This is a genomic window from Actinoplanes sp. NPDC026670, assembly GCF_040638175.1.
Classification (GTDB): domain Bacteria; phylum Actinomycetota; class Actinomycetes; order Mycobacteriales; family Micromonosporaceae; genus Actinoplanes.
Map to the genome: position 1 here is coordinate 55,628 of NZ_JBEZXU010000008.1, position 115,343 is coordinate 170,970.

At 71.6% G+C, this 115,343-nt stretch carries 98 protein-coding genes (2 of these 98 running past the window's edge); 54 read left to right on the plus strand and 44 right to left on the minus strand.

From position 1 onward, the window contains the following. The 3 genes from AB0E94_RS10305 to AB0E94_RS10315 all read left to right on the plus strand — a co-directional run. Positions 1–466, plus strand: partial view of an ATP-binding protein gene (locus tag AB0E94_RS10305; protein WP_360324705.1) — the 3' end only. Its footprint begins 965 nt before the window's first position; 466 of the gene's 1,431 nt are visible here — the last part of the coding sequence; the start codon falls outside the window, past its left edge; its stop codon occupies positions 464–466. Between the two features lie 62 nt (positions 467–528). Further along, a complete protein-coding gene (locus AB0E94_RS10310) occupies positions 529–915 on the plus strand; it encodes a RidA family protein (protein ID WP_360324708.1) in 387 nt (128 codons plus the stop codon). After that, the gene (locus AB0E94_RS10315) at positions 912–1,430 is read left to right on the plus strand and encodes a DUF402 domain-containing protein (RefSeq protein WP_360324711.1); all 519 of its coding nucleotides are present in this window, start codon (positions 912–914) and stop codon (positions 1,428–1,430) included. Before AB0E94_RS10310 ends, AB0E94_RS10315 begins: the two co-directional genes overlap by 4 nt. A gap of 924 nt (positions 1,431–2,354) precedes the next feature. Here the strand turns inward: AB0E94_RS10315 and AB0E94_RS10320 are convergent. Beyond that, complete coding sequence (locus AB0E94_RS10320) at positions 2,355–3,776, minus strand: helix-turn-helix domain-containing protein (RefSeq protein WP_360324714.1); 1,422 nt, start codon at positions 3,774–3,776, stop codon at positions 2,355–2,357. Between the two features lie 177 nt (positions 3,777–3,953). Here AB0E94_RS10320 and aceA point away from each other — a divergent pair, with 177 nt between their 5' ends. Next, the gene (aceA, locus tag AB0E94_RS10325; RefSeq protein WP_360324716.1) at positions 3,954–5,237 is read left to right on the plus strand and encodes an isocitrate lyase; all 1,284 of its coding nucleotides are present in this window, start codon (positions 3,954–3,956) and stop codon (positions 5,235–5,237) included. 29 nt (positions 5,238–5,266) lie between these two features. After that, entirely contained in the window at positions 5,267–6,892 is a 1,626-nt protein-coding gene (gene aceB / locus AB0E94_RS10330) for a malate synthase A (RefSeq protein WP_360324719.1), read from the plus strand. A gap of 56 nt (positions 6,893–6,948) precedes the next feature. Here aceB and AB0E94_RS10335 read toward each other — a convergent pair whose 3' ends face one another. Genes AB0E94_RS10335 through AB0E94_RS10350 form a run of 4 tightly spaced genes read right to left on the minus strand, consistent with a single transcriptional unit; the run spans position 6,949 to position 10,705 of the window. Then, a complete protein-coding gene (locus tag AB0E94_RS10335; RefSeq protein ID WP_360324722.1) occupies positions 6,949–7,590 on the minus strand; it encodes a 4a-hydroxytetrahydrobiopterin dehydratase in 642 nt (213 codons plus the stop codon). A gap of 26 nt (positions 7,591–7,616) precedes the next feature. Then, positions 7,617–8,225, minus strand: coding sequence for a hypothetical protein (locus AB0E94_RS10340; RefSeq protein ID WP_360324725.1), 609 nt, complete (start codon positions 8,223–8,225; stop codon positions 7,617–7,619). A gap of 18 nt (positions 8,226–8,243) precedes the next feature. Further along, on the minus strand, positions 8,244–8,897 hold the full coding sequence (locus AB0E94_RS10345) for a phosphatase PAP2 family protein (protein WP_360324727.1): 654 nt from the start codon (positions 8,895–8,897) through the stop codon (positions 8,244–8,246). 38 nt (positions 8,898–8,935) lie between these two features. Continuing rightward, complete coding sequence (locus tag AB0E94_RS10350; RefSeq protein ID WP_360324729.1) at positions 8,936–10,705, minus strand: methyl-accepting chemotaxis protein; 1,770 nt, start codon at positions 10,703–10,705, stop codon at positions 8,936–8,938. 86 nt (positions 10,706–10,791) lie between these two features. Between AB0E94_RS10350 and AB0E94_RS10355 the strand changes: the two genes are divergently transcribed. Continuing rightward, entirely contained in the window at positions 10,792–12,975 is a 2,184-nt protein-coding gene (locus AB0E94_RS10355; protein ID WP_360324732.1) for a bifunctional diguanylate cyclase/phosphodiesterase, read from the plus strand. A gap of 1,295 nt (positions 12,976–14,270) precedes the next feature. Here AB0E94_RS10355 and AB0E94_RS10360 read toward each other — a convergent pair. After that, complete coding sequence (locus tag AB0E94_RS10360) at positions 14,271–15,377, minus strand: GDSL-type esterase/lipase family protein (protein WP_360324735.1); 1,107 nt, start codon at positions 15,375–15,377, stop codon at positions 14,271–14,273. 51 nt (positions 15,378–15,428) lie between these two features. Here AB0E94_RS10360 and AB0E94_RS10365 point away from each other — a divergent pair, with 51 nt between their 5' ends. Next, positions 15,429–16,169, plus strand: coding sequence for a TetR/AcrR family transcriptional regulator (locus AB0E94_RS10365; protein WP_360324737.1), 741 nt, complete (start codon positions 15,429–15,431; stop codon positions 16,167–16,169). Here the strand turns inward: AB0E94_RS10365 and AB0E94_RS10370 are convergent. The 3 genes from AB0E94_RS10370 to AB0E94_RS10380 all read right to left on the minus strand — a co-directional run bounded on the left by AB0E94_RS10370 (position 16,076) and on the right by AB0E94_RS10380 (position 17,969). Continuing rightward, on the minus strand, positions 16,076–16,378 hold the full coding sequence (locus AB0E94_RS10370) for a DUF1905 domain-containing protein (RefSeq protein WP_360324739.1): 303 nt from the start codon (positions 16,376–16,378) through the stop codon (positions 16,076–16,078). The genes AB0E94_RS10365 and AB0E94_RS10370 overlap by 94 nt on opposite strands. Positions 16,379–16,409: 31 nt before the next feature. Beyond that, complete coding sequence (gene mraY, locus AB0E94_RS10375) at positions 16,410–17,513, minus strand: phospho-N-acetylmuramoyl-pentapeptide-transferase (RefSeq protein ID WP_360324741.1); 1,104 nt, start codon at positions 17,511–17,513, stop codon at positions 16,410–16,412. Positions 17,514–17,624: 111 nt separating this feature from the next. Then, a complete protein-coding gene (locus tag AB0E94_RS10380; RefSeq protein WP_360324744.1) occupies positions 17,625–17,969 on the minus strand; it encodes a VOC family protein in 345 nt (114 codons plus the stop codon). Positions 17,970–18,076: 107 nt separating this feature from the next. On the opposite strand from AB0E94_RS10380, the gene AB0E94_RS10385 reads away from it, so the two are divergent. The 3 genes from AB0E94_RS10385 to AB0E94_RS10395 are packed head-to-tail and all read left to right on the plus strand — an operon-like array spanning position 18,077 to position 19,959. Continuing rightward, complete coding sequence (locus AB0E94_RS10385) at positions 18,077–18,850, plus strand: lytic polysaccharide monooxygenase (RefSeq protein ID WP_360324746.1); 774 nt, start codon at positions 18,077–18,079, stop codon at positions 18,848–18,850. Continuing rightward, entirely contained in the window at positions 18,835–19,410 is a 576-nt protein-coding gene (locus AB0E94_RS10390) for a DUF305 domain-containing protein (RefSeq protein ID WP_360324749.1), read from the plus strand. Before AB0E94_RS10385 ends, AB0E94_RS10390 begins: the two co-directional genes overlap by 16 nt. A gap of 33 nt (positions 19,411–19,443) precedes the next feature. Next, a complete protein-coding gene (locus tag AB0E94_RS10395) occupies positions 19,444–19,959 on the plus strand; it encodes a GNAT family N-acetyltransferase (RefSeq protein ID WP_360324752.1) in 516 nt (171 codons plus the stop codon). Here the strand turns inward: AB0E94_RS10395 and AB0E94_RS10400 are convergent. Beyond that, the gene (locus AB0E94_RS10400) at positions 19,949–20,866 is read right to left on the minus strand and encodes a LysR family transcriptional regulator (RefSeq protein ID WP_360324754.1); all 918 of its coding nucleotides are present in this window, start codon (positions 20,864–20,866) and stop codon (positions 19,949–19,951) included. The genes AB0E94_RS10395 and AB0E94_RS10400 overlap by 11 nt on opposite strands. 70 nt (positions 20,867–20,936) lie before the next feature. Here AB0E94_RS10400 and AB0E94_RS10405 point away from each other — a divergent pair, with 70 nt between their 5' ends. Together AB0E94_RS10405 and AB0E94_RS10410 are read left to right on the plus strand one after the other, a co-directional pair. Beyond that, positions 20,937–21,824 (plus strand): DMT family transporter, encoded by an 888-nt coding sequence (locus AB0E94_RS10405; RefSeq protein ID WP_360324756.1) that lies wholly within the window; start codon positions 20,937–20,939, stop codon positions 21,822–21,824. 166 nt (positions 21,825–21,990) lie between these two features. Continuing rightward, on the plus strand, positions 21,991–23,007 hold the full coding sequence (locus tag AB0E94_RS10410) for a sulfotransferase (protein WP_360324759.1): 1,017 nt from the start codon (positions 21,991–21,993) through the stop codon (positions 23,005–23,007). Here the strand turns inward: AB0E94_RS10410 and AB0E94_RS10415 are convergent. Together AB0E94_RS10415 and AB0E94_RS10420 are read right to left on the minus strand one after the other, a co-directional pair. Further along, positions 23,004–23,642 carry a response regulator transcription factor gene (locus AB0E94_RS10415; RefSeq protein ID WP_360324762.1) on the minus strand — a complete coding sequence of 213 codons (639 nt, stop codon included), beginning with the start codon at positions 23,640–23,642 and terminating at the stop codon, positions 23,004–23,006. The genes AB0E94_RS10410 and AB0E94_RS10415 overlap by 4 nt on opposite strands. Then, positions 23,639–24,802 carry a histidine kinase gene (locus AB0E94_RS10420; RefSeq protein WP_360324765.1) on the minus strand — a complete coding sequence of 388 codons (1,164 nt, stop codon included), beginning with the start codon at positions 24,800–24,802 and terminating at the stop codon, positions 23,639–23,641. Before AB0E94_RS10420 ends, AB0E94_RS10415 begins: the two co-directional genes overlap by 4 nt. A 142-nt stretch (positions 24,803–24,944) precedes the next feature. Here AB0E94_RS10420 and AB0E94_RS10425 point away from each other — a divergent pair, with 142 nt between their 5' ends. The 3 genes from AB0E94_RS10425 (at position 24,945) to AB0E94_RS10435 (ending at position 30,673) form a co-directional block, all read left to right on the plus strand. Then, positions 24,945–25,712, plus strand: coding sequence for an ABC transporter ATP-binding protein (locus tag AB0E94_RS10425; protein WP_360324768.1), 768 nt, complete (start codon positions 24,945–24,947; stop codon positions 25,710–25,712). Then, complete coding sequence (locus AB0E94_RS10430; RefSeq protein ID WP_360324771.1) at positions 25,709–28,207, plus strand: ABC transporter permease; 2,499 nt, start codon at positions 25,709–25,711, stop codon at positions 28,205–28,207. The genes AB0E94_RS10425 and AB0E94_RS10430 overlap by 4 nt, the downstream gene beginning before the upstream one ends. A 165-nt stretch (positions 28,208–28,372) precedes the next feature. Next, on the plus strand, positions 28,373–30,673 hold the full coding sequence (locus AB0E94_RS10435; RefSeq protein ID WP_360324774.1) for an N-acetylmuramoyl-L-alanine amidase: 2,301 nt from the start codon (positions 28,373–28,375) through the stop codon (positions 30,671–30,673). A 4-nt stretch (positions 30,674–30,677) separates the two neighbouring features. On the opposite strand, the gene AB0E94_RS10440 is transcribed toward AB0E94_RS10435, so the two are convergent. From AB0E94_RS10440 to AB0E94_RS10475, 8 genes are all read right to left on the minus strand, one after another. Further along, entirely contained in the window at positions 30,678–32,666 is a 1,989-nt protein-coding gene (locus AB0E94_RS10440) for a response regulator (protein WP_360324777.1), read from the minus strand. Continuing rightward, positions 32,663–33,733, minus strand: a complete 1,071-nt coding sequence (cheB, locus tag AB0E94_RS10445; RefSeq protein WP_360324780.1) for a chemotaxis-specific protein-glutamate methyltransferase CheB — start codon at positions 33,731–33,733, stop codon at positions 32,663–32,665. Before cheB ends, AB0E94_RS10440 begins: the two co-directional genes overlap by 4 nt. Continuing rightward, complete coding sequence (locus AB0E94_RS10450; protein WP_360324783.1) at positions 33,730–35,802, minus strand: response regulator; 2,073 nt, start codon at positions 35,800–35,802, stop codon at positions 33,730–33,732. The genes cheB and AB0E94_RS10450 overlap by 4 nt, the downstream gene beginning before the upstream one ends. Then, complete coding sequence (locus tag AB0E94_RS10455) at positions 35,802–37,271, minus strand: methyl-accepting chemotaxis protein (RefSeq protein WP_360324786.1); 1,470 nt, start codon at positions 37,269–37,271, stop codon at positions 35,802–35,804. Before AB0E94_RS10455 ends, AB0E94_RS10450 begins: the two co-directional genes overlap by 1 nt. Beyond that, positions 37,268–37,801, minus strand: coding sequence for a chemotaxis protein CheW (locus AB0E94_RS10460; protein ID WP_360324789.1), 534 nt, complete (start codon positions 37,799–37,801; stop codon positions 37,268–37,270). The genes AB0E94_RS10455 and AB0E94_RS10460 overlap by 4 nt, the downstream gene beginning before the upstream one ends. After that, positions 37,798–39,177 (minus strand): CheR family methyltransferase, encoded by a 1,380-nt coding sequence (locus tag AB0E94_RS10465; RefSeq protein ID WP_360324792.1) that lies wholly within the window; start codon positions 39,175–39,177, stop codon positions 37,798–37,800. Before AB0E94_RS10465 ends, AB0E94_RS10460 begins: the two co-directional genes overlap by 4 nt. Next, on the minus strand, positions 39,174–39,671 hold the full coding sequence (locus AB0E94_RS10470; protein WP_360324795.1) for a chemotaxis protein CheW: 498 nt from the start codon (positions 39,669–39,671) through the stop codon (positions 39,174–39,176). The genes AB0E94_RS10465 and AB0E94_RS10470 overlap by 4 nt, the downstream gene beginning before the upstream one ends. Before the next feature lie 224 nt (positions 39,672–39,895). Then, on the minus strand, positions 39,896–41,254 hold the full coding sequence (locus tag AB0E94_RS10475; RefSeq protein WP_360324798.1) for an acyltransferase family protein: 1,359 nt from the start codon (positions 41,252–41,254) through the stop codon (positions 39,896–39,898). 222 nt (positions 41,255–41,476) lie between these two features. Here AB0E94_RS10475 and AB0E94_RS10480 point away from each other — a divergent pair, with 222 nt between their 5' ends. The 6 genes from AB0E94_RS10480 to AB0E94_RS10505 all read left to right on the plus strand — a co-directional run bounded on the left by AB0E94_RS10480 (position 41,477) and on the right by AB0E94_RS10505 (position 47,390). Continuing rightward, positions 41,477–42,142, plus strand: a complete 666-nt coding sequence (locus tag AB0E94_RS10480) for a CAP domain-containing protein (RefSeq protein ID WP_360324801.1) — start codon at positions 41,477–41,479, stop codon at positions 42,140–42,142. A gap of 167 nt (positions 42,143–42,309) precedes the next feature. Further along, positions 42,310–43,023: a L,D-transpeptidase family protein gene (locus AB0E94_RS10485; protein WP_360324804.1), complete on the plus strand. Its 714-nt coding sequence runs from the start codon at positions 42,310–42,312 to the stop codon at positions 43,021–43,023. A gap of 75 nt (positions 43,024–43,098) precedes the next feature. After that, on the plus strand, positions 43,099–44,427 hold the full coding sequence (locus AB0E94_RS10490) for an HlyD family efflux transporter periplasmic adaptor subunit (protein WP_360324807.1): 1,329 nt from the start codon (positions 43,099–43,101) through the stop codon (positions 44,425–44,427). Next, the gene (locus AB0E94_RS10495) at positions 44,424–45,101 is read left to right on the plus strand and encodes an ABC transporter ATP-binding protein (protein ID WP_360324810.1); all 678 of its coding nucleotides are present in this window, start codon (positions 44,424–44,426) and stop codon (positions 45,099–45,101) included. Before AB0E94_RS10490 ends, AB0E94_RS10495 begins: the two co-directional genes overlap by 4 nt. Then, positions 45,088–46,272 carry an ABC transporter permease gene (locus AB0E94_RS10500; protein WP_360324813.1) on the plus strand — a complete coding sequence of 395 codons (1,185 nt, stop codon included), beginning with the start codon at positions 45,088–45,090 and terminating at the stop codon, positions 46,270–46,272. The genes AB0E94_RS10495 and AB0E94_RS10500 overlap by 14 nt, the downstream gene beginning before the upstream one ends. A gap of 86 nt (positions 46,273–46,358) precedes the next feature. Then, on the plus strand, positions 46,359–47,390 hold the full coding sequence (locus AB0E94_RS10505) for a GGDEF domain-containing protein (protein ID WP_360324816.1): 1,032 nt from the start codon (positions 46,359–46,361) through the stop codon (positions 47,388–47,390). Between the two features lies 1 nt (position 47,391). On the opposite strand, the gene AB0E94_RS10510 is transcribed toward AB0E94_RS10505, so the two are convergent. The 7 genes from AB0E94_RS10510 to AB0E94_RS10540 form a co-directional block, all read right to left on the minus strand. Then, on the minus strand, positions 47,392–53,700 hold the full coding sequence (locus tag AB0E94_RS10510; RefSeq protein ID WP_360324818.1) for a hypothetical protein: 6,309 nt from the start codon (positions 53,698–53,700) through the stop codon (positions 47,392–47,394). A 1,611-nt stretch (positions 53,701–55,311) separates the two neighbouring features. After that, positions 55,312–55,740 (minus strand): hypothetical protein, encoded by a 429-nt coding sequence (locus AB0E94_RS10515; protein WP_360324820.1) that lies wholly within the window; start codon positions 55,738–55,740, stop codon positions 55,312–55,314. 31 nt (positions 55,741–55,771) lie between these two features. Beyond that, positions 55,772–56,287 carry a DUF6292 family protein gene (locus tag AB0E94_RS10520; protein WP_360324822.1) on the minus strand — a complete coding sequence of 172 codons (516 nt, stop codon included), beginning with the start codon at positions 56,285–56,287 and terminating at the stop codon, positions 55,772–55,774. A 3-nt stretch (positions 56,288–56,290) separates the two neighbouring features. Next, the gene (locus tag AB0E94_RS10525) at positions 56,291–56,791 is read right to left on the minus strand and encodes a hypothetical protein (RefSeq protein WP_360324824.1); all 501 of its coding nucleotides are present in this window, start codon (positions 56,789–56,791) and stop codon (positions 56,291–56,293) included. Positions 56,792–56,848: 57 nt separating this feature from the next. After that, positions 56,849–57,778 carry a pirin family protein gene (locus AB0E94_RS10530; RefSeq protein WP_360324827.1) on the minus strand — a complete coding sequence of 310 codons (930 nt, stop codon included), beginning with the start codon at positions 57,776–57,778 and terminating at the stop codon, positions 56,849–56,851. Further along, positions 57,775–58,188, minus strand: coding sequence for a PPOX class F420-dependent oxidoreductase (locus tag AB0E94_RS10535; RefSeq protein WP_360324830.1), 414 nt, complete (start codon positions 58,186–58,188; stop codon positions 57,775–57,777). The genes AB0E94_RS10530 and AB0E94_RS10535 overlap by 4 nt, the downstream gene beginning before the upstream one ends. A 39-nt stretch (positions 58,189–58,227) precedes the next feature. After that, positions 58,228–59,652, minus strand: coding sequence for a DUF2252 domain-containing protein (locus AB0E94_RS10540; RefSeq protein ID WP_360324832.1), 1,425 nt, complete (start codon positions 59,650–59,652; stop codon positions 58,228–58,230). Positions 59,653–59,821: 169 nt separating this feature from the next. Between AB0E94_RS10540 and AB0E94_RS10545 the strand changes: the two genes are divergently transcribed. The 5 genes from AB0E94_RS10545 (at position 59,822) to mmsB (ending at position 66,614) form a co-directional block, all read left to right on the plus strand. After that, complete coding sequence (locus tag AB0E94_RS10545; protein WP_360325119.1) at positions 59,822–60,805, plus strand: LacI family DNA-binding transcriptional regulator; 984 nt, start codon at positions 59,822–59,824, stop codon at positions 60,803–60,805. 323 nt (positions 60,806–61,128) lie between these two features. Further along, positions 61,129–62,613 (plus strand): L-arabinose isomerase, encoded by a 1,485-nt coding sequence (gene araA, locus AB0E94_RS10550; RefSeq protein WP_360324835.1) that lies wholly within the window; start codon positions 61,129–61,131, stop codon positions 62,611–62,613. A 28-nt stretch (positions 62,614–62,641) separates the two neighbouring features. Then, entirely contained in the window at positions 62,642–63,769 is a 1,128-nt protein-coding gene (gene chvE, locus AB0E94_RS10555) for a multiple monosaccharide ABC transporter substrate-binding protein (RefSeq protein ID WP_360324838.1), read from the plus strand. Positions 63,770–63,840: 71 nt separating this feature from the next. Then, complete coding sequence (mmsA, locus tag AB0E94_RS10560; protein WP_360324841.1) at positions 63,841–65,376, plus strand: multiple monosaccharide ABC transporter ATP-binding protein; 1,536 nt, start codon at positions 63,841–63,843, stop codon at positions 65,374–65,376. After that, positions 65,373–66,614 (plus strand): multiple monosaccharide ABC transporter permease, encoded by a 1,242-nt coding sequence (mmsB, locus tag AB0E94_RS10565; protein WP_360324843.1) that lies wholly within the window; start codon positions 65,373–65,375, stop codon positions 66,612–66,614. The genes mmsA and mmsB overlap by 4 nt, the downstream gene beginning before the upstream one ends. A 100-nt stretch (positions 66,615–66,714) precedes the next feature. On the opposite strand, the gene AB0E94_RS10570 is transcribed toward mmsB, so the two are convergent. Beyond that, the gene (locus tag AB0E94_RS10570) at positions 66,715–67,989 is read right to left on the minus strand and encodes a DUF1501 domain-containing protein (protein WP_360324846.1); all 1,275 of its coding nucleotides are present in this window, start codon (positions 67,987–67,989) and stop codon (positions 66,715–66,717) included. Between the two features lie 3 nt (positions 67,990–67,992). Beyond that, positions 67,993–69,528, minus strand: a complete 1,536-nt coding sequence (locus AB0E94_RS10575; protein ID WP_360324848.1) for a DUF1800 domain-containing protein — start codon at positions 69,526–69,528, stop codon at positions 67,993–67,995. A gap of 115 nt (positions 69,529–69,643) precedes the next feature. Here AB0E94_RS10575 and AB0E94_RS10580 point away from each other — a divergent pair, with 115 nt between their 5' ends. Continuing rightward, positions 69,644–70,687 (plus strand): ROK family protein, encoded by a 1,044-nt coding sequence (locus AB0E94_RS10580; RefSeq protein WP_360324850.1) that lies wholly within the window; start codon positions 69,644–69,646, stop codon positions 70,685–70,687. On the opposite strand, the gene AB0E94_RS10585 is transcribed toward AB0E94_RS10580, so the two are convergent. Continuing rightward, positions 70,674–71,009 carry an STAS domain-containing protein gene (locus tag AB0E94_RS10585; protein ID WP_093611709.1) on the minus strand — a complete coding sequence of 112 codons (336 nt, stop codon included), beginning with the start codon at positions 71,007–71,009 and terminating at the stop codon, positions 70,674–70,676. The genes AB0E94_RS10580 and AB0E94_RS10585 overlap by 14 nt on opposite strands. A gap of 85 nt (positions 71,010–71,094) precedes the next feature. Beyond that, a complete protein-coding gene (zwf, locus tag AB0E94_RS10590; RefSeq protein WP_360324853.1) occupies positions 71,095–72,588 on the minus strand; it encodes a glucose-6-phosphate dehydrogenase in 1,494 nt (497 codons plus the stop codon). A gap of 192 nt (positions 72,589–72,780) precedes the next feature. On the opposite strand from zwf, the gene AB0E94_RS10595 reads away from it, so the two are divergent. After that, a complete protein-coding gene (locus tag AB0E94_RS10595; RefSeq protein ID WP_360324856.1) occupies positions 72,781–73,719 on the plus strand; it encodes an exopolyphosphatase in 939 nt (312 codons plus the stop codon). Between the two features lie 172 nt (positions 73,720–73,891). Here AB0E94_RS10595 and AB0E94_RS10600 read toward each other — a convergent pair whose 3' ends face one another. Next, positions 73,892–74,704 (minus strand): DUF1775 domain-containing protein, encoded by an 813-nt coding sequence (locus AB0E94_RS10600; RefSeq protein ID WP_360324858.1) that lies wholly within the window; start codon positions 74,702–74,704, stop codon positions 73,892–73,894. 85 nt (positions 74,705–74,789) lie between these two features. Between AB0E94_RS10600 and AB0E94_RS10605 the strand changes: the two genes are divergently transcribed. Both AB0E94_RS10605 and AB0E94_RS10610 read left to right on the plus strand, forming a co-directional pair. After that, the gene (locus tag AB0E94_RS10605) at positions 74,790–74,999 is read left to right on the plus strand and encodes an RNA-binding S4 domain-containing protein (RefSeq protein ID WP_360324861.1); all 210 of its coding nucleotides are present in this window, start codon (positions 74,790–74,792) and stop codon (positions 74,997–74,999) included. Positions 75,000–75,042: 43 nt separating this feature from the next. Further along, entirely contained in the window at positions 75,043–75,930 is an 888-nt protein-coding gene (locus AB0E94_RS10610; protein ID WP_360324863.1) for a hypothetical protein, read from the plus strand. A 275-nt stretch (positions 75,931–76,205) separates the two neighbouring features. Here the strand turns inward: AB0E94_RS10610 and AB0E94_RS10615 are convergent, their stop codons facing one another. After that, positions 76,206–76,574 (minus strand): FKBP-type peptidyl-prolyl cis-trans isomerase, encoded by a 369-nt coding sequence (locus AB0E94_RS10615; RefSeq protein WP_360324866.1) that lies wholly within the window; start codon positions 76,572–76,574, stop codon positions 76,206–76,208. Positions 76,575–76,693: 119 nt separating this feature from the next. On the opposite strand from AB0E94_RS10615, the gene AB0E94_RS10620 reads away from it, so the two are divergent. From AB0E94_RS10620 to AB0E94_RS10640, 5 genes are all read left to right on the plus strand, one after another. After that, positions 76,694–77,560 carry a lytic polysaccharide monooxygenase gene (locus tag AB0E94_RS10620; RefSeq protein WP_360324868.1) on the plus strand — a complete coding sequence of 289 codons (867 nt, stop codon included), beginning with the start codon at positions 76,694–76,696 and terminating at the stop codon, positions 77,558–77,560. Positions 77,561–77,664: 104 nt separating this feature from the next. Further along, on the plus strand, positions 77,665–77,940 hold the full coding sequence (locus tag AB0E94_RS10625) for a hypothetical protein (RefSeq protein WP_317792334.1): 276 nt from the start codon (positions 77,665–77,667) through the stop codon (positions 77,938–77,940). 47 nt (positions 77,941–77,987) lie between these two features. Next, a complete protein-coding gene (locus AB0E94_RS10630) occupies positions 77,988–79,379 on the plus strand; it encodes a DUF4331 domain-containing protein (protein WP_360324870.1) in 1,392 nt (463 codons plus the stop codon). A gap of 23 nt (positions 79,380–79,402) precedes the next feature. Further along, positions 79,403–79,777 (plus strand): phospholipase, encoded by a 375-nt coding sequence (locus tag AB0E94_RS10635; RefSeq protein WP_360324872.1) that lies wholly within the window; start codon positions 79,403–79,405, stop codon positions 79,775–79,777. Between the two features lie 10 nt (positions 79,778–79,787). Next, positions 79,788–80,801 (plus strand): AraC family transcriptional regulator, encoded by a 1,014-nt coding sequence (locus tag AB0E94_RS10640; RefSeq protein WP_360324875.1) that lies wholly within the window; start codon positions 79,788–79,790, stop codon positions 80,799–80,801. Positions 80,802–80,970: 169 nt separating this feature from the next. Here AB0E94_RS10640 and glgC read toward each other — a convergent pair whose 3' ends face one another. From glgC to AB0E94_RS10655, 3 genes are all read right to left on the minus strand, one after another. After that, positions 80,971–82,203, minus strand: a complete 1,233-nt coding sequence (gene glgC / locus AB0E94_RS10645) for a glucose-1-phosphate adenylyltransferase (RefSeq protein WP_360324877.1) — start codon at positions 82,201–82,203, stop codon at positions 80,971–80,973. 87 nt (positions 82,204–82,290) lie between these two features. Then, positions 82,291–84,492 carry an EAL domain-containing protein gene (locus AB0E94_RS10650; RefSeq protein WP_360324879.1) on the minus strand — a complete coding sequence of 734 codons (2,202 nt, stop codon included), beginning with the start codon at positions 84,490–84,492 and terminating at the stop codon, positions 82,291–82,293. 9 nt (positions 84,493–84,501) lie between these two features. After that, on the minus strand, positions 84,502–86,022 hold the full coding sequence (locus tag AB0E94_RS10655; RefSeq protein WP_360324882.1) for a GGDEF domain-containing protein: 1,521 nt from the start codon (positions 86,020–86,022) through the stop codon (positions 84,502–84,504). Between the two features lie 57 nt (positions 86,023–86,079). Here AB0E94_RS10655 and glgA point away from each other — a divergent pair, with 57 nt between their 5' ends. The 3 genes from glgA to AB0E94_RS10670 are packed head-to-tail and all read left to right on the plus strand — an operon-like array spanning position 86,080 to position 89,627. After that, positions 86,080–87,276 (plus strand): glycogen synthase, encoded by a 1,197-nt coding sequence (gene glgA, locus AB0E94_RS10660; protein WP_360324884.1) that lies wholly within the window; start codon positions 86,080–86,082, stop codon positions 87,274–87,276. Then, entirely contained in the window at positions 87,273–88,889 is a 1,617-nt protein-coding gene (locus AB0E94_RS10665) for a family 10 glycosylhydrolase (RefSeq protein WP_360324887.1), read from the plus strand. Before glgA ends, AB0E94_RS10665 begins: the two co-directional genes overlap by 4 nt. A 57-nt stretch (positions 88,890–88,946) precedes the next feature. Beyond that, positions 88,947–89,627: a hypothetical protein gene (locus tag AB0E94_RS10670; RefSeq protein WP_360324890.1), complete on the plus strand. Its 681-nt coding sequence runs from the start codon at positions 88,947–88,949 to the stop codon at positions 89,625–89,627. Here the strand turns inward: AB0E94_RS10670 and AB0E94_RS10675 are convergent. Then, positions 89,617–91,239, minus strand: coding sequence for an ABC-F family ATP-binding cassette domain-containing protein (locus AB0E94_RS10675; RefSeq protein WP_360324892.1), 1,623 nt, complete (start codon positions 91,237–91,239; stop codon positions 89,617–89,619). The genes AB0E94_RS10670 and AB0E94_RS10675 overlap by 11 nt on opposite strands. Positions 91,240–91,282: 43 nt before the next feature. On the opposite strand from AB0E94_RS10675, the gene AB0E94_RS10680 reads away from it, so the two are divergent. Beyond that, a complete protein-coding gene (locus AB0E94_RS10680; protein ID WP_360324894.1) occupies positions 91,283–93,061 on the plus strand; it encodes a Xaa-Pro dipeptidyl-peptidase in 1,779 nt (592 codons plus the stop codon). Here AB0E94_RS10680 and AB0E94_RS10685 read toward each other — a convergent pair. Beyond that, positions 93,054–93,875: a PhzF family phenazine biosynthesis isomerase gene (locus AB0E94_RS10685; protein ID WP_360324897.1), complete on the minus strand. Its 822-nt coding sequence runs from the start codon at positions 93,873–93,875 to the stop codon at positions 93,054–93,056. The genes AB0E94_RS10680 and AB0E94_RS10685 overlap by 8 nt on opposite strands. A gap of 112 nt (positions 93,876–93,987) precedes the next feature. Here AB0E94_RS10685 and AB0E94_RS10690 point away from each other — a divergent pair, with 112 nt between their 5' ends. The 11 genes from AB0E94_RS10690 (at position 93,988) to AB0E94_RS10740 (ending at position 103,791) form a co-directional block, all read left to right on the plus strand. Then, positions 93,988–95,412 (plus strand): sigma 54-interacting transcriptional regulator, encoded by a 1,425-nt coding sequence (locus tag AB0E94_RS10690; RefSeq protein WP_360324899.1) that lies wholly within the window; start codon positions 93,988–93,990, stop codon positions 95,410–95,412. Positions 95,413–95,481: 69 nt separating this feature from the next. Then, positions 95,482–97,443 carry a VWA domain-containing protein gene (locus tag AB0E94_RS10695; RefSeq protein WP_360324902.1) on the plus strand — a complete coding sequence of 654 codons (1,962 nt, stop codon included), beginning with the start codon at positions 95,482–95,484 and terminating at the stop codon, positions 97,441–97,443. Between the two features lie 224 nt (positions 97,444–97,667). Continuing rightward, positions 97,668–98,270: a CDP-alcohol phosphatidyltransferase family protein gene (locus tag AB0E94_RS10700; protein WP_360324905.1), complete on the plus strand. Its 603-nt coding sequence runs from the start codon at positions 97,668–97,670 to the stop codon at positions 98,268–98,270. Next, positions 98,267–99,352, plus strand: a complete 1,086-nt coding sequence (locus AB0E94_RS10705; RefSeq protein ID WP_360324908.1) for a DUF881 domain-containing protein — start codon at positions 98,267–98,269, stop codon at positions 99,350–99,352. The genes AB0E94_RS10700 and AB0E94_RS10705 overlap by 4 nt, the downstream gene beginning before the upstream one ends. Beyond that, positions 99,349–99,681 carry a small basic family protein gene (locus AB0E94_RS10710; protein WP_093611661.1) on the plus strand — a complete coding sequence of 111 codons (333 nt, stop codon included), beginning with the start codon at positions 99,349–99,351 and terminating at the stop codon, positions 99,679–99,681. The genes AB0E94_RS10705 and AB0E94_RS10710 overlap by 4 nt, the downstream gene beginning before the upstream one ends. Positions 99,682–99,881: 200 nt before the next feature. Next, entirely contained in the window at positions 99,882–100,745 is an 864-nt protein-coding gene (locus AB0E94_RS10715) for a DUF881 domain-containing protein (protein ID WP_360324911.1), read from the plus strand. 15 nt (positions 100,746–100,760) lie between these two features. Then, entirely contained in the window at positions 100,761–101,141 is a 381-nt protein-coding gene (gene gcvH / locus AB0E94_RS10720) for a glycine cleavage system protein GcvH (RefSeq protein WP_360324913.1), read from the plus strand. Positions 101,142–101,349: 208 nt separating this feature from the next. Next, positions 101,350–101,799: an FHA domain-containing protein gene (locus tag AB0E94_RS10725; protein ID WP_360324916.1), complete on the plus strand. Its 450-nt coding sequence runs from the start codon at positions 101,350–101,352 to the stop codon at positions 101,797–101,799. Between the two features lie 68 nt (positions 101,800–101,867). Continuing rightward, the gene (locus tag AB0E94_RS10730) at positions 101,868–102,536 is read left to right on the plus strand and encodes a MerR family transcriptional regulator (RefSeq protein ID WP_360324919.1); all 669 of its coding nucleotides are present in this window, start codon (positions 101,868–101,870) and stop codon (positions 102,534–102,536) included. A 98-nt stretch (positions 102,537–102,634) separates the two neighbouring features. Continuing rightward, entirely contained in the window at positions 102,635–103,099 is a 465-nt protein-coding gene (locus AB0E94_RS10735) for a bifunctional nuclease family protein (protein ID WP_043532252.1), read from the plus strand. Positions 103,100–103,242: 143 nt separating this feature from the next. Beyond that, a complete protein-coding gene (locus AB0E94_RS10740; RefSeq protein WP_360324922.1) occupies positions 103,243–103,791 on the plus strand; it encodes a MerR family transcriptional regulator in 549 nt (182 codons plus the stop codon). 7 nt (positions 103,792–103,798) lie between these two features. On the opposite strand, the gene AB0E94_RS10745 is transcribed toward AB0E94_RS10740, so the two are convergent. Beyond that, a complete protein-coding gene (locus tag AB0E94_RS10745) occupies positions 103,799–104,587 on the minus strand; it encodes an alpha/beta hydrolase (RefSeq protein WP_360324925.1) in 789 nt (262 codons plus the stop codon). A gap of 107 nt (positions 104,588–104,694) precedes the next feature. On the opposite strand from AB0E94_RS10745, the gene AB0E94_RS10750 reads away from it, so the two are divergent. Then, positions 104,695–105,690 carry a sigma-70 family RNA polymerase sigma factor gene (locus tag AB0E94_RS10750; RefSeq protein WP_360324928.1) on the plus strand — a complete coding sequence of 332 codons (996 nt, stop codon included), beginning with the start codon at positions 104,695–104,697 and terminating at the stop codon, positions 105,688–105,690. Between the two features lie 301 nt (positions 105,691–105,991). Here AB0E94_RS10750 and AB0E94_RS10755 read toward each other — a convergent pair whose 3' ends face one another. Further along, entirely contained in the window at positions 105,992–106,372 is a 381-nt protein-coding gene (locus AB0E94_RS10755; RefSeq protein ID WP_360324930.1) for an STAS domain-containing protein, read from the minus strand. A 262-nt stretch (positions 106,373–106,634) separates the two neighbouring features. Next, entirely contained in the window at positions 106,635–108,572 is a 1,938-nt protein-coding gene (asnB, locus tag AB0E94_RS10760) for an asparagine synthase (glutamine-hydrolyzing) (RefSeq protein ID WP_360324933.1), read from the minus strand. Positions 108,573–108,728: 156 nt separating this feature from the next. Between asnB and AB0E94_RS10765 the strand changes: the two genes are divergently transcribed. Together AB0E94_RS10765 and AB0E94_RS10770 are read left to right on the plus strand one after the other, a co-directional pair. Beyond that, positions 108,729–109,433: a response regulator transcription factor gene (locus tag AB0E94_RS10765; protein WP_360325121.1), complete on the plus strand. Its 705-nt coding sequence runs from the start codon at positions 108,729–108,731 to the stop codon at positions 109,431–109,433. Continuing rightward, a complete protein-coding gene (locus AB0E94_RS10770; RefSeq protein ID WP_360324935.1) occupies positions 109,430–111,232 on the plus strand; it encodes an ATP-binding protein in 1,803 nt (600 codons plus the stop codon). The genes AB0E94_RS10765 and AB0E94_RS10770 overlap by 4 nt, the downstream gene beginning before the upstream one ends. A gap of 12 nt (positions 111,233–111,244) precedes the next feature. Here AB0E94_RS10770 and AB0E94_RS10775 read toward each other — a convergent pair whose 3' ends face one another. Next, positions 111,245–113,731 carry a DUF3516 domain-containing protein gene (locus tag AB0E94_RS10775; RefSeq protein WP_360324938.1) on the minus strand — a complete coding sequence of 829 codons (2,487 nt, stop codon included), beginning with the start codon at positions 113,729–113,731 and terminating at the stop codon, positions 111,245–111,247. A 177-nt stretch (positions 113,732–113,908) separates the two neighbouring features. On the opposite strand from AB0E94_RS10775, the gene AB0E94_RS10780 reads away from it, so the two are divergent. Next, positions 113,909–114,499, plus strand: coding sequence for a DUF1707 domain-containing protein (locus AB0E94_RS10780; RefSeq protein ID WP_360324940.1), 591 nt, complete (start codon positions 113,909–113,911; stop codon positions 114,497–114,499). Positions 114,500–114,546: 47 nt separating this feature from the next. Here the strand turns inward: AB0E94_RS10780 and AB0E94_RS10785 are convergent, their stop codons facing one another. Together AB0E94_RS10785 and AB0E94_RS10790 are read right to left on the minus strand one after the other, a co-directional pair. Further along, positions 114,547–115,185, minus strand: coding sequence for a DUF4157 domain-containing protein (locus AB0E94_RS10785; protein ID WP_360324942.1), 639 nt, complete (start codon positions 115,183–115,185; stop codon positions 114,547–114,549). Then, positions 115,185–115,343 carry the 3' portion of a hypothetical protein gene (locus tag AB0E94_RS10790; RefSeq protein WP_360324945.1) on the minus strand. Its footprint extends 123 nt past the window's final position, so 159 of the gene's 282 nt are visible here — the last part of the coding sequence; the start codon falls outside the window, past its right edge; its stop codon occupies positions 115,185–115,187. The genes AB0E94_RS10785 and AB0E94_RS10790 overlap by 1 nt, the downstream gene beginning before the upstream one ends.

Genomic DNA, 115,343 nt, shown 5'->3' on the forward strand with positions numbered 1-115,343 from the left:
CGTCAGCTACGCCGGGATGGGCGGGGACGCCGCCAGCCAGGCCCTGAACGCGGTCGCCGGCATCTTCAAGCAGGAGATGAACGACCTGATCGAGGAGAACCCGAACGTCATCGTGGTCGCCACCACCAACTTCCCGCACCGGGTCGACGAGTCGCTGATCAGGTCCGGCCGCTTCGACGTCAAGATCAGCGTCCCGAAACCGGACGAGACGTCCCGCGCGGAGATCTTCCGCAAGATGATCCGCGGGTTGATCAGCGCCCACGAGACACCCGGGTTCCGGATGTTCGCCGACGACCTCGACCTGGCCGCGCTGGGGGTGGCCAGCACCGGCATGACCGGCGCCGACATCAAGGAGGTGCTGCGCCGGGTCCAGCTGACCAAGGCGATGCAGGACGCCCGGGGCGCGGGCGTCACCCCGATCTCCCAGTCCGACCTGCTCACCGCGATCCGGGCCCTCCGCCCCTGAACCCGCGTGCCGACCTGTGGTGCGTGGGCACGCGGTCAGCGACGGGTCTCTAGGGTGGACGGATGGCGATCATCGACTTTCCGGGGCCGCCCGCCCCGAACGGGTACAGCCACACCGTCGTCGTCGCGCCGGGCAGCCGGCTCGTGTACATCTCCGGGCAGGTGCCGATCGACGCGGACGGCAAGGTGCCCGAGGGCTGGGCCGGCCAGACCCGCCTGACGTTCCGCAACGTGGAGGCGGCGCTCGCCGCGGGCGGGGCCGGCTGGGGCGACGTGATCAAGCTGACCTATTTCGTGACCGGAATCGATGAGCTGCCGGCGATCCGGTCGATCCGCGACGAGTTCGTCGACACGGCCCGTCCGCCGGCCAGTTCGCTGGTGCGGGTGGCCGGGCTGTTCCGGCCGGACCTGCTGATCGAGATCGAGGCCGTCGCCGCGGTGCCGGCATGACGGGTGAGGTCCGGTTCACCAAGTGGGGCGGGCTCCGGCACTGGGAATGCGACCTGGAGCCGCTCGGCGAGGACGAACACGGACTGTGGCTCGGCGGGCGGGCCGGGATCAGCATGCGCCGCGGCGACGGTGAGACGTTTCCGCAGCTCCACGACTTCGTGATGCTGGTTCCGGCATCCGGCTGCTGGATCGCCTCGATCAACGCGCCGTCGTCGGCGTCGTCGATCGCGGTCTACATCGACATCACCGACCGGCCACGGGTGATCGACGGTGTGGTACGCGCCGTCGACCTGGACCTGGACGTGATCAGGCAGTGGGACGGCTCGGTGGCGGTGCTCGACGAGGACGAGTTCGCCGAGCACCAGATCCGGTACGGCTACCCGCCGGAGGTGATCGCCTCCGCCCGGGCCACATGCGACGACCTGTACACCCGCATGTCGGCGGCCGTCCAGCCGTTCGAGGCCGCCGCCCGCCACCGCCTGGACACCTTCCTCAGCCGGCCGCCGCTCCCGTGAGCCGCGGTCGGGGCCGGGGCCGGCCGGCGCGGTCACGGCCAGGACCGCGAGCCGTCGCTGACCATCGGAATACGAGCGCCATTACCTGGCTGGGCGACGGCTGGCCGTGCCGGAGTGAGTCGCGGCCCGGCCCGCCCGTTGATCTTGTGGAGTTCGGCGGGACTCGAGTTTCGCCATTCGGGGATCGGTCGCGTCGGTTGCGCCGGCCTTGTGGACGCCGCCGCCCACGGCGACAGCGCACCGGGTGTCCGTCGGGATGGACGGCGGGAAGGAGCAGCGGCGAACGTTGCCCTCCGCGACAAGGGGGCTGTTCGTTGCGGTCGCCGGCGCCCGGCCCGGCATGGTCGCCACCCTCCAGCGCGACGGCCAGCGCACACAATGCGGCAACGTGCGACTTCATCCTCGCCGGAGCGATGGCAGGCGCACACGGACGGCACAACGTGTGCGCCCGTCCCCGTCGGAGCGAAGCAGGCGCACACGATCGGCGAACGTGTGCGCTGACCATCGCTGCGCCCAGGCGAACGTGTGCGCTGACCATCGCTGCGGCCCGGCGAACATGCGCGCCGGCCATCGCTGCGGCCGATGGACCCGCTTTCGGCGGCCCGCTTTCGGCATCGCCTCTGGACGGCCGCCCAAGGTCATCAGACTTCACGGTGATCTTGCGGAGTTCGCTGAGGATGGCGCTGACCAGGACGAATGCAAGATTCACTTCAGCGTCGACCCTGACCTGCAATGTCGGTGCGCAAAGTGGCGAACTCGAGGGCGGGAGGTGTGCCCGAAGTCAACAAGATCGCGGGAGGGGTGGCCGGGACCGGCGGATCAGCCCGGCGGTCGCGGTTCGGCCGGGAGTGTCGCCTGGCTTGCGTGGCCGCCACGGGAGGTGTGGTCCGGCGAAGGGCGGCCGGCGGCGTACCAGATGAAGGGTCAGGCTCGGCGGTCCAGGAAGTCGTAGACGTCGCGGTTGTCGACTCCCGGGAAGGTGCCCGGCGGCAGGGCGGCCAGCAGGTGCGAGTGGACCCGGGCGCTCGGCCAGGCGTTGCCCGCCCACCGGTCGACCAGGGCGACCGGCGGCCGCCGGCAGCAGTCCGGGTCGGGGCAGGTCGACACGGTGCGCCCGGGCACGTCGCCGCCCCGGAACCAGCGGGCGTGCTCGTAGGGCGTGCCGACGGTGACCGAGAACTCGCCGGAGCGGGTCGACTCGACGTGCACGGTGCACCAGTACGTCCCGGCGCCGGTGTCGGTGAACTGGTAGAACGACGAGTAGGGGTCCTCAGCCTCGAAGACGGTGCGGGACGCCCACTTGCGGCAGACGGGCTGGCCCTCGATCGCCCCGGTCACGTCGGACGGGAAACGCACGTTGTCGTTCTCATACGCCTTGTAGACGATGCCGGTCTCGTGGACCCGCGCGAAGTGCACCGGAATCCCGAAGTGGTGGGTCGCCAGGTTGGTGAACCGGTGGGCGGCCGTCTCGTAGGACACCCCGAACGCGTCGCGGAAGTCGTCGATGGCGAGTGCCCGGTCGGCTTTGGCCTCGGCGAGGAAGCCGACGGCGAACTTCTCCGGCATGAGCAGTGCCGCCGCGAAGTAGTTGACCTCGACCCGCTGCCGCAGGAAGTCGCCGTAGTCGGACGGGTCGTTGTGCCCGAGGACGAAGTGCCCGAGCGTCTGCAGCACCACCGCACGCGGGTCGTGGCCTTTGCCGCTGGCCACCTGTGGGAGATAAATTCTGCGGTTCTTCAGATCGGTCACCGACCGGGTGGAGGCCGGCAGGTCGTTGACGTAGTGCAGGCTGAACCCGATCTGCGCGGCGATGTCGAGGATGCCTCGTTGTGACAGCGGGCCGGTCGTGTGCCGTACCGATTGAAGAACTCTGGCCGCCGCCGCCTCGATCTCGGCGAAGTAGTTGTCGCGGCGCCGCATGTCGGCGCGCAGCTGCGCGTTGGCGCGCCGCGCCACCTCGGGGGTCGCGGTCTGTTCGGTGAGCACCCGGTTGAGCTCGCGGTGCATGCCGATCAGCGATTCGAGGGCGTCGGCGGGCAGCCGCCGGCCGGCTTTCACCACCGGCAGGCCGAGCGCCTGGTAGGCGGGGTTCTGCTGGAAGTGGGCGAGCTCGATCTCCAGGCCGGCGCGCCGGCTCGGCGCCTCCGGGCGAAGCAGATCCTGCATGGGTACGCCCAGAGCCCCCGCGATCGCCTGGAGCACCGACAGTTTGGGCTCCCGCTTGCCGTTCTCGATGAGCGACAGCTGGGACGGCGCCCGCCCGACCGCGTCGCTGAGCTGGTCGAGGGTCATGCCACGGGTCCGCCGGAGGTGCCGGAGGCGCTGCCCGAGCGTTACGAGGTCCACCGATGGCTCAGCGCTCGCCTGAGAAGAAGGTGAAAGTGAAGCGGTCACGGGTTTGACCCTAACAGAATTTTCGCACTTCTTTCCTCGGAAACAGTCTTCATGGGGGCTGGTGTGATCCGTGAGAGTGAAGTTCTTCCACGAGGAAGAACGCGACAGGGCAGGAAAGGGATTTTTCTGATGACTGAGTTCGAGAACCGGGGCGGTACCGCTGAGGACCTCACCCGGGAGTGGGCCAACAACCCCCGCTGGGCCGGCATCAAGCGTGACTACACCGCGCAGGACGTCGTGAAGCTGCGGGGCACCCTCCAGGAGCGGCACACGCTGGCCGAGCGCGGCGCCGCGAAGCTGTGGGAGCTCCTGCACACCGAGGACTACATCAACGCCCTCGGCTCGCTGACCGGTGGCCAGGCGACCCAGATGGTGCGCGCCGGCCTGAAGGCGATCTACCTGTCCGGCTGGCAGGTCGCGGCGGACGCGAACCTGTCCGGCCACACCTACCCGGACCAGTCGCTCTACCCGGCGAACTCGGTTCCCGCGGTGGTCCGCCGGATCAACAACGCGCTGCTGCGTGCCGACCAGATCGACACCTCGAACGGTAGGTACGAGCGCGACTGGTTCGCCCCGATCGTCGCCGACGCCGAGGCCGGCTTCGGTGGCCCGCTGAACGCGTTCGAGCTGATGAAGGGCATGATCGCGGCCGGCGCCGCCGGTGTGCACTGGGAGGACCAGCTCGCCTCCGAGAAGAAGTGCGGCCACCTGGGTGGCAAGGTGCTCATCCCGACCCAGCAGCACATCCGCACGCTGAACGCGGCCCGCCTCGCGGCCGACGTCGCCGGTGTGCCGACCCTGGTGATCGCCCGCACCGACGCCCTTGCGGCCGACCTGCTGACCACCGACGTCGACCCCCGTGACCAGCCGTTCGTCACCGGCGAGCGGACCTCCGAGGGCTTCTTCCGGGTCACCCCGGGCGACGACGCCGCCATCGCCCGCGGCATCGCCTACGCCGACTACGCGGACATGCTGTGGGTGGAGACCGGCAAGCCGGACCTCGACTTCGCCCGCAAGTTCGCCGAGGCCGTGCACGCCAAGCACCCGGGCAAGCTGCTGTCGTACAACTGCTCGCCGTCGTTCAACTGGAAGAAGAACCTGGACGACGACACGATCGCGCGCTTCCAGAAGGAGCTCGGCGCGATGGGCTACAAGTTCCAGTTCGTGACGCTGGCCGGCTTCCACGCCCTCAACCACTCGATGTTCGAGCTGGCGCGCGGTTACGCCCAGACCGGCATGAGCGCGTACGTGAAGCTCCAGGAGGCCGAGTTCGCGGCCGAGTCGGACGGCTACACCGCGACCAAGCACCAGGCCGAGGTCGGCACTGGCTACTTCGACGCCGTCTCCACCGCTCTCAACCCGGACAGCTCCACCACGGCGCTGTCCGGTTCCACCGAGGCCGAGCAGTTCTGATCAGCGACAGCGACAGGTAGGTAGAGACAATGGGCGCCGAAGAGATCACCATCACCGGTACGACCGCAGGCCGTTACTCCGAGATCCTGACCGCTGAGGCTGTCGAGTTCATCGTGGCGCTTGACCGCGAGTTCGGCGCCCGCCGGGTCCAGCTGCTGGAGCGCCGCCGGCGCCGCCGGGCCACCCGGACCACCGACCTGGACTTCCTCACCTCCACGCAGCACATCCGGGACGACCTGTCCTGGCAGGTCGCCCCGGCCGCTGCGGACCTCACCGACCGGCGGGTCGAGATCACCGGCCCGCCGGAACGCAAGATGACCATCAACGCCCTCAACTCGGGCGCGAAGGTCTGGATGGCCGACTTCGAGGACGCCACGTCGCCCACCTGGGACAACGTCATCCTCGGCCAGCTCAACCTGCGCGACGCGCTGGACGGCACGCTGGACTTCACCGCGCCCGACGGCAAGCGATACGAGATCGGCGCGAACCTCCCGACGATCATGGTGCGGCCGCGCGGCTGGCACCTGCCGGAGTGCCACCTGCGGATCGGCGGCCGGGCCGTGTCGGCGTCGCTGTTCGACTTCGGCATGTACCTGTTCCACAGCGGGCAGCGGCAGATCGACCGGGGCAGCGGCCCCTACTTCTACCTGCCGAAGATGGAGTCGCACCTGGAGGCCCGCCTCTGGAACGACGTCTTCGTCTTCGCCCAGGCCTACCTCGGCATCCCGCGCGGCACGATCCGGGCCACCGTCCTGATCGAGACGATCAACGCCGCGTTCGAGATGGAGGAGATCCTGTACGAGCTGCGCGAGCACTCGGCCGGCCTGAACGCGGGCCGCTGGGACTACCTGTTCAGCATGATCAAGAACCGTCCGGACGTGGTCCTGCCCGAGCGCTCGCAGGTCACGATGACCGCGCCGTTCATGCGGGCCTACACCGAGCTGCTGGTCAAGACGTGCCACAAGCGCGGCGCCCACGCGATCGGCGGGATGGCCGCGGTCGTGCCCAGCCGTGACCCGGTCGCCGCGAAGCGGGCCCTCAACCAGGTCCGCCAGGACAAGCGGCGTGAGGTCGGCGATGGGTTCGACGGCTCCTGGGTGGCCCACCCGGGCCTGGTCGAGACCTGCCGTGAGGTGTTCGACCAGTGGCTCGGCGACGAACCGCACCAGATCGTCCGCAAGCGCGACGACGTGCGGGTCACCGCGGCCGACCTGCTGGACGTCAAGTCCAGCTCGGTCACCGTCAGCGAGGTCGCGCTGCGCAACAACGTCAGCGTGGCGCTGCGCTACATCGCCGCCTGGCTGGGCGGCCGGGGCGCGGTGGCGCTCGGCGGTCTGATGGAGGACGCCGCGACCGCCGAGATCTGCCGGGCCCAGCTCTGGCAGTGGATCTCCTCGGGCACCCCGACCGACTACGGCGTGCCGGTCTCGGCCGGCCTGGTCGCCCGGATGCTGCGCGAGGAGCTGGACGTGCTCAGCGAGACCGGCGCGCTGGACGAGGAGGCCGCCCGCTGCTTCGGCCAGGCGCGGACCCTGCTCACCGTCCTGCTGTCGGAACGGACCTGCCCGGAGTTCCTCACCCTGCCGGCCTACCTACGGCACCTGTCCGGTGGGGTGGCGGCTCCGGTCACCGCTCAGGCTCCTGTCGCGGCCTGATCGGATGAGGGCGGGGCGGCGTGGTCTCGGTCCACGCCGCCCCGCTCGCCGCGTTGCTATTCGCGGCCCTGCCACGTGCACAGGCAGACCTTGTTGCCCTCCGGGTCGGCCAGCACCCAGAACCGCGGCGCGTCGGCCTCGCTGACCAGCGTCCCACCGGCGGCCAGCGCCGCCTCGATCCGTGGCCGCACCTCGGCCGGCGCGACCCACAGGTCCGGGTGCCAGCGTTGCCGCGGCTCCTCGTCGCCGGAGCGCTGAAACCAGATCAACGGCACCTTCTGGTACGGGTCGAGCAGGTCACCCTCGCCGTCGCGCGGATAGCCCAGCACCGCCTCCCAGAACCCCAGCTGCTCCGGGAAGCCCGGACTGTCCAGCGCCAGCTCCAGAACGGTCAGCCCGTCCGCGCCCGCGGCCACTCCCGCGGCCGCCGCCAGCTCACTGATCGTGGCCGCCAGCCGCAGGTCCCGCCCGGTCACCCGGCCCACGTCGTGGCTGTACAGCCGGACGTCCACCCAGCCGTAGCGCAGATCCAGGTCGGGGTGGTGGTCGACCGCCTCGGCGGCGCCACCGATCGCGTTCACCAGCGCCAGCCCGGTCGCGAAGTCACCGGTCCGCAGCCGGGTCCGCAGAGCGTTGCGCAGGTAGACCCACCCATCAGGCGTGCCGTCGGTGATCTCCTGACCGGTCAGCTTCGTCATGCCACCATGCTCGCACCGCTTCGATGTCAGGCGGGCGACGGCGGTCGGATGCTCGTGGGCGGGGGCGGCGCCGGCCGGGGTCGGGGAGGCGCGGGAGCGGGGACGTCGAGGCGATCGGTGAGCCAGGCACGGAGGTGTTCGGCCTCCGGGCGCGCGAGCCGGACGCACAGCGCGACCATGCCGATGACTCCGGCCAGGACGATCGGGATCGCGACCAGGAATTCCGCCGCCTGTCCGACGGGGTGGCCGACGTACAGCGATCGGGCCACGTAGCCCAGGGCCGCGAACCAGGCAAGGAACAGGAAGGCGACCAGAGCGGTGATGGTTATCCGCCGCGACGGCCGCCAGCCGAAGTGGCCCTCGAGGCGGCTGCCGGAGCCCTCCCGGACGAACCGGGCGAACAGGTGGGTGCGCAGATCGTTCGTGACGTGCGGGCGGGCGGCGCAGATCCGGATGCCGTCCCGGTCGGCGCGACCGATGATCATGAAGTCCACGTCGGCCCACAGATGCTGCCGGAGCCGGTACTGGTTGGGGGCGTCGATGCCGGTGGCGAGGTGGTGGAGAGCCGTGTGGGGCGGCCAGTTGCAGCGGATCGAGACGCGTTCGGTGCGCCAGGCCGTGATCAGACGTCGCACCCCGTCGATTGTCCGGCATCACGGCAAACCCGAGCGGCTCCGGCCGCCGCTGACCGGCCCGGTGAGCGCCGCCCGGTCCCGGGTGAAGGCCCGCGCCGTGAGCAGCGGCACCGCGGCGCCCAGCAGCAGACCGGCGATGACGTCGCTGGTCCAGTGCACCCCCAGATAGACCCGGCTGAGCGCGGTCAGCACCGGGATCAGCCACAGCGCCCACCAGCGCGGGACGAGTAGCACGGCGATCGTCACGGCCAGCGCGCTGTTCAGCGCGTGCCCGGACGGGAACGCGTAACCGACCGCCGCCGCCACCGGGTCCAGGAAGTCCGGGCGGGCCCGGCCGAACAGCAGTTTCAGCAGGCCGCCGAGGACACCACCGGCGATCATCGTGACCGCCACCCACGTCGCGGTCCGGCGGGCGCCGCGCCGCGCCAGCCAGATCACCAGGATGAACGCGGCCACCCGGAACACGTTCGGCTGGAACAGATTCGTCAGCCAGGTCATCACCGTGGTCAGCGCGGGCGCCCCGTGCGCGACCTCGTGCAGCCGGTCGGCGACCGCCCGGTCGAAGGCGCGCAGCGGCGCCCAGCCGGCGCTCACCAACGCCGCGAGCACGGCGGCCGGCACCAGCAACAGGACCGTCAGACCCGCTCGGGCGATCGGTGGCTCGGAGTGCATAGCGGACCATTACCCCACATCAACCTGCGAAGCACCTGTCAGAACAGCTCCAGCCCGGTGCCGCCGCCGGACTTGTCGGTCAGCCGGGTCCGGTCGGTGGAGAAGTCGTTGATCTGGCCGATCGCGTTCTGCACCTGATCGACCAGGCCACTGATGTTGGCCTGCTGGTCGTCGGCTACCGCCCGAACCTGTCCGATCGCCGCCCGTACACTCTCGATCGTGTCGGTCATCGTCGCTACCGCCCCCGAGACGTCAGTGGCGGTGGTGGTCAGCGTGTTCAGCGTCGCGGTGATCCGTTCGGTCGACTCGGCCGTGTCGTCGGCCAGCTTGCGCACCTCGTCGGCGACCACCGCGAAACCGAGCCCGGCATGACCCGCGCGGGCCGCCTCGATAGTCGCGTTCAGGGCCAGCATCCGGGTCTGCCCGGCGATCGACGCGATCATCGCCACCATCTCCCGGGTGGCCGGCAGGCTCACCGTCAGCGCCTCGGCCGCCTGGTCGGCACGGTCCGCGTGATCGGCCATCTGCTCGGTCGCGGCGTGCGCCTCGGCCGCCCCGGTGTTGATGTCCTGCACCGACGCCTTCACTGCGTCCACCCCGCGGACCGCGTCGCCGAGCTGGTAGGCGACACCCCCGATGATCTGCTCCGACTCGGCCTCCACCCGGCGCAGCATCTCCTCCCGCTGGGCCTCCCGCTCCCGCAGCTTCTCCTCCTGCTCCCGGGCCTCCCGGGCACGCATCTCGGCCAGCTCGGCGGTGTGCCGGTCGATCGCCTCCAGCATGTCGTTGATCGCGCCGGCCACCACGTTGATGTCGGCGTCGTCGGACGGCGGCACCCGCAGCGCCAGGTCCCGCGAGTCCATCACCTTCTCGGTGGTCCGGCGCAGCGGCTTCACGTGATGACGGACCGCCCGGCGCATCGCCATGCTGATCGCGGCGCCGGCGATCGCCACCGCCACCAGCACCACCAGCGCCAGCTGGGCCAGCGTCACCTGCGCCTGCCGGTGGATCGGCCGATCGCTGAGCCCTTCGAAGGTGATCGGCACCCCGTCGGCGCCGGTCAGCGTGCACGCCACCGCGATGTCGTCGCCGGCCGACGCGGTGGTGACCGCGATCGTGCCGAACTCGCTGTCCAGCTCCCGCAGCACCTCGGCGCCCGCCCGCGGGGCCGGCCGCAACGTGATCTCGTCGTCGGTCTGCCCGGTCAGCGACGCCATCCCGGCCTCGTCCAACTCCCGGAACACCAGCAGGAAGCCGTTCGAGTCGCCGGTGCCCTCGTCGCGGTAGACCGGGAACGAGCAGAACTCGGTCGGCGTCCCGGTCACGCTCGTCAGGCCGCAGAGATGGGCGCCGGCCGGGCCGTCCCGCAGATAGCCGGTCAGCGTCGCCGGGTCGTTCAGGGGAGCCGGCATCGCCTGATACGCCGAGCCGGTGATCCGGCCACCGGCCCGGATCCCGCCGCGCGGGTCGACGACCATCGCGCCGGTGAAGCCGTACTGGCCGGTCAGCACCTCCGGCGGCAGATCGACCTCGAACTGCCTGGTGTCCCGGTTCGCCAGATCGTCGTAGAGGGCGGTCCAGATCGAGTTGGTCACCCCGAAGTCCCGCAGCCGCTGCGCGTGCGCGCTGATCGCGACCCGCAGCTCCTCCGCCTCCCGCCCGACCTGGCTGCGCTCCACCCGGTCGAAGGCCGACACCGTCACCAGATAGACCGGCACCCCCAGGATGACCAGCATCACCGCGACCAGGCCGAGGACCGGAAGCAGCTCACCACGGTGCAAGGCCGCGGCCGGCCGGAATCGCCCCACACAGGTATGTTCGCCGACCAAGCCGACCCGCTGAGGCCGGTTCGCTCAACCCGCCGCGGTTACGGACGATTGCGGAGGGTGTGCTGATGCGGGTCCCGGTGTGGGCGGGGTGGCTGGTCACGGCGATCATCGCCGCGCTGTGCTTCCCCCTCGTCCCCGACGACACCCTGCCCGCCAAGATCTACGTCAACACCGTGGGGCTCTCCTCGGTGGCCGCCATGGTCGTCGGCATCGTGCGGAACCGGCCGGAACACTGGCGGGCCTGGGCGCTGTTCGCCGCCGGGGTGCTGACGTTCGTCTCCGGGGACATCACCTACGACGTCACCGAGCTGCGCCTCGGCGAGTACCCGTACCCGTACTGGGCGGATCTGCTCTACCTGTCGGCGTACCCGCTGCTCTGGCTGTCGCTGTCGAGGCTCGGCAACCCGCGCGGCGACCGGGAACGCGGCGCGCTCATCGACGCCGCGATCATCTCCACCGGGATCGGCCTGATCTTCTGGGTGTCCGTCGTCGGCCCCACCCTCGCCGACACCGGGGCGCCGGTGCTGGAACGGCTCGTCACCATCGGCTACCCGCTCGCCGACGTGCTGCTCACCACGGCGGTCGCCCGGATGCTCACCCGCGTCGGCAACCGCACCCCCAGCATGCGGCTGATGACCGCCGGGGCCGTCATGATGCTGAGCTGCGACCTCATCTACACCACGATGTCGAGCACGTCCGAGTACACCGGCGGATTCGTCGACTCCGGGTTCCTGACGGCGTACGCCTGCTGGGGCGCCGCCGCCCTGCACCCGAGCATGCGCCGCCGCCCGGAGACCACCCTCGACGTGCACCGGATCGGGCGTACCCGGCTCGGCATGCTCACCGCGTTCACCCTGATCGCCCCCGGCCTGCTCTTCCTCCAGGGGGCCGCCGACCCGGCCGGGATCGCCTGGGCGTCCATCGGCACCGGCGCGGTCGTGCTCTGCCTGCTCGTGGTGATGCGCATGTGGGGGCTGGTGCAGCAGGTCAAGGTGCAGGCGTCCCGGCTCGGTGACCTGGCCATGCACGACCCGCTGACCGGGCTGGCCAACCGGCGCGCGTTCGAGGAGCAACTCGGCGCCGCCGACCGCCCGACCGTCCTGCTGCTGGACCTCAACGGGTTCAAGGCGGTCAACGACAGGTTCGGCCACGCGGTCGGCGATGAACTGCTCGCCGCCGTCGCCCAGCGGCTCGTCTCCGAGCTGCCGGCCGGCGCGATCGCGGCCCGGATGGGTGGCGACGAGTTCGCCGTGCTGATGCCGGCCGCCGCCGACGCGGGCGACGACCTGGCTGTCCGGCTCCGCGCGGCGATCCACCAGCCGATCCACGCCGGCGGCCAGGACCTGCTGGTCGGCGCCAGCATCGGCATCGCCGGCGACTGCCCCGACCCGGTCGAGGTGCTGCGCCGCGCCGACGTGGCCATGTACGCCGCCAAGGCCGAGAACGGACGCCACCGCCACTACACGGCCGACCTCGACACCAGCACCGACGAGGAGGCCCGCCTCGGCGCCGAGCTCCGGACCGCCCTCGACCGCGGCGAATTCCACCTCGTCTACCAGCCGATCGTCGAACTCCCGACCGGTGCCTGCGTCGCCGTGGAGAGCCTGGTCCGCTGGTGGCGGCCCGATCACGGCTACGTCAGCCCGGACGTGTTCATCCCGGTCGCCGAGCGCACCGGCCTCATCGTCGAGCTCGGCGAGTGGATCCTGCGTACCGCCTGTCTCCAGTTCGCCGACTGGTGGCGGCAGGGCGTGGCCCCGTACCGCTTCGGCGTCAACGTCTCCGCCCGCCAGCTGGCCGAACCCGGCTTCGTCTCGCTCGTCGCCGCCATCCTCGCCGAAACCGGCGTCCACCCGGCCCGCCTCGTCGTCGAGGTCACCGAGACCGCCGTCTTCGGCGGCGGCGCCGCGGTCCGTGCCGTCCACGAACTCGCCGACCTCGGCGTCGAGATCGCCCTCGACGACTTCGGCACCGGCCACTCGTCGCTCGGCCTGCTGCAGACCCTGCCGGTCCGCATCCTCAAGGTCGACAAGTCGTTCGTCGAGAACGTCACCATGGCCGGCCGCCACGCGGTGATCGCCACCTCCCTCATCCAGGTGGCCAACGGGCTCGGCCTGGTCGCCGTCGCCGAGGGCGTCGAAACCGCCGAACAGGCCGCCGAGCTGTACCGGCTCGGCTACCGGCGGGCACAGGGCTACCACTTCGGGCGGCCGGCGATGGCCCAGATCAGCCAGGCGGCGACGGCTTAGATCCTTATTCGGTACGGGTTCGGCCTGCCCTCGCCGACCGGGACCGTCCCCAGGCTACGACGCGACGCAGGCGGCCCGTCCCGGCCGCCCCAGCACCGCCGGGCCGAATCCGCCCCTCACCACCCCACCCGCCCCGAGTTGACAATTCCCGCCGGGTACCGAGCCGCTCAAGACCCCCAGGCTCAGAGTCCGGCCGCGGCCCTCTTCCATGACCCGGTACCGCTGAGTCGCTCCGGCCGAGCCTCCAGCGGCGCGGTATGCCTGTTTTCGGGCATCGGGCGGCGCGGTATGGATGCTTCCGGGATTAGTTGATCGGCGAGCGGCACGATACGGCTGCTTTCAGAGCGTTTTAGGGTCCCTCCCGCGCTGCTGGGGTTGCTCATGGGGCGTTTTGGGGTTCGTCGCGCGCCACTGGGGCTGCTCATGGGGCGTTTTAGGGTCCCTCCCGCGCTGCTGGGGTTGCCCATGGGGCGTTTTGGGATTCGCCTCGCGCCGCTGGGGCTGCGGGTGTGCTGATGTTGATCTCTCGGCTGCTCATGGACAGCCTCTTCCGGCCGTCGGCACTCGTCGATGGTTGGACCTTCGGCCGCAAATCTGCACACGAGGCCACTGGGTGATGGTGCGGTCTCCACAAGGAGATCGAACCCCGCGGCTTTCACCACTTCATGGCTTGGAGTTCCGCCGCAGACGAAGCCGAAGCGCCCTGCGCGGGTACGGCCGGAACCTGGGCCACAATGCGTTGCCGGGCGATCATCCGACGGTGGAGGCAGGCATGCCACGGGCGGCGGGTCAGAAGATCAACTCATCGACCCAGTCCGTCGAAACGGGTCAAGCCCAGCGTCGATCAGCGCACACGATCACCGATTGCGTGCGCTGGCCCTCGCCCCGGCAAGGACCAGCGCACACGTTGTGCCGATCGTGAGCGCTCATCCACGCCGGGACGACGACGTGAGCACTCACAACGCCAACGTGTGCGCCCGCCACCGTTACGCCACACCGAATCAGCCAGCCCCGCACGGGCTCAGCGATTCGAGGTAGCGCCGACCGAGGATCGGCGACGTGCCGGCAACCCGGACGCGGACATCGAAGGTCACCAGCCGCGCCCCATCCGCCGGCACGTGGCACGTCGTGGCCCCGCTCCAGTTGTGGTGCGGGTCGAGGCGTGGGTGGCCGCGTTGGCTGATGGTGGGGTTTGGGTGGTGGTGTGTGGTGCGGGTCGAGCCGTGGGTGGCCGCGCTGCCTGATCGTGGGGTTGCGTGGTGATCTGCGGCTTCCTGGGCGGCGGGTGGTTCGCGTCAGGTCAGCAGGGGAGTGGCCTGGCCGGCCAGCAGACCGGCCCAGATCTGGTAGGCGGGCGGCGCCGGATGGAAGCCGTCGGACGCGAACAGTCCGGGCTGGTCCATCGGGATGTCGCCGACCGGCAGATGATGGGTGCCCGGGAGTTCGGCGGCGACCGCGGCCAGTCGACGGTCGAGACGGCGGGCATGCGAGCCGAACAGCCACCGGGCCGGCGCGGGCAGGACCGGAAACCGGTGCACCGGCGGCAGCCCCGACAGAAGCACGGGAACCAGCACCGAAAGCCCAGCCGGGCCCCCTTCCTCTGATTCGGTCCCGCCGCCGGCCCTGACTCCGCCGCCGCCGCCGCCGCCGACTCCGACTCCGGGCCCGGCGGTGGCCGCGGCGGTTGCGGTAGCGGGCGAATTGTCCAATTCTCGGTGCGTGGGCGTGGGCGTGGGCGTGGGCGTGGGCGTGGGCTCGGGGTCGTGCTCAGGTGTGGGCGAGGGGGTGAGCGTGGGCGAGGGCGAGGGGGTGAGCGTAGGCGTGGGCGTGGGCGTAGGCGTAGGCGTAGGCGTAGGCGTGGGGGTGAGCGTGGGCGAGGGCGTAGGCGTGGGGGTGGGCTCGGGGTCGTGCTCAGGTGTGGGCGAGGGGGTGAGCTCGGGCGTGGGCGAGCGGGTGAGCTCGGGCGCGGGGGTGGGCTCGGGTGAGGGGGTGGGCTCGGGTGTGGGTGCGGGTGGGGTGGCGAGTGTGGCGCGCAAGGTGGTGACCAGGTGGGTGATGTCGCGCTGGAAGGCGGCCGACCGGCGCAACCGGGTGGTGTCGTTGACGCCGACGGCCACGACCACCAGGTCGGGGCGCCAGCCGGTGGCCGGGTCGGTGAGGCGGGGCAGCAGTGCGGTGACGGTTCGGGCGGTGGCGCCGCCACGGGCCGCTACCCGCCAGGAGACGGTTCGGCCGAGGCCGGCGGCGAGAGCGGTGGCGAGTTGACCGGCCAGCGCGGTGGCGTGGTCGGGCGCCCCGAATCCGGCGGCTGACGAGTCGCCGAGCACGGCCAGGCGCAGAACCGGGCCGGGGCCGGGGGATTCGCCGTGCAGGGGTCCACCGGCCGGTTGTGCCTTCGCCATGATCCACCTTCATAACAGCTGTTATTGCATAACGCCCGTTATCGTAGGCGCGTGGTGAAACAGGGTCGAGACCCCCGGGCCGAACTCGTCGAGGCGGGCGCCCGGGTGCTGGCCGAGCAGGGGCCGGGAGCGTTGTCCGCGCGTTCGCTGGCGCGTGCCGCCGGTACGTCGACGATGGCGGTGTACACGCACTTCGGCGGCATGCCGGCGGTGGTCCGCGCGATCATCCATGAGGGTTTCGCCCGGCTGGCCGCCGAACTCGCCGAGGTGCCGGAGACCACCGACCCGGTCGCCGACTGCGCGGCACTCGCGTTCGCCTATCGCCGGGCCGCCCACCGGGCCCCGCATCTGTACCGGGTGATGTTCGGCGCGACAGGTTTCGAGCTGACCTCCGAGGACCGGGCGATCGGCGCCTACACCCTGAAGGTCGCCCATGACGTGATGATCCGCTGCATCGCGGACGGACGTTTCCGCCCGGCCGAGCCCTGGGTCCTGACCCGCCAGTCCTGGTGCCTGGCGCACGGCCTGGTGAGCCTGGAGCTGGCCGGCTTCCACCCCGACCCGGCCACCGCCGACACCGATTACCGCACCCACCTGATCAATTTCGCCGTCGGCGCCGGCGACGCCCTGCCCCGGGCCGAGTCGTCGATCACCGCCGAGGGACGGCAGGGGATCAGAGGTCGCGGGACGGTAGGGGATCAGAGGTCGAGCAGCTCGACGGTCACCGCGGTGACGTCGCCCTCGGTCAGTGCCTCGGCGGCCCGGATGGCGCGTTTCACCGGCAGCACGTAGGCGTTGCGCCCGCTGTCCGGGAACACCGACGTCGTCCATGAGCTGCCGCCCACCGTCGCGCGGACCCGCAACGACCCGAACCCCCGCCGCAGCCCGCCGGCCCGCGCCCGGATCTCCTCGGACGCGTCGACCGGCAGGCTCACGAACGTCCAGGTCTCGTCGCGCCGCGCATCCCAGACCCACAGCTCGCTCTCGAACTCCACCTTCACGCCCGCAGCATGCCACCCGGGTCTGACAGAACTACCCGGTGGCGGCCAGGAACTCCGAGTAGAACAGGCCCAGGCCGATCGCCACGCAGACACCGGCGATGGTCCAGAACCGGACCACGATGTTGACCTCGCTCCACCCGGCCAGCTCGAAGTGGTGGTGCAGCGGCACCATCCGGAAGACCCGCCGGCCGGTGGTCTTGAACGAGACGATCTGGATCACCCAGGTGATCGTGATGATGAAGAAGAGCCCGCCGATCAGGATCGACAGCAGTGTGGTGCGGGTCGCCACGGCGAGCCCGCCGATCAGGGCCCCGAGCCCGAGCGCGCCGACGTCGCCCATGAAGATCCGGGCCGGGGACGTGTTCCACCACAGGAAGCCCAGGCAGGCGCCGGCCGCCGCGGCCGCGATCATGGCGATCTCGAGCGGGTCGCGGACCTGGTAGCAGTATTCGTTGGCGCGGGCGTACGTCTCGTCGGCGCACCAGTGCCGGTACTGCCAGTACCCGATCAGCGCGTACGCGCCGAGGACCAGCGTGGACGCGCCGGTGGCCAGGCCGTCGAGGCCGTCGGTGAGGTTCACGCCGTTGGACATCGCGGTGATCACGAAGACGAACACGATCACCGAGCCGACCTTGCCGACGTTCAGCCAGCTGATGTCCCTGATGAACGAGATGTTCTCGCTGACCACGGTCTGGCCGTTGGTGCTGGCCACGTAGAGGGCGGCGATGCCGAACCCGGTGCCGACGATCGCCTGGCCGAGCAGTTTGCCCTTGGCGGACAGGCCGTCGGAGTTGCGCTTGCGGACCTTGAGCAGGTCGTCGACGAAGCCGACCGCGCCGCAGAAGACGAACAGGCCGAGCAGGACGAGCGCCGTCATCGTCGGCTTCTCCTGCGCGATCTGCCGCTCGGGCAGGGTGGTCAGGGCCAGGTGCCCGGCGACGTAGGCGAGCAGCGTGGCCACGATGAACACGACACCACCCATCGGGGGAGTGCCTTTCTTGCCCTCGTTCGAGGCGAGCCCGAGGGAACGGATCGGCTGCCCGGCCTTGAGTGCGCTGAAGACCCGGATCGCCACCGGCGTGAGGAACAGGGAGACGAGGAACGCGACCGCCGCCGCGACGATGACCGCCCTCACGGCGTCCCCACTGACAGGTCGGCGTCAAAGATCATGGGGCCTGATCCTGCCATCTCCCCGGTGCGGGGCGATCAGGCGGTGGGCGCGCCGGCGACGGAGAACTCGGGGCGATCAGGCGGTGGGCGCGCCGCCGAAGGAGATCTCGTTGCCGTCCGGGTCGGTGTAGGTGGTCTTGCGGACGCCGTTCTCGTAGGTCTCCTCACGGGAGGGGGTGAGCCCGCGTGCCGCCGCCCCGGCGACCCGATCGGCGAAGTCCTCGACGAACAGGGTGATCATGCCGTGCCCGGCGTGCGCGGGCCGCTGTTCGACGTACACGTACCGGTGTTCGGCGACCTCCCAGACCGACTCGACGTCGTTGGGGGAGAACGCCGGCCCGGTGCCGAGCACCTTCGAGTACCAGGCGACGGCGGCCGGCAGGTCCCGGACGGAGATTCCGGCGAAAAGGTCAACGGACATTCTCCGAATGCTATCCGGCGGTGACCCTAAAAAATCCTTAACACTGTTTACTGTAAGGAGTCTTTAATTTACGTTGGTGAACACGCAACACTTGACAAGGAGCAAGCATGCGACGCAGGTTCACCCTTCCCGCACTGACCGTCGCCGCGGTCAGTGGATCCCTCCTCGTGGCCGCTTCCCCGGCGTCCGCGCACGGTTACATCTCATCCCCGCCCAGCCGTCAGGCCAACTGCGCGAGCGGCGCGGTCTCCGGCTGCGGTGACATCGTCTACGAGCCGCAGAGCGTGGAGGCCCCCAAGGGGTCCACCCAGTGCAACGGCGGCACCAGCCGGTTCACCGTCCTCAACGACACCTCGAAGAGCTGGCCGGCCGCGAACGTCGGCAGCAGCGTCACCTTCAACTGGGTGCTGACCGCCCGCCACGCCACCTCGACGTGGGAGTACTTCATCGGCAACAAGCTGGTGGCGTCCTTCAACGACAACGGCGCGCAGCCGGGGGCGACCAAGTCGCACACGGTGAACTTCGCCGGCTACACCGGACGGCAGACCGTGCTGGCCCGGTGGAACATCGCCGACACGATCAACGCGTTCTACTCGTGCGTGGACCTGAACTTCGGCGGGGTCACCAACCCGACGCCGACGCCCACCACCCCGACGCCGACACCCACCACGCCGTCCCCGACCCCGACGACCAGCCCCACGCCGACCCCGACGCCGACCCAGACGACCAACCCGGGCTCGACGACGTGGGCGGCCGGCACCGCGTACAAGGTGGGTGACCGGGTCACCTACAACGGCGCCACCTACCAGTGCCGGCAGGCGCACACCGCGCTGGCCGGCTGGGAGCCCCCGTACGTCGCGGCGCTGTGGACCGCCGTCTAGCAGGAACGGGCGGCCCGGCGTGCCGGGCCGCCCTCACCCTCCTGCTGCTCTGTCTGCTGGCTGCCTGCGGCTCGCCGGCCCCGGTCGAGGAGAAGGCGTTCAACGACACCGACGTGATGTTCCTGCAGATGGGGCTGGCGCAGATCACCGAGGGCGACCGGGTCGCCGAGATCGCCGAGGGCCGGGCGGCCAACCCGGAGATCCGCGCGGTCGCCACCGAGCTGCGCGGGCAGTGGCGCACCGAGCGGGAGACGATGACGGGCTGGCTCGGCCAGTGGCAACGGCCGCTCGAGGCGGACCCGTCGGCCGGGCTGCATGCCGGGCACGGCGATCTGCACTCGCTGCGCGAGGAGGACTTCGAGGGCCTGGCGAAGTTCGCGGGCGCCGAGTTCGACCGGGCCGCGGTGGCACTGCTGCTCGGCAACCTGCACAACGCCATGGAGACCATCCGGATGGAGGCGGGCGGTGGCTCGTACCCCCAAGCGGTTGATCTTGCCAAACGCATGACGGAGTCGCGGCAGGGCCAGATCCAGCGGCTTCTCGCGCTGGCCGCGGGCTGAAAATCAATAGCGACGATTGGGTACGGTCGGCGCATGCCCGAACTGATCGCGCCGACCGCTGCCCTGCACGCCTCCTGGATCGAGTCCCGTGACGAGTGGGGTCGTGGCGTCCACCAGGACGGCTCGGGCCTGCGCGAGACCGACGAGGTGGACTCGCCGGACGGGTTCGCGGCGTGGGTGGCCAGGCTGACCGACGCGGAGAAGCAGGCGCCCGAGGGCTGGGTGCGCTGCTCGTTCCGCTGGATCGTCGAGGACGGCCGCTATCTGGGCGCGATCGCCCTGCGCCACGAGCTCAACGACTTCCTGCGGGAGGCGGCCGGTCACATCGGTTACGGCCTGCGCCCGTCGGCCCGCGGTCACGGCCTGGCCGCCTGGGCGCTCGCTGAGACGCTGCCTGATGCCCGCGCGCTGGGCCTGACCCGGGTGATGCTGACCTGCGACGTGAGCAACATCGGCTCGGCCCGCACGATCGAGCGCAACGGCGGTGTCCTGGAGGACGTCCGGGACACCGAGATCGGCACCGTGAAGCGTTACTGGATCACGCTGTAGCCAGCGGCCCGGCGGGCAGCGCCGCGACCGTGTCACGCAGCTCGCCGAGCATCGCGGCGACCAGCGGGTCGGCACGCCGGCGCCGGGCGGTCGCGACGCCGACGTAGCGGCACGGGCCGGGCGGGGTGAGCCGGGCCGCGGTGAGCCCGGACGCATCGGTGGTGAGCGCCACCTCGGGGATCATCGAGATGCCCACACCGGCCCGGACCAGCGACTGGGCGAACTGGTAGTCGGTGCCCCGGCACGCGGTGATCACCTCGTAGCCGGCCATCGCCGCGTAGTGCTCCAGCATGTCGCCGACCGACAGGCAGCCCTGCACCCAGCGCTCGCCGGCGAGCTCGGCGATGGCCACCTCGGTGCGCCCGGAGTGCCGGTGCCCGGCCGGCATCACGATCCACATCGGGTCGTCCTGAAGTGGGGTGAAGTCGAGTCCGGACGGGACGGCCGGCGGGCCGTCGAAGTGGTAGACGAGCGCGAGGTCGGCCGCGCCGGACCGGACCAGCGCCAGGCTCTCCTCCGGCTCGGACTCGATGACGGTCAGCTCGACCTCGGGCCGGGCGGTGGTGAACCGGGTCAGCGCGTGCGGCAGGATCCGCTGGCCGCCGCTGGTGAAGGTGGCCACCGTGAGCCGCTCGGCGCCGACCGTGGCCAGCCGGGCGATCTCCCGCTCGGCGGTGGCCAGCTCGGCCGCGATGGCGGCGGCGGTCTCGGTGAGCACCCGGCCCGCGTCGGTCAGCTCCACGCCGCGGGTGCTGCGCCGGACCACCGGGGTGCCGACGGTCCGCTCCAGGGCGCTGATCTGCTGGGACACCGCGGACGGGGTGAGCCGCAGCTCAGCGGCGGCGCGGTTGAAGCTGCCCTGCCGGGCGACCTCGGTGAGGACCTGGAGACGACGCGGATCGATCATCAGTTTTCCTTAACACGGCATCAGTAAGTACCCGCTTCCGCTTACTACCGTACGGCCTCAGGCTGAGGGGGTGAATCGTCTCGCCTGGTCGTTGTTCGTGCTCTGCTCGGTCCTCTGGGGCCTGCCGTACTTCCTCATCAAGATCGCCATCGAGGACCTGTCCCCGGTGCTCGTGGTGGCCGGCCGCACCGCCATCGCGGCCGCCGTGCTGATCCCGATCGCCCTGATGCGCGGGACGCTGCGGGCGCTGCGCGGCCGGGGCCGGGCGATCGCCCTGATCGCGGCGGTGCACATCATCGTCCCGTTCCTGCTGATCACCTACGGCGAGCAGCACATCACGTCGTCGCTGACCGGCATCCTGATCGCGGTCGAGCCGGTGCTGATCGCGTTGCTGCTGGCCCGGACCGAGCCGCTGAGCCCGGGCCGGGTCCTCGGCCTGGTGCTGGGCTTCGCCGGGGTGGTGGTCCTGGTCGGCGTCGACCTCTCCGGCGACCGGTACGGCCTGCTCGGCGCGGCCATGGTGCTGGCCGCCGCGGTCAGTTACGCGGTCGCCACGATCCTGGTCCAGCGCAAGGCCGCCGACCTGCCGCCGGAGGCGCTGACCGTGGGCACCACGGTGACCACCACGATCGTGCTGGCCCCGGCCGCTCTGGCCAGCCTGCCGCAGGAGCCGGTCAGCGCCCGGTCGTGGGGCGCTCTCGCGGTCCTCGGGGTGCTCTGCACGGCGGTGGCCCTGCTCGCCTTCTACCGCCTGATCGCGCTGGCCGGGCCGAACCGGGCCGGGCTCATCACCTACGTCAACCCGGTGGTGGCGGTGCTGCTGGGCGTGGCGCTGCTGGACGAGCCGATCGGGGCGGGCACGATCGGCGGCTTCGCGCTGGTGGTGGCGGGCTGCTGGTTCTGCACCCGGCCGGCTGCGCGGCGGACCGCCGAGAAGGTGCTCGAACCGTCGCTCTGAACAGCTTATTTATGGGAAACCTAAGGAAATGTTGCGGCCTGGTGAGGAAAACTTCCAGTTAACTCACAGGCTGGCGACAGCTCCGACCCCTTGGCTGCACAGACTTTTTGCGAAATCTTTGCCAAGTCATCAAGATCGAGGGGATGACCTGGAGAAGAGGAGCGAAATGACAGCGCTGGGACACTCGGACCGCCCGATCTTCGTCGTCGGCTGTCCCCGTTCCGGTACGACGATGCTGCAGCTCATGCTCCACGCGCATCCGCGTATCGCGCTGCCCCCGGAGACCCGGTTCCTGCTGGCCGCGTACCAGAAACGCGCCGAGTTCGGCGACCTGACGAACCAGGCCCAGCGGCACGAGCTGGCCCGGTTCATCGTTGAATCGTCACAGTTCGATGACCTGGGCCTGGACGCCGACGAGACGACCGAGGCGATCGTGGCCGGCCCGCCCACCCTGGGCTCGGCGTTCGGCATCGTCTTCCGGATGTACTCGGCCCGGTTCGGCAAACCCCGCTGGGGCGACAAGCGGCCGCTGTACCTGCGGCATCTGCCGACCATCCTGCGGCTGTTCCCGGACGCGCAGATCATCAACATCATGCGGGACGGGCGGGACTGCGTGGCGTCGCTCAAGGAGACGCCGTGGAAACCGTCCGAGTTCGACACGCTCATCGACTACTGGGCGCAGTCGGCGGACGCGTCGCTGCTGGCCGCCCGCCGCTACCCGAAGGACGTGTACCACCAGGTCCGGTACGAGGACCTGGTCGCCGACCCGGAACCGCACCTGCGGAGGATGTGCGAGTTCCTCGGTGAGGACTACGACCCGGCGATGAGCGCGCCGAACAAGCTGGCCTCGGTCGCCGTGCCGGAGTACAAGACCTGGCACACGCTGACCCATCAGGCGCCGACCACCGAGCGGATCGAGAGCTGGCGGACCCGGCTCACCGCGGAGGAGCTGGCCCGGTGCGAGACGATCTTCGGGGACCGGCTGGCCAAGTTCGGTTACGAGCCGTCGGTGCCGGTCGCGCGCAGCGCCCGGATGCGGTCGGACGCCAAGCTGATCGCCCGCCACCGGCTCGGCCCGGCCCGGCAGGCGGCCCGCAACCTGTGGACCCAGATCCGCTCGTCCGAGGCCGCCGAGCCGCCGGTGGCCGCGCTGCTGACCAAGGGCCAGCTCAAGGGACGCTAGCTCACCAGGCGGCGCTCCCACGCCCACGCGGCGATCTCCACCCGGTTCCGGGTGCCCAGCTTGGCGTGGATGCTGCCGAGATGGGTCTTCACGGTGCCGACCGAGATGAACAGCTCGGCGGCGATCTCCGCGTTGGTCTGGCCGCGGGCGGTCAGGCGGACCACCTCCAGCTCCCTGGGGGACAGGCCGCCGTCACCGCCCGTGGGCGCCGGCGCGGACAGGTGCTGGAGCAGCCGCACCGTGATCGACGGGCTGATCAGCGCGTCCCCGGAGGCGGCCGCGCGCACCGCCTCGACCAGCAACGCCGGGCCGGAGTCCTTCAGCAGGAACCCGGCCGCGCCGCCGAGCAGCGCCTGATGCACGTACTCGTCGAGGTCGAAGGTGGTCACCACGACCACCTTCACCGGGTCCGCCACGTCCGGTCCGGCCAGCAGGCGCAGCGCCTGGAGGCCGTCCATCCGCGGCATCCGGATGTCCATCAGCGCCACATCCGGCTTCAGCCGGCGGGCCTCGGCGACCGCGTCCACCCCGTCGGCTGCCTCGCCGACCACCTCCATGTCCGGCTGCGCGCCGATGATCATGCCGAAGCCGGTGCGGACCATCGCCTGGTCGTCGGCGATCAGAACCCGGATCAAGAATTGCTCCATTCCAGCGGCAGCACCGCGTCGACGATCCAGCCGCCGCCGACGCCCGGGCCCGCCGTGATCCGCCCGCCCACGGCGCGGACCCGTTCGGCGAGGCCGACGAGACCGTACCCCGGGCGTTCCCGCACGGTCGGCGTGCGGGCGGCGGGCCCGTCGTTTCTCACCCGGACCATCAACTGCAAGGGGGTACGGGTGATCCACACGTCCACCGACGAGGCCTCCCGGGCGTGCTGGCGGACGTTCGTCAGCGCCTCCATCACCACCCGGTAGGCCGACGTCGACACCTCCACCGGCATCCCGGCCAGCTCCCCGTCCACGTGCAGTCGCGCCGACGGGCCGCCGGCCGCGTCGAACTGCCCGACCAGCGTCTCCAGGTCCGACACCCCGGACACCGGGGCCAGCGGCGCGTCGGGTTTCGACTCCGGATCGCGCAGCACGCCGACCATCCGCCGCATCGACGCCATCGTCTCCGCCCCGGCCTGCTCGATCTGCTCCAGCGCCAGCAGCACCCGCTGCGGATCCTGCTCGGCGATGAACCGGGCCCCCTGCGCCTGCACCACGATCCCGGTCACGTGGTGGGCGATGAAGTCGTGCAGGTCACGGGCGAACTCGGTGCGCTGCTCGGCCCGGATCGCGTCGACCGCCCGCTGCCGGTTGCCCTCCAGCGTGCGCAGGTAGATGCCGATGCCGATGGCGGCCGCCCCGGCCAGCGCCTGGATCAGCCCGAACGTGATGACGATGCTCTCCGACCCGGCCCGCAAGGGCATGCCGCCGACCGCCATCAGCACCACCGCCACCGCCGGGAACGCCCAGTCGGCCCGGCCCCGGCGGGACACCACCATCAGCACCCCGAGCAGCGCCGACGACTCGGCCAGCCCCCACAGTTCGTTGTACTCGGCGTGGTCGTAGAGCACCGCGGTCAGGAACATCGAGTGCAGGCCGAGCGCGATCGCGGCCCGCGGCAGCGCGGTCGAGCCCTGCTTGTGCGCGGGTAGCCAGACCACGGCCGCGGCGATCGCCGCGCCCACCCGCCACAGCGTCATCGTCACGCTGTCCGAGCCCAGGCCGCCGCGCAGGTCGAGGATGCCGAGCAGGGCCAGCGCCCCCAGGGCGGCGAGCTGACCCATCCGGAGCAGGGCGAGGTTAATCATCGTGACCCAGCGTAGGCGGACCCGGGGCGGTCCCCATCGGCCGAAAGTAAGACCCGGCTCCCCGACAGCGGGCGGATGTGGGGCAACGTATCGATCGGCCAATATCCGTCACGTCAGATTCTTCGACGAGCTTGGAGCTCACATGCAGAGGCAGTCCTCACCCGTGACGGATCGCGACAGCCTGGCGGCGGTCGCGGCCGTGGACCTGGTGAAGGTGTACGGCGCCGGCGACACCGCGGTCCGCGCGCTCGACGGGGTCACCGTGGGCTTCGAGCGCGGCCGGTTCACCGCGATCATGGGACCGTCCGGGTCCGGCAAGTCCACGCTGATGCACTGCCTCGCCGGGCTGGACACCGCCACCTCCGGCCAGGTGCTGCTCGGCGGCACCGACCTGACGAAACAGCCGGACAAGGTGCTCACCAAGGCCCGCCGCGAACGGATCGGCTTCGTCTTCCAGTCGTTCAACCTGCTGCCGCAGCTCACCGCGGCCGCCAACATCACCCTCCCGCTCGACCTGGCCGGCCGTAAGCCCGACACCGCGTTCCAGGACAAGCTGATCGGCACGCTCGGCCTGTCCGGGCGGCTCGGGCACCTGCCCGCCGAGCTCTCCGGCGGCCAGCAGCAGCGGGTCGCCCTGGCCCGGGCGCTGGTCTCCCGGCCCGAGGTGGTCTTCGCCGACGAGCCGACCGGCAACCTCGACTCCCGGTCCGGCGCCGAGGTCCTCGCCCTGCTCCGCGACTCGGCCCGCGAACTCGGCCAGACGATCGTGATGGTCACCCACGACCCGGGCGCCGCCGCGTACGCCGACCGGGTCGTCATGCTCGCCGACGGCCGGCTCGCCGGGGAGATCCACCAGCCGGACATCGCCGCCGTCACCGACGCCCTGCAGAGCCTGGCGGCCGGCCGGTGAATCCCGTCCTGCGCACCCAGCTCGCCGGAGTCGGCAAACGCCCGGCCCGGCTGCTGCTCACCGGGCTGGCCGTGCTCGTCGCCTCGTTCGTCGTCTACGCCACCGTCCTCGCCCAGCAGATCACCGAGCGCAGCGTCCTCAACGGGCTCAGCGGCACCCCGGAAGCGGTCGACCTGGTCGTCCAGAACGGCTCGATCAAGAAGTCCGACCTGGACACGATCAGCAAGCTGCCCGGGGTCGCCGAGGCGGTGCCGCGTACCTCGATCGGGGTCCGGATGCCGGCCGGCGACCTGGTGATCGCCACCGACCCGGGCAGCGGGCCGCTGAGCACCGTGAAACTCACCGAGGGCCGCTACCCGGCGGCGGCCGGCGAGATCGCGGTCACCCCGCGCACCGTCGAGCGGATGGCGCTGACCGTCGGCTCGAAACACACCGTCTCGCCCGGCGGCGACGCGAAACCGGTCACCCTCACCGTGGTCGGGGTGGTGCAGCCGCGCGACGACATCGGCTTCCTGTCGTACGGGCTGCTGCCCACCGCGAGCCTGGCCGGCTACGACTGGATCGAGCGCGTCGACATCCGCCTCGACTCCGGCGCGGACGCGACGGCCGTACGGCAGGAGATCTCCTCGCGGATCCGGGGCGAGAGCCCGCCCGAGGTGGCCACCGGCGCCGACACCCGCCTCGCCGAGGCCCGCGAGGCCGCCGAGCAGGTCGACCAGGTCTTCATCGTGGTCAAGGTGTTCGTCGCGGTCGCCGTGATGGCGGCCGGCCTGATCGCCGCGTCCACGTTCCGGATCGTCTTCGCCCAGCGGATGCGGCAGCTCGCCCTGCTCCGCGCGGTCGGCGCCGGCCGGGGCACGATGGCCCGGGCGCTCGCCGCCGAGGGCGCGCTCACCGGCCTGGTCGTCGGCGTCACCGGGGTGCTCGCCGCCCTCGCCGTCGGCCACCTGATCCCGCCCGCGCTGTCGGCGTTCGGTTTCGAGGTGTCGAGCCCCGGCTTCCCGCTGGCCGAGGCGGCCGGAACCGTCGCGCTGGCCGTGCTGATCACGGTCGTCGCGGTGCTCGCCCCGGCGCTGTCCGCGGCCCGGGTCGCCCCGCTGGAGGCGCTGCGGTCGGCCTCCACCACCGGCGCCAAGCAGGGCGTCGGCCGGCTCCGGGCGGTCACCGGCATCCTGCTGGCGCTGGCCGCCGCCGGTGTCGCCTACCAGGTCTGGACCGGGCTGCCGAAGACCCCCGACGACGAGGTCGACGCGCAGAACCTGCTGCTCGGCATCGTCGCCTCCGGTGGCCTGGCGTTCGTCGCCCTGATCACCCTCGGCCCGGTACTGGTCCGCCCGGTCCTGACGCTCGCCGGGTGGCCGCTGCGCCGACTCGGCCCGGTCGGCCGGCTCGCCGTCGGCGGCGTCGGCGGCAGCGCCCGCCGGGCCGCGGCCGTCTCGGTGGTGGTCGCGCTCGGCGTCACCCTGCTCACCGGGGTGCTGGTCTGCGGCGACTCGATCCGGGTGCTCGCCGAACGGGAGACGATCGCGGCCGCCCCGGCCGACTTCGAGCTCAAGGGCAACACCGGAACCGTCCTGAACGACGACGTCGCCGAACGCGCCCGGCAGAGCACCGAGCTGACCCGGGTCACCCCCTACCGGTGGGCCGCCGGGATCACCATCGGCGACTTCCAGGACGCCGGCGCCACCGACGTGTCGATGACCGCGCTGCCCCGCCTGGCCGGGCTCGACACGGTCTCCGGCGACGTCACCGACCTCGCCCCCGGCAAGGCGATCATCGCGGGATACCTCGCCGAGAACGCCGGGGTCACCACCGGCGGGCAGATCACCCTCAAACGGGAGGGCAAGGAGGTACGCCTGACCGTCGCCGCAGTGCTCGGCGGCCAGACGCCGTTGCACACCGAGGCCCTGCTCGACCCGTCCGACCTGACGAAGCTCGGTGTGCCGGCCGCGCCGACCGGGGTCCTCGCCGACGCCGCCGGCGCCGGGGAGGAGGGCCGCACCGCGGGTCTCCAGGCGCTGCGGGCGGCCGCCAGCGCCCAGCCGGACATCAGCGTCGAGGTCCTCGCCGACCAGCGCGACCAGATCAACGACGCGCTGGCCACCCTGATGGTGATCGCGCTGGCCCTGATCGGGCTGACCGTCCTGATCGCGATCGTCGGCGTCGGCGCCACCACGGCGCTGTCGGTCGTCGAACGGGTCCGCGAATCCGGCCTGCTCCGTGCGGTCGGGATGTCCCGCGGCGGACTGCACGCCATGCTCACCACCGAGTCCGCCCTGTACGGCGTGATCGGCGCGGTGCTCGGGCTCGTCCTCGGTGTCCCGTACGCCTGGCTCGCGGTCGCCGCCCTCGCCAACGACGCGCCGCTCACCTTCCCGGTGTGGCAGCTCGTCGCGGTCTTCCTGGTTCTGGTCGCGCTGACGGCGCTGGCCGGTGTCCTGCCGGCCCGCCGCGCGGCCCGGGTGAGCCCGGTGACCGCCCTCGGCACCGACTGACCGCCGCCGCCCGTCCCGGCCCGCCGACCACTTCCGGTCGGCGGGCCGGCGTCGGGGTGTTGCCGATTGCACATCTCGTTTCGCCTATGTGGGACGGGACGGGGACGGATCGTCCGGTAGGTTCTCCGCCGCAAGTGAATCTTTCTCAGCGCGGGGGACACGCGGATGCGGCGCAAGCTGGCGATCGGTATCGGCACGGCGGTCGCCGTGCTCGCAGCGGGCGGCGGCGTGGCCGTCCTGACCTGGCCGTCCGGTTCGGCGCCGGCCGAGGCCGCCCCGCCCGCGGCGCCCACCGAGGTGCCGCCCGACCCGGCCGCGCAGCCGCCGCGCATCCGCACCGCGCTGAGCAGCCTCGACCTGACCGTGGCCGGCGGGGAGAAGCAGCGGGACACCGAGCGGTTCAGCCTGCTCGGCGTGAGCTGGTCGGATCCGTCGGCCGAGCCGGACGGCACAATCGAGGTCCGTACCCGGGCCGTGAAGTCCGGCAAGTGGTCCGGCTGGCAGAAGCTGGAGAGGGCGGACACCGGCCCGGACGCCGCCGAGGCCGCCACCCCGGGCCGCCGGGGCGCGACCGAGCCGCTGTGGGCCGGCCCGTCCGACGGCGTCGCGGTCCGGATCGGCGGCAAGGCAGGCCTGACGAAGGGCCTGCGGCTGGACCTGATCGACCCGGGAACGGAGAGCAGCGGCCGGGGCGGTGGCGAGCCGTCGCCGAGCGGGCCCGCTGAGCCGTCGCCGTCCGCGTCGCCGAGCGAGTCCGGGAGCACCCCGGCCGAGGAGCCGATCGAGGGTGACGGCCCGGTCGACGAGACGGTGGAGGAGCCGCCGGCCGAGGCGCCCGCGGTCGTCGAGGAGCAGGCCCCGGCCGTCGTCGAGGAGGACCCGGACGCCGGGGTCGACTCGGTGGTCCAGGAGGTCGCGCCGGCCGTGGCCGCGGTGGCGAGCGAGCCGACCGTCGCCCCCACCTCGACCGCGCCGGTGAAGGCGCAGTTCCCGACCTACTACACCCGTACCGCGTGGAGCGCCGACGAGACGATCGTCGGGAGCGTCACCGACGCCAAGGTGGTCAACGCGGTCTGGGTGCACCACACCGGCACCACGAACGACTACGACTGCACGGACTCGGCGGCCATCGTGCGGTCGATCCAGAGCAACGACGTGAAGGTCAAGGGCCTGTCCGACCTGGGTTACAACTACATGGTCGACAAGTGCGGGCGGCTGTTCGAGGGCCGGCGCGGCGGCGTGGAGAACGCGATCGTCCCGGCCGCCACGGTCGGTTTCAACACCGGTTACGCCGCGATCGCGGTGATCGGCAACTACGAGACGGCCGCGTCGACCGCCGCCATCGAGACGATCATCGCCCAGGTCGCCGCGGCCCGCCTCGGCAAGTACGGCTTCAACCCGGCCGCCCAGGGCACGTTCACCGCCGGCGTGGCCAACGACAAGCTCGCCCAGGGCACGAAGATCACCGTGCCCCGGCTGTCCGGCCACCGCGACGCCGACGCCACCGCCTGCCCGGGCGCCAACCTGTACGCGAAGCTGGCCGACATCCGCGCGAAGTCGCAGCTGATGGTGACCGGCCTGGCGCTGACCTCGGTGACCGGCGGCGGCTACACCGGCGGCGCGTACTTCGTGAAGACCGCGGCGAAACTGGCCTGGAGCACCGCGACCCCGTCGGCTGACCTCGCCCGTTTCGAGATCCTCGTCGACAACACGGTGAAAGCCACCCTGGCCGGTGACGCCCGCGCGGCCACGGTGGCGGTCCCGGCCGGCGGCCACGGTGTCACGGTCCGGGCCGTGCACACCTCCGGCAGCACCGCCCGGGTCGGCGTGACGATCTACGGCGACACCACGGCCCCTGCCTACCGCGCCGCGCTGCCGCTGAACCTGCTCACCGGCACCTACAGCGCGTCGGCGGTGCCGGTGCGGCTGGGCCTGACCGGAACCGACAACCTGAAGTTCGCCGGATACACCGTGACCAGCCCGCGCGCGGCGACGCTGGGCCCGGTCGCGAGCTGGTCCACCACGGTCAAGCCCGGCACCTCCAGCTGGAACATCACCGCCCGCGACGTGGCCGGCAACACCCGCGCCGCGTGGATGTCGCGCAGTGTGGTGCTGTCCGCCGAGACCGCCGCCAAGAAGTCCGGCACCTGGTCGAAGCGGACCGGCAGCTCGTACCTGGGCGGGAAGGCTCTCGCCGCGACCGGCAAGAACGCCAAGCTGACCTGGACGTTCACCGGACGGTCGGCGGCGCTGCTGTTCTCCCGCGGATCCAAGACCGGCAAGGTGTACGTCTACCTGGACGGCAAGAAGGTCGCGACCATCGACACCCGCTCGGCCGGCACGAAGTACCGCCAGGCGCTGTGGGTGTCGTCGACCACGGTGAAGAAGCACACCGTCGCGATCGTGGTGGCGGGCACGTCCGGCCGCCCGACCGTGGTGTCCGACGGGCTGGCGTACATCCGCTGAGGTCTCAGCCCGAACGGCGTGGACCGCCACGCCGTTCGGGCCCGGCGTGCTCCGATGTGGCCGGCAGCGTGAACCAGAACGTCGCGCCCCGGCCCTCCCCGCTCTCCGCCCAGATCTCCCCGCCGTGCCGCTCGACGGCCCGGTGCACGGTGGTCAGGCCGATGCCGGTGCCGGGGAAGTCGCGGGCGTCGTGCAGCCGGGCGAACGGCCGGAACAGCTGCCCGGCCTGTTCCGGCGGGAACCCGGCGCCGTTGTCGCGCACGTAGAACCGCCCGGCGTCGGCGCCGACCTCGACGACCGGGCCGTCCACTTTGCGGGTGAACTTCACCGCGTTGTTGATCAGGTTCTCCAGGATCACCCGGACCAGGCCCTCGTCGGCGTCGGCGGTCATCTGCTCCCGTACCGTGAAGGTCACCTGCCGCTCGGGGTCGCGGGCCGCGACCTCGCCGATCACCTGGCGGGCCGTCGCCGTCATGTCGAAATGTTCCCGCCGCAGCTCGCCGCGGCTGGCCCGGGCCAGGATGAGAAGCGATTCGACCAGGTCGGCCATCCGCATCGCGGCCGCATGCATCCGGGTCAGCCGGTAGCGGGTCTTCTCGCCGAGCGGCTCCTCGTCCTCCTCCAGCATGTGCTCGGCGAAACTGCTGATCACCTGGAGCGGGCCGCGCAGGTCGTGCGACACCGAGCCGGAGAACGCCTCCAGCTCCCGGTTGCGCCACTCCAGCTCCTCGACCATCGCCGCCCGCGCCTCGGCGAGTTGCCGGGCCGACCGCTCCTCGGCGGCGTCCAGCTCGCGGCGCATCAGCTCCTCACGGATGCGGCGCGCCTCGTCGTGCGACTGTTTGCGGCGGATCTGCGCGCGTACGTGCACCCGCAGCCCCTCCGGAACATCGGTGTCGCGCACGTAGTCGTCGGCGCCGGCCGCCAGGCAGTCCAGCATCCGTTCCTCCGGGCCGGTCATCACCAGCGGCAGCTCGCCGACCTGCGGCACCTCCCGCAGTTGCCGGCAGTCGTCACGGGCCCGGCCGGCGTCGCCGTCGAGGTCGATCACGATGCAGTCGACGGGCTGGGCGGCGAGCAGGTCGAGGGCGTCGTCGATGCCGGTGGCGTGCACGACGTCGTACCCGTCGGCGCGCAGGGCCTCGGCCCACCTGTCGAGTTCGGCGCGATCCGGGCCGACGGTGAGCACCTTGCCGGCGCCGTGCATGCCGCCGAGCGCCTCGATCGGCAGCTGTTCGGCGCTCTGCCGCAGCACCGCCGCCAGTTTCGCCAGCACCACCGCCAGGTCCTGCTGCTTGCGCACGAACGCGTCGGCGCCGGCGTCCAGCATCTGCATCTCGGTGGCGTAGTCGTCGGCCGCGGTCATCAGCAGGCAGGGGGTGTCGCGCAGCGCCGGGTCGAGCCGGATCCGGCGGATCACGGTGGCGCCGTCGATGCCGGGCATCACCCCGTCGACGATCACCGCGTTCGGCCGGCGGTCGGCGGCCATCCGCAGGCCCTCCTCGCCACCGGACGCGGTCAGCACCGCGTAGCCCTCCGGTTCGAGCAGCTCCCGCAGCTGCTCCCGGAACGTCATGCTGTCGTCGATGACCAGGATGGTGGTGCGGTCCGCGGCCCGGTCCGGCGTCTCCCCGAGCAATTGGCGGGTACGGGCCACCACGTACCCGGCGTCGTAGGGTTTGCCGACGTACTCGTCGGCGCCGATCCGCAGCCCGGCCAGCCGGTCGGTGACCTCGCTCTCGCTGGACAGCAGCATCGTCACCACCCCGTCCCGGCCGGGTGTGCCGAGCAGTTCGGTGAGCAGTTCCAGGCCGTCGGCGTCGGGCAGCAGCACGTCCAGCACGGCCGCCTGGAAACTGGCGCCGGTGAACGCGCTGCGCGCCTCGGCGCCGGTCGCGCACAGGATGGTCGCGAACCCGTCGTCGGAGAACGCCTCGTGCAGGTCCATCCGTACGGTCAGGCTGTCGTCGACGATCAGCACGGTCGGGGTCATCGGCGGACCGCCGTCGGATGCAGCTCGCCGAGCCGGGCCGCGATCCGGGCCGGCGGCAGCACGTGCCGGGCCGCCCCGAGCAGCGCCGCCTCCCGCGGCATCCCGTAGACGGTGCAGCTGTGCTCGTCCTGGGCGAACGTGACCGCGCCCCGGTTGCGCATCTGCAGCAGCCCGGCCGCGCCGTCCCGGCCCATCCCGGTGAGCAGGCAGCCGGCGGCGCTCGGCCCGAAGTCGTCGGCGACCGACTCGAACAGCACGTCCACCGACGGCCGGCAGGAGTGCCGGGGCGGGCCCGCGCTGAGCCGCATCAGCCCGTCCCGGACGAACAGGTGCCGGTCCGGCGGGGCGAGCAGGATCTGCCCGGCGGCCCGGTTGACCGGGGCGCCGTCCTTGGCGTAGCGCACGTCGCGGCGGGTCTGCCCGGCCAGCCAGTCGGAGAACGCCTCGGCGAACTGTTCGCTGGCCGCGATGTGCTGCACCGCCAGAACGGGTGTCGGGAAACTCGGCGGCAGGCCGCGGATCAGTTCGGTGAGCGCGGCCGGCCCGCCCGTGGAGGCGCCCACCACGACCACGGCCAGGCCACCCGGCGGGACGGGCACCGGCACCGGCATCGGCGCGGCCGGGGCCGGCGGCAGGTCCCGGCGGCCCAGCCGGGCCCGTGGATGGGTGATCACCCGGATCCGGGCGACGATCCGCAGCGACGTCCGCAGCCGGAACGCCCAGTCCACGTCGGAGTCGTCGCCGCGCGGCTTCTCCATCACGTCCACCGCCCCCGCGGCCAGGGCGTTGTATGTGCTGAACAGCTCCTCCCGGTCGGCCGACGACACCACCAGGATCGGGGTCGGGTGCTCGGCCATGATCTGCTCGGTCGCGGCCAGCCCGCTGATCCCGGGCAGCATCATGTCCATCGTGATCACGTCGGGCCGTAGCCGGGCGACCATCTGCACGGCCCGTTCCCCGTCCACGGCCTCACCGACGATCTCCAGTTGCGGGTCGGGTTGCAGCGCCTCGCGCAGGTGGTGCCGCATGGTCGCGGAGTCCTCCACGATCAGGACCCGGGTCGTCACGAGCGGACCACCAGACGCCTGATGTGATCGAGCAGCTGCTCCTGGTCGAACTCGCCCTTCACCACGTAGGCGCTGGCCCCGGCCGCGCGCCCGCGGTCCCGGTCGGCGGCGCTGGCCCGCGAGCTGACCAGGATCGCCGGGACGGCTGCGAGTTTCGGGTCGGCGCGGGTCCGTTCGACGAAGGTGAACCCGTCGATGCCGGGCATGTCGATGTCGGTGAGGAACAGGCCGTACCGCCCGGCGCCGGCCTTCTCCAGGCCCTCCTCGCCGGAGGCGGCCAGGTCGACCTGGTACCCGGCCGACTCCAGGATGCTGCGTTCCAGCATCCGGGTGGTCAGCGAGTCGTCGACGACCAGGATCGGCAGCGGCTCGGCGGTGGCGGCGGGCAGCGGCCGGGCGCCCTGGTGGCTGCGCAGCACCTCCTCGGACAGCCCGACCGGGTCCAGCACCAGCCGCGGGTTGCCGTCCGCGTCGACGGCGACGCTGCCGATCACCGGCGACGCCGGGGCGAGGTCCGGCAGCGGGCGGGCGACCAGGGCGGACGTCCCGGCGAGCCGTTCCACGCCGATGGCGAAGACCCCGTCCGGGCCGTTCACCACGACGGCCGCGCCGATGCCCGGCGAGTCGGGCACGGTCGACCCGGCGTAGAGGGCCTCGGCCAGCGGCAGGAACGGGGCCGCGGTGTCCTCGTGGATCAGGCGCCCGCTGGCGACGGCGGCCGCGGCCTCGCCGGCGCCGAGGCGCACACACGCCCGGACGGCGTCCAGCGGCAGGGTGGCCACGGTGCCGCCGGCCTCGACGATCAGGCCGGTCATCGCCAGCAGGGCCAGCGGGATGACCAGTTCCACCGTGGCGCCGCGGCCGGGTGTGCTGCGTACCGTCACCTCGCCCTGGAGCTGGGCGGCGACCTCACGGACGGCGTCCATCCCGATGCCGCGGCCGGCCACCTCGGTCACCGACGGCGACGTGCTGATGCCACCCTGCAGAACCAGCCGCAGCAGATCGTCGATGTCCGGCGGCGGGCCGCCGGCCGGCAGCAGACCACGGGCCTCAGCGGTACGCCGTAACGCGTCCAGATCGAAGCCGCGCCCGTCGTCGAGGCACCGGAACACCGCGAACCGCCCCCGCCGTTCGACCTCGACGGTGATCGTCCCCTCGGCCGGTTTACCGGCCGCGAGCCGCACGTCCTCGGGTTCGATCCCGTGTGCCACGGCGTTGCGGACCACGTGCAGGAACGCCCCGCTGACCGGACCGAGCAGGTGCGCGCCCATCCGGATCCCGCCGCCCCGCGCGGCGAACCGCACCCGCCGTCCCTCGGCGTCGGCGGCGTCCCGGACGGCCCGGCGCAGCGCGGTGAACACCGAGCTGACCGGCACCAGCCGCAGCCCCTCGGCCTTGGCCCGGACGTCGTCGAGCTCCCGTTCGATCTGGTCGACGGCGTCGGTGAACCGGCGGGCGGCCGAACCGAGCTCCCCGGCGAGCCGTTCGGCGGCGGTCCGGACGGTCCCGGTGGTGGTGCTCCGGCCCAGGCGCAGCTGGTCGGCGAGGCTCTCGGCGGACCGGTGCAGGCGCTCCACGGTGGCGCACCCGGCGCGCAGCGGGGCCATCCGGGTGTTGGTCTCGCCGATCGCGTCCAGCAGTTCGTCGAGGTCCTGGGTGGAGGCCCGCTGGGTGGCCGGCTCGGGCTCCCGCACGGCGGCCGGGGCCGGTTCCGCCGCTGCCGGCGAGGGGTCGGCTGCTGGCGGCGGGGCCGGGTTCTCCATCGCCGCCACGAAGGAGGTGATCTCGTCGTTGAGGCGCAGCAGCTCGCGCATCTCGTCGGCGGCCAGCGCGCTCTCCCCGGCCCGGTGCGGGACCAGCACCTCCTCGAACGCGTGCGCCCGGTCGGCGATGTCCTTCTGCTTGACCACCCGCGCCGCGCCCTTGAGCGTGTGCGCGAACCGGAGCAGCTTCGCGACCACCTCCGGCCCGGACCGCTGATCCAGGTCGAGCACCCCGGCGCTGATCTGGTCGGCCAGCTCACGCGCCTCGATCCGGAAGTAGCGGAGCGGATCCCTGCTCTCGGCCATCAGTGGCGCCCGGTACCGACCATTTCCAGCAGGTCACTGGAGAGGGTGCTGAGGTGGGTGGCGGTCTGTTTGGTCTGGACGGCGCTGGCCTCGGTCTCCCGGGACACCCGGGCGGTGTCCGAGGCGGCGATGTTGACCTGCTCGACCGCGGTGGTCTGCTGTTTGGTGGACAGCTCGATCTCGCGGGTGGCGTCGTTCGTGGTGGACACCAGCTGCACGATCTCCCGGAACGAGTTGGTGGCGTCGTCGAACTGCCGGGCCCCGGCGTCGACCGCCTTCGCGCCGATCTCGGTGGCCATCACCGTGGTGTTGACCGCGCCCCGGACGTCCTCGATGAGCGCCCGGATCTCCTTGGCCGACGCCGCGGTCCGGTCGGCCAGCTTGCGGATCTCCTCGGCCACCACCGCGAACCGCCGCCCCCACTCGCCGGCGCCGCTGGCCTCGATGGTGGCGTTGATGGCCAGGATGTTGGTCTGCTCGGCCAGCTCCGACACCAGGTCCACGACCAGGCCGATCTGCTGCGACTTCTCACCCAGCGCGAGCATGTGCTGGACGATCTGGTCGACCTGGGAGCGGATCGTGCCGATCGACGTGCGGGTCTGGTCGATGGTCGCGTCACCGGCGCGGGCGGCGGCCTCGGTCTCCTCGGCGATCTTCGAGACCCGCTGGGCGGTGTCCGCGATCTGCCGGGAGGTGATCAGCAGCTCGCTGATCGTCGTGGTGATCTCGCTCATCGCGCTGGCCTGGTCCCGGCCGCCGTTGACCTGCTGCGCGGCGGCCGCCTCGAGCTGGGCCGACGAGCTCTGGATGTGCCCGACCGCGGTGCCCACCTCGCGCTTCAGGTCGCGGCTCAGCCGCATCGCGACCAGCACGGCGCTGATCGTGGTGAGCGCGCCCAGACTGATGACCAGCACGATCGCCTGAGTGGCCCGGGTCGACGACGCCTGCCTGCTCTCGGCGACGTCGGCCCGAACCAGCGCGACCAGCTCGGCGAGTGCCTTGCGCAGCTCCTCGCGAACCGGCACCACCCGCAGATCGTTCTGCCGGTTGATCTCGTCGATGTCATTGGTCTGCGTGCGCAGGGTCATCATCTCGGCCGTCAGCGCCGCGTGCCTGTCGTCGATGGCGCTGATGTCGTCCAGTTTCTGTCTCGACTCCGGGTCGGCGGTCCCCTTGGCCATCTCCCCGAGCAGCTTGCGGAACTCCTGATGGCTCTGCTCGGTCAGCTGGGCCGCCTGCGCGGCCTTGTTCAGCAGGTAGGCCCGGTAGTCGGCGATGCGCATCTCCATCAGCCGGCTCAGGTTCTCCGCGCTGCTCAGGTCGTCGGTCGCCGACGCGATGGTGGCGTCCTTGGACTTCACCACGAACGTCAGCCCGACCACCGACGTCACGATGGTGAGCAGGGTCAGCGTGACGGTGATGCCGACACCGATCGCCAGTTTCCCGCCGTAGGTACGCCCGGCCATCATCGGATCTCCTCGGGGACGGGCCGGTGTCCGGCCAGCTGGTGTACGAGCTCGCGGGTGGCCGGCACGTCCACGATCGGCCGGTCGCCGTCGTCGAGCCGGACCATGCCGTGCAGGCAGCCCGGCCGGCCGCCACCGTCGATCACGTCGGTGGCGGGGACCCGCAGATGCCGGTCCAGTTCGTGGAAGGCGAACGCCAGGGGCGGGGCGCCGGTGGTGAGCAGCAGCCAGCGGGGCCGCTGCGGCACCGGATGGCCGAGCAGCGCGGCCAGGTCGTAGACCGGCACCACGACGCCGGCGTAACCGGCCACCCCGAGCAGTGCCCGGACCGTGGTGGGCAGCGGGGTCACCGGACGGTCCGGATGCACACCGGACGCCTGGTCCAGCCGGATGGCGTACGGGCGCTCGCCCGCCCGTACCGCCAGAAGCTCGATGTTCTCGCCGTCGAAGACGCGGGCCGGGTCGGCGAAGGACCTGTCGAAGTCCGCCCGCAGCCGGGCCACCCGCTCGGCCACGGTCGTCGCCCGGGTCATCGGCGGACCCCGCACGCGTCGAGTTCGGTGCGGCACAGCGTGGTCAGCGCGAGCCGCCCGAACCCGCCGCCGAACTGCACGATCCGTTCCTCGTGCTCACCGGTCAGCAGCTCCAGCGCGGCGGCCAGGTGGTCGGCGGCGCCCCGGTCGTCGCCGCGCCGGCGGGCGAGCAGGCCCATCCGCAGCCGGGGCATCGCGAACTGCGGATCCAGGTACGCCGCCAGCCGGTACTGCCCGACCGCCAGTTCCGCGCAGTCCAGTTCGTGGCAGACGCCGAGCAGGTGGTGGGCGTCGGCCTGTGGCCCGCCGGCGTGCAGCAGCCGGTTCGTGGTGTCCCGGGCCTCGTCGACCCGTCCCAGCTGGGCGAGCAGCACGCCCCTGGTCAGCGAGTCGGCGCTGCCGGCCAGGTCGAGCGCCTCGGCGAACCTGTCGTCGCGCATCAGCCCCAGCACCCGCTGCTGGTCGCCCCGGCCGGCGGACGGCCGCGACGCCGGCGGCGGGGGAGCGGCCGGAACCCGCCGCGGCGGATGGGCCGGGGCCTCCTCGCGGGCCGGGGCCACGGCCCGCCGCTGGTAGTAGACGGTGCCGTTGGCGTGGCAGACGTCCAGGCCGTCCGGACGGCTGCCGAGCGAGTCGGTGTGCCCGAGGAAGAGGAACCCCTGTTCGGTCAGGGCCCGGGTCATCCGGCGGATCAGCTCGGCCGCGACGTCGGCGGTCAGGTACATCAGCAGGTTCCGGCAGAAGATCACGTCGTAGCGGGCCGGATGCCACAGCTGCGGGTCGTCGCCGGCCACGTTGTGCTCGACGAACCGGACCGTGCCGGTCACCTCGTCGGCCACCCGGAAACCGTCCTCGGCAGGCCGGAACCAGCGGCGGCGCACGTCCTCCGGGGTGTCCCGCAGCGACCAGGACGAGTAGACCGCGCCCCGGGCCCGGCGCAGCACCTCCCGGTTGGCGTCGACCCCGGTCACCGTCACGATCCAGTCCGGTCCCGGCCGGGCCCGGATCGCCGCGATGGCCAGCGAGTACGCCTCCTCCCCGGACGAGCAGCCGACCGACAGCAGCCGCAGCACCCGCTGCCCGGCCCGCGCCTCGATCAGCTCCGGCAGCACCCGTTCGCGCAGCACCCGGAACTGCTCCTCGTGCCGGAAGAAGTACGTCTCGGTGATGCTCAGCGCGCTCGCCAGCTCGGCCACCTCGGCGGTCCACCGGCGCCCGGACAGCCGGTCCAGGTACTCGCGCTCGGTCAGCCCGTGCGCGCGGGCCCGGGCCGTCAGCACCTCGGCCGTCTGCCCCAGGTCGTTGTCGGCGAACGTCCAGCCCAGGCGTCGCTGGAGCAGCTCCCGGAACCGGGTCAGCGACGCCGCCGCGATCATGACGGGGCCTCCGATGGCGTGCCACCGGCGGCCTCCCACACCTCGTCGGGCACCGCGGCGATGCTGTGCAGCAGCAGCAGCGGTTCCGTCCCGACCGTGCCGACGGCCGCGATCAGGGCCTTGGAGACTCCGGTGAACAGCGCGGCGGGCCCCTCCGGCGGCTCCACCTCGATGTCGCGGACGCCGAGCACCGGGCCGGTGGCGCAGGCGACCGGGCCGCGGCCGGCGCGGACCGCCACGTACCTGTCGACGGGCGCCTCGACCCCGGTCAGCAGCCTGGTCATGTCGATCACCGGAGCCGGGGCGCCGCGCAGGATGGTCAGCCCGCGCACGTAGGACGGGGTGCCGGCGAGCGGCCTGGTCTGCAGCGGGCGCATGGTCTCGATGACCTCGCCGAGGGGCAGCGCGCAGTAGAGCGGCCCGGCCCGGAAGACAAGCGCGGCGACTCCGGCGTCCAGCGCCGGAGTCAGCACACCGCCCGGCAGCCCCCCCACGGCCTCAGGCTAGCCACCGGTTTGCGAGCTTCGCTCGCTTTCAAACATTCCCGGCGTACGCCGCCCGCATCCCGTCTGACCTGGCCCTTTCGTGTTTTCCCGCAGGTCCGGCGTCCCGTTTCCCGGGTCCGGCCGACCGGTTCTGGGCCGGTCGGCTGGACCGGTCGTCCGGGAGCCGGCTGCCCCGGCGCGTGGCCGCCCTTCCGCGCGCCGGGACAGCCTGTTCAGGGGGCGCCGTCGCGCCCGGTGAACCGCAGCGGCAACGGCGCACCGCCCTGCTGGGGAGCGGTGTTCCCGGCCCACGGCACACCCTCGTGCCCCCGCGGCTGGACCGGTGGCCGCCCGGCCACCGGCAGGTCCCGGACGATCCGCTCGGTGACCGGGTCCGCGGAGAGGTGCCGCCGGCCCTGCTGCGGAGGGCGCGGCGCCACCGGCGGTGTGTCCCGGATGATCCGTTCGGTGATCGGCTCCCCGGCGGGCGGCTCTCCGGCGTCCGGCTGGGCCCGGGGTGGCTCTCTGGCGTCCGGCTGCGCGCGGGGTGGCTCTCCGGCGTCCGGCTGCGCGCGGGGTGGCTGGTAAGCCGGCCACAACCGGGGCGCCCGGCCCGCCGCCAGGTCCTCGACCCAGCCGAACGCGACCACCGCCACCCCGGTGAGCAGGAACGTCATCGCCAGGGTGACCGGGCCCTCCAGCCGGCCCAGGTCGTCGTGCCCGGTGAACTCCAGCACCGGCCAGATCGCCGCGATCGCGATGTTGTGCCAGAGGTAGATGGTGACGGCCCGCCCGTTGAGCAGGCTGACCAGCCGGTCCAGCGGCCGGATCGCGGCGAACCGGGTCATGTCCGGCTGCCAGCGCAGCACCAGCAGCACGAACGCCAGCGACCAGAGCGCCTGCGACTCGGACACGTCGTTCAGGTCCCACGCGTCCTCGCCCTGATGCCCGGCCTGCCAGAACAGGGCGGCCGCGCCGAGCCCGACCGCGCCCCAGAAGGCGATGGCCGGGTGCAGCCGGGCCAGCCGGCCGTCCCGGTGCGCGAACCCGACGATCCAGCAGGCGCCGTAGGTGACCAGGTCCCACATCGCCGAGTCGGCCGCGTCCGGCAGCGTGAAACCGGTCTTGTCGAGCACGACGATGCCGGCGATCGGCAGCGCCACCAGCGCCCAGCCGGCCCGCTTCCACAGCGCGTACAGCAGCGGCGTGAGCAGCACGAACCACAGGTAGGCGCGGATGTACCAGAGCGGCTCCCACGCGTCGACGGCGCCGGCGCTGCCGGGCGGGTCGGCCAGCGGCAGCACCCAGAAGACCAACCGGGCCGGCTGCGCCGTCCAGCCCGTGGTGATCATGGCCGGGACGACGACCGCGCCGAGCAGCCACAGTGGAGGCAGCAGGCGGCGCAGCCGGGACAGCACCACCGGGCCGGCCGGCCGGCGGTCCAGGGACGCGGCCGTCAGCGACCCGGCCACCGCGAACATGACACCCATCGCCGGCAGCGCGAGCGACAGCCACGCCCACCCGAAATGGTGATAGACGACGACCCGGACGATCGCCGCGGCACGGAGCGTGTCCAGGTATCGGTTGCGCACCGCGAAACCGTAGCGACGGCGAACCTACGGCCGGGACCACCGGAGGGGCGAGGAGATCGGACTGAGTGGATTACCCCGATAGACGGAAGAACGCCGGAATCCTGTGCGGCTGTGCGACATGCCTGATCCGGGTTCCGTTCCGTTTCCGCTGGCCGGGCCGTTGGTCATCTCTGGGCGGCCCGGAACGGCCGGGCTGTCGTAGCGGAGGGATCGACGGTGGACATGCGTGGACCTGCGGTGGGACTCGGGCTGGCTGGGGCGGCGCTGGTGGTCTGCGGGTGGGCCACCCAGGCGCTCGCGTACGCGCCTCCGGGCACTCCGGACGTCGCCCCGTCCGGGCGGCCGCCGGTGTCCGGATGGGGCGACGCGCCGTTGCGGGAGAAGCCGCCCCGATGGTCCGAACCGGAGCTTCCGTCCGGCCGGGCCGCCGCCGGGGCCGACCCGATCGTCGCGTCCCGGACCGCGATCACCGCCGCGTCGGCCGCGCCCGGCCCGCAGTCGCCGGTGCAGCAGCAGGTCCTGGCGCTGGTCAACCAGGAGCGCAGGGAGGCCGGCTGTGACCCGATCACCCTGGACCGGCGGCTGATCCAGGCCGCCAACCGGCACGCCTCGGACATGGCCCGGCGCGGCTACTTCGACCACGAGTCCCCGGCCGGGGAGAAGGCCGGCAGCCGGGTGACCGGCGCCGGGTACCCGTGGCGGCGGTACGGCGAGAACATCGCCAAGGGGCAGGACAGCCCGTACCGGGTGATGGCCGACTGGATGAAGAGCCCCGGCCACCGGGAGAACATCCTGGACTGCCGGCTCGGCCAGATGGGGGTCGGGCTGGCGCTGGCCGCCGACGACACGCCCTACTGGGTTCAGGATTTCGCCACTCCCCGTAGCTGAATCACCTCAACCCGGTGGCTCCGGATGCCGATGGCATACCGGTTTCGTGTCACCGGCCGTCCCCGTACTCCACAGGGGGGGCTGGCTGTGCTTCTATGTGCGGACATCACTCCTGGGGAGGAACGTTGGCAAGGGGACGGGTTTCCGCTCGCCTCGCCAGTACGGCCATGGCCGTACTGGTCGGCAGCGGTCTCGGCGCTTTCGCGCTGACGCCGGCGAGCGCCGGTGCGTCCGCGCCGGTGACCGCGGCCGTGACCACCACGGTGGTCACCAAGGCGGCCGCCGCGTCGTGCGCGACCGGCAAGTACCAGAAGCAGGTCGAGGGCTACCTCAAGCAGCTGGGCGGATACGGCACGGTGACGGTCGACGGCAAGCAGTCGCCCGCCGACTGCGCCGCGATCATCAAGTTCCAGAAGCGGTTCGGCATCCAGCCGGCCAAGGGCCTGGCCGGCCCGACCACCTTCGACGTCGCCAAGCGACTGGCGTCGACGAAGACGGCGGCCTGCAAGGCCAAGAAGAAGGGCATCACCTTCTGCGTCGATCTGACCAACCAGACGACGTGGGTGATGAAGAACGGCGCGGTGTACGTCAAGCCGACCGTCACCCGCACCGGGTACAAGGGTTACCGGACCCCGGCGGGCACCTTCACGATCAACAAGCGGACGAAGAAGGAGTGGTCCGACCCGTACGAGGTGTGGCTGCCGTACTGGCAGCGCTTCATCGGCGGCCGGGGCTTCCACCAGACCACGACCTACATCCACGACAAGTGGCGCGGGTCGCACGGCTGCGTGAACCTCCTTCAGCAGGACGCCCAGAAGTACTGGAGCATCGGCAAGATCGGCATGACCGTGAAGGTCTTCGGCCGCCGCCCCGGCACCTGATCGTCGCGTGACACCACAGCGGGCCGTCCCTCCGGGGGCGGCCCGCTGTTTTCCGGCGGCATTAGAGTGGCGTCCGTGTATCGCTCACGTGTGGTGATCGTGGCCGTCGGCGTTCTGGTGCTGCTCCCGATGAGCGCGGCCTCCTGCGACGACGCCCCCGACCCGGTCCGGCTCGGCAACGCGCAGGTCGGCACGGTCGACGAGATCGTCGAGGCGCCCGGCACGGTGACCGCGCGGACCGCCGCGACCCTGACCGCGCCCGCCTCCGGCACCCTCCGCGAGCTGCATGCCGAGCCCGGCCGCCGGGTCCGCAAGGGTGACGTGCTCGCCGTCATCGACTCACCCGAGCTGACCCGCCGCCGCGCCGCCGCGGCCGAGGCGGTCGAGCAGGCCCCGTCCGGTGGTGGCATCAGCACCGGCGGGACCGCCGAGTTCGCGGCCGTCCGCAAACGCACCGACCGGCAGGCCGCCGACGCGTTCGAGCAGGCCCGGGCGGCCGCCGCGCAGATCACCGACCCGCAGGTCAAGAAGACGCTGCTGCACCAGGTCGACGCGGCCGAGAAGAACTACGAGACCGCCTCGGCGGCCTCGGCGACCGCCCTGCGGTCGGTGGAGCGCGGCGTCGCCTCACTGAGCCGCGCCATGGGCACCCTCTCCGCCGCCCAGCGGTTGCAGGCCGAGCAGGCGTACGAGCTGGCCGACGCCGCCGTCGACGCGCTCACCCTGCGCGCCCCGGTAGCCGGTGTGGTGCAACTCGGTGGCCCGGCGCAGACCGGTGGCAGTTCCCTCGCCGGCCTGCTGGGCACCGGGCAGGCCCCGGCCGGCACCTCCGGCGGGATGTCCGGGGTGGACACCGCGATCCCCGAGGGCGGCTGGGTCGCGGCCGGCACCCCGGTGGTGACCGTCGTCGACACCGGCCGGCTCGGGCTCACCGCCGAGGTCGACGAGACCGACGTGCTCCTGGTCAGCGAGGGCGTCGAGGCGGAGGTCGAGCTGGACGCCGCCCCCGGCGCCGGCTATCCGGCCACCGTCCGGGCGGTCGACCTGCTGCCCACCACCTCGGCCCGCGGCGGCGTCTCCTACCGGGTGCGCCTCGACCTCGGCGAGGGATCGTTCGCGGACAGCGGCGAGACCGCCCCGGCGCCACGGCCGGGCATGAGCGCGGTCATCCGCCTCAAGGTGCGGCAGGCCGCCGGCGCGGTCACCGTCCCCGCCTCGGCGGTGGTCAGCGCCGACGGGCACGACACGGTGTGGACGGTCCGGGACGGCCGCTACACGTCGGTGCCGGTGCGGCTCGGGGTGCAGGGTGAGGACACCGTGCAGATCGTCTCCGGGGTGAGCGCCGGGGAGCGGGTCGTGGTCGCCGGCGCCGACCAGGTCGACGCCGGTCAGAAGGCGCCGTGACGGCCGCGATCGTCGCCGACGACGTGAGCCGCACCTACCAGCTGGACGGGGTGTCGGTGCCCGCGCTGCGCGGCGTGTCGCTGACCGTCGAGCCGGGCGACTACGTGGCCATCGTCGGCACCTCCGGCTCCGGCAAGTCGACCCTCATGCACCTGCTCGGCGGCCTCGACCGGCCGACCGGCGGCACCCTGCTGATCGGCGGCCGTGACGTCAGCACGCTCAGCCCCAACGAGATGGCCGAGCTGCGCAACACCACGATCGGGTTCGTCTTCCAGTCGTTCCACCTGCTCGCCCGGACCACCGCGCAGGACAACGTCGGCCTGCCGCTGGTCTACCGCGGCATCGGCCGCCGGGAGCGCCGGGAGCGCGCCGCCGCCATGCTCGAACGGGTCGGCCTCGCCCACCGGATCACCCACCGCCCCAACCAGATGTCCGGCGGCGAGCAGCAGCGGGTCGCCATCGCCCGGGCCCTGGTCACCGGCCCGTCGGTGCTGCTCGCCGACGAGCCCACCGGCAACCTCGACTCGGCCACCGGCCAGTCGGTGCTGGCCCTGCTCGAATCGCTGGTCGACGACGGTGTCGCGGTCGTCCTGGTCACCCACGACCGGGACGTCGCGGCCCGCGCCCGGCGGCAGATCGTGATGAAGGACGGGCTGATCAGTGCGACTCGCTGAGGCCTGGCGGGTCGCCCTCGACGCGCTGCGCGCCAACCGGCTGCGCAGCATGCTCACCATGCTCGGCGTGATCATCGGGGTCGCCGCGGTCGTCGCCCTGGTCGCCATCGGCACCGGCACCAAACAGCAGATCGAGAACCAGGTCGAGGGCCTCGGCTCTAACCTGCTCCTGGTCGTCCCCGGCCGCATCCAGGCCGGTTCGGCGCCCACCTCGTCGCCGCTCACCCTGGACGACATCGACGCGATCAACCGGGTGGTCGGCGACCGCAGCCGGGTCGCCGTCACCATCGCCTCCGGCGAGACGGTCCGCGCCGGGTCGCGGACCGGCTTCGCCAGCATGCAGGGCGTCCTGGAGACCACCCCCACCGTCTTCGTCCGCCGGCTCGACCGGGGCGCCTACCTGACCCGGACCGACGTCAGCACCGGCCGCCGGGTCGCGGTCCTCGGCGCCGGCCTGGCCCGCACCCTGTTCGCCGACCGTGACCCGATCGGCCGGCAGGTCACCATCGGCGGCGTCCGGTTCCGGGTGATCGGCGTGTTCGAACCGCTCGGGCAGAGCCTCGGCGTCGACCGCGACGGCGAGGTGCACGTGCCGGTCACCGCCGCCCAGCGCCTGCTCGGCACCGAGCGCATCGACGGCATCGCCATCCGCGCCCCCGACCGGGAACGGATCGGCGAACTCTCCACCGCCGTCGTCGCCGCCCTCACCGAACGGCACCCGGACACCGACTTCTCCGCGGTCACCCAGGAGCAGATCCTCGGGGTGCTCGGCGACATCCTCGGTGTGCTCACCGGCGTGCTCGCCGCGATCGCCGGGATCAGCCTGCTCGTCGGCGGTGTCGGCGTCTCCAACATCATGCTCGTCTCGGTCCGCGAACGGACGAAGGAGATCGGCCTGCGCAAGGCGGTCGGCGCCCGGCCCCGCGACATCGGCGTCCAGTTCCTCCTCGAAGCGGTGCTGCTCACCACCACCGGCGGCATCCTCGGCATGCTCCTGGGCGGCGGCACCGCCCTGCTCGTCGACCGGTTCACCCCGGTCCCGGCCGCCCTCACCTGGTGGTCGATGGCCCTCGCGTTCGGGGTGTCCGCGGCCGTCGGCATCATCTTCGGCGTGGTCCCGGCACAGCGGGCCGGCCGGCTCGATCCGGTGGTCGCACTGCGTACCGAATAAGGCACTCCTGGGCCATCGGGCAACGCCTCAGGTGACGCCTGCCGGAACCGAATGATGGTTTCGGACCGGACCCGGAGGAGAACACCTTGGCCCATCAGTTACGCGACATGCACGGCGCCGCCCGTGCCGTCGCCTACCTGATGCTGGCCGCCGGGCCCTACAACTTTGTCACTGGCGTCCTGCTGAAACTCGGCGACCCGCTGGGCCAGGTCATCGCCCTCGCGGTCACCTCGCTCGTCCTGTTCACCGTCGGCCTGATCTGCCTGCGCCGCCCGCAGGCCATGCCCCGGCTGTTCTGGCTGCTCGTGCCGCTGGTGTCAGCCGGCGTCATCACCGGGCTCAACGTGGGCACCGCGGACGCCACCATGGGCCCGCAGCTGTTCTACCTGTGGCCGCTGCTCTACGCCGCGATGTTCCTCAACCGCCGGATGATCGCCCTCACCGTCGCGCAGATCTCCGCCGGGCACGCGCTCACCGCCTTCCAGTTCCAGGAGGGCGGACAGGCGCTCCTGGACTGGAGCGCCCTCACCGTGGCCATGTCGATGACCGCCGTCGTCGTCGCCGGCCTCCGCGAACGCAACGACCGGCTGCGCGCCGTCCTGGAGACCCAGGCGACCTCCGACGCGCTCACCGGCGCCGCCAACCGGCGCGCTTTCGACGCCGAACTCGACCGGGCCGTCGCCGGCGCCGGCCGCCACGAGCCACTCGCGCTCATCATGATCGACGTCGACCACTTCAAGACGATCAACGACACCTGGGGGCATGCGGTCGGGGACCTCGCCCTGCGTACCGTCGCCGACGCCCTCCGCGACGCCGCCGAGGACCGCGAGCACATGGTCGCCCGCCTCGGCGGCGACGAGTTCGCGGTCCTGCTGCGCGCCGCCCCCTACGCGGCCGTCCGCTTCACCGAACTCGCCCGCGCCCGGGTCGGCGCCGCCACCGGCCTGCCGTCCGGCCCACCGAGCCTCAGCATCGGCATCGCCGTCCTCCCCGACCACGCCACCGGCGCCGACGAACTCCAGAAGGTCGCCGACGCGGCCCTCTACCGGGCCAAGGAGGGTGGCCGGGGCCGCAGCATGATGGCCCTGCCACCCCAGCGGCTGCCCGCTTCGGCCTGACTCACTCCGCGGCCGGCTTACCGCCCAGCGGGGTCAGGATCTCCGGAGACCTGCGGGGGTACGGGCCCCAGCCGTCCCGCAGCACGTGGATGTAGACGGCCTCCAGGCACACCCCGATCCGCTCCACCAGATCGGTGTCCTCCGGCGCGCCCAGCCGGATCGCCCGCGCGAAATGGTCCAGCGCCTCCATGTGCCGCCCCTGGTCGAAGCAGCTGCGCCCGGCGTTCTCGTGCACCACACTGCGCACCGCCGGCGACACCTCCGCCTCCACCGCCTTCTGGAACAGCCGGTCCGCCTCCATGTAGTCACCCCGCAGCCGCAGCACGTGCGCCAGCTCCGCCTGAGCGATCACCATCGACTGCAGGTCGTGCGCCGACTCGGCGTGGGCCAGCGCCAGCCGGCTCGCCGCGGCAGCCATGCCCAGCTCACCGAGCAGGCGGTACACCTCCGCGCGTACGCTCAGCAGCCCCGCCTTGACGATGTTGTCCGCCTCGTCGGTGAGCGGCCCGTCGAGACGCTCACCGAGGGCCCGCAGCGCGTCCCGGTTGTCGACGACCTCCCGCAGGGTCGCCCCGTCCAGCCGCCACCTGATCGCTGACAGCTCGGCCGCGGTCAACGGCAGATGCGGAGCGAGTTCCGGCCCGCGCGGCACGTCCGGCGTCCTCGCCCCGTTGCCGTCACCGGCCGAGCCCTGCTCCGAGGCGCCCTTCTGCCCGGCTCCGCCGGGTTCTCCGCCGGCCGCGCCCGGGTTCCCGCCGGTCTCGGCCTGCGCTTCTCCGGCCTCGTCCGGTGTCCCAGCGGTCCTGGTCTGCGGTTCTCCAGCGGCGCTCGGATTCCCGCCGTCCCGGGCCTGCGGTTCGCCGTCTCCGGCCGGCCGTTTCCCGGCCGTGTCCGGGTGACCGGCCGTCTCGGCCTGCCGTTCTCCGGCCGCCTTCGCTTCGCCGGCCGCCTTCGCTTCTCCGGCTGCGGTGGCCTGCTGTCCGCCGGCCGTGGCCGTCCGCTCGCCAGCGGCCTGGTGCCGGGCCTCGCCGGAGGTTCCGGCCCCGTCGACGTCACGTTCCGCGGTGGTCCGGCCACCGTCTGCCTTGGAGGCGTGCCGCCCGGAGCCACCCCCGGCGCCCGCAGGTCCGTCTCCCGTGGAGCCGCCGTCCGCGGTGGCCGCGGTGTCCGGCTCACCGGCAGCCGCCGAGCCGTCGTCCTTCCCGGTGCCCTTGCTGACGAACCAGCCACCACCGAACGCCGTGTCGGCATACCGCCGGGGCTCGGTGTCCGGCCCGGACGTCTCCAGCCGGCCGATCGGCCGCAGATTGTGCAGTGTCCCGTCCGCATCCATGTACGGCCGGTCCACCTCGACCGGCTCCGGCCTGCTGAGCGGGAACCCGATCTTCTCCCGCCCGGCCCCGGCGCCCGGCTTGGGCATGGCCACTGTGGGCCGCTCAGCCGTGACCCCCGGCCCCGGAACCTGCCGTCCGTCACCCGGCGCGGCCGCAGAGGGCGCCCCGGACACCGGAGTGGCGCCACCGCGACCGGTGACCGGCCGCCCGTCACCCGCCGACGCGGGCGCCGGCGAAACCGGCGTAGGCCCGTTCCAGCCGACTTGCCGCCCATCCGGCGCGGGGGAGACCGGCGTAGGCCCGTTCCAGCTGGCCTGCCGCCCGTCCGGCGCGGGGGAGACCGGCGTAGGCCCGTTCCGGCCGGCCTGCCGCCCGTCCGGCGCGGGGGAGACCGGTGTGGTCCCGTTCCAGCCGGGCTGCCCGGCCGGTGCGCCCGAGGCGGGCATCGCGGCCCCACCCGTCCCCGGCCCGCGGGTAGCCGCACCGGAGGCGGGCGGCGCGGATCGCGGCGTGGCACCGTTCCATCCAGCGCCTGCCTGCCCGGCACCTGCCTGCCCGGTGCCGGTTTGGCCGGTACCGGCCTGCGCGGCGGCGTTGCCGGCGGTGTGTGCGCCGGGCCGCGGGCCGCCCGAGGACGGCGCCGAACCCGGCACGTCGCCCCGGACCGTCTGCTCGCCGGTCGGACCGTCCCAGGCAGCGCCCGTCTGGGGCGCCGATCCGAAGCCGTTCCACGGTCCGGCCGGCACACCCTGCGCGGGCGGCGCCGAACACGGCCCACTGGACGTCCCACCCGGACCGGCGTTGTTGCGCCCGCCGCCGGCCTGCGGCGCACCCGGCGTTCCGAACCCGTTCCGCGAAGCCTCGGGACCGGCGACCGGCGGCGTGCTGCCGGCCGGCGCACCCGCCGCGGGCGCGCCGAAGCCGTTCCACGAGGTCCCGAGCCCGCCGGGATCGTTCGAAGGCGGCGCAGATCGTGGCGCCACCGGCTGGCCACCGGAAACCGGCTGCGGACCAGCGGCAGCGGGCCGCTGGAGACCGGCGGCCGGTGCGATCGGCGGGGTGCCGGGACCGGCCTGCGGAGCACCCGGTCCGGGCTGAGCCGGCACCGCGGGCGCCGGTCCAGGGCCCGGGACACCGGGAGTGGTCCGGCTGGCGGGCGGCCAGGCGGCCGACGGATCCCCGCCCGGAACCGGCTGCACACCCGGACCCGCATCGCCGGGAACCTGCGGCCGGGTCGCGGGCGGCCACGCCGTGGCCGCCGAAGGCTGACCGGCCACGCCACCCTCGGGAGCCGGCGGCGAAACCGGGCGCGCGCCGGTGGCCGGCTGAGCCGCATCCGGAACCATGGCCCACGGCCCGTCCCCCTCACTGAGGAAGACATGAGCGGTACGAGGCGACCGAGCCCGCTGATGCGGACCCGCACCGTCACCCGGCCGTTCGAAACCACCGGTGACGTCGGGCCGTCCACCGGCGCCACCCCAGCGGGCGTCGCCGGGTGCGGCGGGCCGTTCAAAGCCGCCGGTGACATCCGGACGTCCCCCGGCGCCACCCCAACGCGGGTCGCCGGGTGCGGCGGGCCGTTCGAAGCCGCCGGTGACGTCAGGCCGTCCCCCGGCACCGCCCCAGCGGGGATCCGTCGGGGCGCCGGTGACGTCGGGCCGTCCACCCGGACCACCCCGTTGCGGGTCACCAGGCGGCCTTTCGAAGCCTCCGGTCACCTCGGGACGCCCACCGGGCCCACCCCAGCGCGCGTCCACCGAACCCGGCGCGCCCGGCCCGGCCGAGCCCGGCCCGGGAACCGTTCCACGCGGGCCCTGCCCCGGAACGATCCCGGCGGTCCCGGGCGCCGCGCCGGCATCACGTCCGCCGGCCGCGCCCCGGGGACCCGAAGCCGGAACGTCGGCCCGTGATCCGTTGCCGGAAGCCGCGTCACCGTCCGGGCGGCCCGATTCGGATCCCGGCTGCGGTCCGTTCGGACCGATCACGCGCGCCGGCGGAACCGGCGCCGGCGCGGCGACGACACGCGGCGCAACCGGCGGCTCGGCCTTGATGACGCGCGGCGCGGGAGGCGGTGTCGCAGTGCTGACAACCTTCGGCGGTACGGGCGCCTCAGCGCGACGGACCACCCGTGGCCCGTTGTCCGCGCCGGACGGCGGTACGTTCCCATCCGACGGGTTCGGCGGGGCGCCCCCATCCGGGCTCTGCCCAACCCCGGAACCTTGGCCGTCCCGTCCACTGAGATCGGCGGCCGGCTCGGCGGGCGCGTCCGAGGCGGCGCCCCGCTGTCCAGGCACGAGCCGGGCCACAGCCGAACGCCAGCCCCCGCGCCGCTCCGAGCCTTTCCGCTCAGCCTTGCCGGAAGCCTCCCGCCCGGCCCCGTCCACATCACCCTGACCGGGCGCAGCCTGGCCACCGGCCGCCGGCGGCGCAACCGGCCGCCCCGCCGCCGGATCAGCTCCACGATCCACCGGACCGGCCGTCGACCCGGGCCAGCCGCCCTGTCCCGGCCCAGCCCAGTCACCCTGGCCCGGTGCGGCGGGGTTGCCCTGGCCTTGCGCGGACCAGTCGCCCTGGCCCTGCGCGGTTCCGCCGGTGGCGGCGCCTTGCGGACGCTGTCCCGCCGTGCCCGGGCCGTTGGCGCCCTCTGGCACGCCGGGGCGGCCACCGGCGCCGACCAGCCCGGTCGGAACGGTCGGCTCCTCGGTCTCCGGCATGCCACGCCGGTCGGGGGCGCTTCCACGCCCGGTCTGACCGCTGGCGCTCTGGGACGTGTCGCGCCGGTCGGGGGCGCTCCCGCGCCCGGTCGGCCCGGCTCCGTTCTCCGGTTGCGGTGTGCTCGGACGGTCCCCGGCGCTCCCACGTCCGGTCGGCCCGGCCGCGGTCCGCGGCCCGTCGAGGCGTTCGCCGGCGCTTCCGCGCCCGGAATGTCCGGCTGCGTCGAGGCGTTCGCCGGCGCTTCCGCGCCCGGTCTGGCCGGCTGCGGTCTGGGGTGTGTCGCGACGGTCGGCGGCGCTTCCGCGCCCGGTCGGCCCGGCTGTGGTCGGTGGTGCGTCGCCGCGGTCGGCGGCGCTTCCATGGCCCGGCTCGGCCTGACCTGGCACCGCGCGGCCGGGACCGGACGGTGCCTGGCCGGGAAGGTCTCCGGGCGCCGTGGCGTGGCCGGCGCCGGCTTCGGGCTGGCCCGGGAAGTCCCCGGCCGAGGTGGCGGCGCTGTCCGGGCGGGCTGCTCCGGCCCGGTCGTCGGATGTGGACGGACGGCGTTCGGCCTGGTCGCGGGCTACCTGCTCGGCCGGGGTGCGGGTGTCCGCGGCCGCCGGCAGGGCCGGCTCGCGACGCTGGTCACGGTCCTGGCGGTAGCGCTCGTCGCCCGTACCGAAGACCTGGTCGAAACTGTCCGGACCGGAGGCCGGGACCTGCGCGCGTCCGGTGACGGCCGGGTCCTCGCGGCGGGCCGGACCGGACCGCCGGGCGTCCTCGTCGCGTCGGGGGCGGCGTCCGCCGGGCGGGCGGATCGGGCCGAAGTCGTCGTCCTCCCACACCTCGCCGGCGCGGGCGGGACGAGCCTGGCGGCGCCGGTCGTCGCCGTCGCGGGAACGGCTGTTGTCCTCCCAGTACTCGTCGGCGCCCAGTTCGATGGTGCGGCCGCTGCCGGGGCGGTCGCCGTCGCGTTCGACGTGGCCCTCGTCGTCCCACCTCTCGTCGGCGCGGATCTCCATGGCCCGCGGGCCACGGCCCCGGCGGTCGTCGCGAGGATCCCGCCGGTCGTCGCCGGCCAGCGGATCACGCTGGTCGCCCTGCGCCGCGCGAAGATCGTCCCGGGTGCTCCGGCCCGCACGCGGGTCACGCGGCTCGCCGCGCTGATCGCGGACGTCACCGCGCTGGTCCCGCGGGTCGCGCAGGTCACCGCGCTGATCACGGAGGTCACGGGAGTCGGCGCGGGGGTCACGGACGTCAGCGCGGCCGTCACGCGAGTCGCGCAGATCACGGGAATCGGCGCGCGGGTCACGAACGTCACGCGAGTCGCGCGGGTCACGGGAGTCCGCGCGCGGATCACGGGCATCGCCACGGCCGTCACGCGAGTCGCGCACCCCACCGCGCGGGTCGCGGGCGTCGGGGGAGACACCGCGCAGGTCGGCAGCGGAACCGCGCGGGTCACGTGGGTCGCGGCCCTCACCGCGGGTGTCACGCGGGTCACGAAGGTCACCGCGAGGGTCGCGCGGATCGCGGAGGTCACGGGGGTCGCGCAGATCGCCACGTGAATCGCGCAGATCGCGGGAGTTCCGGGCGTCCCGGATGTCGCGCGGGTCACGGGAGTCGCGGGGATCGCGCAGGCCGCGGGGATCGCGGACGTCGTCGCGCCCGGCGGGGCGGCGGTCCCGGTCGTCCCAGCGTCCGTCCCGCTCGTCGCGGCGGGCCGGCGCACCGTCCCGGCGGTCGTCCCATCCGCGGTCACGGCGGCCCGGGTCGTCGGCGCGGCGGGCGCCCCCGTCCCGGCGTGGCGGCGCGTCGTCCCGGTAGCGGGAGGACGGCCCGTATCCGCGTTCGTCGTCACGGCGCTGGTCACCCGTACGCTCATAACGGTTGTCTCCGCCGCGGCGCTGGCCCGCGCCGCCTCGCCGGAGTTCCGGGCGGGCCGCGGGGTCGACGATCGGGAAGTCGGGTTTGTCGAAGTCGACGCCGAGTTCGGGCCGGTTGAAGTCGACGTCGTCGAATTCGTCGCCGGCCAGGTTGTCGACCGACGTGTCGATCGGCTCGAAGTCAGGGTCGTTGAGCCAGGAGGGCCGTTCCGAGTCGAAGGCGGCCTGCTTCTGGCGGAGGTTCCCGTCCTCGGGCGCGCCCGCGCGACGGCGGGTCGGCAGGACCGGGTCCGGGGTGGTGCGTTTGGTGTAGTGCTTCTCCTGCTTGACCGCGGAACTCGGCATGAACGAGTACTCGTCGTACTCGTCCTCCCAGTACTCATCGTCTTCGAAGCTCATGACGCGGCCCCGAATCGGCTGGGGAAGGACCCAACGCCCCGACGCCGCATCCGTGCCACCGTCCTCACCCTGTACCACCTCCGCACCCCGGTGCCGCCCCCTGCGTCCCGCGATCAATACCTGCCACGTGGTGGATGTGGAAGGTTAACCACGGATTTGCGCAGTGCGCCACCGCCCTGCGGGTCCCCGTCGTCGGCCTCACGGACGGCCCGTGAGGGTCGATCGCATCGGCGCCGCAGCTCGCCGATGGAGCGCGATCATCGGGGTATACGTCCTGCGGGCGGCCCTGGTTCAACGGTTTGAGCAGTCACTATGACAGGGGTTCGGAGGCGGTTCCGGACGGGGTCCGGGGGTCGCCCTGATCAACGGTGTTCGCTGTCGTGAGGTGACGGGCCCGGTGTCGGCTTAAGGACTTTTTAAGCTGCTCTTCAGGAGAACCACGGACTAGCGGGTGACCCTGAACAGGTGACAGGCTGTATCGGAACACGCGTGAACGAGAGGTGTCCCGTGCGTGTCCGGCGGGTGGCGAAGGACACGCTCCGTGGTCGCGGATCATGGACCGGTGATCTGTCACGGTGGATGTGCACCCCGCCGCGGCCGACGATGTCCCGGCGGGTTCATTGCGGCCCGGACTCCCCGGCCCACGGCCGCCGCCCCCCCCGGTTACATGGCGGCCGCATCGTGCCCGAGACGTTCCGCTGAGACGACGCCCCCTCGTCTTCTCGCGGTTGGCGGTTCTTGGCACGGGGCCGGGTCGGGAGGCGGCGGCGGGAGCCCATCTCCCGCCGCTGTCCTCGCCGGTTCGCGTTGCCGCGTTCTCGCGTTTCGCGCTGGAGCCACCCGGCCCGGCGGTCACCGCCCCCCCAGCAAGGTGGCCGAGCCGTGCCCGGAACACCCCCGCGGGGAGGAGCCCCCTCGAATCCCTCGCGGCGTGCGTCACCGGGCGCCCCGGGCCGGGCCCGGAGGCGGCGGCGGAATCCTGTCATTCCGCCGCCGTCCTCCCACGAAGCCGCCGACCCGCAGGTTTCGCATTCGGTGGATCCCCAGCCGTCGGGCATGCCCCTTCTGCCAGGCGATCTTGATTTCGGTCGCCCCTGTCACGTACGAGTCCACAAGATCGCCGGTCATCGACGTGCGCGTGGCAATAAGTGGTGTGGGCTGATGCCACCGAACGGAACGCAGCCGGCCGAGCACCCGCACCGACTGGCGCTGAGCAGGAAACGGCAAGCCTGAATGCCGGGTTCGAGTGCCGACAACCTTCACCGCGAGGTCTTGAGCCGGAAGGACGACGATCAGCGCACACATTGCGATTGCGTGGGATTTCATCGTTGTCCCGAACCGGATGGACGCACACAATCGGCGCACCGTGTGCGTGCGTCCACGCCGGGACGATGCTGAACGCACACGCACGCCGATTGTGTGCGCTGACCACCGCTACCGTCACCGCCACCACCGCGCCAGTGGCGCCGGCATTGCTGGAGAGCTTCGAAGTCCAGGTCCGAATCTCCTGCTGACCTTGTGGAGTTCCGCGAGACAGGGGCGTGCCCGAAGTCAACAAGATCGCGGGCGGGTAGGCGCAGACGACCACGGTGGCTGCGGTCACCGTGGGTGTCAGAGGCGCCCGTCGGTGGTGAAGCCGCTGACCCGGGCGGGCAGCACCAGCCCGGCCGCGGCCAGCGCGGTGAGCAACGCGGACAGTTCGGTGCGGGTCAGCGTGCCGACAGCGCCGGGGTGTGGATGCGGCACTCCGAGCGCGGTGGCGGCCTCGACCGCCCGGGCGCCGATGGCCGCCTCGACCGCCCACAACCGGTGCGCGCAGAGCGACACGTGTGCGGAGGCGGCGAGCTCGCCGTGCAGGCGGAGCAGCCGGCGCAGGTCGGCGGCGAGACGTTCGATCGGCGGGCCCCAGGGTTGCGGGACGGGCGGGCGGAGACGTTCGGCCGCGGCCGCGCACCACCTGGGGACGTAGCGGCATCCGGCGGCCACCACGGCCGGCGCGGCGAGGATCAGGACGAGGCGTCCGGCATCGAGGAGGGTCACGGGGGTTCCTCCGACAGTCCAGCGGTCGGGTCTACCCCCGACCTTCCGCCGCGCCCGGCCACCCGTCAACGGACTTTGTGCGACTCGCCGAATAACGCAGCAGTGCCGCCTCGAACGCCGGATCGCTCACCCCGGCCCGATGCCCAGGAAAGTCGGCGTCGACTTCCGGAGGGCCGGCGGATGCGACGGAGGGACCGGCGGATGCGGCGGAGAGACCGGCGACGGAGGCGATGGTCCGGGCCACCGCGCCCGGCGCGGCGATCATCGCGATTCCAAGATCCTCTGCGGTACGGACATCGCGCCCCGCCGGATCGTCGACGGTGAGCAGGTACCAGCCCCGCTCCTCGGACCACCCGGCCCCCGCCTGGTCGTGGTCCCACACCGGCCGCCCGTGCAGCCGCACCTGACGGGCCAGGTCGAACGGGATCCACCCGTCCCGGACCGGCCCGTCGTCGGCTCGCCAGTCGGCGACCGGCACCCCGGCGTCCTCGAGTGCCGCGGCGACGGCCCGGATGTAGGCCGCGTGCGCCGCCCGGCTGCCGTCCACGGTTCAGATGACGGCGCGGCCGGCGAGTTCGACGAGGCCCGGACGGCCGCCGAAGACCCGGCGCACCGCCGCGCCCATCCGGGCGAACAGGTCGTCGCCGCCGAAGTCGGCCGGGCCCAGTTCGCCGATCAGCAGGTGGACGGCGAGCCCGTCCTCGTGGGTGCCGGGCAGGTAGCCCTCGCCCGGCAGGTCGGTGGCGAACACCCGGCGGGCCAGGGCGGCGTCGCCGTCGGGAGTGTCCGGTTCGGAGCCGTGCAGCCAGAGCAGGGCGGCCGTCTCCGGGCGCAGCACCCGCTGGAAGACGCACGGCTCGATACCGACGTCGACGAGCCCGCCGGCCCAGAACGGTTCGGACACCGGAAAGCCGGCGGCGGCCAGCGCGGCCGCGGCGGTGCGCCCGGACGGCCCGTCGTCCCAGGTGATGGTCGGTGGTTCCCGCTGGTCGGCGCGGGGGAACAGGCCGGGGACGCCGGACAGCGCCGTGAGGAGTCGGGCGGGCGTCATCGGCTGATCATGACGGCCGGTGGCGCAAATGTGAAGCCGTGCGGGCTGGGACGCCGGTCAGTACGTGTTGCCGTGCCTGTCGCGCGCCTTCAGCCGTACCGTGGGAAGCTCGGGCGCCGGAAGCGGCTCGGCCGGGCAACCCGCGACGGCGCCGAATCTCTCCCCGGCGGTCCACTGCGCCCGGGCCCGGACGATGTCGTCGTGGCTGCGGCCGACGAAGTTCCACCACATCACCAGCGGCTCGTCGAAGGGCGTCCCGCCGAGCAGGAACAGCCGGGCCGGCCCGGCCGACTCCAGGTCGAGACGGTCGCGGCCGCCGCCGAGGTGCAGCAGCGACCCCGGCGACAGGGGCGTCCCGGCCACCGTGGCCCCGCCGGACATCACCAGCACGCCGTGTTCGAACGCCGGGTCCAGGCCGAGCGTGTGCCGGGTCGCGGTGTGGCAGAGCAGTTCCGCGCCGACCAGCGGCGAGTGCACGCCGGCCGGGGAGCGCAGGCCGCCGAGCCCGCCGATCAGGACGGTGACGGTGACGTCGCCGTCCTGACGCGACGGCAGGGTGGCGTGATGCTCGAAGCGGGCCGGGCCGTGCCGGGCGTCCTCGGGCAGGGCGATCCACAGCTGGAGGCCGTGCATGCCGTCCGGGTGCTCGGGCGGGGTGAACTCGGAGTGGGCGATCCCATGCCCGGAGGTCATCAGGTTGAGCTGGCCGGGCGAGATGAACTGGTGGCTGCCGAGGCTGTCGCGGTGCTCGATGAGCCCGTCGACCAGCCATGTCACGGTCTGCAGGCCGGAGTGCGGGTGCGGCGGCACCTGCATGCCGGGGCGGCCGCTGACGTCGTCGGGTCCGAAGTGGTCGACGAAGCACCAGGCGCCGATCATCCGCCGTTCGCGGTGCGGCAGCAGGCGGCGGACCGTGGTGTACCGCCCGAGGGGCACGTCGTGGCCCGGCAGCAGCACGCTGTCGGCGATGTCCGGCGGGGTGCTCATCCCTCCGAGACTAGTAGTGACGCCGACCCCAGAACGCGGGTGATCTTCACTTCGATGACCACCCGGGCCGGGTTGGGGCGGGGCTGGCGGTAACGGGCGGCGTACCGCTGGACGGCGTCGGCGACCGAGTCCGGGTCGTCGCGGATCACGGCGAGGCCCTCGATCGTGCTCCAGCGGCCGGCGTCGACCTGGCAGATCGCGACCCGCTGGCGGCCGCGCAGCACGTTGCGGACCTTGGTGGACCCGCCCGAGGTGATCACCCGGGCCAGGCCGGCGACCGGGTCGAAGGTGGCCCCGACCGCGACCACGTGCGGTGACCCGTCGGCGCGCAGGGTGGTCAGCGTGCACAGGTGACGTTCGGTCCAGAAGTCCAGCAGCGCGGGGGAGTCGAGGGGAATGGAGCCGCTCACGGGCGTACCTCATCGGGGGTTGAAGTCATTTTTTCTCGGTCAGGCCGGCTCGGCCGGCAGGTCGCCGCGGCGGACCGCGGCGACCAGGGCGCCGTGGTCGCTCTCGACCTGGTCGGCGTAGGCGCGGGCGAACCGGGCCAGCGACTCGTCGAGCTTGTCGCCGCTGCCGACGTAGCCGGCGATCATGGAGGCGCCGCTGGTCCGGGCGTGCGACTTGGCGAGCAGGAAGCCGCAGATGGCGGCGTAGTCGGCGAGCGCGCCGGCGTTGATGTCGTCGACGACGATGGCGCCCTTCATGTCGCGGAACTGGCGCACGTAGTACTGATGGTCGCCGACCGTGGTCCAGCCGAGCAGCGGGTCGCTGACCGTCTGGAGCGCCTGCTGGTACTCCACCACCCGCTGGCCCTGGTGGCGGTGCCAGGCCAGCGCGCCGTGCTGGTGTTTCGCGACGACCGAGCGGCGGGCCTGCTTGAGCTGGAGGAAGAGCACGTCGTCGGGGCTGCTGCCCTCGCACAACGCGACGTACGCCCGCAGGCCGACCGAGCCGACGCCGACCACCTTGTGGGCGATGTCGACGATCCGGTAGCCGCCGAGGATCCGCGCCCAGTGCGGCTTGAGGGTGCTGAGGTAACCGTCGAGGGCCTCGGCGAGTTGTTCGCGCTCGTCGGCCGGGAGCCTGGTGATCAGCGGCTCCTCCTCGACCAGGCGCAGGGCGCCGTCGTTGCGCTCGGTGAAGCGGGGCAGTGCCCGGTCGCTGGTGCGGCGGCGGGCCCGGCGGGCGGCCCGCTCGATCTCGTCGCGGAAGCTGGCCCGGCTGGCCGCCGAACGCATGCCCTCGACGTCGAGCTGGTCGAAGGAGCGGGCCAGCAGCGGCTGCTCGGCGAGGTGGGCGATCTGGTCCCGGTACGACTCGACGCAGTGCTGGACGGCGTCCGAGCAGGAGCTCTCCCGGAAGCCGTTGACCCGGCCGGCGACGTGCACGCTCACCGCGAGGCGGCGCAGGTCCCACTCCCACGGGCCGGGGTGGGCCTCGTCGAAGTCGTTGAGGTCGAAGACCAGCTCGCGCTCGGGGGAGGCGTAGAAGCCGAAGTTGCCGAGGTGGGCGTCACCGCAGATGACCGGGGTGATGCCGGTGCTCGGCAGCCCGCCGAAGTCGTCGGCCATCAGGCCGGCGGTGCCGCGCAGGAAGGTGTAGGGCGAGGCGATCATCCGGCCGATCCGGACCGGCACGAGCCGGCCGAGGCGGCCCTCGTGGGACGCGACGACCTGGGCGACCGGGTCGGGCCGCCCGGCCGGGGTCTTCCAGTGGGCCATGTCGGAGCGTGGCGAACGGTCACGCAGCGACCGGCCGATCTCGTAGCGCTCGGCGCGCGGGGCGGCGGCCCGGCGTAACGAGGTGAAGCCCTCGTCCGCTAAGCTGCCGAGCACACCCGGCCCGGTGTTCGTTGCTGCTGAAGGTTGCATCGCTGCCGAGGGTACGTGTCGCCAAAGATCGTCCGCGCGGGGCTCGTGAAATGCCGATGTTATCGATAACATTTCGGAGTCTATGAGTAGCTGGCGGAGTCCCGTTACGCTCCATCAGACCTGGATCGGACGAGGTGCGCAAGTGGACAAGGGATCACGTAGCCCGGCGATGACGGATGTGGCCCGGCTGGCCGGTGTCTCCCATCAGACCGTCTCGCGTGTCCTCAACGATCATCCCAATGTCAAGGAGCAGACCCGCATCCGGGTCCGGGCCGCCATCGCCGAGCTCGGCTACCGCCCCAACCGCGCCGCGCGTGCCCTGGTCACCGGCCGGTCCCAGCTGATCGGCGTGGTCGCGCGCAACAGCACCCTGTTCGGCCCGGCCACCATGCTCAGCGAGTTCGAGCAGGCCGCCGCGGACGCCGGTTTCGCGGTGAGCGTGGGCAGTGTCCGCGAGCTGGACCGGTCGTCCATCTCGGCGGTCGTCGACAGGCATCTGGACCAGCGGGTGGCCGGTCTCGTGGTGATCGCCAACACCGCGTCGGCCACCGAGGCGCTCGCCGAGATCCCGGAGGACCTGCCGGTCGTCTTCATCGACGGCGACCCGTCCAGCGGGCGCCCGCTGGTGACGGTGGATCAGGTGGCCGGCGCCCGTGCGGCGACGAGGCACCTGCTCGACGCCGGGCACGAGACGGTCTGGCACGTGTCCGGCCCGACCGACTGGTTCGACTCGGCCGGCCGGATCCAGGGCTGGCGGCAGACCCTCGAGGAGGCCGGCGCCGAGGTGCCGCCGCTGCTGTCGGCCGACTGGTCGGCGGCCGAGGGCTACCGGACCGGGCAGATGCTGGCCCGGATGCCCGAGGTGACCGCCATCTTCACCGCGAACGACCACCTGGCCCTGGGCATCCTGCGGGCGCTGCACGAGCGTGGCCGGCGGGTGCCGCACGACGTGAGCGTGGTCGGTTTCGACGACGTTCCGGAGGCGGCCTACTTCATTCCGCCGCTGACCACTGTCCGGCAGGCCTTCGGTGACGTTGCGCGGGCCGCGTTGAGCCTGCTCCTGGGCCAGATGAGGGACGATTCCGGCACGGCTGACCAGATCGTCGTGCCGCCGCAGCTGATCGTCCGGGAAAGCGCCCCCCGGCGCATCTGAGCGATTACTCTCCGCCTACGTTAATGGGCCGTTACCTCGTTGTTGCCGACGGGCGTTGACAGGCCCATTTGTTAGCGATAACACTGGGGTTCTCCCGCCGGGATGTGGTCGCGGCCACCCTCTCGGCCACCCCTCGGAGGTACATCCCATGGCCGGGTATGGCGTGACGTTTGGTGACGGTGGCCCTGTTTCCGGACGTAAGATCACTGGGTTGCCGGCTGCCCTCATGGCCGGTGACCGGATGAAGACGTGCCTGCCTGCTCCGGCGACGGTGGGCCGCGCTGTCGCGGGCGCCTGAACTTCTTCGACCAAAGGACCAACCGATGAACCCGCAGATCTGGTTCCTGACCGGAAGCCAGCATCTCTACGGCCCGGAGACCCTTCAGCAGGTCGCCGACCAGTCCGCCGAGATCCAGCGGACCCTGGCCGCCGGTGGCCTCGCCGCCGAGATCGTCGGCAAGCCGGTGCTCACCGATTCGGCCGCCATCAAGCAGGTCATGCTGGAGGCCAACGCCGACCGCGACTGCATCGGCGTGATCGCCTGGATGCACACGTTCTCGCCGGCCAAGATGTGGATCGGCGGCCTGGACGCGCTGCGCAAGCCGCTGCTGCACCTGCACACCCAGCACAACCAGTCACTGCCGTGGTCGACCATCGACATGGACTTCATGAACCTCAACCAGGCCGCGCACGGCGACCGGGAGTTCGGGTTCATCCAGGCGCGCCTCGGCGTGCCGCGCAAGGTGGTCGCCGGGCACGTGGCCGACCCGTCGGTGGTGAAGCGCATCGACGCCTGGACCCGGGCCGCGACCGGCCTCCAGCACCTGCGCAGCCTGCGGCTGGCGCGCTTCGGCGACAACATGCGCGACGTCGCGGTCACCGAGGGCGACAAGGTCGAGGCCGAGCTGCGGTTCGGCGTCTCGGTCAACACGTACGGCGTGAACGACCTCGTGGCGGTCGTGGACCAGGTGTCCGACATCGAGATCGACAAGCTGATCGCCGAGTACCGCGACGTCTTCGAGATCGCCCCCGAGCTGCTCGGCGACCGTCTCGACTCGTTCCGCTACGCCGCCCGGATCGAGGCCGGCCTGCGGCGGTTCCTGACCGAGGGCGGCTTCGGGGCCTTCACCACCAACTTCGAGGACCTCGGTGGGCTGCGGCAGCTGCCGGGCCTCGCCGTGCAGCGTCTGATGGCGGACGGTTACGGCTTCGGTGGCGAGGGTGACTGGAAGACCTCGGTCCTCGTGGCCACCGTGAAAGCGATGGGCGCCGGAACCGGACGTGGCACCTCATTCATGGAGGATTACACCTACCACTTCGGTCCGGGTGAGCCTAAGATCCTCGGCGCGCACATGCTCGAGGTCTGCCCGTCCATCGCGTCGGCGAAGCCGCGCGCCGAGATCCACCCGCTGGGGATCGGCGGCCGGGAGGACCCCGTGCGCCTGGTCTTCGACGCGGCCCCCGGCCCGGCGGTGGTCATGGGCATGGCCGACATGGGAGACCGGTTCCGCCTGGTCGCGAATGAGATCGAGGTGATCCCGCCGGACGAGCCGCTGCCGAACCTGCCCGTGGCCCGCGCGGTGTGGAAGCCCGCCCCGTCGCTGTCCACCTCCGCCGAGTGTTGGATCATGGCCGGCGGACCGCACCACACGGTGCTCACCCAGGCGGTCGGCGCGGAGACACTGCGCGATTTCGCGGAGATGGCCCAGACCGAACTTCTGTTGATCGATGAGCGCACCAGCCCGGCCGATTTCGCTGACCGGGTGCGCTGGAACCAGGCGTACTTCCGCCTGGCCCGCCCCCTGTAACACCCGTTCTCAAAGAGGAGATTCCACCGTGAAATATCCCCGGCTCGCGGCCGTTCTGACCGCTGCCACCATGGTCGCCACGATGGCCGCCTGCGGCGACGCCGAGAAGACCGCCGACAAGGAGGCCGCCAGCGGTGACACCGCCGGCGCGCTGGTCGGCATCACCATGCCGACGCGTTCCTCGGAGCGCTGGATCCACGACGGCGACAACCTCAAGTCGCAGCTCGAGGGCCTGGGCTACAAGGTCGACCTGCAGTACGCGGAGAACGACATCCCGACCCAGACCCAGCAGCTGGACAGCCAGATCACCAAGGGCGCGAAGCTGCTGATCATCGCGTCGATCGACGGCGAGGCGATCACCACCCAGCTGGAGAACGCCAAGACGGCCGGCATCAAGGTCATCGCGTACGACCGGCTCATCCGTAAGAGCCCGAACGTGGACTACTACGCCACCTTCGACAACTTCAAGGTCGGTGTCCAGCAGGCCACCTCGCTGCTGACCGGCCTGGGCGTGCTCGACGCGACCGGCAACAAGACCGACAAGAAGGGCCCGTTCAACGTCGAGCTCTTCGCCGGTTCGCCGGACGACAACAACGCCACGTTCTTCTTCAACGGCGCCAAGAGCATCCTGGACCCGTACATCGCCGACGGCACCCTCGTCGTCAAGAGCGGCCAGAAGGACTTCGAGACCGTCGCCACGCTGCGGTGGGACCCGGAGACCGCGCAGAAGCGCATGGAGAACATCCTGACCTCGACCTACAAGGACGGCTCGAAGGTCAACGGCGTTCTGTCGCCCTACGACGGCATCTCGATCGGTATCCTCTCGGCCCTCAAGTCCGGCGGCTACGGCACCGGCGCGCAGGCCTACCCGATCGTGACCGGCCAGGACGCCGAGCTCGCCTCGACCAAGTCGATCCTCGCTGGTGAGCAGTACTCCACCATCTTCAAGGACACCCGTAACCTGGCCAAGGCCACCGGCGAGATGGCCGACGCCGTCCTCAAGGGCCAGACCCCGAAGACGAACAACACGACGGACTACGACAACGGCGTCAAGGTCGTCCCGTCGCAGCTCCTCGACTCCGTCATCGTCACCAAGGACAACGTCCAGAAGGAACTGGTCGACGCTGGCTACTACACGGCTGACCAGCTGAAGTGATGTAGGACCCGCGCCCCCGCCCGTCCCCCGGCGGGCGGGGGCGCGGCCTCATCAGCCCATAGGAGGGCTCCATGACCGACACGATCCTGCGGATGAGCGGCATCACCAAGACGTTCCCGGGCGTCAAGGCGCTGCAGGACGTCAATCTCGAGGTACGCAGAGGCGAGATCCACTCCATCTGCGGCGAGAACGGGGCCGGCAAGTCGACCCTGATGAAGGTGCTCTCGGGTGTCTACCCGCACGGCACCTACGAGGGCGACATCCAGTACGACGGCGAGCTGTGCCACTTCTCCGGCATTCGTGACAGTGAGCATCGCGGCATCGTCATCATCCATCAGGAGCTGGCGCTCGCGTCCAATCTTTCCATCGCCGAGAACATCTTTCTCGGCAACGAGCAGGCCAAGAACGGCTGGATCAACTGGAACCGGACCAACGCGGCGGCGGACCAGCTGCTGCGCCGGGTGGGCCTCGCGGAGAGCGCTGTCACGCCCGTCGTCGAACTCGGCGTCGGCAAGCAGCAGCTGGTGGAGATCGCCAAGGCCCTCTCCAAGGAGGTCCGGCTGCTGATCCTCGACGAGCCCACCGCGGCGCTCAACGACGAGGACTCGGCCCACCTGCTGAACCTGCTGCGCGGACTGCGTGACGAGGGCATCACCTGCGTGATCATCTCGCACAAGCTCAACGAGGTGATGGGCATCTCGGACCGGGTCACCATCCTGCGGGACGGGCGGACCATCTGGACCGAGAACACCGTGAACCTCACCGAGGAGAAGATCATCTCGGGCATGGTCGGCCGCGACATGGAGCACCGGTACCCGGACCACACCCCGAAGATCGGCGAGGAGTCGCTGCGGATCGCCGACTGGACGGTCTACAGCCCCACCCAGCCCGACCGCGCGCTGGTCCGCAACGCCAACCTGACCCTGCGCCGCGGCGAGATCGTCGGCCTGGCCGGCCTGATGGGCGCCGGCCGCACCGAGCTGGCGATGAGCGTCTTCGGCCGCTCCTACGGCGTCAACATCTCCGGCCGGCTGTTCAAGGACGGCAAGGAGATCCAGGCGCGGAGCGTTCGCGAGGCGATCGACCACGGCATCGCCTACGCCACCGAGGACCGCAAGCGGTACGGCCTGAACCTGATCGAGGACATCAAGCGCAACGTCTCGGCGGCCGCGCTCAGCAAGCTCGCCAAGGGCGGCTGGGTCGACGGCAACGAGGAGTTCAAGGTCGCCGACGAGTTCCGGGCCAGCATGAACATCAAGTCGCCGACGGTCGAGGCGATCGTCGGCAAGCTTTCCGGCGGCAATCAGCAGAAGGTCGTACTCTCCAAGTGGATCTTCACTGACCCGGACGTGCTGATCCTGGACGAGCCGACCCGGGGCATCGACGTCGGCGCGAAGTACGAGATCTACACGATCATCAACCGGCTCGCCGACGAGGGGAAGGCCATCCTGGTCATCTCGTCCGAGCTGCCCGAGCTTCTCGGGATCTGTGACCGCATCTACACCCTCTCGGCCGGCCGGATCACCGGCGATGTGCCGCGCGCCGAGGCCACGCAGGAGAGCCTGATGACCCTGATGACGAAGGAAGTACAGGAGGTAGCGCCGTGACGGCCGCACCCGCGCAGGTCGGCAAGGGCGCGAACGTGCCCGGGCGCGACACGGCTCCCCGCAGGGTCAACTTCGACCTGAAACAGAGCGGCATCTACATCGCTCTGGCGATCACCGTCGTGATCTTCACGGCTCTGACCGGCGGCGACCTGCTCGCCCCGCAGAACCTGAGCAACATCATCGTGCAGTACTCGTACATCCTGGTGCTCGCCATCGGCATGGTGCTGATCATCATCGCCGGGCACATCGACCTCTCGGTCGGCTCGGTGGTGGCCGCGTCCGGCGCGTTCGCCGCGGTCATGATGGTCGAGATGGATCTGGCCTGGCCGATCGCGGTGCTCGCGACGCTGGCGTTCGGCGCGCTGGTCGGCGCCTGGCAGGGCTACTGGGTGGCGTACTTCGGCATTCCCGCCTTCATCGTCACCCTGGCCGGCATGCTGCTGTTCCGCGCGGTCACCTACATGATCCTCGGCAACAAGGGCATCGGCCCGTTCCCCGACGAGATCCGCACCCTGGCCAACGGCTTCATCCCGGGCTGGATGGGCAACATCGGCCTGGGCGGCGCGCTCGGCGGCGCCGACCTGTTCAGCATCATCGTCGGCGTCCTGGTCGTGGTGGCGATGGCCGTCGTCCAGTTCCGCACCCGGGCCGGCCGGATCCGCTACAGCCAGGCCGTCGACCCGATGTGGCTGTTCCTGCTCAAGGTCATCGTCCCGGCGCTGCTGGTGCTGTTCCTGGTCGTGCAGCTGGCCCGGTTCCGCAACCTGCCGTGGGTGCTGGTCCTGCTGGCGATCCTGGTGGTCGGCTACACCATGGTCACCAACCGGGCTGTCTTCGGCCGGCAGATCTACGCGGTCGGCGGCAACCTCCAGGCCGCGACGCTCTCCGGCGTCAAGGTCAAGTCGGTGGTGTTCTGGCTGTTCGTCAACATGGGCGTGCTGTCCGCGGTGGCCGGCCTGATCTTCGCCGGCCGGCTCAACCTGGCCGGCCCGACCGCCGGCAACAGCTTCGAGCTGGACGCCATCGCGGCCGCGTTCATCGGCGGCGCCGCCGTCCAGGGCGGTGTCGGCAAGGTGGTCGGCGCCATCACCGGCGGTCTGATCATGGGTGTCATCAACAACGGCGCCGGCCTGATCGGCTGGCAGACCGAGACGGTCATGCTGGTCAAGGGCTTCGTGCTGCTCGCCGCGGTGGCCTTCGACGTGTGGTCGAAGCGCCGCACGGCCGGCGCCGCCTAGGAAGCCGGCCGGCCCGGGACAGGGCCTTGATCCGGGACGGCTGACGAGGGCCGGTGCTTCTGGGAGAAGCACCGGCCCTTGCTCGTTGCCGTTCCAGGGTTCAGCGGGCCGCGGCCAGGCCGAACGACGACGGCTTCACCTTCGGGAAGACCGTGTCCAGGGCGCCCAGGCCGCAGCGCTTCTGCAGCACCTCGCCGATCACCGAACGGTAGTCGGTGGTCGCCTTCAGGTCGCCGGCGATCAGCGCCTGCGGGTCCAGGGTCGGCCAGTCGCCGTACACCCGGCCACCGCGGATGCCGCCGCCGAGCAGCATCATCGCGTTGCCGTGGCCGTGGTCGGTGCCGCGGGAGCCGTTCTCCTTCACCCGGCGGCCGAACTCGCTGATCGTCAGAACCGTCACGTTCTTCATGCCCGCCTCGCCGAGATCGGTGACGAACGCGGCCAGCGCGGTGGAGAAGTCGAGCAGGTTGTCGTACATCCGCTCGCCGGCCACCGCCGGGCCGAGCCCCTGGTGCATGTCCCAGTCGCCACAGTCCACCGCGGCCGTGACCAGCCCGGACTTCGCCTTGATCAGCCGGGCCACGTCACGCAGCGCGCCGCCCAGGTCGGAGTCGGGGTAGACCGCGCCGTTGGCCGGGGCGTACGTGCCCTTGACCGTGGCGGTGGCGGCCAGCGCCCGGTCAGCGGCCAGAGCGGGCGCCGCCAGCACGGCGGGGACGTCGGCGTACATCGCCCGCAGCGCCGCCGCCATCGGCCTCTTGCCGTCGGCGGTGAGGGTGAACTCGTCCAGGCCCCGCATCGACACGTCGGACGCCGGGCCGGACATCAGCCGGGCCGGCATCGCGTCGCCCATCGACACCGCCGCCAGCGGCCCCGACGCGCCGGTCAGGCCGAGCATCCGGTCCAGCCAGCCGCTGCGGATCGAGGTGCCGGGCGCGGCGTTCTCCATCGCCTCCATGGCCGCGAAGTGCGACCGGGTCGGGTCGGGCTGGCCGATCGCGTGCACGGCGGCCAGCTTGCCGGCCTTCCACTGCGGCAGCAGCGGGGCCAGCGCCGGGTGCAGGCCGAACATGCCGCCGTCCCCGGCGATCACCTTGGCTTTCGGCACCGCGATGCCCGGCCGTGCCTTGAAGTAGTCGGCGTCCCCGATCGGCGCGAACGCCGACAGGCCGTCGAATCCGCCACGCATCGACACCACGACCAGGGTGTCCCCGGTGTAGGTTCCGGCGGCGAAGGCCAGGCTGGTGCTCAGGGTCTCCCCGGCCAGCCCGGCCAGCGCGGCCCCGGCGCCGACGGTCAGGCCGCGGCCGAGCAGCCCGCGGCGGGTGAGCTGTACCTTCTCGTTCTCGTCACAGCAGAGCAGTGGTGCGGTCATCGGTCACCTCAGCTGGAAGGACGGCGAGTCAAGAACAAGCGCGATGAGGTACGGCGCAGAGCCGGCCAGCGACTTGTCCTTGGCGGTCAGAGGACTGGTCGGCACCTTCCCGGCGACACTGAGCACGGCGGCGGTGTGGCCGGCCGGCAGTTTCGCCCCGATCAGCCGCACCGCGATCGCGTCGACGAGCGCGCCGTACGTGCCCGGCAGCACCGGCACCAGCGACTTCAGCAGGTCGGCGGGCCGGGTCAGCTGCTTCGGGTACCAGCCGGCGGCCAGGTTCAGGTGCAGGTTGCAGCGCATCAGGAACGCCGACGGCGACGCCCACGCGGCGGCCACGTCCGGGAAGCCGTCCGGGGTGCTCCAGCGGAACGGCGCGTTCCCGGCCTCGACCAGGTGGTTGTAGAGCGCGTCGAGCGACTTCACCCCGGAAGCGTCCGGGCCGAGGCCGAGCACCCGCACCGTGGCGACGGCGTCCTCGAACGGGGTGCGCGCCTTCTGCCCGGCCGAGCCGGCGAACTCCGGCGACAGGAACAGCGCCCGCAGCACCGGCACGATCGCGGTGTCGTTGTCCAGGTAGACCTTCTTCAGCTTGGCCACCAGCGACTCCGGGGCCGTGTCGGCGACGAACCGGACGCACAGCTTGCGGGCGATCCGCTCGGCGGTCTCCGGGCGGCGGGCCAGGTGGTCGATGAAGGCGAACGCGGCGGCCTCACCGTCGGCGGCGGCGTTGGCGTGCCGGAAACCCAGGATGTCGACGGCGCCGGTGGCGTGCAGCGAGGCGTCGTAGACGTACGCCCGCGACGACTTGCCGACCGTCATGCCGGTGAGCAGGCGGGCCGCGGCCAGCACGTCGGGCTCGGAGTGGTGGCCGACGCCGACGGTGTGCAGCTCCAGCAGCTCACGGGCGTAGTTCTCGTTCGGGTGCGCCTTGGTCGACGAACGCTGGTCCAGGTAGGTCAGCATGGCCGGGTGCCGGGCGCTGGCCTTGAGCATGTCGGCGAACTTCCCGAGCGCGTGCTTGCGGATGACCGTGGTGTCGTAGTCGGCACGGGTGTCCCAGACACCGCTGGACGGGGCGGTCACGTGCAGGTGGTTCGCCCAGAACGCGACGGCCTGCTCGAACAGCTGCCGCTCGCTCCACGCGGCCCGCGCAAAGGCGGCCCGGCCGAGCTGCTTGAACGCGTCGTACGAGTCCTTCGCCAGCTTCGCGCGCACGGTGACCGGGTCGGCGCCGGCCATCGGCAGCCGCTTGACGACCTCGTCGCACCGGGTGTCGCTGATCCGCGCCGGGTCGAGCTGCCGGTCCAGCCAGCCGTTCACACCCAGCCGCCGGGCCTCGGCCAGCGACTCCGGGGTGGCGCCGAAGGTGGCGCGGCGCAGCAGGTGGGCGATCGGGTCGTCGCCCAGCGTCCGGGCCAGGTCGAGGGCGGGCGCGGCCTGGGCGGCGGCGGGCGTCTCGACGGCCAGGCCGGTGACGGTGAGGGCGGCGGTGGCGACGGAACCGGCGAGCACGGTACGGCGGGTCGGCTTTGTCATGCCAGACGGTTCGGCCCGCGAGCCGGATCGAGGCACGGCTGCAACCGTGACTAACGGACCCGCAATCCGGGCGCACCCGTGACCGGAAACCATGCCCTGACTTAGTCTCAAGACCGTGGATCAGGCTGAAACCGTACGTACCCCGTCCTCCTGGGTCGTCGTCGGGCTAGACAACGGCGGCACCTGCAACAACGCCACAGTTCTCGACGCGACGGGGCAGTTCCTCGTCAGCGACCTCGTGGAGAACCCGAGCCGGGTGCTCGAAGGCCCCGAGTCGGCCGTCGAGGCCCTCGCCGACGCCTTCGGCAACATTCTGGAGCTGACCAGGACACCGCTGTCGCTGGTCCGTGCCGTCGGGCTGGACACTCCGGGCCCGGCCAGCGCGCACGGGGTGATCTCGTCGAAGGGCGCGACCAACTTCAACCAGGTGTCCTGGCACGGGTTCGACATCCGGGGCGCCCTGGAGACCCGGCTCGGCATGCCGGTGGTCTACAACAACGACGGCAACGCGGCCGCCCTCTACGCGCACCACCAGCACTTCGGGGCCGAGGCGCCGGCCAACTCGTCGGTCTCCGCGATCGTCGGCACCGGCCTGGGCGGCGGCGTGGTCGAGGCCGGGCACGTGGTCCGCGGCGCGGCCGGGATGGCCGGCGAGCTGGGGCACGTGCAGATCCCGCTGCACGGGGTCCTCGAGGAGGGCCAGCCGGTCCCGATGTGCAACTGCGGGTTCGCCGGCGACGTGGAGAGCATCGCCTCGCTCACCGGCATCAAGAACAACCTGCTGCCGTACTGGCTGACCCGCTTCCCGGACCACCCGCTCGCCGGCGAGCCGATCGCCAAGGCGGCCAAGGCGCTGCGCGGGTACGGCGAGAAGGAGGACCCGATGGCGCTGGCCGTCTTCGGGCAGCAGGCCAAGGCGATCGGCAAACTGTTCACCATCGCGGCGAACTTCACCGACCCGTCGGCGTACTTCCTGGGCGGCGGCGTGGTCGAGGCGGCGCCGCACTTCCGGCAGTGGTTCCTCAACTCGGTGCGGGAGAGCACCGACCTGCGTGACGAGCAGAAGGCGGTCGCCACCTTCGCGCTGGTCCCCGACCGGGACATGGCCGGGGCCCGGGGCGCGGCGGTGGCCGCGCTGAAGTCGGTCACTCCTCTTTGAGGGCGGCCGCCACGTCCGGGAACATCGGCAGGTAATCGCTGAGCCCGAGGGTGTCGAAAAGCCGGCGCAGGAAGCCCGACGGGGCGGCGAGACGGACCCAGCCGCCCCGTTCCGCGGCCCGGCCGTGCGCGGTGACCAGCACACCGACGCCCATCGAGTCACAGAAGTCGAGGCCTGACACGTCCACCACGACGCGCGGGGCGGGACGCTCGACGAGCCGGGTCAGGTTCGCCTTGAGCGCCGGCGCGGTGTCGATGTCGAGTGATCCGCGCAGGACCAGCACGGCCGTGTTCGGTGGATGGTGCGCGACCGAGACCTGCATATGCGTGTGTCCTTACGTGGAACGGGCTCGCTGGGGATCGATGAATACCCTATGCGAGCCCGTCACCACACGCAGGTTGCGCCACTCAGGACGCGTTGCGCCACTTGCGCCCGTTGCGGCCGATCAGCCGGTCGGCGTCGGTCGGGCCCCAGGACGCGGCCTCATACGTCGGGATCGGCGAGGTGTCCTTGTTCCAGTGCTCGATGATCGGGTCGACGATCCGCCAGCTGTGCTGCACCTCGTCACTGCGGATGAAGAGCGACGCGTCACCGATCAGCGCGTCCAGCAGGAGCCGCTCGTACGCCTCCGGAGACTCCTCGACGAACGTCTGATCGTACGAGAAATCCATGCTCGCCGTCCGCACCCGGAACGAGTGGCCGGGCACCTTGGCGCCGAAGCGCAGCGAGATGCCCTCGTTGGGCTGAATCCGCAGGATCAGCGCGTCGGCCTCCAGGCCGGTGAGCTGATCGGTCGGGATCGGCAGGTGCGGCGGCCGCTGGAACTGGAGCGCCACCTCGGTGAGCCGGGCCGGCAAGCGCTTGCCCGTGCGCACGTAGAAGGGCACCCCGGCCCAGCGCCAGTTGTCCACGTTGAGGCGCATCGCCGCATACGTCTCGGTACGCGACAGCGGGTCGACGCCGACCTCCTCGCGGTAGCCGGCCATCAGCTCCTCGCGGGTGCCGCCCCGGGTGTACTGCCCGCGCACCGCGGCGTCGGCGATGTCCCGGTCGGTGGGCAGCCGGATCGCCTGGAGCAGTTTCACCTTCTCACTGCGCAGGCCCTCGCCGCCGAACGACGCGGGCGGCTCCATCAGGGCCAGCGCGAGGACCTGGAGCACGTGGTTCTGCACGATGTCGCGCATCGCGCCGGCGTGCTCGTAGAAGCCGCCCCGGGTGCCGACGCCGAGGGTCTCGGCCACGGTGATCTGCACGTGGTCGACCCAGGACCGGTCCCAGATGGGCTGGAAGATCGAGTTGGCGAAGCGCAGCGCCAGCACGTTCTGAACGGTGTCCTTGCCCAGGTAGTGGTCGATCCGGAAGACCTGGTTCTCGTCGAACGCGCTGTGCACGATGCCGTCCAGCTCACGGGCGGTGGCCAGGTCACGCCCGTACGGCTTCTCGATCACCAGCCGGGAGAAGGAGCCCTCCCGTGCCTGGTTGAGCCCGGCGCCGGCCAGCCCGTTGATCACCGGCTCGAACGCGCCGGCCGGGGTGGACAGGTAGAACAGCCGGTTACCGGCGGTGCCGCGGACCGCGTCCAGCTCGTCGAGAGTCTCGGCGAGGCGCTTGTAGGTGTCGGGGTCGTCGTAGCCGCCCGCCACGTACCGGATGCCTCCGGCCAGCTGGCGTTTCTCGGCGAGGCTGCGGCCGCCGAGCGCGCTCTCCGCGAACTGCTCGTCGCTCATCGGCGTCCGCGCGACACCCACCAGCGCGAACTGGTCGGGCAGCCGGCTGTGCCGGGCCAGGTTGTCCACCGCCGGCAGCAGCTTGCGGCGGGTCAGGTCGCCGGACGCGCCGAAGATCACCAGCGTGGCTGGCGGGGCGCTGCGCTCCTGGATGAGCTGAGGTGCGTGGTCCATGGTCTGCGAGTCCTCCGACCGGGTCGTAACCGTCCGTTTGAACCTTACGGCCGGTAACCCCCGGAGGGTTCATCAGCTTCCTGCAAAGCGGGACAACGTGGCGGTGAACACGTCCATAGCCCAGATGCGCCCGGACCATTGCGAAAAAAGTGGCAAACTGGGTTCAAAGGTCTGGCAACCGAGGGGGACCCTGTGAAGTACCGGCTCGTGACCCGTAGCGACTTCGACGGTCTCGTGTGTGCCGTACTGCTGCGCCATCTCGACATGATCGACGACATCCTCTTCGTGCACCCCAAGGACGTCCAGGACGGCGTCGTGGACATCTCCGACCGGGACATCCTCACCAACGTGCCGTACGACCCGCGCGCCAACATGGTCTTCGACCACCACCACTCGGAGACCCTGCGCAACACCGGCGGCCTGGACAACCACGTCATCGACGCGGAGGCCCCGTCGGCGGCCCGGGTGATCTACGAGCACTTCGGTGGCCGGGAGCGGTTCCCGAAGGTCACCGACGACCTGATGCGCGCCGTGGACCAGGCCGACTCGGCCGACTACACGCTCACCGACATCCTCAGCCCGACCGGCTGGACGCTGCTGAACTTCCTGATGGACAGCCGCACCGGCCTGGGCCGCTTCCGTAACTTCCGGATCTCCAACTACCAGCTGATGATGCAGCTCATCGACGCGTGCATCGAGCACAACGACGTCAACGAGATCCTCGCCCTGCCGGACGTGGTGGAACGCTCCGAGCTGTTCCACGAGTGCTCGCAGCGGTTCGTCGACCAGCTCCACCGGGTGTGCCACATGGAGGGCGACGTGGTGGTCGTCGACCTGCGCGACGAGGAGGTGATCGAGGCGGGCAACCGGTTCATGGTGTACGCGCTGTTCCCCGAGTCCCGGGTGTCGGTGCACATCATCTGGGGCCGGCAGAAGCTCAACACCGTCTTCGCCTGCGGCAAGTCGATCCTGGACCGCACGTCCCCGGTGGACATCGGCGAGGTGATGCTGCGTTACGGCGGCGGCGGCCACCTCGCGGCCGGTACCTGCCAGGTCCCGCACGACGAGTCGAGCCGGGTGGAACGGGAGATCATCGACGCGCTGCGCACCGAGCGGGTCGTCACCGTATGACCGTACGGGCGGGACCCTGAGGTCCCGCCCGTACGGCGCGCGGATCACGGGCCTTGCCCGGGCCCCACCCGCCGGTCGTGGTTCCGCGCCCCACGCGCTCGCCACGACGTTCCCTCACGCCCACCCGCGTGAGGTTTTCCCAAAATTGCAGGCCCGGCCTGCTTGGGAGTCTCTAGTCGCCCTTGTAGCTCCACTTGCTGCTGCCGGCGCCGACCGGTTCCTTCTCCTCCTCGGCCGGCTCCTTCTCGTCCTCCACCGGCTTCTCGTCCTCGACGGCCCGGTGCCGGTTGCGCAGCATCGTCCAGCCGGCGCCGAGCAGAGCCAGCGCCGCCACGATCCAGCCGGAGATCGAAACCCACGACGGGCCGTCGTCCAGCGCGTTGGAGACGAGGGCGCCGAACAGCGCGTCGTCGGCCGCCGTGGTGTCCGTCTCGGTGGCGAGCGGGTCGCCGTGGTGCGACACCGGCAGACCACCGTTCGACGGGGTCAGCGCCATCGTCGCGGGCATGGCCTGGCAGGTCTTCCCGTCGACGGTCTTCGGCTCGACCGTGAACCGCATCGTGCTCAGCGCCGGCATGGGGCCGATCGCCACGGTCAGGTCGGCGGCGGCGCCCGGCGCGATGGTGACGCCGTTGACCGCGATCCAGGTGATCGCCGACGCGGCCTCGGTCGCCGGGGTGCCACCGTGGATGGTGTCGAGTGGTACCTGCAGCTTCTGGTAGGTGATCTTCGGCGCCCAATCCGACACCGACAGCGGGTACACCTCGGCCACCGGCGTGTCCGCCGGGATCCTCAGTGTCACCTCGTTGACCGGAGACGCGCAGTCGTTCTTCACGTGGAAGCTCAGATTCGCTCCACTGCCCTGCGGCGCGGTCGCCGGATTCACCGTCACGTCCGCCATGGCGGCGCCGCCGGCGAACAGCACGCCGACAGCGGTCACAGCGGTGATCACGCCCGCACGGCGGGCCAGCCCGAGATGCCTCACGACATGTAGTTCGGATCACCGGTCCCGATGGTTCAAAGACGGACCCAGAAGATTTCCGGGAGATCTCGTGACGGATGATGAGCCCATGCGTGACGTGCCCATCGACGGCGACATGATCCGGCTCGGCCAGTTCCTCAAGCTCGCCGATCTCATCGACACCGGCGGCGAGGGCAAGATCCTCATCGCCTCCGGGGATGTGACGGTCAACGGCGAGGTCGACGTGCGCCGCGGCCGGCAGCTGCACCCGGGCGACGTGGTCGAGGTCCAGGGCCGCCGGGCCCGGGTGGTTTCTTAGCAAAAGCCGGAACCCCGGCGGGACCGGGCTCGTCGTACCCGGCATGACCACCAACCGCGGTCTGCTGACCGCCGTCGCCGTCCCCCTTCTGCTGCTGAGCGCCTGCGCGCGGCCCGGCGTCGCCGGTGAGGCCGGCGCCCCCGGCTCCGCCGCTCCGGTCACCGAGAGCACCACCGCCGATCCCACGACGATCGTCCTGCGTGTCGAATACCGCGGCGGTTTCGTCCCGGCCGAGACCATCCCCTCCCGGCTCCCGCAGTTCAGCGTCTACGCCGACGGCCGCGCCGTCACCGAGGGCCCGGTCACGCTGATCTATCCCGGCCCGGCCCTGCCGAACCTCCAGGAGATCAAACTCAGCGAGGCCCAGGTGAAGCAGCTGACCGCCGACGCGGTCGCCGCGGGCGTCCGGTCCGGAGCCGATTTCGGTACGCCCGGAGTCGCCGACATCCCCAGCACGAGGATCAGTGTCGTCACCGCCGGTGGCGAACAGTCCGTCGAGGTGATGGCCCTGAGTGAGGCCCGACCCGACGACACCTCGCTGACCGCGGCGCAGAAGACCGCCCGCACCAAGCTCGCCGGTTTCGTCAAGTCCCTGCACGACCTGTTCGCCGAGGCGGCCAGCCCGGCGGCGAAGGCCTACCAGGCGGAGCGGGTCGCCGTGCTGGCCTCGCCGTACCAGGACAACGGCGACGGCCTGAGCGGCGCCCCGGTCAAGTGGCCGGCCGCCGACCTGCCCGGCGCGTTCCTCAACCAGGAGCTGAAGATCAACTGCCTGACCGTGGAGGGCGCGGCGAAGGACGAGGTGCTCGCGCTGGCGGCGAAGGGCAACGAGCGGACCCAGTGGGAGTCGGCCGGCAAGAAGTGGCAGATCAAGTTCCGGCCGCTGCTGCCGGACGAGAAGGAGTGCGCCGACCTGCGGAGGCAGGCGTGAACCCGATCGGCGAACCGGTCGACGACGGCGCTCCGGTGTCCGGCCGGACCGGTGCCCGCCCCGCTCGCGAGGCGGGAGAGGGGGACCGCCGGCCGGGTCCGCGCGACGAGTCCACCGAACGGCCTGAGGCGGGTGCCCCGGCCGGGCAGCCACCCGCCGGCTCAGCTCCGCTCGGCTGACACCCCCAGCCATCTCGACGCTTCCATCGGTTCGCTCTCGGCGGCCGCGTTTCCTCCTGGAGGACGCGGCCGCCGTGCGCGCCGGCAGTGGGCGCCTCAGTGGACCTGGAGCAGGTCCACCACGAAGACGAGGGTCTCGTTCGGCTTGATCGCGCCGGCCGCGCCGCGCGAGCCGTAACCCAGCTCCGGCGGGATGACCAGCTTGCGGCGTCCGCCGACCTTCATCCCGGCGACACCCTGGTCCCAGCCGGCGATGACCTGCTGGCCGGCCACCCGGAAACCGAACGGCTCGCCCCGGTTGTAGGAGGCGTCGAACTCCTTGCCCGTGGACTGGGCGACACCCACGTAGTGGACGCTGACGAAGTCGCCGGCCTTGGCCTCCTGGCCCTCGCCCTGAACGATGTCCTCGATCAGCAGCTCGCTGGCCGGGGCATCCGGGATGGGGCCGACATCGGGCTTGTGCATGAATCCTCCTGGTTTCTTACTGACTCGGCCATGCAATCACAGGTCGATGGCCGGTGAACGAGCGGTGCCTGAACTCCGTACCCCCGGGTGGCTCCACCCAGCCGTACCCGGGAGATCTCATGTTTGTCCGCCGCATAGCCGCCGCCGCCCTGGTCGCGGTGGCCACCGTCCCTGCCGCGCCGTCGCCCGCGAGTGCCCACGGCGCGCCGATGACGCCGATCAGCCGCAGCGCCGCGTGCGCCGGCAACGGCGTCCAGCGTGACGCCGCGGCCTGCAAGGCCGCCCTCAAGGCGACCAGCGGGTTCCTCGGCGCCTACGACAACCTGCGCCTCGCCAACGTGCAGGACGATCGCACCCGGGTGCCGGACGGGAAGTTGTGCAGCGCCGGCATCGACCTCTACCGGGGGCTCGACCTGGCCCGTGACGACTTCCCGTCGACGCCTGTCAAGTCCGGGCAGAACCTGAAGATCACCTACCGGGGGACCATCCCGCACCAGGGCTCGTTCCGGATCTTCATCACCCGGCCGGGGTACGACCCGTCGAAGAAGCTCACCTGGAACGACCTCGGCGACCCGCTCACCGAGATCAAGGATCCGCCACTGACCGACGGGTCGTACCGGATGAAGGTGACCCTGCCGAAACGGGCCGGGCGGCACATCCTCTACGTGGTCTGGGAGACGTCCAGCACGCCGGACACCTACTACTCCTGCTCGGATCTGGTGTTCCCGGCTCCGGAAGTGAAGAAGACCGTCACACCGGCCGTGCAGAAGACGTCAGCGGCACCCACCCCGCCACCCACCGAGGAGCCGGAGCCGGCCGAGGAGCCGGCGCCGTCGATCACGCCCGAACTCGCCGCCGGAGTGACGACGGCCGACGACGGAATGATCGATCTCGGTCACTGGTTGATCGTCGGCGCTCTGGCCGTCGCCGCGCTGGTCGCGGGCGGTGCGGGCCTTTCCCGGCTGCGCCGGCGCGGAACTCGTTGAGAGTTCCCTGAATTTTCTGTTGAACCGCCGGCATCTGGATCTCGTACTGACGGGCGTCGACGATGCATTGCCTGTCAGGCCCCCCCAACGACGAAAGGCCAAGCATGAGTCGTGTTCGTTACCGCGCACCGGGCCGCACCTCGTGGCTGTCCCGCCGCCGCGTGCTGGCTCTGGCCGCGACAGGTGTGGGCGTCTCCGCTGCCGGTGTAGCCGGGCTGAGCCTCGCCGGAACGTCGGAAAGCGATGACGACGGCGCCCCGCTCGTGATCTCGCTGCGCGACGTCAAGAAGGGCACGATCGACGTCTTCTCCGGTGAGAAGGTCAAGACGATCACCGACAAGAAGCTCGTGGCCAGCCTGCTCAAAGCAGCCGGCCGCTGACTTCCGACGTTTCGACCTAACGTTCCCGACAGGAGATCCCCCCGAACATGTCTTCCCATCGTGAAGCGCCGGAGATCAGCAAGGACCCGGTTGCCGACAGCTCCGACCTGTACGCGTTCGTCAGCCCCGACGACCCGGACACCGTCACGATCATCGCCAACTACGTGCCGCTCCAGCTCCCGTCGAGTGGCCCGAACTTCTTCGAGTTCGGCGACGACGTGCTCTACGAGATCCACATCGACGCGAACGGTGACGCCCGCCCGGACATCACCTACCAGTTCCGGTTCCGTACCGAGCTGCGCAACGACAAGACGTTCCTGTACAACACCGGCCAGATCAAGTCGCTCGACGACGAGAACTGGAACCGCCGGCAGTTCTTCTCGGTGACGAAGGTCGACAGCCACGGCAAGAGCACGGTCCTGGCCAGCAAGCTGCCGTGCCCGCCGTGCAACGTCGGCAAGATCTCGATCCCGGACTACGCGAAGCTCGCCGAGGACGCCGTCCACAAGCTGAAGAGCCGGGAGAAGGTCTTCGCCGGCCAGCGCGCCGACGCCTTCTTCGTGGACCTGGGCTCGATCTTCGACCTCGGCACGCTGCGCCCGTTCCAGGACAAGCACCTGGTCGGCCAGCAGCTGTTCAACTACGCCGGCAAGGCGGTCAACGCCACCGACAAGACCAACGTGCACAGCATCGCCATCCAGATCCCGCTGGACATGGTCCGCCGCGACGGCAAGAAGCGGGTCCGGGCCAAGGACGCCGGCGCCGTGATCGGCGTGTGGACGTCGGCCAGCCGCCGCCAGGTCGAGGTGCGTGGCGACAAGGGCGCCGGTGACGTCGTGGTCGGCCCGCAGGTGCAGGTCTCGCGTCTGGGCAATCCGCTGTTCAACGAGGTCATCGTGCCGATGGCGCAGAAGGACAAGTGGAACAGCCTCCCGCCGAGCGAGGACAAGCGGTTCGCCGAGTTCGTCTCCACGCCCGAGTTGGGAGCGCTCCTGCCGGTGCTCTACCCGGGCCTCTTCGACAACCTGGCCGCGTTCAACAAGACCAAGGGCGCCCGTGCCGACCTGCTGGCGATCCTGCTGACCGGTATCCCGGACGGCATCATCGAGGGCTTCCAGAACAACACCGGCACGGTCCAGGCGGACATGCTGCGCCTGAACACGGCCATCCCGCCGGCCAAGAAGGAGAACGCCTTCGGTGTCGTCGGAGGCGACATCGCCGGCTTCCCGAACGGCCGCCGGATCGCCGACGACGTGGTCTCCATCTCGATCAAGGCGGTCGCCGGCGCGACCCTGCCGCTGGTCAACAAGGACTTCACGGCGGACGCCGCGTCCGGGCTGGTCGAGCAGGGCCTGAGCATCAAGGACGTGAGCGCCTCGCTGCTCAAGAAGTTCCCCTTCCTGCCCACCCCGTTCGACGGCTTCAACAACCCGTCCTGACGAGAACCACGAGGGAGTACGGCATGAGCCTCGGACACGGCGACCACCACCATCACCACCACACCTACGCCCCCTCCGGCCAGGGCACGGTGATGCTGAACATCGGCGGCACGATCGGCGCGCTGATCATCCACACGCCGGCCACCCTGCACGGCCACGAGATCGAGGTGTCCCCGGTCGGTGACAGCGGGCACCGGACCCACGCGGCGGTCCGCGCCAGGTACGTCCGGTCGGGTGTCACCTTCTGCGTGGTCATCGACAGTCTTCCGGAGGGCCGCTACACGGTCTGGCAGGACGACGAAACGCCGTACACGCAGGTCGAAGTCGTTGGTGGGGCGGTCGCCGAGGTCACCTGGCCGGCCAATCTGGTCCCTGGAAGGACGCCCGTGGCGGTCTAGTCTGGACGCCATGGCAGGCGGTCGGCTCCCGGGCCCGGCATCGCCGGGCGCGGACGTCCCGGTCCATGTCGGCCTGCGCACCTCCGACATGGACGAGGCCCGGGAGTTCTGCCGCAAGCTGTACTACGCACCACTGCGGATCGATCCGGTCGGTGACCCCGGCCGGATGCAGTTCTCCGCCGACGTGGTCACCATCGGCCCGATCACCCTCGGCGAGGTGCGGTACGGGACCGACATCCGGATCACCGTCGGGGCGCTGGAGACGGCCTATCACGTGCTGGTCCCGCTCAGCGGCGCGGTCCGGTCCCGCCATCGCGGCACGGTGGTCCAGGCCGACGCCACCCGCGCGGTCGTCTACCGCCCGACCGGCGACATCGAGCTCGACTGGCCCGGCACCTGCCGGCTGTTGAGCGTCAAGGTCGACCGCGCCGCCCTGGAACGCGAGGTGGACGCCGCCCTCGACCACCGGGTGGTCTCCCCGCTGCCGCTCGGCGCGAGCTTCGACCTGGTCGACGGCCCCGGCCGGACCTGGGCCGCCCTGACCCGCCTGCTGCTCAACGAGCTGCGCGGCCCGGACGCGCTGGCCAGCCGCCCCCGGATGGCCGCCCGCTGGCGCGACATGGTGGTCAGCGGCCTGGCCCTGACCGTCGAGCACCCCTACGGCGAGGAGCCCGCCGGCCTGCAGGGCCCGCACCGGCCGCGCACGGTGAAACGGGCCCTCGACGCGATGAACGCCGAACCGTGGCGGCAGTGGACCATCCACGACCTGGCCGCGCTGGCCGGCGTCGGCGTCCGCGTCCTCCAGGAGTCGTTCCGCCAGCACGTCGGCATGCCACCGCTCACCTACCTGCGCCGTCAGCGCCTCGACGGCGTGCACGCCGAGCTGTCCCGCTCCGATCCGGGCCGGGCCAGCGTGAGCGAGGTCGCCTACCGCTGGGGTTTCACCCATCTGGGCCGCTTCGCAGGCGCCTACCGGGACAGGTTCGGCGTCTCACCGTCCCAGACCCTCCGGGACCGCCTTTAGCCGTACGGCCACCGGCCCCCGACCGCACCGGCCCGGCACCGTCCCCTACCACGCGAGCGATGCGACAGTCCCGCCCGACAGCGCGCCCGCCGGGCGTATACGGTGGTCACCGCCCCGGTCGCGCCACGTGAGGTTCGCGTGGGACGTGTGGTGCGGGTCGGCACGGGGGTCAGAGCTCTACCCGCTGGCCCTTTCCGATCACGACCACGCCGTTGTCGCTCACCGTGTAGAGCTTGCGGTCGCGGTCGAGGTCGACGCCGATCTGGGCGCCCTCGGGGATCACCACGTTCTTGTCGATGATGGCGTTGCGGATCACCGCGCGGCGGCCGACCGAGACGCCCTCCATGATCACCGCGCCGTCCACGTGCGCCCACGAGTTGACCCGCACGTTCGGCGAGATGACCGAGCGCTCGACCAGGGCGCCGGAGACGACCACGCCGGGGGAGATCATCGAGTCGATGGCGCGGCCCTGCCGGTCGTCGTAGCCGTGCACGAACTTGGCCGGCGGCCACGAGCCGTAGTTGGTGAAGATCGGCCAGTCGTGGTTGTAGAGGTTGAAGATCGGCAGGGTGGCGATCAGGTCCATGTGGGCCTCGTAGAACGAGTCGAGCGTCCCCACGTCGCGCCAGTAGCCGCGGTCCCGGTCGGTGGCGCCGGGCAGCTCGTTGTCGCGGAAGTCGTAGACGTTCGCCTCGCCCTTCTCCACCAGCATCGGGATGATGTTGCCGCCCATGTCGTGCTTGCTGTCCGGGTTCTGCGCGTCGGCGGAGACCGCCTCGCACAATGCCCGGGTGGTGAAGACGTAGTTGCCCATCGACGCGTAGACCTCGTCGGGGGAGTCGGGCAGGCCGGTCGCGTCCTTCGGCTTCTCCCGGAACGCCTTGATCTTCTTGCCGTCCTCGGCGACGTCGATCACGCCGAACTGGTCGGCGAGCGACAGCGGCTGGCGGATCCCGGCGACGGTGACCGCGGCGCCCGAGGCGATGTGGTCGTTGACCATCTGCTTCGGGTCCATGCGGTAGATGTGGTCGGCGCCGAACACGATCACGTAGTCGGGCGACTCGTCGTTGATCAGGTTGAGGCTCTGGTAGATCGCGTCGGCCGAGCCGGCGAACCAGCGGGGCCCGAGACGCTGCTGGGCCGGCACCGGGGTGACGTAGTTGCCGAGCAGCGTCGACATCCGCCACGTCTTGGAGATGTGCCGGTCGAGGGAGTGCGACTTGTACTGCGTCAGCACGACGATCTTGAGGTACCCCGCGTTGGCGAGGTTGGACAGCACGAAGTCGATCATGCGATAGATGCCGCCGAACGGCACACCGGGTTTGGCCCGGTCAGCCGTCAAGGGCATCAGGCGCTTGCCTTCTCCACCAGCCAGAACGATCGCAAGCACCTTGACTGCCATGGGGAGGACGCTAATATTCCGGCCGCCCCCGCGCCACCCGAAAGGGCGGTTCGAAATATCTTGCTGGCGCTGCCACCTTCTTACCGGTCAGGCGGCGGCGTGCAAAGCATGCTCGCGGATCAGCGTGTCGATCGTGTCGGCATCGGCCGGACGGCCGTAGTGGTAACCCTGCACCAGCGGGCACCCGAGGTCGCGCAGCAGCCCGGCCTGAACGGGCGTCTCCACACCCTCGGCCACCGCGAGCAGGTCCTGGCTGCGGGCCAGTTCCAGGATCGCCCTGGTCAGGCTCACGTCCTGAGGGCGGGGCGGGTCCTGGTGCCGGCGGATGAACGACTGGTCGATCTTCAGGATGTCGACCGGCAGGGCGTGCAGGTACGCCAGCGACGAGTACCCGGTGCCGAAGTCGTCGATCGCGATCCGGATCCCGTGCGCCCGCAGCTCACCCAGCACCGGCGTGTCCGCCGCGTCGATCAGCACCGATTCGGTGATCTCCAGCACCAGCGCCGCCGCGGGCAGCCCGGTGTCGGACAGGGTCGCCAGCACCGACGCGGTGAACCCGGGATCACGCAGCTGGTGGGTGGAGACGTTGACGGTCAGGTAGAGGCCGTGCTCCCGGTGCCAGACGGCGGCCTGCGCGCACGCCAGCCGCAGCGCCCGGGCCCCGATCGCCCCGATCAGCCCGGTCTGCTCGGCGACCGGGATGAACACCCCGGGCGGCACCAGCTCGCCGTCGCGCCGCCAGCGCATCAGCGCCTCCACCGCGACGGTCCGGCCGGCGACGGTGTCGACGACCGGCTGGTAGTGCATGAACAGGGTGCCGTCGGCCAGCGCCTGGCGCAGCCCGGCGGCGATCCGGGTGCGCTCGGACTGCTCGGCCCGCAGCGACTCGTCGAACCGGGCGGTCCGGGCCCCGCCCGCCTGCTTGGCGGCGCGCAGCGCCAGATCGGCGTCACCGAGGACGGCGTCGTTGCCCGGCGCCCCGTCGGCCAGCCCGGCCCGCGCGGTCAGGTGGATGCGGCGCTCGTCGACGGCGTACGGCGCGGCCGACACCGCCGTCACCACCCGCTCGGCCAGCGCCGCCGCGTCGGTCCCGGAGGTGATCAGGAACCCGAACTCGTCGCCGCCCAGCCGGGCCACCAGCTCCACCTCGGGGGCGAACAGCAGCAGCCGCCCGGCCACCTGGCGCAGCACGGTGTCGCCGACGTGGTGGCCGTACGTGTCGTTGATCTCCTTGAACCCGTCCAGCGCGCAGAGGATCAGCGCGTACGGCCGGTCCCCGGCGACCGCCCGGCCCAGATGGTCGAGCAGCAGGTCGCGGTTGGCCAGCCCGGTCAGGCCGTCGTGCCCGGCCCGGTGGGCGAGCCGCCGCTGGAGCACCTCCTGCTCGTCCAGGGCCGCCCGGGCCTGCTTGGCGCGGCGTTCGGCGAGCCGGGCCAGCACCACGATCCGCAGCAGCAGGAGCCCGCACAGCGCGGCGGTCAGCAGCCCCGGGACGATGATCACCGGGGTGGGGTTGGCGACGGCCGGCAGCACCGGGCTGGCCACCGCGGCGGCGTACATGACGATCAGGGTGGTCCGGCCGGGTGACTTGTCGGCGGCCCGGTCCTGGGCGGCCTGCGGGTGCATGGCGGCCGCCACGATCAGCACCCACCAGAGTTGCAGGATCAGGTGCGGCCCGCCGCCGGGCAGCAGCAGCCGGGCGTCCCCGCCGGCGATCGCGATGTAGACGAGATGCGCGGCGATCAGGGCCGCGCCACTGCCGGCGACGAGCAGGCCGGGAACCCGCCGGGAGCCGGTCGCGGCGCGCAGCGCGGTCGCCAGGATCGCCAGGTCGAGGACCGAGTAGAGCATCGCCGGCGCGTCGTCGACCACCCGGTAGCCGGGCTGGCCCAGGTAGGGCAGGACGATGAACGACCAGGCCAGCATCGCCAGCGCCAGGACCACGGCGGCGGCCTCGGCGGCGCCCCCGGGCCGGCGGGGGCGGCTGAACTGGAGCGTGGCCGCCGCGTGCAGGGCGAACTGGACGGCCAGGGTCAGTTCCATCGGCATGGTCGCCGGGACGCCGCCCCGGACGGTCCACCAGAGCGACGCGGCGGTCCCGGCCGCGCTCGCCGCGCTGAACAGCCACCAGCCACACCGGTGCCGCCGGGCCGCCCGGAACAGCACCACGGTCCCGGCCGCCTGCAGGATCAGCCAGCCGTACGGGCCGCCCAGCAGGTGCACGGCGAGCACGGCGGCGGCGCCACCCGCGAGGGTGACCTGCCAGGCCGGGATGCGGTGGATGGGCACGTCGCCATGTCACCCCACGCCGGTTGCGGTTCGGTTGCCACGACGGTCGGTTTCCGGAGCGTGCACCCGATGGCAACCACGGCCGGCCGCCTTCGCCGCGTAGAGGGCCACGTCGGCGTCGCGCAGCGCCCCGGCGCAGCTGTCCACGTCGTCGAGCGCGAGCACGCCGATGCTGGCCGACACCCGGACCACCGTGCCGCCGAGCAGGTGCTCGACGGCGGCCGCCCGCAGCAGCCGGTCCGCGACGCCGATCGCGTCGCCGGGGACGATGACCGCGAACTCGTCGCCGCCGAGCCGGGCCACCTGGCCGTCCGCGGCGATCCGCCGGAACGCGCCGCCCAGCGCGACCAGCAGCTCGTCGCCGACCGGATGGCCCAGGGTGTCGTTGACCTCCTTGAACCCGTCCAGGTCGAGCAGCAGCAGCCAGCCGCGGTCACCGGCGGGCCGGCCGACGGCGACGGTGAGGGCCTCGGTGAGCGCGGCCCGGTTGCCGAGGCCGGTCAGCGGGTCGTGGGTGGCCCGGTGCTCCAGCTCGGCCCGCAGCGCCTCCTGCTCGCGCAGCGCGGCGTCCAGCGCCCTCGCCCGGCGCTGGGCCAGGTTGCCGAGCATGCCCATCCGCAGCACCAGCAGCACGCTGACGCCGGCCCCGATCAGCATCGGCAGCACGAACATGTGCAGGCCGTCCTCGCCCGCCGGCGGCTGCCCCGGCCCCGGCCCGGCCATCCGGGGCAGCGCGTTCAGGCCGGTCATCAGCGGGTAGAACGCGATCAGCACGGCGAACAGGCCGAGCCGGGTCCGGGACAGCGTCTCCGGGTCGGCGCCCCGCTCGGCCCGTGCCATCGACGGGTGCAGGGCGGCCGCGCCGATCATCAGGTGGCCGGTCATCCAGGCCACGATGTGCCAGACGGCCGGCGGCCGGTCCGAGGCGGCGTACGCGGCATCCGCGGCGAACAGCAGGAACGTGCTCGCCGCGATCAGCTGGTGGGCCCGGTTGCGCGGGTTGCCGGCCAGCAGCAGCACGGCCGCGGCCGCGAGGCGCAGCAGGGTGAGGATCGTGTAGAAGCCGAACACCGCGGCCGGGGTCGGGTGGTGCCAGCGTTCGGCGAGCACCGGGCCGATCACCATCGGCCAGGCGCCGGCCATGACACCGAGCACCACCATCGCCCCGTCGAGCAGGTTGGCCCCCCAGTCAGCGGGCCGCGAGCAGACCCGTACCCGTACCACCATCGCCGCCGTGACCAGCAGGAACGCCGAACTGAGGGCGAGCTGGTCGAGGAGCGGGCCGGGGCCGCGCGGGCCGGCCAGATGGGTCAGGGCGAAGCAGAACAGCCCGCCCGCCAGCAGTTTCCAGAAGAGCGCGTTCGCCGGCCGGCGCAGGCGGATCCCGGCCAGGACGGCCAGCCCGGCGCACGCCTCCACGCCGGCCAGCGCCCACTCGCTGCCCGGCTGGGGCAGCAGCAGGGCGCCGAGGGTCACCGCCACCCCGCCGAGCAGGAAGCCGGGCCACAGCCAGTAGTCGAGCCGTCTCACGCCCGCACCCATCGTCACCGTCGGCGGCCGACCTGAGGGGGCGGCTAAGCTCCAAGCGTGACGGACTCCCGACTGCGCGCCGACCTGATCACCCGCGAGTACCCGCCGGAGGTCTACGGCGGCGCCGGGGTCCACCTCGAGTATCTGGCCCGTGACCTGCGCGATCTCGCCGACGTGCGGGTGCACTGCTTCGGCGCGCCGAGGGACGAGCCGGGCGTCACGGCGTACCCGGAGCCGGCCGAGCTGGCCCAGGCCAACGCCGCGCTGCGCACCATGGGGGTCAACCTGGCGATCGCCCAGGGCTGTGCCGGCGCCGACGTGGTGCACAGTCACACCTGGTATGCCAATTTCGCCGGCCACACCGCGAAACTGCTGCACGGCGTCCCGCACGTGGTGACCACGCACAGCCTGGAGCCGCTGCGCCCGTGGAAGGCGGAGCAGCTCGGCGGTGGTTACGCGCTCTCCTCGTTCTGCGAGCGGACCGCGATCGAGAACGCCGACGCGATCATCGCGGTCTCCGGCGGGATGCGGCGTGACGTGCTGCGGGCGTACCCGTCGGTCGACCCGGACCGGATCCAGGTCGTCTACAACGGCATCGACACCGAGCTCTACCAGCCCGATCACGGCACCGACGTGGTCGACCGGCTGGGCATCGACCGCAACCGGCCGAGCGTGGTGTTCGTCGGCCGGATCACCCGGCAGAAAGGCCTGCCTTACCTGATGCGGGCCTGCCACGATCTGCCGGCCGATGCCCAGATCATCCTTCTCGCCGGAGCTCCGGACACCCCGGAGATCGCGGCTGAGGTGGCGACGCTGGCGGCGGATCTTCAAAAGACCCGCTCGGGCGTGATCTGGGTGCAGGAGATGCTGCCGAAACAGGAGGTCATCCAGGTCCTCACGCACGCCACGGTCTTCGTCTGCCCGTCGATCTACGAGCCGATGGGCATCGTCAACCTGGAGGCGATGGCCTGCGAGACCGCGGTGGTCGCCACCGCGACCGGCGGCATCCCTGAGGTGGTCGCCGACGGCGAGACCGGCCTGCTGGTCCCGATCGACCAGCTCCAGGACGGTACGGGCACGCCCGTCGACCCGGAGAAGTTCGTCGCCGACCTGGCCGCCACCCTGACCCGGGTGCTCAACGACCCGCAGCTCGCCGAGCGGATGGGCAAGGCCGGCCGCCGCCGGGCGGTGGAGAGGTTCAGCTGGGCGCGGATAGCCGGGGACACCCTGGAGATCTACCGGTCGGTGCTGTGAGCCTGCTCCGCAGGCCCCCGGTCCGGGTGGCCATGCTGCTGTCGGCTGTCCTGTTCACGGCGGCGGTGCTCGGGATCGGCCTGGTCCGGGCCGCGTTCTACGACCCGCCGTCCCGGGCCGGGGACACCGTGGCGGTGGCCGACGCGCCCACCCAGACGGTGACCGGGCTGTGCGGAGCGACGCCGGTGTCGGCGCCCCGGGAGCTGCGTGGCATGTGGCTCACCACGGTCTACAACATCGACTGGCCGAGCCGGCCGGGGCTGCCGCAGGAGCAGGTCCGCTCGGAGTACCTGCGGTGGCTGGACCTGGCCGTCGCGCAGAACCACAATGCGATCTTCGTGCACGTGCGCCCGAGCGGCGACGCGTTCTGGAAGTCCGACTACGCCCCGTGGTCGAACTGGCTGACCGGCCGGCTCGACGGCGCGGATCCGGGCTGGGATCCGATGGCGTTCATGGTCGACGAGGCCCACAAGCGCAACCTGGAGTTCCACGCCTGGTTCAACCCGTACCGGGGCACCCAGTTCGCGCCGGACGGGGCCGGCACCGACCTGTCGAAGCTGCCGGCGAACCATCCGCTGGTGGTGCACCCGGAGTGGCGGATCGCGCACCCGTCGGGCGCGAAGGGCCGCTTCTACTACGACCCGGGCAATCCGGAGGCGCGGAAGTTCGTCGAGGACGCGATGCTGGAGGCGGTCGCGAGGTACGACGTCGACGGCGTCCACTTCGACGACTTCTTCTACCCGTACCCCGGCGACGGCAAGGGCCAGGACTTCCCGGACGACGCGTCGTTCGCGAAGTACGGCGGCGGGCGGAGTCGCGCCGACTGGCGGCGGGACAACGTGAACACCCTGGTCCGCGAGATGAGACAGCGGATCGCCGAGGTCAAGCCGTGGGTCAAGTTCGGGATCAGCCCGTTCGGGATCTGGCGCAACGGCGGCGAGGGCTCGGACACCAACGGCCTGGAGAGCTACAGCGCCATCTACGCCGACACCCGCACCTGGGTCCGTGAGGGCTGGCTCGACTACATCGTCCCGCAGCTGTACTGGACGATCGGGTTCGACAAGGCCGACTACGCGAAGGTGCTGCCCTGGTGGTCGAAAACGGTCAAGGGCACCGGGGTGCAGCTTTACATCGGGATGGCCGACTACCGGGTCGGGGAGAAGGGCGACTGGAGTGATCCGGCCGAGCTCGACCGGCAGATGGCGCTGAACGACAAGTTCGGTGTGCAGGGCCAGGTCCACTACAGCGCCGCCTCGGTCCGCGACGACAAGCTGGGGGCGGCCACCCGGTACCGGGCGAAGCACTACGCGGCGCCGGCGTTGCTCCCGCGGATCGCGCGGCTCCCGGCCGCCGCGCCGGCGGCGCCCCGGATCACCGCGGCGACCAGGTCCGATGCGGGCGTGGTCACCCTGACGGTCGCGGACGGCGGTGGCACGAGCTGGGCCCTCTACCGTACGGCGAAGGGCGCCGCGTCCCTGGTCGCGACGGGCCGGGCGGGCAGTCCCGTGGTCGATCTCAAGCCGCCGGCGGGCCCGGCCACCTACTGCGTCAGCGGCCTCGACAGGTCGGCCAACGAGGGCCCGCTGAGCAGCCCGTTCACCACTGCTGGGTAAATCTGGGGTTTTGTCCTGAACGTGTCATTTACGGCGTTAGCGTGAGCCGTGCCCCGAATGATCGCGCTGACGGCCACCACTCTCGCCGCCGTGCTCACCCTGCCCGCCGCCGCGCTGGCCGCCCAGCCCGGTGAGCCGTCCCGGCCGGTGGCGGCGACGGTGCTGCCGCCACCGCCACCCGACGAGCCGGCCGGCGAACGGCTGACCGCGCTCCTGCTGGCCGCCGGTGACCTGCCCACCGGGTTCAAGCCGCAGACGAGCCCGGCCGACGACCTGTTCGCCCGGATCCCGTCCGAGATCGCGGCGTGCGGCACGGGCGCCCGGGTGCCGGCCGGGACGGTGTACCGCGAGTACGTGCGCGGGCCCGGTGACGAGGAACTGCTGATCGAGACCCTGGCCGAGCCCGGGGCCGCCGCGGCGCGGGCCACGGTCGCCAAGATCGCCGGGGTGCTGCCCGGGTGCACGTCGTTCACCAGGGCCGCGGGGGAACTGCCGATGGAGCTCAGGTTCGCGCTCACCCCGTACCCCAAGGCTCCTAAGATCGGTGACGCCTCGGCGGCCGTGAGTTTCGTGATGACCGTGCCCACCATGAGTCTGACCGTGAAGGGCCGTCTGCTGGCCGCCGCGGCCGGGAAGGCCCAGGTCACCGTCATGTTGATGACCGAGGCCGACCCGAGGACAGCCGATCTGGAGGCCGCCGCCCGCACCGCGGCCGGCAAGCTCGCGGTCAGCCGCTGACCCGGCCGCCGCCGACCTGGAGGCGCCGGCCGGTGGCGACCGCCTCCAGCATCCGCCGGTCGTGGGTGACCAGCAGCAACGTGCCGGTGTAGGACGCCAGCGCCGACTCCAGCTGCTCGATGGCCGCCAGGTCCAGGTGGTTGGTCGGCTCGTCGAGGACCAGCAGGTTCACACCGCGCGCCTGGAGCAGGGCCAGCGCGGCCCGGGTCCGCTCGCCGGGGGAGAGGGTGACCGCCGGGCGCAGCACGTGCGCCGACCGCAGGCCGAACTTCGCCAGCAGCGTGCGCACGTCGGCGTCCGGCCAGTCCGGCACCGCGGCGCCGAACGCCCGGGCCAGCGGCTCGCCGCCGAGGAACAGGCCGCGCGCCTGGTCGACCTCGCCGACCACCACGCCCGGCCCCAGATGCTGCGTGCCCGATTCGAGGGGGATCCGGCCGAGCAGGGCGGCCAGCAGAGTGGACTTGCCCGACCCGTTGGCGCCGGTGATCGCCACCCGGTCAGCCCAGTCGATCTGCAGCGTCACCGGGCCGAGCGTGAAGTCGCCACGGCGGACCACCGCGTCCCGCAGGGTGGCCACGACCGCGCCGGCCCGGGGCGCGGTGGCGATCTCCATCCGCAGCTCCCACTCCTTGCGGGGCTCCTCGACCACCTCCAGGCGCTCCAGCATCCGCTCGGTCTGCCGGGCCTTGGCGGCCTGCTTCTCGCTGGAGTCGGCCCGGAACGCCTTGATGTTCTTGTCGTTGTCGGTGGCCTTGCGACGGGCGTTGCGCACCCCCTTGTCGGCCCAGCCACGCTGCATCCGGGCCCGTTCGAGCAGGTCCTCCTTCTTGTCGGCGTACTCCTCGAACTCCTCGCGGGCGTGCCGGCGGGCCCGGTCACGTTCCTCGAGATAGGACTCGTAGCCGCCGCCGAACAGGTTGACCTGGTTCTGCGCCAGGTCGAGTTCGAGGACCTTGGTGACGGTCCGGGTGAGGAACTCGCGGTCGTGGCTGACCAGCACCGCGCCCGCGCGCAGCCCGGACACGAACGCCTCCAGCCGGGCCAGCCCGTCCAGGTCGAGATCGTTCGTCGGCTCGTCGAGCAGATAGATGTCGTAGCGGCTGAGCAGCAGCGACGCCATCCCGGCCCGGGCCGCCTGACCGCCGGACAGGGCGGTCATCGGCAGGTCCAGATCGAACCCGAGGTCGGCCTCGGCGATCCGCTCCTCCAGGTCGGCGCCGCCCAGGTCGAGCCACTTGTCCAGCGCCGCCGCATAGCGGTCGTCGGCGCCCGGCAGCTCCCGGCCCAGCTCGTCGGCGGCCGTGTCCATCGCCTCCTGCGCCGCGGTGACGCCGGTGCGGCGGCCGAGGAAGTCGCGCACGCTCTCGCCCGGCCGGCGCTCCCGCTCCTGCGGGAGATATCCGACGTTGGCGGTGGGCGGGCTCAGCGCGACGCTCCCGCTCTCCGTGGGGATCAACCCGGCGAGGGTACGCAGCAGCGTCGTCTTGCCCGCGCCGTTCACCCCGACCAGGCCGATCACATCGCCGGGCGCGACGACCAGGTCGAGGTCGGTGAAGAGGGTGCGGTCCCCGTGTCCCGCCGCGAGTTGCCGGGCGATAAGTGTGGCGCTCATCCGCCCATCCTCTGATATTCACGGGTGACGATATGGTGTGCCGATGCGACTGCTCGCCAGGAGCCTCACCGTCCTCATGGTTCTCGCCGGGTCCGCGGCCACCGCCGCCGCCCCGGCCCACGCCGCGACCGGAACCCAGCCGGTCCACGACTACGCCGCCGCCATCCGGGAGCAGGTCTGGGTGCAGACCCCGGTGGACAGCGACTTCGACGGCCGGCCCGACCGGGTCGCCGTCCGGATCATCCGGCCCGACACCACCCGCAAGGTACCGGTGATCTTCCAGGCCAGCCCGTACTACGCGGGCCTCAACGACATCCCGAACCACGACGACGTCGACCGTGACGGAAGCGTCTCGGCCCTCCTGAGCGCGAACCGCGCCGAGACCATCACCTTCGCCGGCTACCTGGACAACTACTTCGTGCCGCGCGGCTACGCGGTGATCTTCGCCGACAGCCTCGGCAGCGGCGGCTCGGACGGCTGCCCCACCTCCGGCGGCCGCAACGAGACCCTCGGCATGAAAGCCGTGGTCGACTGGCTGAACGGGCGGGCGCCCGGCTTCGACGCCACCGGCGCGCCGGTGCGCGCGGGCTGGAGCACCGGGCGGACCGGCATGATCGGCGTCTCCTACAACGGCACCCTGCCGAACGCGGTCGCCGCCACCGGGGTCCGCGGCCTGGAGACGATCGTCCCGATCGCCGCGATCTCCAGCTGGTACGACTACTACCGGGCCAACGGCGGAGTCGTCGCGCCGGGCGGATTCCAGGGCGAGGACACCGACATCCTGGCCAAGGCGGTGCTGACCCGGTCCTCCCCCGAGGTCTGCGCCGGCGAGATGGCCCGGCTGGAACGGGAACAGGACCGGGAGACCGGCGACTACAGCCGGTACTGGGACGAGCGGAACTACCTGAACGACGCCGATCGGGTGCGGGCCAGTGTGCTTCTCGTGCACGGGCTGCACGACTTCAACGTGCGGACCCTGCACGCCGGGCAGTGGTGGGACGCGCTCGGGCGCAACCACGTGCCCCGCAAGATCTGGCTGCACCAGGCCGGGCACACCGACCCGTTCAACATCCGCCGCGCCGAGTGGCTGGACACCCTGCACCGGTGGTTCGACCAGTGGCTGTACAAGATCGACACCGGGATCATGCGGGAACCCGTCGCCGACGTCGAGGTCGCGCCCAACCAGTGGGTGACCTCGCGATCCTGGCCGCTCACCGGCCGGGAGACCACCCTGCGCCTCGGCAGCGGGCCGCGGCAGACCTTCGTGGACGACACGTCGCGTACCGCCGAATCGCTCGCCGCCGCGCCTGACGTCACCGACCCGAACCGGTTCGCGCACCTCACCGCGCCGCTGGCGAAGGACGTCCGGCTCTCCGGGACACCCGAGGTCAGCATCCGCGCCGACCTGGCCGGTGACTCGCCGTACCTGACCGCGCTGCTCGTCGACTACGGGACCGCCGACCGGTTCGTGCGGACCCGGACCCTCGCCGAACAGGACTGCGTCGGGCCCGGCATCGACGGCGACCCCGGATGCTTCGCCAGACGGGAGTACGTGACGGCGCCGTCCGACTACGAGGTCGTCACCCGGGGCTGGCTCGACGTGCGCAACCGGATCTCGCCGTCGCGGACCACACCGGTCACCGCCGGGACGGCGTACACGTTCCGGTTCGAGCTGCAGAGCACCGACCACGTGTTCGCGGCCGGGCACCGGATCGGCGTCGTGCTGATCTCCACCGACCGCGACCACACCCTGCGGTACCCGTCGGGGACGGTCGTCGGCGTCCAGCCCGGGGCGTCGTTCCTGACCGCCCGGATCAGCTGACCATCGGGACGGCCGCGCCGCTGACCCGTACCCCCTTGATCTCCGGGTCCAGGCGGACGGTGATGCGGCTCGGCCGTCCCATGTCGTCGCCCTGCCGCAGCGCGATCGTCGCGGCGCCGCCAGCCAGGCCCAGCTCCCGCAGGTAGCCGCCGAACGCCGCGGCCGCCGCGCCGGTCGCCGGGTCCTCGTAGACGCCGCCGACCGGGAACGGGTTCCGCACGTCGAACTCGTCCGCGCCGGCCCGGAACACCAGCTGCACCGTGGTCCAGCCACGACCGGTCATCAGCGCCGTCAGCGCCGGCACGTCGTAGTCCAGGTCCGCGAGCCGCTCCCGGCTGGTCACGGCGATGACCGGGTGGTACGCGCCGGCGTAGGCGACCTTCGGCGGCAGAGCCGGGTCCAGGTCGTCGCCGGTCCAGCGCAGCGCCGCCAGCAGGGCCGCCAGATCGTCCGTGGCCAGCTCCGACACGTGCGGGTCCACGCTGGTCAGCGTCGCCGTCCCGGCCTCGTCGACGAGCACCGGCACCTCGCCCGCGTTCGTGCTGAACAGGTGCTCGCCCGGGCCCAGCGCCACCGCCGTCGCCACCGTGGCGTGACCACAGAACGGGACCTCGGCCAGCGGGCTGAAATAGCGCACCCGGAACCGGTCGCCGTCACGGGACGTCACGAACGCGGTCTCCGAATAGCCGACGTCGGCCGCGATCGCCTGCATCGCGGCGTCGTCCAGGGCGCTTGCGTCGAGCACCACACCGGCGGGATTGCCTCCTGCTGGATCGTGGGCGAATGCGGCGTACCGAAGAATGTCTGTCGTCATGCCGGGAAGCGTGCCGCGCGGCCGGAGCCGCGACCAGAGCCAATCCCGCGGCCCTGGATGTGTCCGCCCGCACAGTCGTGGTTTGTCACAGGGGAGGGGTAGCGTTCTTGCGGTGACAGAGGCGCCTATCGCGATCACACCCGTCCCGCCCGCCGACCTGCCCCGCACCCTGGGTGAGCTGCGTGCCACCGGCCACGAGTTCCGCACCGTCAAGCAGGAGCTGCGCGACAACCTCCTGACCCGGCTCGGCAGTGGTGAGCCACGATTCCCCGGCATCGTCGGATATGAGGACACCGTGCTGCCCGAGGTCGAGCGGGCGCTGCTCGCCGGCCACGACATGGTGCTGCTCGGCGAGCGCGGGCAGGGCAAGACCCGGCTCATCCGTGCGCTCGTCGGCCTCCTCGACGAGTGGACGCCCTACATCGAGGGCTCCGAGCTGCACGAACATCCGTATCATCCGCTCACCCCGGCCGCCCGCCGGCGTGCCGCCGAAGCCGGCGACCTGCTGCCCGTCGCCTGGCTGCACCGTTCCGAGCGGTATGGCGAGAAACTCGCCACCCCCGACACCAGCGTGGGCGACCTGATCGGTGACGTCGACCCGATCAAGGTGGCCGAGGGGCGCGCCCTGGGCGACCCGGAGACCATCCACTTCGGGCTCGTGCCCCGCACCAACCGGGGCATCTTCGCGGTCAACGAGCTGCCCGACCTCGCCGAGCGGATCCAGGTGTCGCTGCTCAACGTGCTCGAGGAGCGCGACATCCAGGTTCGCGGCTATCAGCTGCGGCTGCCGCTCGACCTGCTGCTGGTGGCCTCGGCCAACCCGGAGGACTACACCAACCGCGGCCGGATCATCACACCGCTCAAGGACCGGTTCGGGGCGGAGATCCGCACCCACTACCCGGTCGATCTCGCCCTGGAGACCGCGCTCATCCAGCAGGAGGCGGCGCTCGTCGCCCAGCTGCCCGACTTCCTGGTCGAGGTCCTGGCCCGCTACACCCGCGGCGTCCGGGAGTCGCCGTCGGTCGACGCCCGGTCCGGCGTGTCGGCCCGGTTCGCGATCGCCGCCGCCGAGACCGTCGCCGCGTCGGCGCTGCGCCGGGCCGGGCTGCGCGGCGAGCGGGAGGCGGTCGCCCGGATCTGCGACACCGTCTCGGTCACGTCCACGCTGCGGGGCAAGGTCGAGTTCGAGAGCGGCGAGGAGGGGCGGGAGACCGAGATTCTCGGCCATCTGCTGCGGGTCGCCACGGCGGAGACGTTCCGGGCCCGGCTGTCCGGGCTCGACCTGTCCGGGTTCACCGACCTCGTCGCCGAAGGGGCCATCATCCAGACCGGCGACCTGGTCAGCGCCGAGGAGCTGCTCGGGCAGATCGGGACCGTGCCGGGCCTGGCCAAGGTCCTCGACCGGCTCGATCTCGGCGACGCGCCGAGCCCGGGGCAGGCGGCTTCGGGGATCGAGTTCGCGCTGGAGGGCCTGCACCTGACCCGCCGCCTGGCCAAGGAGCTGACCGACGACGGCCGCACCATCTACGGAAGCTGAGCCGCTGATGCCCGACCTTCCCTCCCTCTCCCGCGCTGTCTCCTTCCCTTGCGCCGCCGGGGTTTCGCTGTGAGCGGCAACGTCTTTCGGTATGGGGCCTGGCGGGACGGGCCCGATCCGCTCGCGCCGCCCTATGACGTGCGGGCCGCCGTCGACGAGATGGGGGAGCGGGTCCTCGCCGGCGACAGCCTGCGGGACGCGTTGCGTGACCTGATCCGGCGCGGCCCCCGGGACGGCCGCGGTCTGGACTCGCTGCGTGACCGGGCCCGCCGCCTGCGCCGCGACGCCCTGCGCCGGGGAAACCTGGACGGGGCGGTGACCCGGGCCCGGCAGATGCTCGACCAGGCGCTGGCGACCGAGCGTGACTCGCTGGCGGCCCGCGACGACGACGCGGCCCGGTTCAATGAGGCCGTCCTGGACAATCTGCCCCGTTCAGTCTCCCAAGCCATTTCCGACTTGTCGGATTATCAGTGGTCCTCATCCGAAGCCCGGGACATCTACCAGCAGATCCTGGCCGGCCTCCGGGAGGAGGTGGTCTCGCAGCGCTTCGCCGGGATGAAGCAGTCGCTCCAGCAGGGCGACATGACCGAGATCTCGGAGATGATCGGTGACCTCAACGATCTCCTCGGCCGGCATGCCCGCGGCGAGGACACCGACGACGCGTTCCGTGACTTCATGGACCGGCACGGCCGTTTCTTCCCGGACAACCCGCGCAACGTCGACGAACTGATCGACTCCCTGGCCCGGCAGGCCGCCGCAGCCGAACGCCTGATGCGCTCACTCAGCCCGCAACAGCGCGAGGAACTGCAACAACTGATGGCCCAGGCGCTCGGTGACGGCCCGTTGCGCGGGCAGCTCGCCGAACTCACCGACAACCTCCGGTCCCTGCGCCCCGACCTCAACTGGGGCCGTGGCGAGCGGATGCGCGGCCCGGCCGATCTCGGCTACGGCGACGCCGCGTCCGCGCTGGGCGAGATCGCCGACCTCGACGAGCTGATCGACCAGCTGGGCCAGGAACACCCCGGCGCCACCCTCGACGACGTCAACGTGGAGGCGGTCGAACGCCAGCTCGGCCGGGGCGCCGCCGACGACCTGCGCCGTCTCCGCGAGCTCGAACGTGAGCTGCGCCGCCAGGGCTGGGTACAGCGCGACGCCGACGGTCTCACCCTCTCCCCGAAGGCGTTGCGCCGCCTGGGCCAGACCGCCCTGTCCGCGATCTTCCGCGACGTGGCGGGCAAACGCGGCCAGCACGACATGCGCGACGCCGGGGCGGCCGGCGACCTGATCGGCAGTTCCCGCCGATGGGAGTTCGGCGACGATCAACCCCTAGACGTGGTCCGGACCATCGGCAACGCGGTCCGGCGCCGGGCCGCCGGGGGTTCCGCCACTCTTCCGGTACGGCTGGAGCCCGACGACTTCGAGATCGCCGAAACCGAGCGTCGCGCCTCAGCGGCGGTGGCGCTGTGCGTGGACCTGTCCTATTCGATGTACGCGGACGGCCGCTGGGGCCCGATGAAACAGACCGCCCTGGCCCTGTCCCACCTGGTGGCCACCAAGTATCCGCAGGACGCTCTGCAGATCATCGGGTTCGGCCGGTACGCCCAGACCCTGTCCCAGGGCGAGCTGGCCGCCATCGAGCCCACCATCGAGAAGGGCACCAACCTCCAGCACGCCCTGAAACTCGCCGCCCGCCACGTCCGCCGCCACCCCGGCGCCGAGCCGGTGATCCTGGTGGTGACCGACGGCGAGCCCACCTCCCACCTGGAACCGGACGGCGAAGCCATCTTCTGGTGGCCCCCACTCCAGGAGACGATCGAGGCGACGATCCACGAGGTGGACCTGCTGACCCGCTTCGGCGCCACCCTGAACGTCTTCATGCTCGGCGAAGACCCGGGCCTGCGCCGTTTCGTCTCAGCCGTCGCCCACCGGAACGGCGGCCGTGTCTTCAGCCCGGACCCGGCTGACCTGGGCCGCTACGTGATCGACGACTACGTGCAGGCTCGCCGGGGCCGCCACTCCCACTCCCGCTGAACCCGCCCGCCCGAACGGCGTGTGGTGATGTCTGGTGCCGTTCGGACCGCTGGTCGTCACGTTGCGGTGTGACTGCGCGTCGGGTGGGCGGACGCGGCTGGTTATAGTTGCTCGGCGAGTGACCGGAACGTGTGCGTACCGCCGTCCGGCGACGGTGGGGGCAGGTGGACCGGCTTGCGTACGAGCCGGGCGGGGGCCTCGGCCGAGGGGGAGAGGAAGTCGCGATGTCGCAGCAACCTGCGTCGTCCATCGAGTCCTCGAATCGGATCTGGACCCTGCCGAACGCGATCAGCTTCATCCGGCTGCTCGGTGTGCCGCTCTTCCTGTATCTGCTGCTCGTCGCCGAGAACGACGTCGCCGCAGTGGTCGTGCTGATGATCGGCGGTTCGACCGACTGGGTGGACGGCTATGTCGCCCGCCGGATGAATTCGGTGAGTCGTCTCGGGGAGTTGCTGGACCCGTTCGCGGACCGGCTCTACATCGTGGCGACGCTGATCGGGTTCACCGTGCGCGAGGTGATCCCGCTGTGGCTGACCGGCGCGTTGCTGCTGCGTGAGGCGGTCCTCGGGGTGGTGCTGCTGATTCTGCGCCGCCACGGCTACGGTCCTCCGCCGGTGCACTATGTCGGGAAGACCGGGACGTTCCTGCTGCTGGCGTCGTTCCCGCTGATCCTGCTGGCGAAGGCGGTGCCGTCGACCGACTGGTGGATCGGCCCGATCGGCTGGGGCCTGTCCTGGTGGGCGCTGGGCCTGTACTGGTGTGCCGCGGTCCTCTACCTGGTCCAGGCGGTGCAGCTGTTGCGCGCCGACCGCGAGGGTTCCTCGTGAGCCGTCCGCTCTCCGAAGACCCGGCCGGCGTTCCCGAGACGTCATCCGGTGACAGCACGGCCGGCACTGAGCAGAGGACGGGGACGATCCGGCCGGGCGTGGCGGCGGCGCTGCGCGAGCCGAGCGGCGCCTGGGAGGGGCTGGGCAGCATCGGCGGCCCGCCGGATCCGGACGGCGGTTCGGGGAAGCGGCGCTGGGGCCCGGACTTCCTGACCGAGTTGTTCCAGAATCCGCTGGATCCCGGCTATGCCGATGCGGCGGCCAGGCGGGCGAAGGAAGGGCCGCGGACCGGCGTACGGCGGAGGGCCGCGGCGATTTCGGCGGCGCTGACGCTCGCGGTGATCGGGTTCCTGCTGGTGGTGTCGTACCGGCAGACGATGGCTGAGGAGCCGGCCCGGACGCAGGCGCGGAGCGATCTGATCGGCCAGGTGCAGAACCGGCGTGCGGAGACCGAGGAGCTTCAGCGGCGGGCGGATCAGCTGGCCGACGAGGTGGCGGCGCTGCGTGACCGGGAGCTGGGCGGGGAGACGGTGGCGCGGTTGCGTGACCTGGAGGCGGTGACCGGGCTGGCGCGGGTGCGTGGTTCCGGGGCGCGGGTCAAGCTGGTGGACGGGCCGACGTCGGTGGATGCGGTGACCGGGGTGCGGCGGACCGAGGCGCAGGTGAAGGACACCGATCTCCAGCTGGCGGCGAACGCGTTGTGGGAGGCCGGGGCCGAGGCCATCATGATCAACGGACAGCGGCTGACGGCGACTTCGCGGATCCGGCAGGCGGGCGAGGCGATTCTGGTGGACATCCGGCCGGTCGGATCTCCGTACGAGATCGTGGCGATCGGCCCGGACGATCTCGCCGATGATTTCCGCAAGGGTTATGCGGGTCAGTTCTTCGAGACGTTGTCGGCGCGGTTCGGGATCTCGTTCGAGACCGCCGAGGCCGACGACGTGACACTGGAGGCGGCGACCGACCTGAAGTTGCGGTCGGCTGAGCCCAGCATCGCGCCCGCTCCGTCGGGCTCCGCGAACGTTTCGTCAGGTGCGGGGTCGCCCGTGCCTGATTCGTCAGTGACGGAAGGCGGCCGATGATCGCCGTACTCGCCCTGCTCGTCGGTGTCCTGCTGGGCATCCTGTTCGAACCGTCGGTGCCGCCCGAACTGGTGCCGTACCTGCCGATCGCGGTGGTTGCGGCGCTGGACGCGGTGTTCGGCGGGGTTCGGGCCAAGCTGGACGGGATCTTCGACGACAAGCAGTTCGTGGTGTCGTTCATCTCGAACGTTCTCGTGTCGGGCCTGATCGTCTACGTCGGTGACCAGCTGGGTGTGGGTGGCCAGTTGTCGACGGGTGTGGTGGTCGTGCTCGGCGTGCGGATCTTCGGTAACGTCGCGGCGATCCGACGGCACCTCTTCCGGGCATAGGACGCGAGATGACCGATCCTGACGGCACGCCCGGCGCGGCGCGATCCCACGACGAAGACCCTTCGGGGGGTACGGCGCCAGGCGCCCTGCCGCATGCCGAGGAGGAGCCGACCGTCCCGCTGGCGGCGTTTCCAGCCGTGGGCTCCCCGGAAACGCTCGTGGGTTCCCCGGAAACGCCTGTGGGTTCCCCGGAAGCATCCGTGGATTCCCCGGAAGCGTCCGGCCCGGGTTCCGGCGGCGCTCCAGGCGGCGATGGTTCCGGTGGATCGGGGGGCGCTCCGGCCGTACCCAATGGTGATCTTGATCTCGAGGCGCCGGAGGAGTCACCCGATCTGTCGATTTCCGGGAAACCGGAAGGTGATCTTGATCGCCCGCGGATCCGGCGGCCGGCGCCGGCCGGGACGCTGATCTGGGTGCTGCTGGCGTTGCTCGGTTTCACGCTCGTGGTGCAGTTGCGCAGCAACGACGCGGATGACGGGCTGGCCGCGACCCGGCAGGAGGACCTGGTTCGGATCCTGAGTGACCTGGAGTCGGAGGACAGTCGTCTGCTGGCTCAGATTCAGGAGCTGGAGCAGAGTAAACAGCAGTTGAACTCCGAGGTCGGAGGCCGTGAGGCGGCGGTCGCGGAGGCGGAGCGGCGCAGTCAGGAACTGGGGCTGCTGGCGGGTACGGTCTCGGGTCGCGGCCCGGGTCTGGACATCACGCTGAGCGACGTCGGTGCGTCCGACGTGCTGAACACGGTTCAGGAGCTGCGGGGCGCCGGCGGTGAGGTGATGCAGCTCAACGGTGCGAACGGGACGGCTGTGCGGCTTGTCGCGTCGAGTTTCTTCGTGGATGCGTCGGGTGGCGGCATCATCGCCGACGGTGAGCATCTGAGTGGTCCGTTCCATCTGCTGGTGATCGGGCCGGCGAGCACGATGAGCACGGCGCTGCAGATCCCGGGCGGGGTGGTGGCGTCGGCGAAGAGTGACGGCGGTAGCGTGACCATGGACTCGCGTTCGCTGGTCGAGGTGACCGCGGTGCGGAAGGCGGCAGCCTTGCGATACGCGCGTCCGGTGTCGTGATTAACGGAGGAAGCGTTGATTCCTGAGGATCTGCGGTACACCGCGGAGCACGAGTGGGTCGCCGGTGACGGCAGCGGGCCCGTGCGGGTGGGCATCACCCATTTCGCGCAGGACGCGCTGGGTGACATCGTGTATGTGCAGTTGCCCGACGAGGGCACGGTGGTGCAGGCGGGCGACTCGCTCGGTGAGATCGAGTCGACCAAGAGCGTCTCGGAGATCTACGCGCCGATCTCGGGCACGGTGGTGGCGAGGAACGCCACGCTGGCCGACGAGCCGGAAATCATCAACGGCGAGCCGTATGCGGCGGGCTGGCTGGTGGAGATCGCGCCGGATGATCCGGGGGCGGTGGCCGCGCTGCTGGATGCCGCGGCGTACCGGGCTCTCACCGAAAGCTGACGCCGCGGGCATTTCATGCCCGTCCATTCGTTCTTCCGCGAGTCCGGTTGCCCAGCGATATTGGCGCTGACTAGGCTCGCGGAGCACACGAAGAACTGTTATTCCTTTGAAACCGATAGTCGTGCGTCGGGCCGAATGGCCCCGGCGGGGCCGCAACGTCGCTGGCTTCGCTGGGAGGCGACGACCAACTGATCCGTGAGGTGGTCCGATGACGCGCCCAGACGACGAGTTCCCCCCGCTCGACGTCACGTCCACGCTGAACCTTGGCGCCCTTGACGAGGTGCTGGAGGGACCCGAGACGGACGTGGTTCCGAGCCGGATGGCCGGCTCGCTCCCCCCGGGGATGGCTCTGCTGGTGGTGCGCCGTGGGCCCAATGCCGGCGCCCGCTTCCTCCTCGATCACGATGTGACGACCAGCGGCCGGCACCCGGACAGTGACATCTTCCTCGACGACGTGACGGTGTCGCGTCGCCACGCCGAGTTCCACCGCGACAGCGGGACCTTCACGGTTCGTGACGTCGGCTCGCTCAACGGTACGTATGTGAACCGGGAAAGGGTTGAAGCCGCGACGCTCAGCAATGGCGACGAGGTCCAGATCGGCAAGTTCCGTCTGGTGTTCATCGCCGGTCCGCGGCCGGAGGGCGAGGGCCGGGCGTGACGGCGTCGGGGGCGGCCGCGCGTGATCCGGGGGCTTCGCGCCCTCAGGACGGGCGTGAGGGTGCGCTGATGAGCATCGGGGAGGTGCTGGCCCATCTGCGCACCGAGTTCCCCGACACCACGATCTCGAAGCTGCGGTTCCTGGAGGCGGAGGGTCTGGTCGACCCGCAACGTACCGCTTCCGGGTACCGGAAGTATTCGTGGAACGACGTGGCCCGTCTGCGGTTCGTGCTGACCGCGCAGCGCGACCAGTACCTCCCCTTGCGGGTGATCCGGGAGCAACTGGACCGGATGGAGAAGGAGCCGGTGGTTCCGCAGCGGCCGACGCTGGTGGCGGTGGGCACGTCGCAGGCCAAGGATCCGGCGGACAGCCGGGTGCCGAAAGCGGATCTGGTCGAGCGGACGGGTGTCGATGAGGCGCTGCTGGCCGAGTTGGAGCAGATCGGTCTGGTGACGGCGCGTCCGCCCGGCTGGTATGACGCCGATCAGGTGATCATCGTGGAGGCCGTGGTGGGTCTCACTCATTACGGGCTGGAGGTCCGTCACCTGCGTGCTTTCCGCAATGCCGCGGATCGTGAGGTGGGCCTGTTCACACAGTTGCTGGCGCCGTTGGCCCGCCAGCAGGACCCGGCGGCCCGGGCGCGTGCCGTGGAGACCGCCCGTGAGCTGCAGGCGCTCTCGCAGCGGCTGCATGCGGCGCTGGTCCGGTCGGGTCTCCGGGGTGAGTTGGGCCGCTGATCCCGCCGCCGTGCGGATCGGGTGCCCGTGGTGTGCGTGTACCGTGCAGGTTAGGGCGGCTGCGTAGCAGCCGAGACAATAACGACACGGAGGCGGCGGTGCGTGAGCTGAGCGTGGTCGGGGTCCGGGTGGAGCTGCCCAGCAACCAGCCGATCGTGTTGTTGCGGGAGGTGGATGGTGACCGTTACCTCCCGATCTGGATCGGGGCGGTCGAGGCCACCGCGATCGCCTATGAGCAGCAGGGTGTGAAGCCGGCGAGGCCGCTGACCCATGATCTCCTGCGTGACATCCTGGCGGCGCTGAAGGCGCCGTTGAAGGCGGTCGAGATCACCGAGCTGAAAGACAACGTCTTCTACGCCGATCTGCTGATCGGTGACAATCTGCGGGTGTCGGCGCGGCCGAGCGACTCGATCGCGCTGGCGTTGCGGGTGGGCGCGCCGATCCGGTGTGCCGAGCAGGTTCTCACCGAGGCGGGGATCGTGATTCCCGACGAGCAGGAGGACGAGGTGGAGAAATTCCGCGAGTTCCTCGACCAGGTGCGGCCCGAAGATTTCGCTGGGTGACATCGACTGGCGCCGTTCGTCCGTGCGCGGCGTGTCGAGCGGTTACCTCCATGTTTCGGCCGTGATTGAGATATACGCTCGTGAAGTCCAGGTGAACCGGCACACCGCCTAGATTTTGATCATGGGCGCGGGGAGGTAGTCGCGTGCACGAGCAACCTCTTGAAGGCCCTCTCGTCGGCGAGGACGGCGAGCTCGGGTACCGCGGGGTCACCGCCTGTCAGGCGGTCGGGATCAGCTATCGGCAGCTCGACTACTGGGCGCGGACCACGCTGGTGGTCCCGAGTGTCCGGGACGCGTCCGGTTCCGGCACCCAGCGCCTCTACTCGTTCCGTGACCTGGTCGTGCTCAAGGTGGTCAAGCGCCTGCTGGACGCCGGGGTGTCGTTGCAGAACATCCGCCGGGCGATCGAGACGCTGCGGTCGCGCGGGGTCGATGATCTGGCCGAGATCACGCTGATCTCGGACGGCACGACGGTGTATGAGTGCCGGTCCCCGGAGGAGGTCGTCGATCTGCTCCAGGGCGGCCAGGGGGTGTTCGGCATCGCGATCGGCGGGGCGTTCAAGGAGATCCAGGGTTCGCTGTCGCACCTGCCCGCCGAGCCCGTCTCGGGTCCGCAGCCGGTCGGCGCCGCGGCCGCCCCGGATGAGAACGACGAGCTGGCGGCCCGCCGGGCCCGGCGTCGCGCAGGATGACAGCCAGCTACTTCTGACTCAGGAAGCTCAGCGCCGTCGTGGCGAACAGCGGCGAGTCGATGATGTTGTAGTGGGTGGTGCCGGGCAGGATCGCGAGGGCGTGCCCGCCCTTGGGCCGGCCGTCACCCATCCATCCGCCGTCACGCTGACCGCCGTCGAGCAGGGCGAAAATCTCCACGAAGTGGCTCGGCGGCACCATGTCGGCGTCGGCGCCCATGATCAGCGTCGGGACGCGCAGACCCCGTACGTCGTCGGTGTGATCGAAGTCCCGACGCATCGTCTCGCCGATCTTGTCGAGCAGGCGCGGGAAGTCCTCCGGGCGCGGCGCCACCCGCGCGTACAGCTCGTACATCGGGGTTTCCGTCATGAACTCGGCGGCGGCCGCGTTCACCTGAGCCTGCTGCGCCAGCAGATCCGGGTAGAAGGCGTCACGCCGGATCCCGGCCGACGTCGACACCAGCTTGCCGACCTTCTCCGGGTGGCGGATCGCCAGCTGCAGGCCGACCCCGCCGCCGAGGGAGAACCCGACGACGTCCGGCCGGTCCAGGCCCAGATGGTCGATCAGGGCCGCGATGTCGTCGGCCATCAGCGCGTAGTCCACCGGCCGGTCGATGTCCGCGGTCCGGCCGTGGCCCTGCAGGTCCGGCAGGATGACCTGGTGGTTCTCGGCGAACACGGCCAGTGACGCGCCGAACATCTCACCCGAGCCGAGCCCGCCGTGCAGCAGCACCAGCGGCTGGCCCGTGCCGTGCGTCTCGTAGTACAGGTTGATCCCGTTGACCTCGGCGTAGCTCATCTCGGCTCCTCGAAAACGTCTCTCGTCGTTGCTTACATCGGGTAGACCCGGCCCGTCCCGGAAACTCATCGCTGCCGTGCGAAAAAATCCGCGGTAGGTTCGGGCGCGTGAGTGACGCGGTGACCGACCCACCCATCGAGGCGCAGCTGGAACGCTTCCGGCCCGAGCTGACCGGCTACTGCTACCGGATGCTCGGCTCGGCCTTCGAAGCCGAGGACGCCGTGCAGGAGACCATGATCCGGGCCTGGCGCGGCCACGACAGTTTCGAGGGCCGTTCGTCGCTGCGCTCGTGGATCTACCGGATCGCCACGAACGTGTGCCTCAACATGGTCGACGCCGCCCAGCGCCGGGTCCGGCCGATGGACCTCGGCCCGGCCGGCTCCGGCCACGCCACCGACCCCGGCGCCGTCCACCCGGAGAAGATCTGGGTCGGCCCGGTCCCCGACGAGCGCATCCTGCCCGAGGGCTCCGACCCGGCCAACCTGATCGCCGAACGTGAGTCGATCCGTCTCGCGTTCGTCGCCGCGCTCCAGCACCTGCCGTCGCGGCAGCGGGCCGTGCTGATCCTGCGTGAGGTGCTGGCCTGGTCCGCGCAGGAGGTCGCCGACCTGCTCGACACGTCGGTGGCCAGCGTCAACAGCGCCCTGCAACGCGCCCGCGCCACCCTTTCGGCCGCCACGCCTTCGGCGGGCGACACCTACCGGCCTCTCGATGCCGAACAGCGCGAGCTTCTGGCCCGCTATGTCAAAGCCTTCGAGTCGTACGACCTGCGCGCCCTCACCACACTCCTGCACGAGGACGCCACCCTGTCGATGCCGCCGCTGGCGCTGTGGCTACGCGGTCACGACGACATCCACGCGTGGATGTCCGGCACCGGCAGCGGCTGCGAGGGCTCCCGCCTGATCCCGGTCGTCGCCAACGGCCTGCCCGCCTTCGGCCAGTACCGGGCCAGTCGCACCGGCGACGGCCACGAACCGTGGGCGCTGATCGTCCTGGAGATCGCCGACGGCCGCATCACGGCAGTCAACAACTTCCTCGACACGCCCCGCCTGTTCCCGCTGTTCAACCTGCCGGCCCACCTGCCGCCCACCGACCTGCCCTGACCCCCGACCGCCAGCCGTCGCTCAGGTCGGTTATCGGCGTCTGATTCCCGTGGTGGGCGACGGCTGGCGGTGAGAGCGGCCGGCCAGCCGTCGCTCAGGTCGGTTTTCGGCGTCTGATTCCGGTGGTGGGCGACGGCTGGGGGTGAGAGCGGCCGGTCAGCCGTCGTTCAGGGCGGTTTTCGGTGGTGGATTCCCATGGTGGGCGACGGCTGGCGGTCAGGTGGCCCGTCAGCCGTCGCTCAGACCGGTTCTCAGCGTCTGATTGCCGTGGTGGGCGACGGCTGGCGGTCGGGGTGGCCGGTCAGCCGTCGTTCAGGTCGGTTTTCGGTGGTGGATTGCCGTCGTGGGCGACGGCTGGCTGGGGCTTGGCGGGCCGGGAGCAGCCGGCGGCCGGGGAATCCGGGGCCAGCAGGTCGGTGAGGCCGAGCAGGCCGAACAGCAGCAGCAGTTCCGGGCCGGCGCCCACCACGATCAGGCGACGGCCGTGACGCCGGGCTGTGAGCCGCAGCCGGGCCACCGCCTCGACCGCTACGACGTCCGGCGAGGCCAGCCCGGTGACGTCGCATTCGACCACATCACCGGCGTGCCCGCGAAGCAGATCGGCGAGCCGGGCACACAGCGCCGGAATGTCGGCGCGCGCGACCGCCGTACCGACGGGAAACCGAACCGCAGAGACCCCCATGGAAGGAAGGACCACCGTCGGCGCGGTGATTCATCGCCGGCGGCCGGGCGGGATTCCGCGGGAACCGGCCGACGGCGATGGACCCGGCAGCGGGGGAGGGCTGCGCGGCCGGTTGATCCCCCGCTGCCGGGCTGTTCCTGGGGCCGGGCTGTTCCTGGGGCCGGGCTTCCTGGGATCGGGCTTCCGGGGTGAGGCCGTGACCCGGTGCGGCGTGAACACCGGATGGCGGTCCGGCTGGAGGCCGCCGCACCGGGCCCGGCAGTCAGCCGAAGACGTGCGACAGGCCCGGCTCCTGGCGCTGCACCGGCACGCGGGCTGGCAACGGGCTGTCCACGATGATCGACTTCTCCACGGCGATGGCGTGCCACAGGCAGAACATCGCCACCGTCCACACCTTGCGGGAGCGGTCGGCGCCGCCGGCCCGGTGCTCGGCCAGCAGGCCCCGCACGTACTCCAGATCGATCAGGTCACCGGCCTGCGAGGTGGCGAGCAGGTGGTCCACCCAGTCGCCGATCGGGCCGCGCAGCCACAGCCGGGTCGGTGTCGGGAAGCCCAGCTTCTTGGCCGAGCGCACCGACTCGGGCACGATGCCCTTCATCGCCTCCCGCAGCGCGTGCTTGGTGGTGGTGACACCGGGCGGCAGCTTCAGATCGGTCGGCAGGCCCGCGGCGGCCGCGTAGACCCGCTGGTCCAGGAACGGCACCCGCAGCTCCAGGCTGTGCGCCATCGACATCCGGTCGGCCTTGACCAGGATGTCGCCGGGCAGCCAGGTGTGCAGGTCCACGTACTGCATGGAGGCCACGTGGTCGACGTCGGCGGTCTCCGCGTACAGATGTGCGGTGATCGCCGTGTGCGGCTGCGACGTGAACCGCATGACCCGGGCCTTCTCGTCCGGGTCGAAGATCCGCGCGTTGCCGTAGTAGCGCTGCTCGATCGGGGTGGTGCCGCGCTCCAGGAACGACCGGCCCTTCACACCCTCGGGCAGCACCTCGGCCAGATGCTTCAGCCCGCGTTTCATGCCCGGGGGCAGCCGGTCGACACGGTCCAGCGACAGCGGCTCCCGGTAGATGGTGTAGCCGCCGAACAGCTCGTCGGAACCCTCGCCGGACAGCACCACGGTGACGAACTGCGACGCCGTGCGGGCCAGGAAGAACAGCGGGATCAGCGACGGGTCGGCGACCGGGTCGTCGAGCAGCTGGATGATCCGCGGCAGATGGGTCAGCACGTCCTCGTCGGAGACGACCGTCGGGGTGAGCCGGATGCCGAGCTGGTCGGCGGTGTCCTGGGCGATCTCGATCTCCGAGTAGCCCTGGGCGGCGAAACCGGCGGTGAACGCGTGCAGATCCGGTTTCTCCCGGGCGGCCAGCGCCGCGATCGCGGAGGAGTCGACACCGCTGGACAGGAACGTCCCGACCGGCACGTGGGCGTGCATGTGCGCGCGGACACTGTCGGTCAGCGCCTCCCGGATCCGCGAATACGCGTCCTCGGGCTCGACCCGCAGCGGGCGCAGCGACGGCCGGAACCAGCGGTGCATCCGCACCCCGCCCCCCGGCGTCCAGATGATCCGGTGGCCCGGCGGCAGCCGCTTGATGTGCCGGTGCAGGCTCATCGGGTCGGGCACGAACTGGAACGTCAGGTAGTGGGCCAGCGACTCGGTCTCCAGAGCCGCCCCGGCCGGCGCCGCGAACGGGTCGAGGGCCTTGCGCTCGCTGCCCAGGAACAGCCCGTCGGCGGTCTCCAGCATGTACAGCGGCTTGATCCCGAAGGCGTCCCGCGCGGCGTGCAGGGTGCCGGTGCGGTGGTCGTACGCCACGAAGGCGAACATGCCCCGCAGCCGGGGCAGGGCCGCCTCGCCCCAGTAGTGGAACGCCGCGGCCAGCACCTCGCTGTCACCCTCGGTGGCGAAGACCGCGTTGTGCTGCTGGATCAGCTCGGCCCGCAGCTCCCGGTAGTTGTAGATCTCACCGTTGAAGACGACGGTCCACCGGCCGGCGTAGCTCAGCGGCTGCACCGAGTGCTCACGGTCGATGATCGCGAGGCGCTTGAAACCGAACGCGAACCCGTCACCGAACTGGATCTGGGTGTCGTCCGGGCCGCGGTGGTGCAGGGTCGCCAGAGCGGCGGCGAAGGCCTCGCGGAACGTGGCGTCCAGCGGCCCCGGGTCGGGGCGGCTGCTGACAAAAGCGCTCAGGCCACACATCGAAAGATCCTCCTCAACGATTCGAGGAGGCGACCGTAGGCTCCGACCTGTGAAGAACCTGTGCGGAAGCTGCCGAGAATGTGCGCGGCACGAATCCGGGACCTGATCTTCATAGGTTTCTCGCATTGTTGGTCGGCCTGGACAGCCTGGGACAGAATTCGAGCCGTGACCGCCCGCATCCTGGTAGCCGACGACGACCCGAAGCACGCCCAGCTGATCCGCCTCTACCTGGAGAGGGAGGGCCATCAGGTGATGACCGTCGGTGACGGCCGGGCCGCCCTGGAGCAGGCCCGGGCCCGCCGTCCCGACCTGGTCGTCCTGGACTGGATGATGCCCGAGGTCGACGGCCTCGACGTCTGCCGGATCCTGCGCGCCGACTCCGACGCCACCCTCGCCAACGTCGCGATCCTGCTGGTCACCGCCCGTTCCGCGGAAAACGACATGCTGCTCGGCCTGGACATCGGCGCCGACGACTACCTGAGCAAACCGGTCAGCCCGCGCGAGCTCACCGCGCGCATCCGCGCGCTGCTGCGCCGCACGCGCGGCAACGAGGCCTCCGAGATCCTGCGGGTGGGCGGGCTCGAGGTCGACGCACCCCGATTCGAGGTACGGGTGGACGGCGCCCCGGTGCGGCTGACGGCCAAGGAGTTCGGCATCCTGGAGCTGCTGGCGCGCGAGCCGGGCCGGGTGTTCACCCGCGGCCAGATCCTCGACAAGACGTTCGGCTTCGAGAACGAGGTGTCCGAGCGCACCGTCGACGCCCATGTCGTCAACCTGCGCCGCAAGATCGAGATCAACCCCGCCGAGCCGCGGTACGTGCAGACCGTCTACGGGCGCGGCTACCGGATGGCCGAGCCGTGAGTTTCCGCCTGCGGATCTTCCTGCTCGTGCTGGTCGTCGCCGGTTCGGCGATCGGCGCGACCGCCTGGCTGACGCTGAGCCTGGCCTCCCGTGAGGCGGCCCGGGTCGCGGACGCCCGTGACCGGCACCAGGCCGAGATCGTCGACGCGATCAGGCTGTTCGGTGTGCTCAACGGGCAGTGGCTGGGCATCGACGAGGTGGTCGCCGAGCTGTCCGAGCAGACCGGCCTGCACATCCGGGTGGAGAGCCGCGACGGTGAGGTGCTCACCGACTCCGACAACCTCGAACAGCGCGCGGCCGGCCCGATGCAGCTGCTGCCCAGCAACGTCGAGGCGGTCCCGTTTCTGGACCCGTCGATCGAGAAGGCGGCCCAGGTGGCCGGCGAGATCATCGAGTCGAAACTGCGGGCCGTCGGCAAGGACGCGCGCGGGGGCCGGCCGATCGCCGTGCCGAGCCGCCCCGGCCTGCCGTCGGACCTGTTCGCGCCGGCCGCCATCACCACCGGCGAACCGGCGATGCGGGCGCTGGTCCAGGCCGCGCAGTACCGTGCGGCGCTGGTCGCGGTCCGGTGCATGGCCGAGGTCGGTGACTGGTCGTCGGCGCTGACCACCGACCGGCCGCCCTACCTCGACGACGAACGCCTCCGCGCCGAGCCGAAATGCGTCGAGGCGGGCGTCGCCGCGGTCCGCCGGGACGTGACGTGGCGCGACGAGTCCTGGTCGCGGATGGGCGACTGCGAGCTGACCGGCTCCGGGTACGACAAGTGCCTGGCTCTCGGGTTCCAGCAGGCGGTCGCGAGCCCTTCGGTCGTACCCGTGGAGATCTATTTCGGCGCCCGGCAGGACCAGGACCTGGACCTGCTCCAGCAACCCGCACTGCTCGGCGCGGCCGCGCTGCTGCTGCTCGCCGCCGTCGGCACCGCCGGCATCGCCCGGCGGGTCAGCCGGCCGGTGCGGCTGCTCACCGGCGCCTCCCTGCAACTGGCCGCCGGCCGGCTGGACGTGCGCGTGCCGACCCGCGGCGAGGACGAGCTGGCCCGGCTGTCCGGGGCGTTCAACGCGATGGCCGAAGCGCTCCAGCGCAGCGAGGAACGCCAGCGGCGGCTGGTCGCCGACGTCGCCCACGAGCTGCGGACACCGCTGTCGAACCTGCGCGGCTACCTGGAAGGCCTGGCCGACGGGGTGATCGAGCCGTCACCGGAGCTGTTCGCGTCCCTGCACGAGGAGACTCTGCTGCAGCGGCGCATCCTCGACGACCTGCAGGTCCTGGCCCTCGCCGAGGCGGGTGAGCTGGGCTACGACCCGGTGCCGATGGACCTGTCCGAGCTGACCGAGATGGCCGCCACCGCGCACCGGGTGGTCGCCGGGAACGCCGGCATCGACGTGATCGTCGACGCCCCCGGCCCGGTCGAGGTGTGCGCCGACCCGGACCGGATGCGCCAGGTCGTCGGCAACCTGATGAGCAACGCGATCCGCTACACCGACGCCGGCGGCCGCGTCGAGCTGAAGGTCAGCCGCGACGGGCCGGACGCGGTCCTCACCGTCCACGACACCGGCGTCGGCATGAACGCCGACGAGGTCGCCCGGGTCTTCGACCGGTTCTGGCGTGCCGACCCGGCCCGGCAGCGCGCCACCGGCGGCTCCGGCCTGGGCCTGACCATCGTCCGCCGGATCATCGCCGACCAGGGCGGCGACGTCACCGCCACCAGCGAACCGGGCCTCGGCACCACCTTCACCGTCCGCCTGCCCGCGGTCACCGACATCGCCCGCCTGCTCGACCAGCGGCCACCTCCGCGCTGACCCGCGGCGCTGTCAGTGCGGGCCGACGGCGGTGACCGTGATCGCGGCGGTGCCGGCCTCGTCGGACTCGGCCAGGTCGACGACGGCGTCGATGCCCCAGTCGTGGTCGCCTTCCGGATCCTCGAAGACCTGCCGGACGATCCACTGGGTGGCGCCCTGCTCGATGTCCAGGAACGCCGGCCCGCGCGCCGCCGGGCCGGTGCCCAGCGTGTCGTACTCCTCGAAGTAGTCCTGAATGGCCTTCTGCCAGCGCTCCGACGTCCAGCCGTGCTCCGCGTCCATCTCGCCGAGCAGATCCCAGCGGCGCAGCGCGGCCAGCTCCACCCGCCGGAACATGGCGTTGCGCACCAGCACCCGGAAGGCGCGGGCGTTACGGGTGACCGCCGGCGGCTTGTCGTCGATGCGGACCTCCTCCACCGGAGCGTCCGGGTTCTGCAGGCGCGACCACTCGTCGAGCAGGCTGGAGTCGACCTGGCGGACCAGCTCACCGAGCCACTCGATCAGGTCGGTCAGCTCCTCGGTACGGGCGTCCTCGGGCACCGTCTGCCGCAGCGCCCGGTACGCGTCGGCCAGGTACCGCAGCACCAGGCCCTCGGAGCGGGACAGGCCGTAGAACGACACGTATTCGGTGAACGTCATGGCCCGCTCGTACATGTCACGGACCACCGACTTGGGCTTCAGCTCGTAGTCGGCGACCCACGGGTGCCCCCGCCGGTACGTCTCGTACGCCGCGTCGAGCAGCTCCTTCAACGGCTGCGGCCAGGTCACGTCCTCCAGGAGCTGCATGCGCTCCTCGTACTCGATGCCCTCGGCCTTCATCGCGTTGACCGCCTCGCCGCGAGCCTTCTTACGCTGCTCGGAGACGATCTGCCGGGGATCCTCCAGGGTCGACTCGATCACCGAGACCACATCCAGCGGATACTCCGGCGACTCCTTGTCGAGCAGTTCCAGGCAGGCCAGGGCGAACGGCGACAGCGCCTGGTTCAGCGCGAAGTCCAGCTGCAGGTCCTCGACGAGCCGGTAGATCCCCTCCTCGGTACGTTCGATGACGCCACCCGCGATCAGCGCCCGCGCGATGCCGACCGCCCGGCGGATGTGCCGGCGCTGGGCGGGCCGCTCCTCGTGGTTCTCGGTCAGCAGATGCTTCAAGGCGGGGTACGGGTCGCCGCCCCGGTTCATCACGTTCAGCAGCATCGCGTGCGACACCTGGAACGACGACGTCAACGGCTCCGGCTCGGCCTCGACCAGCCGGTCGAACGTGGGCCGGCCCCAGCCGATCTGCCCCTCCGGCGGTTTCTTGCGCACCACCTTGCGGCGCTTCTTCGGGTCGTCGCCGGCTTTCGCCAGGGCCCGCTCGTTGTCGATCACGTGCTCCGGCGCCTGGATGATCACGGTGCCGATGGTGTCGTAGCCGGCCCGCCCGGCCCGGCCCGCGATCTGGTGGAACTCACGGGCCTTGAGCAGCCGCGTCTTCACCCCGTCGTACTTCGACAGGCCGGTGAACAGCACCGTGCGGATCGGCACGTTGATGCCGACGCCGAGCGTGTCCGTACCACAGATGACCTTGAGCAGGCCGGCCTGCGCGAGCGTCTCCACCAGCCGGCGGTATTTCGGCAGCATGCCCGCGTGGTGCACGCCGATGCCGTGCCGGACCAGCCGCGACAACGTCCGCCCGAAACCGGCGGTGAACCGGAAGTTGCCGATCGCCGCCGCGATCTTGTCCTTCTCCTCGCGGGTGCACATGTTGATGCTCATCAGCGACTGCGCCCGCTCCAGCGCCGCCATCTGGGTGAAGTGCACGATGTAGACCGGCGACTGCCTGGTGGACAGCAGCTCCTCGATCGTCTCGTGCAGCGGCGTCATCGCATACTCGAAGATCAGCGGCACCGGCCGCTCCGCGTTGGCGACGACGGCGGTCTCCCGCCCGGTCCGCCGGGTCAGATCGTCCTTGAACCGGGTGGTGTCGCCGAGCGTGGCCGACATCAGGATGAACTGCGCCTGCGGCAGCTCGATCAGCGGCACCTGCCACGCCCAGCCCCGGTCCGGCTCGGCGTAGAAGTGGAACTCGTCCATCACGACCTGGCCGACGTCGGCGTCCGCGCCCTCACGCAACGCCAGATTGGCCAGGATCTCCGCGGTGCAGCAGATGATCGGCGCGTCCGCGTTGACACTGGCGTCACCGGTCAGCATGCCCACGTTCTGTGCGCCGAAGACCGCGCACAGGGCGAAGAACTTCTCACTCACCAGCGCCTTGATCGGCGCGGTGTAGAAAGTCGTGCGGTTGTCGGCCAGCGCCGCGAAGTGCGCGCCGGTCGCGACCAGGCTCTTACCCGAGCCGGTCGGGGTGTTCAGGATGACGTTCGCGCCGGTCGCGATCTCGATCAGCGCCTCCTCCTGGTGCGAATACAGGGTCAGGCCCTGCTCCGCCACCCACGATTGAAAGGCGTCGAAGACTGCGTCGGGGTCGTTGGAGCCCGGGAGGCGATCGGTCAGCGTCATGATCGGTCAAGTGTGTCAGCTCGCCCCGAACGCGGCGTACAGGGGACCGGCGATACTTCCGGCCACACCCAGGATCGACGCGACCACGGCGACGGCTGCTCCCAGTTTTCGCATGGGGCGCACTCTGCCCGGTCACGGTTGCGATCACGGTTGCCGCCGGGTTGTAGCGTCACCGGCGTGGTGCTTCCAGTGCCGGCGCCGATCTCCGACGGCGACCGCGAGCGGGTGGCCGAGCTGTTGCAGCGCGCGTGCGGCGACGGACGGATCACCCTCGAGGAGTTCAGTGTCCGCGTCGGCGCCGCCTGGGCCGCCTCCACCGATGTCGAGCTGGCCCGGGTCACCGAAGGGCTCGCGCCGACTCCGGTGGTCGGCGCCGCCCGTACCGTCGAGAAGGTCGTCACCGTCCTCAGCCAGCGTAAACGCCGCGGCCGATGGCGGCTGCGATCCGGCCGTCTCAGCACCTTCACCCTCTTCGGGCAGACGCACCTCGACCTGCGTGACGTCATCACCGGCGAGGACGAGATCGAGATCGAGGGCACCTGCCTCTTCGGCGAGATCAAGGTGATCGTGCCGGAAGGCGTCGAGGTCGAGCTCTCCGGCACCAGCGCCCTCAGCTCCGAGGAGCTGCGGCTCGCGGCGGTGCCGCGACTTCCCGGAACACCCATCATCCGGGTACGGGTGAACGCCTGGTTCAGCAGCGTCGAGGTGAAGTCACGCCGCCCTGGCGACGGCGTCCGCGAATGGATAGCCGACAACCTCGGCCTGTAACCCCTTTCGCGATCCCGCCGAACTCCACAAGACCGCGGCGCCGGCGGTCACTGCTGGGCGCCGCGCTGCTGCACGACGTGGGTCAGCTCGTGCGCGACCGTCTCCGGGGCGGGTTTCTCCGGCGCGAAATGGATGTCGTCCGACCTGATCACCGCGGCGCTGCCGGTGCCGCCGACCACGTCACCGGGCTGGATCGGCGGCCGGGCCTGCGCCACCGACTGCCGGGCCTGCGCGATCGAGCGGGCGGTCATCATCATCGTGCGCGCCTGCGAGACCTGCTGCAGGGCCAGCGTGTAGGCCAGGCGCTGCTGCTGGTGGATCACCGGATCCGGCGAGTACGGGTCGAGGATCATCGTCCCGGCCACGATCAGGCCCTGCGCCGACGCCATCTGCCGGGCGACCAGCATCGTGGTCTGCGCGCCGGTCAGCATGTCGGCGTACTGCGACATGGTCAGCGCCGTCGCGTCGATCTCGGCCCGTAGCGCGTCGGACCGCACCGCGGCCGCGGTCATCCTGGTGCTGAACGCGGCGCCGGCCGAACCCAGCCAGCCGTGCCGGGCCTCGTCGCCGGCCGCCCGCAGCGTGGCGCCGGCGCCGTCCACCTCGAAACCGAGCCGGCCACGCAGGTACTGGGAACCGGCGTAGAGCGTCGCGGGGTTGCCGTCGAGACGGGTGTCGATCGGCATCATCGGCTCCCCGAGATGTTCCGGGCGTTGGCGAGGTCCTCGTCGGCGTACGCCTGATTGGCCATCAGAACCCGGTCCGCGGCCTCGTCGAGGCCGCCGGCGAGCGCAGTCGCGTCCTGCACCAGGCGGGTGATCAGATCCTCGAAGATCGGGGTGTC

Coding starts and splice junctions, on each gene's coding strand:
- AB0E94_RS10640 (WP_360324875.1), top strand. CDS start 79,788: ATGGCAGGCGGTCGGCTCCCGGGCCCGGCATCGCCGGGCGCGGACGTC.
- mmsA (WP_360324841.1), top strand. CDS start 63,841: ATGACCGACACGATCCTGCGGATGAGCGGCATCACCAAGACGTTCCCG.
- AB0E94_RS10435 (WP_360324774.1), top strand. CDS start 28,373: ATGCGGCGCAAGCTGGCGATCGGTATCGGCACGGCGGTCGCCGTGCTC.
- AB0E94_RS10400 (WP_360324754.1), bottom strand. CDS start 20,866: ATGATCGATCCGCGTCGTCTCCAGGTCCTCACCGAGGTCGCCCGGCAG.
- AB0E94_RS10395 (WP_360324752.1), top strand. CDS start 19,444: ATGCCCGAACTGATCGCGCCGACCGCTGCCCTGCACGCCTCCTGGATC.
- AB0E94_RS10700 (WP_360324905.1), top strand. CDS start 97,668: ATGTCGCAGCAACCTGCGTCGTCCATCGAGTCCTCGAATCGGATCTGG.
- AB0E94_RS10355 (WP_360324732.1), top strand. CDS start 10,792: ATGCGGGTCCCGGTGTGGGCGGGGTGGCTGGTCACGGCGATCATCGCC.
- AB0E94_RS10460 (WP_360324789.1), bottom strand. CDS start 37,801: ATGACCCGGGCGACGACCGTGGCCGAGCGGGTGGCCCGGCTGCGGGCG.
- AB0E94_RS10440 (WP_360324777.1), bottom strand. CDS start 32,666: ATGACCCCGACCGTGCTGATCGTCGACGACAGCCTGACCGTACGGATG.
- AB0E94_RS10585 (WP_093611709.1), bottom strand. CDS start 71,009: ATGCAGGTCTCGGTCGCGCACCATCCACCGAACACGGCCGTGCTGGTC.
- AB0E94_RS10680 (WP_360324894.1), top strand. CDS start 91,283: ATGCGACTGCTCGCCAGGAGCCTCACCGTCCTCATGGTTCTCGCCGGG.
- AB0E94_RS10625 (WP_317792334.1), top strand. CDS start 77,665: ATGAGTCGTGTTCGTTACCGCGCACCGGGCCGCACCTCGTGGCTGTCC.
- AB0E94_RS10730 (WP_360324919.1), top strand. CDS start 101,868: ATGAGCATCGGGGAGGTGCTGGCCCATCTGCGCACCGAGTTCCCCGAC.
- AB0E94_RS10450 (WP_360324783.1), bottom strand. CDS start 35,802: ATGGCCGAGAGCAGGGATCCGCTCCGCTACTTCCGGATCGAGGCGCGT.
- asnB (WP_360324933.1), bottom strand. CDS start 108,572: ATGTGTGGCCTGAGCGCTTTTGTCAGCAGCCGCCCCGACCCGGGGCCG.
- AB0E94_RS10510 (WP_360324818.1), bottom strand. CDS start 53,700: ATGAGCTTCGAAGACGATGAGTACTGGGAGGACGAGTACGACGAGTAC.
- AB0E94_RS10420 (WP_360324765.1), bottom strand. CDS start 24,802: ATGATTAACCTCGCCCTGCTCCGGATGGGTCAGCTCGCCGCCCTGGGG.
- AB0E94_RS10605 (WP_360324861.1), top strand. CDS start 74,790: ATGCGTGACGTGCCCATCGACGGCGACATGATCCGGCTCGGCCAGTTC.
- AB0E94_RS10710 (WP_093611661.1), top strand. CDS start 99,349: ATGATCGCCGTACTCGCCCTGCTCGTCGGTGTCCTGCTGGGCATCCTG.
- AB0E94_RS10755 (WP_360324930.1), bottom strand. CDS start 106,372: ATGGGGGTCTCTGCGGTTCGGTTTCCCGTCGGTACGGCGGTCGCGCGC.
- AB0E94_RS10570 (WP_360324846.1), bottom strand. CDS start 67,989: ATGACCGCACCACTGCTCTGCTGTGACGAGAACGAGAAGGTACAGCTC.
- aceA (WP_360324716.1), top strand. CDS start 3,954: ATGACTGAGTTCGAGAACCGGGGCGGTACCGCTGAGGACCTCACCCGG.
- AB0E94_RS10615 (WP_360324866.1), bottom strand. CDS start 76,574: ATGCACAAGCCCGATGTCGGCCCCATCCCGGATGCCCCGGCCAGCGAG.
- AB0E94_RS10310 (WP_360324708.1), top strand. CDS start 529: ATGGCGATCATCGACTTTCCGGGGCCGCCCGCCCCGAACGGGTACAGC.
- AB0E94_RS10360 (WP_360324735.1), bottom strand. CDS start 15,377: ATGGCGAAGGCACAACCGGCCGGTGGACCCCTGCACGGCGAATCCCCC.
- AB0E94_RS10685 (WP_360324897.1), bottom strand. CDS start 93,875: ATGACGACAGACATTCTTCGGTACGCCGCATTCGCCCACGATCCAGCA.
- AB0E94_RS10335 (WP_360324722.1), bottom strand. CDS start 7,590: ATGACGAAGCTGACCGGTCAGGAGATCACCGACGGCACGCCTGATGGG.
- AB0E94_RS10480 (WP_360324801.1), top strand. CDS start 41,477: ATGCGTGGACCTGCGGTGGGACTCGGGCTGGCTGGGGCGGCGCTGGTG.
- AB0E94_RS10620 (WP_360324868.1), top strand. CDS start 76,694: ATGTTTGTCCGCCGCATAGCCGCCGCCGCCCTGGTCGCGGTGGCCACC.
- AB0E94_RS10775 (WP_360324938.1), bottom strand. CDS start 113,731: ATGACGCTGACCGATCGCCTCCCGGGCTCCAACGACCCCGACGCAGTC.
- AB0E94_RS10455 (WP_360324786.1), bottom strand. CDS start 37,271: ATGATGGCCGGGCGTACCTACGGCGGGAAACTGGCGATCGGTGTCGGC.
- AB0E94_RS10545 (WP_360325119.1), top strand. CDS start 59,822: ATGACGGATGTGGCCCGGCTGGCCGGTGTCTCCCATCAGACCGTCTCG.
- AB0E94_RS10610 (WP_360324863.1), top strand. CDS start 75,043: ATGACCACCAACCGCGGTCTGCTGACCGCCGTCGCCGTCCCCCTTCTG.
- zwf (WP_360324853.1), bottom strand. CDS start 72,588: ATGGACCACGCACCTCAGCTCATCCAGGAGCGCAGCGCCCCGCCAGCC.
- AB0E94_RS10315 (WP_360324711.1), top strand. CDS start 912: ATGACGGGTGAGGTCCGGTTCACCAAGTGGGGCGGGCTCCGGCACTGG.
- AB0E94_RS10630 (WP_360324870.1), top strand. CDS start 77,988: ATGTCTTCCCATCGTGAAGCGCCGGAGATCAGCAAGGACCCGGTTGCC.
- araA (WP_360324835.1), top strand. CDS start 61,129: ATGAACCCGCAGATCTGGTTCCTGACCGGAAGCCAGCATCTCTACGGC.
- glgC (WP_360324877.1), bottom strand. CDS start 82,203: ATGGCAGTCAAGGTGCTTGCGATCGTTCTGGCTGGTGGAGAAGGCAAG.
- AB0E94_RS10725 (WP_360324916.1), top strand. CDS start 101,350: ATGACGCGCCCAGACGACGAGTTCCCCCCGCTCGACGTCACGTCCACG.
- AB0E94_RS10635 (WP_360324872.1), top strand. CDS start 79,403: ATGAGCCTCGGACACGGCGACCACCACCATCACCACCACACCTACGCC.
- AB0E94_RS10380 (WP_360324744.1), bottom strand. CDS start 17,969: ATGTCCGTTGACCTTTTCGCCGGAATCTCCGTCCGGGACCTGCCGGCC.
- AB0E94_RS10670 (WP_360324890.1), top strand. CDS start 88,947: ATGATCGCGCTGACGGCCACCACTCTCGCCGCCGTGCTCACCCTGCCC.
- AB0E94_RS10675 (WP_360324892.1), bottom strand. CDS start 91,239: ATGAGCGCCACACTTATCGCCCGGCAACTCGCGGCGGGACACGGGGAC.
- AB0E94_RS10540 (WP_360324832.1), bottom strand. CDS start 59,652: ATGCAACCTTCAGCAGCAACGAACACCGGGCCGGGTGTGCTCGGCAGC.
- AB0E94_RS10465 (WP_360324792.1), bottom strand. CDS start 39,177: ATGATCGCGGCGGCGTCGCTGACCCGGTTCCGGGAGCTGCTCCAGCGA.
- aceB (WP_360324719.1), top strand. CDS start 5,267: ATGGGCGCCGAAGAGATCACCATCACCGGTACGACCGCAGGCCGTTAC.
- AB0E94_RS10525 (WP_360324824.1), bottom strand. CDS start 56,791: ATGACGCCCGCCCGACTCCTCACGGCGCTGTCCGGCGTCCCCGGCCTG.
- AB0E94_RS10745 (WP_360324925.1), bottom strand. CDS start 104,587: ATGAGCTACGCCGAGGTCAACGGGATCAACCTGTACTACGAGACGCAC.
- AB0E94_RS10385 (WP_360324746.1), top strand. CDS start 18,077: ATGCGACGCAGGTTCACCCTTCCCGCACTGACCGTCGCCGCGGTCAGT.
- AB0E94_RS10530 (WP_360324827.1), bottom strand. CDS start 57,778: ATGAGCACCCCGCCGGACATCGCCGACAGCGTGCTGCTGCCGGGCCAC.
- AB0E94_RS10785 (WP_360324942.1), bottom strand. CDS start 115,185: ATGCCGATCGACACCCGTCTCGACGGCAACCCCGCGACGCTCTACGCC.
- AB0E94_RS10345 (WP_360324727.1), bottom strand. CDS start 8,897: ATGCACTCCGAGCCACCGATCGCCCGAGCGGGTCTGACGGTCCTGTTG.
- AB0E94_RS10575 (WP_360324848.1), bottom strand. CDS start 69,528: ATGACAAAGCCGACCCGCCGTACCGTGCTCGCCGGTTCCGTCGCCACC.
- AB0E94_RS10425 (WP_360324768.1), top strand. CDS start 24,945: ATGCAGAGGCAGTCCTCACCCGTGACGGATCGCGACAGCCTGGCGGCG.
- AB0E94_RS10410 (WP_360324759.1), top strand. CDS start 21,991: ATGACAGCGCTGGGACACTCGGACCGCCCGATCTTCGTCGTCGGCTGT.
- AB0E94_RS10485 (WP_360324804.1), top strand. CDS start 42,310: ATGGCCGTACTGGTCGGCAGCGGTCTCGGCGCTTTCGCGCTGACGCCG.